The sequence below is a fragment of the Bradyrhizobium sp. AZCC 1721 genome, from assembly GCF_036924715.1.
GTDB lineage: Bacteria > Pseudomonadota > Alphaproteobacteria > Rhizobiales > Xanthobacteraceae > Bradyrhizobium.
In genome coordinates, this window is the sequence record NZ_JAZHSB010000001.1 from 794,595 (window position 1) to 906,829 (window position 112,235).

Consider the following 112,235-nt stretch of genomic DNA (forward strand, 5'->3'; position numbering starts at 1 on the left):
GTGGTGTTCCAGCCGCGCCATCAGATCGGTGCGCAACGGTTCGATGTCGACACTGTCGAGCGCGTAGAGCCGCACCAGGAGGTCGTCCTTGATCGAAGCCGGAACGCTCGGCCGCGCGGCCCAGTGCCGAAGCGCGGTGCGCCCCTCCGGTGTGAGGGTATAGACCAGCTTGTTCGGCTTGCCGGACTGCACCACCTCGCGGCCCTGGATGTGGCCGCGGTCGCGAAGCTTTGTGAGTTCCCGGTAGATCTGCTGGTGGTCGGCCTTCCAGAAAAACCCGATCGAGTTGTCGAACGTCTTGGCGAGTTCATATCCCGTCATCGGACGTTCGGTCAGACAGGCAAGGATCGCGTCACCAAGCGCCAAGACGCCGGCCTCCGGCTTTCATGTGATTTGACATTATGCATAAAGTTGCATATGCGTCAACTCGCATAAGCTCCGGAGAAGCCATTCCCCGGCGCCAGCCCGTCATCGCCCGGATAGGAGACATGATGACCATGAGCGGCCTCGACAAGTGGTACGGCTACATGAAGTCCCATGACACGGCGGCGCTATGGGATCTGTTGCACCCGGATGCGGTGTTCGAAAGCCCGGTCGTCCATACGCCGCAGCGCGGGCGCGACATCACCTTCAAATATCTGGCGAGCGCCGCGAAGGTGCTGGGCGGCCCCGGCTTCAAATACACAGGCGAATGGCGCAGCCCGCACGGCGCGGTCCTCGAATTCGAAAACGTGATCGAGGGTATCAAGATCAACGGCGTCGACATCATCACCTTCAGCGATGACGGTAAGATCACGCACTTCAAGGTGATGGTGCGTCCGCTGAAGGGAATCAATCTGCTACATCGCTTGATGGGGGAACAACTCGCCAAGCAGTGACAAGGGGCGAGAGATCAAGGCCGCCACCATCCCCGGCGTCGTTTATGTCGCAATGGCTGTCGGGATATTTGCTGGCCTGGTCACTCCCTAGGACATCGCGAACCGGATAAGGTCGCTTTCCGGAACGCCGCACAATTTCAACTCAAGCGCCGCCGCCAGTATTCAAGCCTGCCCTGCCGGGAGAACATCATGCCGATCTACAAAGCCCCCGTGGAAGACGTCACCTTCCTGCTCAACGACGTGTTCCAGATCGATCGCTACGACAATCTGCCCGGTTTCACCGACGCTTCCGCGGATGTGCGCGAGGCGATTTTGGGCGAGGCCGCAAAACTCTCCGAAGAGGTGCTGCAGCCGCTCAACCGTGTCGGCGATCTCGAAGGCTGCAAGCGGCATGACGACGGCACGGTGACGACGCCGAAGGGGTTCAAGGAAGCCTTCAAGCAGGTGGCCGAAGGCGGCTGGCTCGGTCTGTCGGCGCCGGCGGAATATGGCGGGCAGGGGCTGCCGGTGACGTTGAGCCAGGTCGTCACCGAATTCCAGAGCGCGGCCAATATGGCGTTCTCGATGTATGGCGGCCTGACCATGGGCGCGACGGCTGCGCTTCTGGTGCACGGCAAGCCTGAACAGAAGAACATGTTCGTGCCGAAGATGGTGGCGGGTCAGTGGACCGGCACCATGAACCTCACCGAGCCGCAATGCGGCACGGATCTCGGCCTGTTGCGCAGCAAGGCGGTGAAGCAGGCCGACGGCAGCTACAAGATCACGGGCACCAAGATCTTCATCTCGTCCGGCGAGCATGACCTCGCCGAGAACATCATCCATCTGGTGTTGGCGCGCATCGAAGGCGCTCCCGCCGGCATCAAGGGCGTGTCGCTGTTCGTGGTGCCGAAATTCCTCGTCAACGCCGACGGATCGCTGGGGCAGCGCAACGGCGTGTCCTGCGGCTCGATCGAGCACAAGATGGGCATCCACGGCAATTCGACCTGCGTGATGAACTACGACAACGCCACCGGCTGGCTGATCGGCGAAGAGAACAAGGGCATGCAGGGCATGTTCGTGATGATGAACGAGGCCCGCCTCGGCGTCGCCGTGCAAGGTCTGGCGCAGTCCGAAGTCGCCTATCAAAACGCCGTCGCCTATGCGCGCGAGCGTCTGCAGGGCCGGTCGCTCACCGGCGCAAAGGAGGCGGACAAGCCGGCCGATCCGATCATCGTGCATCCGGATGTTCGCCGCGTGCTGCTCACCATCCGCGCCTTCAACGAGGCGGCGCGCGCCATGGTGGTGTGGACCGCGCTGAAGAGCGACGTCGCCCACCGCTCCTCTGATCCGAAGGATCGAGAGGCCGCCGACGATCATATGGGCCTGATGACCCCGGTCATGAAGGGCGTGATGACCGACGTCGGCTTCTCCAACGCGGTGCTGGCGCAGCAGATGTATGGCGGCCACGGCTATATCGCCGAGCACGGCATGGAGCAGTTCGTGCGCGATGCGCGCATCGCCATGCTCTATGAGGGCGCCAACGGCATCCAGGCGCTCGACCTGGTCGGCCGCAAGCTGCCGCGGAACGGCGGCCGCGCCGTGATGGCGTTCTTTGCCGAAGTTGCAGGCTTTGCCAAGGAGCACGGTGGCAATGAGGCGATGAAGCCGTTCGTGGCGCCGCTCTCGACCGCGCTCGGCCATCTGCAGCAGGCCACCGGCTGGCTGATGCAGAACGCGCTGGCCAAGCCCGACAACGCCGGCGCCGCCGCCACCGACTACATGCAATTGTTTGGCCTCGTCGCCTTCGGCTACATGTGGGCGCGGATGGCGAAGGTGGCGCAGGACAAGATTGCGGCTGATGGTGCCACGCCCTATCTGACGACCAAACTGGTGACCGGCCGCTTCTTCATGGAGCGGATGCTGCCGGAGACCCACGTCCATCTTGCGCGCATTCAGTCCGGTTGCGCGACCACCATGGAACTGGCGGCGGAAGCGTTCTGATTTTTCGCCGTTTCCCGTTCGATCTGCCTATAATATTATGATCCTCATACCAGGAGGGCGTCATGCCTGAGGCATATATCTACGATCACGTTCGCACCCCGCGCGGCCGCGGCAAGCCCGATGGCGCGCTGCACGAGGTCACGGCGCTGGCGCTCGCCACCGTGCCGCTGCAGGCGCTGAAGGAACGCAACAACCTCGCTGAAGACGTCGTTGACGACGTTATCCTCGGCGTGGTCGATCCGGTCGGCGAAGCCGGCAGCGACATCGCGCGCTTCGCGGCGCTGAAGGCGGGCCTCGGCGAAAGCGTCCCCGGCGTGCAGATCAGCCGGTTCTGCGCGTCCGGCCTCGACGCCGTGAATTTTGCCGCCGCCCAGATCATGGCCGGCCAGCATGAACTCGTGATCGGCGGCGGCGCCGAATCGATGAGCCGCGTCGGCATCGGCGCGTCCGGCGGCGCCTGGCCGATGGATCCCTCGATGGCGGTGCCGTCCTATTTCATGCCGCAGGGCGTCTCGGCCGATCTGATCGCCACCAAATACGGTTTTTCGCGCGACGACGTCGACGCTTATGCCGTGCAGAGCCAGCAACGCGCCGCCAAGGCCTGGGACGAGGGTCGCTTCAACAAGTCCGTGGTTCCGGTGAAGGACGTCAACGGCCTGACCATCCTTGCCAAGGATGAGCACATGCGGCCCACGACGACGATGCAGTCGCTGGCGCAACTGCAGCCGTCGTTCACCGTCGTCGGGCAGATGGGCGGCTTCGATGCGGTCGCGATCCAGTCGCACCCCGAAATCGAGCGCGTCAATTACGTCCACCATGCCGGTAACTCTTCCGGCATCGTCGATGGCGCCGGCGCGGTGCTGCTCGGCAGCAAGGAAGCAGGCGCCAAGCACGGCCTGAAGCCGCGCGCAAAAATCCGTGCCTTCGCCAACATCGGATCGGAGCCCGCGATGATGCTGACCGGCCCGGTCGATGTCACCGAAAAGCTGTTCGAGCGTTCCGGCATGAAGAAGTCGGACATCGACCTGTTCGAGCTCAACGAGGCCTTTGCTTCCGTCGTGCTGCGTTACATGCAGGCGTTCGAGATTGACAATTCGAAGATCAACGTCAATGGCGGCGCGATCGCGCTCGGCCATCCGCTAGGCGCAACGGGCGCCATGATCCTCGGCACCGTACTCGACGAGTTGGAGCGCACCAACAAATCGACTGCGTTGGTGACGTTGTGCATCGGCGGCGGCATGGGGACAGCTACGATCATCGAACGGGTGTAACTGCGGTAGGGTGGGCAAAGCTGAGCGTGCCCACCATGGAATTCTCCGCAAGCGATGGTGGGCACGGCGCAAGTGCGCCTTTGCCCGCTCTACGAGATCACAGACACAACCGCCGCGCCTGACATCGGCTGCCGGCACCGAGGGAGCAACTACATGGCCTTCAAGAATTTCAAGCTAGAGACCGACGCCGACGGCATTGCGCTCGTCACCTGGGACATTCCGGGACGTTCGATGAACGTACTCGATGAAGCCTCGACCACCGAGCTCGAGGAGATCCTGAAACAGACCACGGCGGACGCCGCCGTAAAGGGCGTCGTCATCACCTCCGCTAAGGAAGCGTTCTGCGCCGGTGCCGATCTTTCCATGCTCGAGGGCATGAACAAGGAATACGCGAAAGTCTTCAAGGAAAAGGGCGAGGTTGCCGCCAACCAGATGCTGTTCGACCAGAGCCGGCGCTTCTCGCTGGTGCTGCGCGGCATCGAAACCTGCGGCAAGCCGTGGGCGGCCGCGATCAACGGGCTGGCGCTCGGCGGCGGTTTTGAGGTGACGCTGTCCTGCCACTACCGTGTTGCGGCTGAAAATCCCAAGACCCGGCTCGGCCTCCCCGAGGTGAAGGTCGGCCTATTCCCCGGTGCCGGCGGCACCCAGCGCGTGCCGCGCCTGGTGCCGCCGCAGGACGCCATGACGATCCTGCTCAAGGGCGACCCGGTCACCGTGGAGAAGGCCAAGTCGCTGAACCTGATCCACGCCATCGTGCCGGCTTCCGACCTGATCAAGGCGGCGAAGGACTGGATCAAGGACGGCGGCAAGGCGGTCGCGCCCTGGGACGAGAAGGGCTTCAAGCTGCCGGGCGGACCGGTGTTCTCCAAGGCCGGCATGATGATGTTCCCGGCGGGGAATGCGATCTACCGCCGCGAGACCTACGACAATTATCCGGCGGCACGCGCCATCATGAGCTGCGTCTATGAGGGCCTGCAGTTGCCGATCGACGCCGCGCTCCGCGTCGAGTCGCGCTACTTCACGCAAGTGCTGCGCTCCAAGGAAGCCGCCGCGATGATCCGCAGCCTGTTCCTGTCGATGCAGGAACTGAACAAGGGCGCGCGGCGGCCTGCGAACGTGCCGCCGACCAAGGTGAAGAAGATCGCCGTGATCGGCGCCGGCTTCATGGGCGCCAGCGTCGGCTACGTCTCGGCCCGCGCTGGCCTCGACGTCGTCCTGATCGACCGCGACCAGGAAAGCGCCGACAAGGGCAAGGCGCATGCGCAGAAGGTGATCGACGAGCAGATCGCCAAGGGCCGCGCCAAGGCAGGCGATCGCGACGCGCTGCTGGCGCGCATCACGCCATCAGCGGATTACGCCGCGCTCGGGGATTGCGACCTCGTCATCGAGGCGGTGTTCGAGGACCGCAAGGTCAAGGCGGAAACCTTCGCTAAGGCGCAGCAATATCTCAAGCCTGACGCGATCTTCGCGTCCAACACCTCGACGCTCCCGATCACCTCGCTGGCCGAAAGCTTTAAGGAGCAGGGCAAGTTCATCGGTATCCATTTCTTCTCGCCGGTCGAGAAGATGATGCTGGTTGAGATCATTCTCGGCAAGAACACCGGCGATGTCGCGCTCGCCGCCGCGCTCGACTATGTGCGGGTGATCGGCAAGACGCCGATCGTCGTAAATGATTCCCGCGGCTTCTACGCCAACCGTTGCGTCGGCCGTTACATCGCCGAAGGCAACGAGATGTTCCTCGAAGGCGTGCCGCCGGCGATGATCGAGAACTGCGCCAAGATGGCCGGCATGCCGGTCGGTCCGCTGTCGCTGTCGGATGAAGTAGCTCTCGACCTCGGCCTGAAGGTCATCAAGGCGACCGAGGCCGATCTCGGCCCCAACGCCATCAACCCCGACCAGAAGAAGCTGATGGTGGAGTTGGTCGAGAAGCAGGGCCGCCTGGGGCGCAAGAATGCCAAGGGCTTTTACGATTATCCCGAAAAGGGCAAGGGCCAGAAAAGCCTGTGGCCGGGACTATCCGCGCTGCAGCCGAAGCAGCTCGACCCCGACACAATCGATGTAGAGGAATTGAAGCAGCGCTTCCTGGTGGTGCAGGCGGTGGAGGCCGCGCGTACGGTGGAGGACCACGTCATCACCGACCCGCGCGAGGCCGATGTCGGCTCGATCTTGGGCTTCGGCTTCGCGCCATTCACCGGCGGCACGCTGTCCTATATCGACTTCATGGGCACGCGGAAGTTTGTCGAGCTCTGCCACAAGCTGGAAGCCAAATACGGCTCCCGCTTCACCCCGCCGAAGCTGCTGGAGGACATGGCGGCAAGCGGCGAGACGTTCTACGGCCGCTTCCCGCCGAAGAAGCAGGCGGCGTAAGGAGCAGCTCGCGCAAATCAATCGTCGTCCCTGCGAACGCAGGGACCCATATGTGGACGGCCCCCTGCTTGCAAGAGGCGGAACGCGGTTCGATCGAAGCGATTGCGGCCATATGTCCGGTCTGTTGATGCGGTCGCACATGACCGCTGCCAAGATGGGGTCCACAATACGAGCTCCAAACATAGTGGCGGTGTCTTGCACCAATGGGTCCCACGGAGTGTTGCCTCGTGACTGTGATCGATCGATCAGGTCCATCTTCCGTTCTCGAGCAAGCTTCGGCCTGCAGCGTGAAGTTACCCTCACGCCGAAGCTTTGATCTGCGTCAGTTGAAGGTCATGTGGTCACCTTGTTGTGTGGGCGAGGCCCAGATTGGGTCGTTGCTCCGATGGCGGCCGCTGTTGAGCGCCGCGCGCAGGGTTGTCAAGGCTGGCCGAAGGCCACCGCCGCAGGCGGCGCGCAGCGGCCTTGACGAGGCGAGCACGGCGCTACACTCGGCCTCGGAGAGACGATGCCGGCGCGTGCCGCGTCGTAGCGTTCGCCGCTGACCATCAGTTTCCAGGCAATGCGCGCCACCTTGTTGGCGAGCGCCACGGCGGCGAGCTTCGGCGGCTTGCGCGCCACCAGATCGCGCAGCCAGGGCGAGGGATGAGCCTTGCCTTTGCGAACCTGCTTGATCACCGAGGTGGCGCCCACCACCAGGGTGCGGCGCAAGCTCTCATCGCCGGCGCGGGTAATGACGCCGAGCCGCATTTTACCTGCGGTAGAATGATCCTTCGGGGTCAAGCCCATCCAGGCCGCAAAGTCGCGGCCACAGCGGAAGACCTGCGGATTGGGAGCCTTGATCGTCAGCAGACAACCGCCGATCGGGCCGATGGCATCGACCTCGGCAAGGCGGCGGCTCATCTCGTTCTGCCGGTGCCAGGCCTTCAGCTTCGCTTCGATCTCGCGCAGCTCACCCCTCAGCCGGTCGTACTCCTGACCGTGGATGGCGAACAGCTCTTTGGCAAGCGCGGGCACCGTTCCGTCTTCGGCAATGCGCGTCAGCAGCGGCTCGACATGGGCAGGCCCTTTGGCGGCCGCGAGGCCGAACTCGGCCGCGTGACCGCGGATGGTGTTGATGAGCTGCGTGCGATAGTCGATCAGCCGCTGGCGCATCGTCATCAACATTTGCGCCGCTTGCTCTTCCACACTCTTGACCCTCACGAAGCTCATGCGCGGCCGGCTCATTGCCTCGCAGATCGCGTCGGCATCTTGCTTGTCGTTCTTATTGCGCTGGACATACGGCTTCACGTGCTGCGCCGGCAGCAGCTTCGGCTCATGTCCCAGCGCCATCAGTTCGCGCGCCCAGTAGTGCGCCCCGCCGCAGGCTTCCAGGCCGACCTCGGTCGGCGGCAGCTTGCCGAAAAAGCTCAGGAAATCGCGCCGGCGCAGCCTTTTGCGCAGCACCGGCCGCTCGGCCGCATCAACGCCATGCAGCTGGAAAACACTCTTGGACGTGTCGACACCAATTCGGATAATATCGTTCATGGACGGCTCCCTTGTCTGAGATCTTTACCGACCTCATTCTGGCACATCGATGCCGTCGGGGGCCGTCCACCCCAACATATCGCGTGATCTATCGATAAGGCAGCCTGGCCGACGCCTTCTGCACAATAGCTCCCTGTGGTTATGGGCCCCTGCGTTCGCAGGGGCGACAAGTTGAGGGGTTCTCGCCTCTATTCCGTCGTCCCTGCGAACGCAGGGATCCATACCGCGTGATCTATAGATGAGGCAGTCTGGCCGACGCCTTCTGCAATAACAGCTCCCTGTGGTTATGGGTCCCTGCGTTCGCAGGGACGACTACTGGAGGGAGCAGTGCCACGAACAAAAAGGGCCGGATCGACGATCCGGCCCTTTCGCATTTTCCACAATCTGTGGAGCGTTCACGCCGCCTTCAGCAGCCCTTCCTTGGTCATCGCCTCCTGCACCTTCGGGCGCGCAGCGATGCGGGCCTTGTAGGCAAGAAGGTTCGGCATATCGGAGAGATCAAACTTCAAGCGGTCGGTCGCCCACATCAGCATGGTGAACAGATAGCCATCGGCTACAGTGAATTGCTTGCCCATCACGTAGTCGCGCCCGGCCAGCGCCGTTTCGAGGTACTTGAACTTGCTCATGACGCGGTCCTTGAAAAACGCCTTGGCGTCGTCGGCGAGCAGAGGTGAGAACATCGGTCCGAGATTCTTGTGCAGCTCGGTCGTGATGTAGTTCAGCCATTCCAGCAGCTTGTAGCGCTCGTCCGAATCGCGAGGCGGCGCCAGATTCTTGCCTGCCTTGTCGGCGATCATCTGGACGATGATCGGGCCTTCGGTCACCAGCTCGCCGCTATCGAGCGCCAGCGCCGGCACCTGGCCCTTCGGGTTGACCTTCAAAAAGTCGTCACCATTCTCCAGCTTCTTGGCGCGCAGATCGACCTTGACCAGGTCGTAGGGCAGACCGGCCTCGAGAAGCGCGATATGGGGGGACAGCGAACAGGCGCCCGGGGAATAATACAGTTTCATTGGATTTTTCCTTCCCTCGATATTATTGGCGGGATGACTAAATGCATTTGCATGGAATAGTCAAGATTGATGCAGATGCATTTAGTGCGGTACACTGGTGTCCCGTTTCCGAAGTTCGCGAGCTTTCGCGGGGCCACCGGCGCGAACTTCGGAAAAGGGGCACCAGTAACAAGACGATTCTAGTGCCGCTGATCGATTTGAAGTTTCTGCACGATCTCGCGGCAGGCAGTATAGGAAGTTCAAATCGGCGGCACTAGCCAGTGACAGATACGGACCGGACCATGAAACGCAAACCATCGACCGAGGCGACCGCCGCCTGGATCCGCCTGATGCGGGTGCAGAGCCGGGTGCTCGATGCCGTCGAACAGGATTTGAAGAAGGCGGGCTTTCCGCCGCTGGCCTGGTATGATGCGCTATTGGAACTGTCGCGCGCCCCGTCCGGCGAGATGCGCCCGGTTGAGCTGGAAAAGCAGATGCTGATCCCGCAATATTCCACCTCGCGGCTGATCGACCGCCTGGTGGACGAGGGCCTGGCGGCGCGGCGCGAATGCAAGATCGACAAGCGCGGCCAGTTCGTGGAGATCACCGAAGCCGGGCGCGAGTTGCAGAAGAAGATGTGGGGCGCCTATTCGGCGGCGATCGAAAAGCACGTCGGCTCCAAACTGTCCGATGCCGACGCCATGAAGCTTTGCGGTCTGCTCGACCGGCTGGGCTGTTCGTGCTCCGACGTCAAGGCGGCCGCTGCCCGCGACAGCGTGCCGGCGCGATGACATCTTTGATACGTTTCGTTGGTGCGGACGTTGCTGCCCGCACCCCTTCAGCCACACGGCGCGTTCGGTCGAATCGCCAGATATCCGGATTTTTTCATGGCGCGTGACCAGATCGATATGACGCCGCTGCAATCGCGTGACGAACTCGTCGCGTGGTTCGAGGCCGGCATCAAACAGCCGTCCGAGTTTCGCATCGGCACCGAGCATGAGAAGACCCCGTTCACGCTGGAGGGCCGCCAGCCCGTGCCGTATGAAGGCGCGCGCGGCATCGGCGCGCTGCTCGAAGGCATGCAGCTTTTGCTCGGCTGGGAGCCGATCATGGAGCACGGCAACATCATCGGGCTGTATGACGTCACTGGGGGCGGCGCGATCTCACTGGAGCCGGGCGGGCAGTTCGAATTATCGGGCGCCCCGCTCGAGAACGTGCACCAGACCCAGTCCGAGCTGATGGCGCACCTGGCGCAGGTCCGCGAGATCGCGACGCCGTTGGGCATCGGCTTCCTCGGGCTTGGCATGACGCCGTCCTGGTCGCGGTCGCAGATCCCGATGATGCCCAAGGGCCGCTACAAGATCATGACCAACTACATGCCGAAGGTCGGCCAGTACGGCATCGACATGATGTACCGGACCTGTACGGTGCAGACCAATCTCGACTTCTCCTCCGAAGCCGACATGGTCAAGAAGCTGCGGGTGTCGATCGCGCTGCAGCCGGTGGCGACCGCTTTGTTCGCCAATTCGCCGTTCACCGAGGGCAAGCCCAACGGCTTCCTGTCGTTTCGCTCCGAGATCTGGCGCGACACGGATAACGCGCGCTCCGGCATGCTGCCGTGGGTATTCGAGGACGGCATGGGATTCGAGCGCTGGGTCGACTACGCGCTCGATGTTCCCATGTACTTCGTCAAGCGCGGCGAGACCTATATCGATGTCGCCGGCTCGTCGTTCCGCGCCTTCTTCGAGGGCCGCAACAATTCGTTGCCCGGCGAGCGCCCGACGATATCAGATTGGGCCAATCATCTGTCGACGATCTTCCCGGAAGTTCGCCTGAAGCGTTATCTGGAAATGCGCGGCGCCGATGGCGTGCCGTGGGGTCGCCTGCCGGCGCTGCCGGCGTTCTGGGTCGGCCTGTTGTACGACAATGACAGCCTCGACGCGGCCTGGGACCTGGTCAGCCACTGGACCGCCGCGGAGCGTCAGGCGTTGCGCGACGACGTCCCGCGCTTCGGCTTCAAGGCCAGGATCAAGGACCGCTATCTGTTCGAGATGGCCAAGGAATGCCTGAAGCTGTCGCATGCGGGCTTGCGGCGGCGCAACCGCGTCGACCACTCCGGCCGCGACGAGAGCCGCCACCTTGAACCGCTGGAGCGCATCCTCGAAGCGGGCCGCACGCCGGCGGAAGAGATGCTGGATAAATTCAACGGCGATTGGGGTGGCTCCGTGGAGCCGGTCTATCAGGAATACGCGTTCTGATTAAACGGGTTGCCTGGTCTTCGGGCCGTTCATCCGCCGTACAGGTTGATGACGCTCAAATGACGGCCGATCCAGCATGATCCGAACGACCGCCTGCCGGTCTTTCGAAAAAATCATGCTGAATCAATGGGCTGAGGGCGGGACGACTTTTCGAGGAAAGTCATCCCGCGCTGACAACGCGCGCATTCGAAAGCAACCGCAGATGGAGACTGGTCGCCTGCTCAGGGCGTGTATGGTGGCGCTCGCCTTTTTGGCGGCGGCCGTATGCACGCGCCCGGCGCTGGCGCAGGCCAATTTCGACCGTCCCGGCGGCGATTATCTCAGCGCTCCCGTGACCTCGGGCGATCCGGCGGAATGCGCGCTGATCTGTGAGCGCGATCGGCGCTGCCGCGCCTGGAGCTTTAATTATCCGACCGGCTTGATCAAGGGCGCGGTCTGCTGGCTGAAGGGCAGCGTGCCGCCCCGAATCAAGAGCGGCGATTGCTGCGTTTCCGGCGTGCGCGGCGCCGGCGTGGTCGAGCGCCGCAATGATAGCGTTGAAACCTCAATCGACCGCGTCGGCGGCGATTACAAGAATTTCGATCTCAAGGACGGCGACGGCGATGACGTCTGCAAGGCAGCCTGCGCCGCCGACAACAAATGCCGCGCCTGGACCTACGCGCGCCCCGGCTACGCCGGCAAGGACGCCCATTGCTTCCTGAAGAAGGACATCAAGCCGCCGCGAAGGAAGGCGGGGTTTACCTCAGGCGTGGTGCGGTAGCGGCCTTGTACGGGATAGAGGCGAGGACCTCTCAACATGTCGCCCCTGCGAACGCAGGGGCCCATACACCGCGGCCCGCGCAAAGGGCACAAGGGGCGACGGCTGCGCTTCGACAATGTAGGCTGGTGGTTATGGGTCCCTGCGTTCGCAGGGACGACGATGATTGTTATGGTGCATTCGTCGGCAGTACCGTGAGCTCCGGCCACAGCGCCTTCCATCGCTCAGCTTTTGCCGCGTAATTCGCAGCAGAGAAATTTGGTCCCGGGTTGGGCCGCGCGATCATCCCAGCGGCATCATCAAAACCATTCGGCGCGTAAACCTCATAGCCATCCCGCGTGCGCCGGATTCCGATCTGGGTGTTCTTGGTCAGGAAGCGGTCGATGCCATCGGTCGAGCAACGCAACGGCGGGTAGGGCAGGCCATGTTTCTCCGGGTACCAGAGGTGCACGCGCGCCTGGTTGCGCGCCTCGACCGCGATGCCGCGGCTTGAAAAGCGCCGCGTCAGCGTGCGGATGACGGCATCCTCGGCTTCCCAGGACGTATCGGGATCGAAATAGAACACGTCGTAATCGTTGATGCCGTAATCGACCGCGCGCTTGGTCAGCACGTTCCACACGTCTGCACCAGGCAGCCGGAGACCAGCCACGCGTCCGGCAGCGATAGCCGAAACAGTTCCTCGGTGATGATTTCGTTGATGGGATTTTGTAATGCGGCGGTGAGGAATTGGTCTCTATCCATAGGCACGCCGCCGTAAGGTGGGCAAAGCCAACGGGTCGCGCGAATGCGCGCCCGATGACAGGCTCCGCGTGCCCAATGTTGCGAGCGAGATGGTGGGCACGGCGAAGTGCACCTTTGCCCACCCTACAAATTCCCGTCGAATTCCTTCACCGCCTTCTTCGACGCCAAACTGCGCCAGTGTCGCCGCAGGAACGGCTCGACGATGGCGCGGCTGGCCTTCGAGAGGCGGATCAGCACGATCGGATAATCGTGGTAGTGATCGGTGAAGTAAAATACCTTCGGCTGGCTTTCCACCAGCATCTCGCGCTCATCCCTTGGCACGCCCGGCATCACCAGGCTGTCGCCGTCCTCATTCAGCCGCACGAGCATCTTCTTGCGCACTTTCAAGGCCGGCGTGCCGTAGGAAGTGCCGTCCTCGACCTCCGGCCAGGCCAGCGCGATTTTTCGGACGTCGTCGAAGGTCATGCGCGGCCGGCTACGTCCTCAATGCACGGACGTAAAAAACCGCGCCAGCCGGAAACCCGACAGCCAGGTCCATACCGGCTGGTTACGGATGCCGAGATCCCAGGAGCCGACCACGGCATCGGCGCGGCCGATCAGATTGTCGATCGGCAACAATCCCACGCCGCCGTCGCGCACGGAGACGCGGCTGTCGGCGGAATTGTCCCTGTTGTCGCCGAGCACGAACAGTTTGCCCGGCGGCACGATGACCTCGGGCGTGTTGTCGAGCCTTCCATTGTCGCGCATCTTGAAGATGGCATGGCTGACGCCGTTCGGCAGCGTCTCGACGAAGCGATAGGCCCGTTCGGTATTGCCGCGATCGTCTTCGGCCTGCGCCAGGCCGTCCGGCTCCAACGTCGCGGCATGGTCGTTGATGAAGAGCTGGCCCTGCCGCAACTGGATGCGGTCGCCCGGCAATCCGACCACGCGCTTGACCCAGGCCTGCGAGCGGTCGCCCGGCCAGCGGAACACGACGACGTCGCCGCGCTTGGGTGTTTCGCCGAACAGGCGGCCGGTCTCGGGTAGCGTGATCTGGATCGGCAGCGACGCCGCGCCATAGCCGTAAGGATATTTCGAGGCGAGTAGCGCATCGCCGATCAGAAGCGTCGGCTCCATCGAGCCGGACGGCACGTAAAACGGCTCGGCCAGCGCGCCCTTGGCGATGAAGACGACGGCAACGATCGCCGCCAGTTGCACCGCCTGGGCGCGCCAACTCGCTACCTTGCTAAGAGAGGCGTCCTTTTGATCACCTACCAGTTTCTCGTCGCTCACTAGCCCGTACCTCCGACCGTGATCCTTTCCATCCGCAGCGTCGGCTGGCCGACGCCGACCGGCACGCCCTGGCCGTTCTTGCCGCAGGTGCCGATGCCGGTATCGAGCGCCAGATCGTTGCCGACCATGGTGATGCGGTGCAGGTCGGTCGGCCCGTTGCCGATCAGCATTGCGCCCTTCAAGGGCGCGCCGAGCTTGCCGTTCTCGATCTTGTAGGCCTCGGTGCACTGGAACACATACTTGCCCGAGGTGATGTCGACCTGGCCGCCGCCGAAATTCGCGGCATAAACGCCCTTCTTCACCGAAGCGATGATCTCTGCCGGATCGCGATCACCGGCCAGCATATAGGTGTTGGTCATGCGCGGCATCGGCACATGGGCGTAGCTCTGACGACGGCCGTTGCCGGTCGGCTTCATGTTCATCAGCCGCGCGTTCTGGCGGTCCTGCATGTAGCCGACCAGAATGCCGTCTTCGATCAGCACGGTGCGGTTGGTCGGCGTGCCCTCGTCGTCAATTGAAAGAGAACCGCGCCGCGACGCGATGGTGCCGTCGTCGACGACGGTGACGCCTTTGGCCGCGACCTGCTTGCCCATCAGTCCTGCGAAAGCCGACGTCTGCTTGCGGTTGAAGTCGCCTTCGAGGCCATGACCGACCGCTTCATGCAGCATCACGCCGGGCCAGCCGGCGCCCAGCACCACGTCCATTTCGCCAGCGGGTGCAGGCACCGATTCCAGATTGACCAGCGCCTCGCGGATGGCGCCGTCGGCAGCCTCGCGCCACGCCTTGGTTTCGATGAAGCGTGCATAGCCCTCGCGGCCGCCATAGCCCTTGCTGCCGCTTTCCTGCCGGTCGCCTTGTCCGGCGACCACGGAAATATTCACGCGCACCAATGGGCGGATGTCGCGATAGCTCTCGCCGTCGGGCCGCAAAATTTCCACCACCTGCCAGGTGGCGCCCAGGCTGATGGAAGCCTGCCGCACCCGCGGATCCTTGTCGCGAACATAGGCGTCGATCTCTGCCAGCAGCTTGACCTTGGCTTCGAACCCCGGCGCATCCAAAGGATTCTCGTCGCCATAAAGCCGAACGTTGGTATGCGCGGGAGCAGCGGCAAAATTGCCGCTGTAGCCGCCGCGCACCGCGGCGACCGCGTCCGCCGCGCGGATCAGCGCCGGCAGCGATACGTCGGAGGAATGCGCATAGCCGACCGCGTCGTCCTTCACCGCGCGCAGGCCAAATCCCTGCGAGGTGTCGTAGGTCGCCTGCTTCAGCCGGCCATTATCGAAGCCGAGCGCTTCGGTCTGGCCGTATTCCAGAAACAGCTCGCCGTCGTCAGCGCCCAAAAGCCCCCGCGTGATCTCGCGTCTGACGGCATCGCGGTCGAGATTGGCGCGGTCGAGCAGGGAGGTGGTGGCGAGATTGGTCATGCAGGCTCCGATGCGAATGTTTGCTGTCGTCCCCGCGAATGCGGGGACCCATAACCACAAGCGCCGATTCTAAGCGCAGACGTCCGGCGAGTTCACATTACAACGCGGACATCTGTGGTTATGGGTCCCTGCGTTCGCAGGGACGACGATCACGGAAGATAGTCATGACCGCAGCAAAAGGGGAGGGTTCCTCACAGCCCTTTGTCATGCGCTTTGCCGGCCGCATTCGCGGCCTCCGAATCGGACTCCAGCCTGCCGTGCGCATTGGCCCAGCGGGACAGTTCGTCGAATACCGGCTTCAGGTCCTTCGCTGCCGGCGTCATTTCGTATTCGACCCGCGGCGGCACTTCGGGGAACACGGTGCGCTTCACCAGGCCTTCGTTTTCGAGATCGCGCAGTTGCGTGGTCAGCATGTGCTGCGTCACGTCGGGAATGGCGCTCCGCAATTCGCCGAACCGGCGCTTGCCGCCGACCAACTGCCAGAGGATTTCGCCCTTCCACTTGCCGGAAAGCACGCGAAGGGCGCGCTGAAGCTGCGGCGCTGCGGGGCATTCGGACGGTGCGGGCTCATTGGTCTGCTTTTTCATACTACCCCAGAAAAATCATCCTACTTGTCAATTTCATCTTAGTGCCGAATTTTGATTTTGAAAGCCTTGGGCACCTTAAGTCTTGGGCGCCTTAAGCCTTAGGCACCTTAAGTCTTGGACACCTGGGGACCGTTTCTCAAACTTTCTGGAGTTTTCGATGTCGGACGTTGCTGTGCCTGCCGGGCGCCGTTGGACCCATGTTGGCGTGTGGATTGTCAGAGGATTGCTGGCGCTGGCGTTTCTGGGGGCCGGGGGCGTCAAGCTCTACGGCGTGCCGATGATGGTGGACGAGTTTCACCACATTGGGCTCGGTCAATGGTTTCGCTATTTGACCGGCAGTCTCGAGGTCATCGGGGCAATCCTGTTGCTGCTTCCACGAAAGGCCGGCTTCGGTGCGCTGCTGCTGATCTGCATCATGATCGGCGCCGTGATCACGCACCTGTTCGTCATCGGCGGATCGCCGGTGCCGGCAATTGTCCTGCTCTCGCTCAACGCGCTCGTGGCCTATTCGGAGCGTGAGGCGATTGCCTCTCTCGCCAAGGCGTTTTGAAGCAGCGACAATGCGCCTGCCTTTCCGCCGGGTAATCAAATGGGTCGGGCTGGCTCTGACCTTCACCGTGCCGCTGGTCGTGACGTTGTTGCTGACCGAGCCGGGCTCCGCTGTCTCGAAACCGGAGGCGAAGCGCGCATTGCCTCCGGTGCATCGGCTGGTGCTGCCGATCAATAGCGACGATCCAACCACGATGCGGGCCTTGATCTCGACCTCGCTCAACCTTCCGAAATATTATCAGGAGCGCAACGAGCCGTTTATGATCGAGGTCGTTGCCTACAATGCCGGCGTTCACATGTTCCGTGCCGACACCTCGCCGGTGAAGGACATGCTGCAGGTGGTAAGGGCGGTGAATCCGAACATCCGCTTCGTGGTCTGCGATGCGACGAAGCAGGGCATGCAGCGCAGCGAGGGCCGTCCGATCACGCTGATCGACAATGTCGATCTGGTGCCGAGCGGGCCCGGACGCATCATCGAATTGCAGGAAGCCGGTTGGTCCTACATCCGGTCATGACAAGCGGACACGCGCCATGACGCTACATCGCGGGCTAACACGCCGCACGGTCGTTGCAGGGCTGCTCGGGGCCGGCGCCTCGGTTGCGATCCCGGCCGCATCAACGCGCGCCCAGGCCGCTGGTCCGCCGCCATTCGTCACCTCCCGGCATCAGTTCATCCAGCTTCGTGGCGCGAGGCCTGTCCCGTCCGTGCCGATCCCGCGTCTCTCCGGCGGGGCGATCGATTTGACCTCCTTGAGAGGGAAGGTGGTGCTCGTCAATTTCTGGGCGACGTGGTGTCCGGCCTGCCGGACCGAACTGCCGATGCTGGACAGCCTGGCGGCGACCGACGTCAGGAATCTCATGGTGATCGCAGTGGCGACGGATCGCGACCGCTCGGTCGTTGCGCCTTTCGTGAAAGGGCTGAAGCTTCGGCACCTTGCGATCGGGCTTGATCCGCAAGGACTTGTGGCAAGAGCCGGCGCAAACGGCCAAGCCGACACGCCGTTCGCGCTCTATGGCATGCCCATTACCTTTTTGATCGGCATCACCGGGCGAGTCGAAGGCTATATCAGCGGTGAAGCAGACTGGCTTTCCATCGAGGCGCGCCGGCTGCTCGACTACTACGCCAGCGCCGGTTAAGTCGATCAGCCGAATCTTGGGGAGCTATCGGCTCGCCCCCTCACGGCAGCTTGTCATACCCCTCGCCCAGCCCGTTCAGGCTGAGCGGAAACCCGATGCCCTCTTCGGGCGTCTCGAAGATAATAAAAGTCGCCGTCTTGGCGCCTCGGAGCTGGCCCAAGAGTTTTTCGTCCATCACCACCTCGGCGACGCAGCCGTTCGGCAGGCAGCGGACAAACCCGGCGCGGCCGACATCCTGGTTGTCGAGCTTGAGCCCAAGGCCGGATGGCAGCAGCACGCCGAGGGGGGCGACCACCCGCATCAGCTTGCTCTTCTGGTCGGCGGTTTTCAGCACGATCACGGTCAGGCCGGCGTTGGAGCGGTCCTCAGCGACCACGCTCTGGATCAGCGCGCATTGCTCGCCTTGGGCGCCGGGCGGGGTGTCGCAGCGGATTTGCCAGTCGCCATGCACCGACCGTACCGCGCCTTGCGCGCTCGCCGCCTGGGTCAGGCCGAGCAGGAAGGCCACGGCGAGCAGCCCGCCGAGCCAGCGGGCCGGTTCCAGGCGATATCCTGCCTGATGTCGTCGCGCCCTATGTTTCGAACGCCCCATCCGGGTCGATCCTCTCACGATTTCCGGCAGCGCCGGCAGCACATATTTTGTAACTGGACTTACCCGGACTGATACGCAATGACGGCGCCTTGAAGGCAGTCCGGGAGCCAATCCGCGCCATCGAGGACCATCGGACCCAAGCGAATCAGGTCGCTCGGGAACGCCGTGACTGTGCCTACATCCGGCAAATGGCCTGTCAAGCGGTGCAGGCCTGCCAAACGGCAGGTTTTGCCTGATTTGTCAGGAAAATCCGACGTCCGGCGAATAGCAGGTGACGCATGGCTTTGCGCCCCACTACTGCATTGCGAGAGCCTTAGAATTATGGTTTGAGAGGCTGGATTTCGACGCGTTCTAACGATCTGGCCCGGGGTACGGCAGCAATACTGTTGCAGGTACTTTCGAAGATGTACTTCCAAAGTACCTCCGGTAGGCCGTTTGTGAGGGCGGATCGTGCGGCATTTCCGGCCATCCGGCCGAAATGCTTTGGGGATTATTTCTAAAGGAGCGCGAGCGGCATGAAGATGTCGAAGGGCCTGATGGGCCGGCGGTTGCTGGGGTTGGCGGTAACGGGCATGGCGCTCGTCTCCGGCGGGACGGCATTTGGGCAGCAGCCAAAGCCGTGGGAAATCACGCTGCAGGAAGCCGCGACCCCGGTGATGGAAAACATCATCAGCTTCCATAATTTGCTGCTGGTGATCATCACGCTGATCACCCTGTTCGTGCTGGCGCTGTTGGTCATCGTGGTGGTGAAGTTCAACGCCAGGGCCAATCCGGTCCCCTCCCGGACCACCCACCACACGCTGATCGAGGTGGCCTGGACGCTGATCCCGGTGCTGATCCTTGTCGGCATCGCGGTGCCGTCGTTCCGCCTCCTGTTCCAGCAGCTCGACGTTCCCAAGGCCGACCTGACCGTCAAGGTAACCGGCAAGCAGTGGTACTGGAGCTACGCCTACCCGGATAACGGCAAGTTCGAGTTCGACTCGCTGATGGCGCAGGACAAGCAGCCGCGCCTGCTCGGCGTCGACAACGAAATGGTGGTGCCGGTCAACAAGGTGATCCGGGTCCAGACCACCGGCGCCGACGTGATCCACGCGTTCGCGGTGCCCTCGTTCGGCATCAAGATCGACTCGATCCCCGGCCGTCTCAACGAGACCTGGTTCAAGGCGACCAAGACCGGCATGTATTACGGTCAGTGCTCGGAACTGTGCGGCAAGGATCACGCCTTCATGCCGATCGCGGTCAAGGTGGTCAGCGATCAGGAATTCGCCGAGTGGGTTGAGGCGGCGAAGAAGAAGTATGCGACCAACCCGGCGAACACCTACGCCTCGGCTGGTGGTCAGGTCGCGCAGTAAGGCGCGGGCCAAGGGACAAGCAAGGGACAAGGGCGACCGGACCTGAAAAGGTCCGAAAAGGGACTGCAAGGCAGGATTACAAAATGGCAACGACCGCAGCGACACACCACGATCACGCCCATGATGACCATGCGCATGCCAATCCGACCGGATGGCGGCGCTGGCTCTATTCGACGAACCATAAGGACATCGGCACGATGTACCTTATCTTCGCGATCTTCGCGGGCATCATCGGAGCTGCGATGTCGATCGCGATCCGCATCGAACTGATGTATCCCGGCGTCCAGTTCTTCCACGAATCCCACACCTACAATGTGTTCGTGACCTCGCACGGCCTGATCATGATCTTCTTCATGGTGATGCCGGCGATGATCGGCGGCTTCGGCAACTGGTTCGTGCCGCTGATGATCGGCGCGCCCGACATGGCGTTCCCGCGCATGAACAACATCTCGTTCTGGCTGTTGCCGGCCTCCTTCGCGCTGCTGTTGATGTCCACCTTCGTCGAGGGTGAGCCGGGCGCAAACGGCGTCGGCGCGGGCTGGACCATCTACGCGCCGCTGTCGACCTCGGGCCATCCGGGACCGGCGGTCGATTTCGCGATCCTGTCGCTGCATCTGGCCGGCGCCTCCTCGATTCTCGGCGCCATCAACTTCATCACCACGATCTTCAACATGCGCGCGCCGGGCATGACCCTGCACAAGATGCCGCTGTTCGTCTGGTCGATCCTGGTGACGGTGTTCCTGCTGTTGTTGTCGCTGCCGGTGCTCGCCGGCGCCATCACCATGCTGCTCACCGACCGTAATTTCGGCACCACCTTCTTCTCCGCCGACGGCGGCGGCGATCCGGTGCTGTTCCAGCATCTGTTCTGGTTCTTCGGCCATCCCGAAGTGTACATCCTGATCTTGCCCGGCTTCGGCATGATCAGCCAGATTGTCTCCACCTTCTCGCGCAAGCCCGTGTTCGGCTATCTCGGCATGGCCTACGCCATGGTCGCGATCGGCGGCATCGGCTTCGTGGTGTGGGCGCACCACATGTACACGGTCGGCATGTCCAGCGCGACGCAAGCCTACTTCGTCGCCGCCACCATGGTGATCGCGGTGCCGACCGGCGTGAAGATCTTCTCCTGGATCGCCACGATGTGGGGCGGCTCGATCGAATTCCGCACGCCGATGCTGTGGGCGATCGGCTTCATCTTCCTGTTCACGGTCGGCGGCGTCACCGGCGTCGTGCTGGCGAATGCCGGCGTCGATCGCGTGCTGCAGGATACCTACTACGTGGTCGCGCACTTCCACTACGTGCTGTCGCTGGGCGCGGTGTTCGCAATCTTCGCGGGCTGGTACTACTGGTTCCCGAAGATGTCCGGCTACATGTATTCGGAAACCATCGGCAAGCTGCACTTCTGGGTCACCTTCATCGGCGTCAACCTGGTGTTCTTCCCGCAGCACTTCCTTGGCCTGTCGGGCATGCCGCGCCGCTATGTCGACTATCCCGACGCGTTCGCGGGCTGGAACCTGGTGTCCTCGGTCGGCTCGTACATTTCGGGCTTCGGCGTGCTGATCTTCATCTACGGCGTGGTCGATGCCTTCATGAAGAAGCAGGCGGCTGCCAACAATCCGTGGGGCGCCGGCGCCACCACGCTGGAATGGACGCTGACGTCGCCGCCGCCTTTCCACCAGTTCGAAGTGCTGCCGCGCGTGCAGTAAACGGTTGTTCGCGGCGCGCCACGTTGCGCGCCGCGGCTTTAGTGAAGCGAGATAAATCTTGTCGGTAGTCGACCACAACGCCATCGATGCCCTGCCTCGGATTTCCGAGGCTGATGTCGGCGATTACCTCGCGCTGCTGAAGCCGCGGGTGATGTCGCTTGTGGTCTTCACCGCGCTGGTCGGTCTCTTCATCGCGCCCGGCCACGTCCATCCGGTCATCGCCTTCACCTCGATCCTGTGCATCGCGGTCGGGGCCGGCGCCTCGGGCGCGCTGAACATGGCCTATGAGGGCGACATCGACGCTTTGATGTCGCGTACCGCCAACCGGCCGATCCCGCGGGGACGCATCACGCAGGGCGAGGCCACGGCGTTCGGCCTGATCCTGTCGTTCTTCTCGGTGATGACGCTCGGCACCCTCGTCAACTGGCTCGCCGGCGCGCTGCTGGCGTTCACGATCTTCTTCTACGTGGTGGTCTACACCATGTGGCTGAAGCGCTCGACCGCACAGAACATCGTGATCGGCGGTGCCGCCGGCGCGCTGCCGCCTGTCGTGGCATGGGCCGCGGCCACCGGCTCGCTGTCGATGGAGCCGCTGCTCCTGTTCCTCATCATCTTCTTCTGGACCCCGCCGCATTTCTGGGCGCTGGCGCTGTTCCGCAGCGACGACTATGCCCGCGCCGGGATTCCGATGCTGCCTGTCGTCGCTGGCCCCGACGCGACGCGGCTGCAGATCCTGCTCTACACGATCGTGCTGGTCGCCATCGCCGCAGCGCCCTGGCCGCTCGGCTATTTCGATGCGGTTTACGGCGTCACTTCGCTGGCGCTCGGCGCCGGCATGATGTGGCTTGCGATCGAGGTCTATCGTCACCGCGAAGGCAAGCAGGCGAGCCGCGCCACCCGCCGGCTATTTGCCTTCTCGATCCTCTATCTGTTTGCGCTGTTTGCGACGCTCCTGCTCGAGGTCGTGATTCGCGCCGTCGCAGCTATGGTCGGGTAGGGGGCGCATGGAACGCTCATGGACGACAAGCGCAAGCCAGATGGAATCGTCCTCACCGAGGCGCAGAAGCGAAGCCGCCGTCAGCGCTCGATCGCCATTGCGCTCGCGCTCGGCGTCCTCGTCGTACTGTTTTTCGCAGTCACCATGGTCAAGGGGCCGGGCGTCCTCGTCCGTCCGTTGTGATTGAGATGCAGAACGAGCCGCAGATCAGCGAGGGCGGAGCGGAAGGCGAGAGAGTTGCCTCGCGCCGTACCTTGACGCGCGATGCGGCCGTTGCCTCGATCTGCGGCTTCGTCGTGGTGTTGATGGTCGGCGCGTCCTATGCCGCCGTGCCGTTCTACAACTGGTTCTGCCGCGCCACCGGCTTCAACGGCACCACCCAAGTTGCGACATCGGCGCCGTCAGACGCGCCGCTGCAGCGCAAGATCGCGGTGCGGTTCGACGCCAATGTCGGTCCCGGACTGCCCTGGAAATTCGTGCCCGAGCAGAACGAGATCGAAGTCCGCATCGGCGAGGTCGTCACCGTCTTCTATACCGTGACCAACCAGGCCGCGCGCGCCACCGCCGGCGTTGCCGCCTACAACGTCGCGCCGCTCACCGTCGGCGCCTATTTCCAGAAGATCAACTGCTTCTGCTTCACCGAACAGACCATGGGCCCCGGCGAGAAGCGCGAGATGCCCGTGGTGTTCTATGTCGATCCGGCGCTGGCGAAAGACAGCGAGAACGATGGACTGAAGACGATTACGCTATCCTACACCTTCTATCCCGTGCGCGAACCGGCACAGAGGCCGCTTGCGGCCGGCGAAACGGATAAACGCAAGGGAAACCTGTAAGCTCGGAATTCCGTATCTGGCGGGATTTCGCGATTTGATTGTTGAGACGAACATGTGCCGAAGGGAACGGCACATCTAACGGAGAGAGACCGCAATGGCTACGGCGCACGCGAAGCACCACGACTACCACCTCGTCGATCCGAGCCCGTGGCCGGTCGTCGGCTCGATCTCGGCCTTCATCATGGCCGTGGGCGCGATCGCCTGGATGCATCACATGTTCGCCGCCGCCCCGATCATCTTCGGCGTCGGGACCATCGGCGTGCTCTATACCATGGCGAGCTGGTGGGGCGACGTGATCCGCGAAGCTCAGTACAAGGGCGACCACACCCGCGTGGTGCAGATCAGCCACCGCTACGGCATGATCCTGTTCATCGCCTCCGAGGTGATGTTCTTTGTCGCCTGGTTCTGGGCGTTCTTCAATTCTGCGCTGTTCCCTGCTGATGCGGTCCACGCCACCCGCGACGCGGTGTTCGGTTGCGGTCCGGGGACGGCTGCCGGTGCCTGCCCCGTGCCGGGCACCTGGCCGCCGAAGGGCATCGAGACTTTCGATCCCTGGCACCTGCCGCTGCTCAACACGCTGTTGCTGCTGACCTCGGGCACCACGGTGACCTGGGCGCACCACGCGTTGCTCGAGAACGACCGTCAGGGCCTGAAGTACGGCCTGATCCTCACCGTCGTGCTCGGCGCCTGCTTCACCGCCGTGCAGGCCTACGAATATGCCCACGCCACGTTCACGTTCTCGGGCAACGTCTACGGCGCGACCTTCTTCATGGCGACCGGCTTCCACGGCTTCCACGTGCTGGTCGGCACTGTCTTCCTCTTGGTCTGCCTGTTCCGTGCCTATGCCGGCCACTTCACCTCCAAGCAGCACCTCGGCTTTGAATTCGCGGCCTGGTACTGGCACTTCGTCGACGTGGTTTGGTTGTTCCTGTTCGTCACCATCTACGTCTGGTTCCGCGGCGCGGGACCGGTGGCCGGGCACTGATGCAGGCTTGACGTGCTACAAAGGGGCGGTCGAAGGACCGCCCCTCTTTGTTCGCGTGCCCCGGATGCTGCGCAGCGCGCCGCGCTTGCGGCGTGATGCGCTGCTGATCCGGGGCCCATCAATGGGTCCCGACTCTGCGATGCGTCACTTCGTGCCGCATCGCGTCCGGGACACGAATACCCGCCGCCTCTCCCGCAAGAGGAGAGGGAAGGAATCGATGATCGATCAGACGCAACCCACACTAACCCAGAGCGCACTCCGCGGCCTCGCCTGTCGCTGCCCGCGTTGCGGCAAGGGCACGCTCTATGCGGGCTTCCTCGACCTGCGCCCGAATTGCGAAGCTTGCGGCCTCGACTACGCCTTCATCGATTCTGGCGACGGTCCTGCGATCTTCATCATCATGATGGCGGGTGCCATCGTGGTCACCGCCGCCCTGATCGTCGAAGTCAAATATCAGCCGCCGTTCTGGCTGCATGCGGCGCTCTGGCTGCCGCTGATCGCAGCGACCACGCTGCTGCCGTTACGTTCGATGAAGTCGCTGCTGATCGCGCTGCAATTCCATCACAAGGCGGCGCCGGGCCGGCTGATCGACCGCGAGCCGAGATGACCGGCCTTTTGGTACGGCGGCGGCCGGTCGCCGGCTTTGCCGTCTTCACGCTGATCATGGTGGCGGTCTTCGCTGGCCTTGGCGTCTGGCAATTGCAGCGCCGGGTCGAGAAGCACGCGCTGATCGCCAGGTTGAACGAGCGGCTCGCGGCCGCGCCCGAGGCGCTGCCGGCGCAAACGCAATGGCATACGCTGATGCCGGCCAAGGACGAATTCCGCCGCGTCAGCTTCACCGCGGTCTATGCGCGGCGGCCTGACGCGATGGTCTACAGCGCGGGCTCCGCAGTCCGCGACGATGTCTCCGGTCCCGGCACCTGGGCCTTCCTGCCGGCGCAACTCGCCGACGGGTCTATCATCGCGGTTAATGCCGGCTTCGTGCAGAACACGATGCAGGACCGCAACCAGCAGGATCGCGCGGTCGGTCGGCTCGTGACCGGCCAGCCCACGCAGCTCACCGGATACATCCGTTTTCCCGAAACCGCCGGAACGCTGACGCCGCCGGAGAGCGTGGCAAAACGGCTTTGGTTCACCCGCGATCATCTCGCGATGGCGCGTGCGCTTGGCTGGGGCGAGGGCGGCAAGGCCGTCGCGCCGTTCTATGTCGATCTGGAACAACCGGTGCCCGAGAGCGGCATTCCGAAGCCCGGGCCGCTCTCCGTGCACCTCAAGGACGATCACCTGCAATACGCCATCACCTGGTTCACGCTGGCCTTTGCAGTCGTCATCGCGTTCGGCGTGTGGTGGCGCGCGCAACGTCGAGCGTGAGACCCCGTATTCGTCCGGACTAGCCCAATGGAACCTTTGTTCCGCACAATCATTAGGTACCACGGTGAGTTCCGGAAGATAGGCCGTTCAGTGTCCATTCACGACGATCGCCATACTCCGTCACCCGCGTCAGCACTCGGGACAAGGTATGGCAACGTGGATGGGATCGCGGAATTGGCTGATGATTTCGATCAGGTAGCATTGGTGGTCGACTGGCTGGACGCGTGCCGCAATCGCGACCTCGCGACATTGCTCGACCTCTATGCTGATGAGGCGATGGCCGAATGCCGGTGCGGCGAGGCCAAGGTCAGTGAAGGCCGCGCCGGACTCGAAGCCTACTGGCGGCCGCGCCTCGATGCGATCGCACCCACCGCATTCGGGCTGGAGGAAATCACGCCGACCACTGACGGCGTCGTGCTCGACTATCTGAGCCACGAAGGCGCGCCCGTCCGCATCGCATTCACCTTTTCGCGCGACGCCAAGATCCTGCGCACCACCTGCGCCCCCTCGGGCCAGGCATTGTGCCGGGAAGTTGCCGCCATTGGCGACTGATCGTTAACTCCGTTCTGCGTGTTGCGATTGTGAGGCGGAATCGCCCGCTGGAAGCCGGCAACGAATGCAGGTGCGCCCTGCCTCGCGCAGCAACTCAAGCGTCCCGCTCAGCGCTCGGACGCGCTCCAGCATTCCCGTCAGCCCCCGGCCGAACACCCGATCGGCCGGAAGGCCGACGCCGTCGTCGGATACTTCCACGGTCACTTCGCGCTCGTTGATGCCTGTCGCGACATGCATCGATTTCGCTTTGGCGTGGCGGAGCACATTTGTCACCGCCTCCTGGATCACGCGATAGACCGTCTGCGACAGCAGGCCATCGACCTCGTTCAGATCAGCGTCGATCTGCGACGTCACTTTGAGATCAGGCGACTGCGCCTTCGCATTCCGCAGCAGCGTCTGGATGCTCTTCTCCAGGCCGAGCTCCTGAATGTAGAGCGGCCGCAGGCGGTCGAGGATGCGGCGGTTCGCCTGCTGCAAGGTTTCGACCGACTGCAAAATGCCATCGGCCGCGCTCCTCAGCTCCGCGTTCGCGGACGGGATGGTTTCCAAGAGCGCCACCGTGTTGGCGCGGATCCCGAACAGCAGCGGCCCGAGCTCATCATGGAGCTCGCGCGCCATGTCCTGCCGCTCGTCATCCTGCAGCGACATGATCCGGCGCAGCAGGCTACGATTATCCTGGCTGAGGCGATTGAGGGTCCGGGCGAGTTCGTTGGCTTCCTGCGCGCTCCTGCGGATCTCGGGCGGACCGGCAGGGGAAATTAGCTGTTCGTAATTCCCCGTTCGCATGCGGGTCAGGCCGTCGCCGAGATTTTGCAGCGGCACCGATGCGGAGCGCACGGAGAAGTGGGCAATCGCCCCCGTCAGCAGCATCAGGACAGTTCCGGAGCAGGCGATCGCCAGAAATCCGATCCACTTTTCGTAGATGTCGGCGGACATGTCCGGCGCAAATACGATGTCGCCGACCTGCTTCCCCTCGACCATCACGGGGAAGGCTGTCCCGATTTCGGGGATGGCGAGGAGGCGGACGAACCACTCAGGCACCGTACCCAGGGGAGTCTGCACCTCGGGAGGGTAAACATCGAGATCGGTCCCGAGGCGCCGAAACCGGATTGTTTCCGACGTTCCAAGTGATTGCACGAACGCCTCGAGGGTTGCTTGCGGATTGGCCGAGGCTTCAAGCGCAGCGTTGAGCGCCGTCGCGACCGTTTTGGCCGAGCGAGTCCCTGGCTCGGCCTCCTCCACAAGTTGCGCAGAGGCAAAGATCTGGAGCGAAACAGCTCCGGCCAGCAGGGCGGCCACGAACATCAGGCCGAGCGGCAGCAACAGCCGCGTTCTAAGAGAAAGCCTTTCCCAGATTTGCACTATTTTAGTTCCCGCAACCCAAGATTTCTCTTTTCAAATACCGCCAACCGCTTATTTATCCCGAAAGGGGATGGATGATGCAAAATTCCGCCAGATCGGCAACGAAGGTATTGATCGTCGACGACCATCCGGTGGTCCTTTCCGGTTGCCGTTCGCTGTTCGCCTCGGACAATTCCGTCAAGATCGAGGAGGCCACCGACGCCAAGTCCGGCCACCGCGCTTACATTGCCAGGAAGCCCGACGTCACGGTTATCGACATCAAGCTTCCCGACGTTTCCGGATTCGAGCTGATGCGGCGCATCCGCAAGGACGATCCGGGCGCCCGGATCATCATGTTTAGCATGAATGACGATCCGGCGTTCGTCGTTCGCGCCATCGAGATGGGCGCGCAGGGCTATGTTTCGAAGGGCGACGATCCGCGGATGCTGGTGAGGGCCGTCCGCAAGGTGGCCGCGGGCGAGAATTTCATTTCACCGCAACTGGCGGAGGCGGTGACGTTTTCAGGCGCGTCGATCAAGGCCAATCCGGCATCGCTGATGACGGCACGCGAGCTGGAAATCCTGCGGCTGTTGGGCCGTGGCGACAAGATCGTCGAGGTCGCCGACGCGCTGGAGATTTCTTACAAGACGGTGGCCAACACCACCTCGCTGCTCAAGCAGAAGCTCGGCGCCAAGAACCATTCGGACTTGATCCGGATCGCGGTCGAGCTGGGGCTCGGCTGAACGCTAGCATCCGCGTGGGCTAGACCGGCTGCGCCGCGCGGGCGCGACCCGCTCGCGCCGCTGCAATTCGCGTATCACCCACAAGTCGATTTTGTTCCGCTGCGACCAAGCAAGAAGGATGAAGCGGATAGTCCGCCGTCAGTTGACGGGAAAAATAGGCAAAGTAACCTCGCGGCGCATTTGCAAGGAGAGCTGGATGAACAGCCCCGATATCGCAGAAGCCGCCTTTGCACGGGCCTGGAGCGTCTACCGCCTGATCCACAGCGGTATCGACGAGAACGATGCACGCCGCGCCAGCCTCCAGCGCTTTATCCGCCAGCGCTGCACGACGGGCGAGACCGACACTGAGCTGCTGGCGGTCGAGGGGCTCAAATATCTCAAAAGCCTGGAACGACCCCAAGAGGACTAGTTCGCCGCCGCTTGGTCCGACGGTTCATCCTCGTTAGATCGGGAAAAACTGGAACAATCGATTCCCTCGCGCGTTGCCGGCATCATTGGAGCCTTACCCGGATGGCGGCCGAAACCAACATGGAAACCATGACGGTCTGCACAAATCAGTGACGGACCCTTCCAGGAGAGAGGGCCGCAGGTTCGCCTGCGGCCCTCTTGTTGGGCCGGCAACAAGCATCAGCGCCGGCAATCCAGCGCCTCAACCAGCACAGCAGAGGCGGCGTGAAACACCGAGCTGCGCCGCCGCCCGGGTGAGACTTCTTTCGCGCGCCACTGCAAGGAACGCGGTGAGATCACTAACGTTTTGCCGCGCCATTCATGAATCCAATTCATAGGTATAAATCAATTGTGCCATCTAATAGAGCGCGCCTGTGGCGTCTAGATGTCGGGCCCGGCGTGGCTCGCACCGTCGCGCTCTATCAAACGTGAACGCGGGCCAGGAACAGCCGAAACGCGGCGCAGTTACAGGAGCGCAGCCGGATATTTCACGCGGGCAGCGGCAAAGACGCGCCCTACCTCGAACGTGATCCGGGCAAAAAAGCACAAACGGGAACACGACATGAAAAGTCCGAGCGACTTCGAATTATCGCGGCGTAAGCTGTTGGCGGGAAGCGCCGCATCGATAGCGCTGACGGCGGCGCCATCCATCGTCAATGCGCAAGTGCCTGCCGTGGAGGCTGCCGTCGCTGACGTCTCTGCCGTATGGAAAGTCTCCTTCACCGTGAACGGAGCGGCGCGCGGCCTTACGCTCGACCCGAGAACCACGCTGCTCGACGCGCTGCGCGAGCACCTGCATCTCACCGGCACCAAGAAGGGTTGCGATCACGGCCAGTGCGGCGCCTGCTCCGTCATCGTTGGCGGAAGGCGGATCAATTCGTGCATGACGCTCGCCGTGATGCACGAAGGCGAGCGCATTACGACCATCGAGGGGCTCGGCACGCCCGAGAACATGCACCCGATGCAGGCCGCTTTCGTCAAGCACGACGGTTACCAATGCGGCTATTGCACGCCGGGACAAATTTGCTCGGCCGTCGCAGTGCTCGACGAGATCAAGGCCGGCATTCCGAGCCACGTCAGCACCGACCTGAACACGCCGCCGCAACTCAGTAATTCCGAGCTCCGCGAGCGCATGAGCGGCAACATCTGCCGTTGCGGCGCCTATTCCAACATCGCCGAGGCAATATCGGAAGTCGCCGGGAGGCCCGCATGAGATCATTCACCTACGAACGCGCCCGCACGCCGGCTGAGGCTGCCGCTTCCGCGATGCGCAAGCCGGATGCCAAATTCATCGCCGGTGGCACCAATCTCCTGGACCTGATGAAACTCGAGATCGAGACGCCGGCCCATCTGATCGACGTCAACGGCCTTGCACTCGACAAGATCGAACCGACGCAAGAGGGCGGACTACGCATCGGCGCGCTGGTCCGAAACACCGATCTCGCCGCGGACACGCGCGTGCGGCGCGACTACGGCGTATTGTCGCGCGCGCTGCTCGCGGGCGCCTCGGGGCAACTGCGCAACATGGCGACGACGGCAGGCAATCTGCTGCAGCGAACGCGCTGCCCTTACTTCTATGACACCAACCAGTCCTGCAATAAACGGAAGCCCGGCAGCGGCTGTGCGGCGATCGGCGGCTTCAGCCGCCAGCATGCCGTCGTTGGCGCAAGCGAGGCCTGCATAGCGACCCATCCGAGCGACATGGCGGTGGCGATGCGCGCGCTCGATGCCACCGTCGAAACCGTGCGGCCCGACGGCGCGACGCGAACGATCCCGATTGCCGAATTTTACCGTCTGCCCGGCGATACGCCGCATATCGAAACGACGTTGATGCCGGGCGAGTTGATCACGGCGGTGACGCTGCCAAAACCTGTTGGTGGCAAGCAGATCTACCGCAAGGTGCGCGACCGCGCCTCTTACGCCTTCGCGCTGGTATCGGTGGCTGCGATCGTGCAGCGCGACGGAACGGGACGCGTCGCGCTCGGCGGCGTCGCGCACAAGCCATGGCGTGTCGAGGCGGCCGAGGCCCAGATGCAGCGTGGCGCCAAGGCGGTCGCCGCACAGTTGCTCGCCGACGCCAAGCCGACGCGGGAGAATGCATTCAAGGTGGCGCTGGCCGAACGCACGTTGGGCGCCGTGCTGGCTGAAGCGAAAGGCTGATCCGAAAGGTTGATCCATGAGATTCGAAACCCCTGCCACAATCAATCCGATCGACCAGCTCAGGGTGGTCGGTAGGCCCCGCCGATCGCATCGATGGTCCGCTCAAGACCACGGGCACCGCGCGTTATGCCTACGAGCACCATGAAGGCATCTCAAATCCGGCTTACGGCTACGTGATCGGCTCGGCCATCGCCAAGGGCCGGATCACAGGTATCGATCTCACTGCCGCCAAGTCGGCACCCGGCGTGCGCGCCGTCGTCACGGCTGATAATGCCGGCAAGCTCGGCAAGGGCGACCGCAACACCGCGAAGCTGCTCGGCGGTCCCGACATCGAGCATTATCACCAGGCGATCGCGCTCGTGGTTGCCGATACCTTCGAGCAGGCCCGCGCCGCTGCGGAACTCGTCCGCGTCGACTATGTCCGAACTGATGGCGCCTTCGATCTCGCGGAGGTCAAGGACATTGCCAAGCCGCGGGCCGTGTTCGGCGGTCCGGCCGATACCGCGGTCGGCGATTTTGCCGACGCATTCGCCGCAGCGCCGGTTCAACTCGACGCCCGCTACACCACGCCCGATCAGGCGCATGCGATGATGGAGCCGCATGCCTCGATCGCCGCCTGGAACGGCGACAAGCTCACGCTCTGGACCTCGAACCAGATGATCGCCTGGGGAGTGGGGGAAGTGGCGAAGACGCTGGACATTCCAAAGGAGAATGTTCGCTTGATCTCGCCCTTCATCGGCGGCGGCTTCGGCTCAAAACTGTTCGTTCGCTCGGATGCATTGCTCGCGGCACTCGGCGCACGCGCAACCGGGCGGCCCGTGAAGGTGGCGCTGCCGCGGCCCTTTGTCTTCAACAACACCACACATCGCCCCGCAACGATCCAGCGCATTCGCATCGGTGCGGCCAGGGATGGCAAAATCTCGGCCATCGGTCATGAAGAGTGGTCCGGCAATCTGCCCGGCGGCAGGCCCGAGGGCGCGGTCGCCCAGACGCGGCTGCTATATGCCGGCGCCAACCGCATGACCGCCACGCGACTCGCCGAGCTGAACTTGCCCGAAGGCAACGCCATGCGCGCGCCGGGCGAGGCATCGGGCATGATGGCGCTCGAAATCGCGGTTGACGAAATGGCCGAGCGGCTCGGCATGGATCCAATCGAGTTCCGCATCATCAACGATACCCAGGTCGATCCGGAAAAGCCCGAGCGGCCGTTCTCGCAGCGCCGCCTCACCGAGTGCCTGCGGACAGGCGCGGAGCGCTTCGGCTGGACCAAGCGCAATCCGCTGCCGGGCAGGGTCCGCGACGGGCGTTGGCTGGTCGGCATGGGCGTCGCTGCCGCGTTTCGCAACAATTTGCTGACGAAGTCGGCCGCGCGCGTGCGGCTCGACAACAACGGCGTTGTAACCGTCGAGACCGATATGACCGACATCGGCACCGGCAGCTACACGATCATCGCGCAGACTGCGGCCGAGATGATGGGTGTGCCGATGGAGAAAGTGGTGGTGCGTTTGGGAGACTCGACCTTCCCGGTGTCATCAGGCTCCGGCGGACAATGGGGCGGCAACAACTCGACCGCAGGCGTTTATGCCGCATGCGTCAAGCTGCGCGAGGCGGTCGCGCAAAAACTTGGTTTTAACTCGGCGGAAGCGGAGTTCGCTGATGGTGAGGTTCGCTCGGGTAACCGCCGCGTGCCGCTGGCGCAGGCCGCGGGCGATAGCGGCCTCGGTGCCGAGGACGGCATTGAGTATGGCGACATCGACAAGAAGTATCAGCAATCGACCTTCGGCGCGCACTTCGTCGAAGTCGGCGTCGATACCGCCACGGCCGAGATCCGGGTGCGCCGGATGCTCGCGGTCTGTGCCGCCGGCCGCATCCTCAATCCGAAGACCGCGCGCAGCCAGGTGATCGGCGCGATGACCATGGGCGTGGGTGCGGCGCTGATGGAGGAACTCGTCGTCGACGAACGCGCTGGCTTCTTCGTCAACCATGATCTCGCTGGCTACGAAGTGCCGGTTCACGCCGACATTCCGCATCAGGACATGATCTTCCTCGACGAGACCGACCCGATGTCGTCGCCGATGAAGGCCAAGGGTGTCGCCGAGCTCGGCATCTGCGGTGTGGCGGCGGCGGTCGCCAACGCCGTCTACAACGCCACCGGCGTCCGCGTGCGCGACTATCCGATCACGCTCGACAAGCTGCTGGAGGAAATGCCGGACGTCGGTTGAGCTTGAGCGAACGCGTATTGAACTTCGAGGCTCGACCCAGGGCATCCGCAAGGGAAGCGCCACCTGATCTGGCATGGCAGGAATATGGCGGTGGATGAGAACCATTCTTCAAAGCTAGCGCGCCAATCGTTCCAAAAACGCGCTATGAATGGACCATGGAGAATCCGCGCCCCCTGCCGTTCTCGGCATTCGAATGGCTGTTGTCCGGGCGGTACTTGCGGGCGCGTCGCAAGGAAGGCTTCATTTCCGTTATCGCCGGTTTTTCCTTCCTCGGCATCATGCTCGGCGTTGCGACGCTGATTATCGTGATGGCGGTCATGAACGGCTTCCGCAAGGAGCTGGTGGGCAAGATCGTCGGCCTGAACGGGCACCTGCTGGTGCAACCGCTGGAGCAGCCGTTGACGGATTGGGAGGACGTCACCGAGCGCATCAGTCAGGTTCCAGGCATACGGCTCGCCGTTCCCGTGGTGGACGCTCCGGCCCTCGCATCGTCGGCGCACAACGCCTCCGGCGTGCTCGTTCGCGGCATTCGCTCCGACGATCTCAACAAATTGGCCGCGATCGCCGGCAACATCCAGCAGGGCTCGCTGGAAGGATTCGACCAGGGGCAAGGGGTCGCGATCGGACGCAGGCTTGCCGATCAATTGTCGCTGCGTGCCGGCGACAACATCACGCTGGTCGCGCCAGATGGCGCAGCGCGGTCGAAGGGCACGATGGCGCGGATCAAGCCGTACAAGGTTGCGGCGGTGTTCAGCATCGACATGTCGGATTATGATTCGGTCATGGTCTTTCTGCCGCTCGCCGAGGCGCATGCCTATTTCAACCGCGCCGATGACGTGAGCGCCATCGAAATTTTTATCGACGGCAGCCCTGACCGGGTCGACAGCTTCCGAAGGCCGGTAGCTGAGGCCGCGGGACGGCCGGTGTTCCTCGTCGACTGGCGGCGGCGCACCTCGGCCTTCTTCGCCGCACTTCAGGTCGAACGGAATGTCATGTTCCTGATCCTGACCTTGATCGTGCTGGTCGCCGCGCTGAACATCGTGTCGGGCCTGATCATGCTGGTGAAGGACAAGGGCAGCGACATCGCGATTCTGCGCACCGTGGGCGCCTCGGGAGGGGCAATCAAGCGGATATTCCTGATCGCAGGTGCTGCGATCGGCGTGCTCGGCACGGTGACCGGACTGCTCGTCGGCATGCTGGTTTGCCTGAATATCGAAACGATCCGGCAATTCCTGTCCTGGCTGACCAATACCGAGCTGTTTCCACCAAAACTCTACTTCTTGTCGAAGTTGCCGGCGGAGATCGATTTTGGCGAAACCGCCGCCGTCGTGGCCATGGCATTGACGCTGTCATTGCTCGCGACGCTCTATCCATCCTGGCGCGCCGCGCGGCTCGATCCGGTCGATGTGCTCCGATATGGGTAGAGCGTTGCGCCGGAATGACGGTCCATCGTCGTCCCTGCGAACGCAGGGATCCATAACCACCGGCTTGCGTTGTTGAAGAAAACCATCGACCAGCTCACCCAAATGATTCCCGCCGCGGAGTATGGGTCCCTGCGTTCGCGGGGACGACCGCAGTTGCTTGGCGAGACCCGACCCCGCTCTTTTCGTCCACGAGCCATTTCCCCTTCGCCACAAAACCCATTATGGTGCGCCCTCGCTTCGCGCTTGGCGAAATCTAATTCATGGCTAGTATCAAAGGCTTGGCATAGGGCTTGCGCCTTTGGAGGGTGGTTTGACGCGCTATATTTCGACGCGGGGGGAGGCCCCCGTCCTGGGTTTCTGCGATGTGATGCTGACCGGGCTCGCCCGCGACGGCGGCCTCTACGTGCCTGAGGTCTGGCCGCAACTATCGAGCGAGACCATCGCCTCCTTCTTCGGCCGGCCCTATTGGGAAGTTGCCGTCGACGTCATCAAGCCGTTTGCCGCGGGCGAAATTTCCGACGCCGATCTCGGCCGCATGGCGAATGAGGCTTATGCGACGTTCCGCCATCCCGCGGTGGTGCCGCTGAACCAGGTCAGCCCCCATCAATTCGTGCTGGAGCTGTTCCACGGCCCGACGCTGGCGTTCAAGGACGTCGCGATGCAGTTGATCTCGCGGCTGATGGATCATGTGCTGGCCAAGCGCAATCAGCGCACCACCATCGTGGTCGCGACCTCAGGCGACACCGGCGGCGCCGCGGTCGATGCGTTCGCCAATCTCGACAATGTCGACCTCGTCGTGCTGTTCCCGAACGGGCGCATCTCCGACGTGCAGCGGCGGATGATGACGACGACGGGCGCGTCCAACGTGCATGCGCTGGCGATCGAGGGCACCTTCGACGACTGCCAGGCACTCGTGAAGGCGATGTTCAACCATCACGGCTTTCGCGACGCGGTCTCGTTGTCGGGCGTCAATTCGATCAACTGGGCGCGGATCGTCGCGCAGGTGGTGTATTACTTTACGTCGGCGGTGGCGCTCGGCGCGCCCGCGCGTACCGTGGACTTCACCGTGCCAACGGGAAACTTCGGCGACATCTTTGCAGGCTACGTGGCGAAGAGGATGGGCCTGCCGGTGCGCTGGCTGCGCATCGCCTCCAACGTCAACGACATCCTGCCGCGTACGCTCAAGACCGGCATCTATGAAGTTCGCGAAGTTCACGCCTCCGCTTCGCCCTCGATGGACATCCAGGTCTCCTCGAATTTCGAGCGGCTGTTGTTCGAGGCGAGCCGCCGCGACGCTGACAGCGTCCGCCGGCTGATGGCCTCGCTAAAACAGTCCGGACGGTTCGTGCTGCCGGATGCCATGCTGGCCGCGATCCGCGCGGAGTTCGACGCCGGCCGCGCCGACGAGACCGAGACATCGGCCGCGATCCGCGCCGCCTGGCGCGAGGCCGGCGACCTTGTCGATCCCCATACCGCGGTGGCGCTGGCGGTGGCCGATCGCGACACGTCGGATTCGAAGATCCCCAACATCGTGCTATCGACGGCGCATCCGGCCAAGTTCCCCGATGCGGTGGAGGCTGCGTGCGGCGTGCGGCCGCAACTGCCGGCCTGGCTCGACGGCCTCATGACCAAATCCGAACACATCACGGTGATGAAAAACGATTCAACCGAGGTGGAGCGATTCGTGCGCTCGGTCAGCCGTGCCGCGAAGCAGGGAGTTGCCGGATGAGCGTTGATGTCACCAAGCTGCCATCCGGCCTGACCGTCGTCACCGACACCATGCCGCATCTGGAAACGGCGGCGCTCGGCGTCTGGGCCGGCGTCGGCGGCCGCGACGAAAAGTCGAACGAGCACGGCATCTCGCATCTTCTTGAACACATGGCTTTCAAGGGCACCACGCGGCGCTCCTCGCGCGAGATCGTGGAAGAAATCGAGGCAGTCGGCGGCGACCTCAATGCCGGGACCTCGACTGAGACGACGGCCTATTACGCGCGGGTGATGAAGGCCGACGTAGCGCTGGCGCTCGACGTGCTCTCCGACATCCTCACCAATCCGTCCTTCGTGCCGGATGAACTCGAGCGCGAGAAGAGCGTCATCGTGCAGGAGATCGGCGCGGCGCAGGATACGCCCGACGACGTCGTGTTCGAGCACCTCAACGAGCTCTGCTTTCCGGACCAGCCGATGGGCCGGTCGCTGCTCGGCACCGCGAAGACGCTGAAGAATTTCGATCGCGACATGTTGCGCGGCTATCTCGCGACGCATTACCGCGGTCCCGACATGGTGGTGGCGGCCGCCGGCGCGGTCGACCACAAGCGCGTGGTGGAGGAAGCGGCGCAGAAATTTGCCAGCTTCGACGCCACGCCGTCGCCGAAGCCGCAACCGGCGATGTTCGGCAAGGGCGGCTCGCGCGTGGTACACCGTGACCTCGAACAGGCGCATTTGACGCTGGCGCTCGAAGGCGTACCGCAGACCGACCCGTCGCTGTTCTCGCTGCAGGTCTTCACCAACACGCTGGGCGGCGGAATGTCGTCGCGGCTGTTCCAGGAAGTGCGCGAAAAGCGCGGCCTGTGCTACTCGATCTACACCTTCCACGCGCCCTATACCGACACCGGGTTCTTCGGCCTCTACACCGGCACCGATCCCGGCGACGCCCCGGAGATGATGGAGGTCATCGTCGACGTCATCAACGACTCCGTGGAAACCCTGACCGAAGCCGAGATCGCTCGCGCCAAGGCGCAGATGAAGGCGGGGCTGTTGATGGCGCTGGAAAGCTGCTCGTCCCGGGCCGAACAGCTTGCGCGGCACGTGCTGGCCTATGGACGGCCGCTGACGGTGGAGGAGCTGGTCACCAGGATCGATGCTGTCTCCATCGAATCGACCCGCAACGCGGCGCACGCGCTATTGTCCCGCAGCCGGCCAGCGGTTGTCGCGCTTGGTAGCGGAAGGGGACTGGACACGGCGGTGTCTTTTGCGGAAGGATTGACGCAGTCGAAGGCGAAAACCCTTCTACATTGAGGTAGGGCTGGGGAGAGCGGGCATGGCCCTGTTTCGTTTGCCAACCAGCGGACCGGCTGCGCTCGTGCCGCGTGGCCACGGCCTCCTGCTGCGCGCTCCCCAGATGGCGGACTTCCCGCAATGGGCGCAATTGCGCGAACAAAGCCGGACCTATCTGACGCCATGGGAGCCGATCTGGCCGTCGGACGATCTGACCCGCGCCGGGTTCCGCCGCCGACTGCGCCGCTACGCCGAGGATATCGCCGCCGACCGCTCCTATCCCTTCATCATCTTCCGTGAGCGTGATGGTGCCATGATCGGCGGCATCACGCTCGCCAATGTCCGCCGCGGCATCGTGCAGGCCGGGACCATCGGATATTGGGTCGGCGAGCCTTACGCCTGCCGCGGCTACATGACCGCGGCGCTGCGGGTGCTGCTGCCGACGCTGTTCGGTGAGCTCAATCTGCACCGCATCGAGGCGGCCTGCATTCCCTCCAATACGCCGTCGATCCGGGTTCTGGAGAAGTGCGGCTTCACCCGCGAGGGGCTGGCGCGGCGCTATCTCTGCATCAACGGCATCTGGCAGGACCACCTGCTGTTTGGCCTGCTGCATGAGGATTTCCGCGGCTGAACCGTTGATTTCTAGGCCTTTTGGGTGCCTTGGGTTCGCCGCCATTGGGCTGCTATAAGGCCGCGGGAATAGACGATGATGGGGATGGCAGGGACGTCGCATGGGTGACAATCGTTTGCTCAGGGTAGCGATCGCGGCTGCGATCGCGGGGGGGCTGGCTTGCACGATGGCCACACCGGCATCGGCGCAATCGCTGACCGATCGTTTCAAGAGCCTGTTCGGGGGGAAGTCGGACGAGCCGGCCACAGACGCGCCTGCCGCGCCGGTACCGCAGGACACCGGCGACCTGACCTGTCCGCCGGTCACGGTGCGGTCAGGCGCTTCCACCTACGCCGTCGCTGCGCCCGGCAAACAGCCGGTCGGCAACGACCTGCGGTTCCAGGCAACGATCAGCAAGATGGCCCGCGAATGCAGCGTCAATGGCGGCGTGATCACGGCGCGGATCGGCATTCAGGGCCGCGTCATCGCGGGTCCCGCCGGCGCGCCGGCTTCGGTCCAGGTCCCGATACGTGTCGCAGTGGTGCACGGCGGCGTATCTGAGAAGACCATCGCCACCAAGGCCTACCAGACCACGGTCAACATGACCGAAAGCGGCAGCGAACCGTTCACGCTGGTGGCCGAAGATCTCACCTATCCGGTACCCCCCGGCGCTGCCGGCGACAGCTACATCTTCTATATCGGGTTCGACCCGCAGGCCCTGAAGCCCGAGCGCCCTGCGCCGAAAAAGAAGAGGCAATAAGACCTCAAGCATGACGAATTAGATTTGATTGAAGAAGGTGCACTCCCTCTCCCGCTTGCGGGGGAGGGTTGGGGTGGGGGTGTCTCCGCGGGCGACACTCCCAAGTGGAGAGAGCCCCCACCCGGCGCTTCGCGCCGACCTAAGAGCGAGCTTCGCTCGTCTCGACCCCGCAAGCGGGAGAGGTAAAGCGCGTCCGCGGCTAAAGTCATCTAACCAAAAATCGTCGTGCTCCAGGCAAACAAAAAGCCGGCGCGATCCTCTCGCGCCGGCTTTTGATCGATGGTGGAAAGCGCTCAGTTCAGCTTGGCGCGAACCTCGGCAATGCCCTTGGCGAGCAAGTCGTCGGCAACCGAGCCTTTGACCGACTGCGACAGGATGGTGGAGGCGGCTTCGACCGCAGCGTTGGCGGCGGCGGCGCGGACGTCGGCCAGCGCCTGAGCTTCGGCAAGCGCAATCTTGCTCTCGGCGGTCTTGGTGCGGCGGGCGACGAAGTCTTCCATCTTGGCCTTGGCTTCGGTCGCGATGCGCTCGGCTTCGGCCCTGGCATTGGCGACGATCTCCTCGGCCTCGCGCTCGGCGCTGGCGCGGCGGGTCTGATACTCGCCGAGCAGCTTGGCGGCCTCCTCTTTCAGACGGCGGGCGTCGTCAAGTTCGGCCTTGATGCGTTCGCCGCGATGATCGAGCGCCGTCAGTACCGTCTTGTGGATGCCGAGATAGGCAAACAGCACCAGCAGGATGACGAAGGCGATCGCGACCCAGGTTTCCGGTTCGGTGAACATCGGTCTATCCCTTCAACGACGCATCGACGGCTTTGCTCACCGTCTTCTTGTCGGGCAGCACGCCGGTGAGCCGCTGGACGATCGCGCCGGCCGCATCCGCTGCGATGCCGCGGACATTGCCCATCGCAGCTTCCCGCGTCGCCGCGATCTGCTTCTCGGCGGCGGCAAGCTTGGTGGTGAGCTGGTCTTCCAGCGTCTTGCGCTCGGCTTCCGCGATCGCGTTCAGCTTCTCGCGGGTCTCGCTGCCGATGGCCTGGGCGCGGGTGCGAGCGGAAGCGAGTTCGGTCTCATACGCTTTCAGCGCTGCGTCCGACTCGTCTTTCAGCTTCTGCGCCGCAGCCAGATCGCCCTCGATCGCGTTCTGACGTGCGTCGATCACGCTTTCGACGCGCGGCAGCGCAAAGCGGGACACGATCACATAGAGCGCGACGAACGCGATGGCGAGCGACACCAGTTGCGAAGCAAACGTGCTCGACTCGAACGGAGGAAATCCTCCGCCGTGTCCGCCGTCGGCTTCGGTATGGGCGCCGGTGCCCTTGGCCGGGGTACCAGGACTTTTTTCAGCCACGGGGGTCTCCTGTTGCTGTCAGCGCGCCGCCCGGAGGCGGCGCGAGTGGGTGCAGCTCAGAGCGGAACGAACAGCAAGAGCAGCGCGATCAGCAGCGAGAAAATGCCGAGCGCTTCGGTCACGGCGAAGCCGAAAATCAGGTTGCCGAACTGGCCCTGGGCCGCCGAAGGATTGCGCACGGCAGCAGCGAGGTAGTTGCCGAAGATGATGCCCACGCCGACGCCCGCGCCGCCCATGCCGATGCATGCGATGCCCGCGCCGATAAGTTTAGCTGCTGCCGGTTCCATTTCTATAGCTCCTTGAGGGGTAAGACAAAGGTGTGGGTGGAAATTCCCCGGACCGCTTAGTGTCCCGGATGAATGGCGTCGTTGAGATAGATGCAGGTCAGGATCGCGAACACGTAGGCCTGCAGGAACGCGACCAGGAGTTCGAGCGCGGTCAGCGCTACCGTGAGCGCCAACGGCAGCATGCCGCCGACCCAGCCGAGCGCGCCGAGCGACACGCCGAGCATCGCGACGAAGCCCGCGAACACCTTCAGCGCGATGTGCCCCGCCAGCATGTTGGCGAACAGACGTACGCTGTGGGAGACCGGCCGCAGGAAGAACGACAGGATTTCGATGAACATGACCAGCGGCAGGATGTAGATCGGCACGCCGGAGGGCACGAAAATCTTGAAGAACTTGAAGCCGTTCTTGTAGAGCCCGTAGATCAGGACGGTGAAGAAAACCAGGAGGGCCAGCGCCGCGGTGACGATGATGTGGCTCGAAACCGTGAACGTGTAGGGGATGATGCCGATCAGGTTCGAGATGCAGATGAACATGAACAGCGAGAAGATCAGCGGGAAGAACTTCATGCCTTCCGCGCCGGCTGTGGAGCGGATCGTCGAGGCGACGAACTCGTAGGAGATTTCCGCGATCGACTGCAGTCGCCCGGGAACCAGTTGGCGTCCCGCCATGCCGCCGATCATCAGTAGCGAGATCACCGCTACCGAGAGGAACATGTAGAGCGAGGAGTTGGTAAAGGCGATCGTTTGGTTGCCGATATGGCCGATCGTGAAGAGGGGTTCGATATTGAACTGGTGGATCGGGTCGATTTTCATCCGCGCGGCTCTTTATCCACCGGCCTGGCCGGCAATCGAATTTCAAATGTCGTGACTTCCCGTCGATGCTCAGCGTCTGCGGGAAGCTACGCCTGCAGATCTCACCACGTTGACCACACCGGCGACGAAGCCGAGCAGCAAAAACACGATGAAACCGAACGGCGACGTCGACAACAAACGGTCGAACCCCCAGCCAATCGCCGCCCCGACGACAACGCCCGCAACCAACTCCGAGGAAAGCCGGAAACCCAGCGCCATCGCAGATGCTCTGGCAGCCCTGTCTCCGCTTTCAGTTCCGGGTTGATCAGTCCTGAGTTTCCGGCTGTCACGAATTTCGGACAACCGTTGATCCAGACTTCCGAGCCTTGCGGAAAGCGCAGCTTCGTCGGAAGACGGCTGATCGCGATTCCCACTTGCGTTGTCGTTCTTGTCTTCGGCCATGCCCAAGACTCTAAACGATGCCAACGGTTGATGGAAATTACGCCCGTCACCCTTGAAAGCCGCGCGGACCATACTTACCGCGTCTAATCAAGTCAAGATTACGCCGTGACCAGCTAGTGCCTTGATTTTTCTGGAATTATTCGAATGTCGCCTGCTGCCCTGTGGACCTGCGATCGCAGTGCAGCAGTATTGCCACAGGGATCGATCTTGCGCGGATTTGGGCGGTCTGCTGGGATGTCTCGAGCGAAGCGAAAATCCCCGTCCCTGGAACCCGCATGCCGCGTCAGATCGATTACTACTTCTCGATCCAATCGCCGTGGGCCTATATCGGCCATCAGCCCTTTCGTGACCTGGTAAGTACTTACGATCTCAAGGTTAATCACAAGCCGGTGGTGCTGGTCGATCTGTTCTCGGAGACCGGCGGCCTGCCCTTGATGAAGCGCCATCCGGTGCGACAGCGCTATCGGATGGTCGAACTGCAGCGCTGGCGCGACAAGCGCGGACTGAAATTCCACCTGCAGCCGGCGAGCTGGCCATTCAATGCGCGTCTGGCCGATGGCGTCGTGATTGCGGCGCTGGAGGCCGGCCTTGATCCTGACCGATATCTGCGACGGGCCTTTGCCGGCGTCTGGGAAGAGCAGCTCAACCTTGCCGATCCCGCAACGATTGCGAAACTTGCCGATGAATCGGGGCTGCCCGGCAAGCAATTGGTGGAGCGCTCGAGCTCGGAAGAAATTAGCGCAGCCTATGAGCAGAACCGGCAGGACGCGCTCTCGGCCGACGTGTTCGGCTCGCCAGTCTACGTGCTGGATGGCGAGGTGTTTTGGGGGCAGGACCGCATCGAATTGCTCGGAGACGCGTTGAAGTCCGGCCGCGCGCCCTATACCTCAAGGGTATAGGGGCGCGCCTTGAAAGCGCCCGGACGGTCGCGGAAACCGGTGCTGTCCTGAGGCGGGAGCAAGCCCATGAGCAGAGCGAAATCGTCCTCGAAATTGGCCGGCGTCACTGTGCTGGCCGTTTGTCTTGCCGGCGCCGGTCAGGCGCTTGCGGGCCCGATGCCGGAAACCGAGAACGGCCGCTACACGCTGTCGCCGACGGGCGACGGCGTGCTTCGCCTGGATACCCGAACCGGCGCAGTCTCGACCTGCAACAATTCGGGTGCGGGCTGGGCCTGCTATGCCGTACCTGACGAGCGCGCGGCGATGGACGCGGAAATCGGCCGTCAGCAAGCCGACATTGTCCGGCTGCAGGCCGAGAATGAGCGGCTCAAGGCGGACCTCGCCTCGCGCGAACCGACCGTACCGGGCAAGATCGAGGAGCCGTTGCCGAAATCTGACTCGCTGAAGAAGAGCGAGCCGAAGGTTGCCGAGGGCGAGCGCAAGATCGAAATCCCGCTGCCGAGCGACCGCGACATGGATCGTATGATGTCATTCCTCGAGCGGGCCTGGCAGCGATTGATCGAGATCGCCAACCGGCTGCAGCGGGATTTCAGCGGCAAGATTTGACAGGCTCTCGTCGTCCCTTGCGAGCGCAGGGACCCATACGCCGCAGCCTCTGAATCGGCACAGACCGAGGTCGATCGCTCGCAACTACGAACGCCTGTAGCTATGGGTCCCTGCGTGCCGCCTTCGCTAAAGCTTCGGCGAGCCCAACGCCAAACCCCGGCGAAGCCTTGGCGAAGACGGGTCGCAGGGACGACATGTTGAGAGAGCGAATTCATGACCGCATCCAAATCCCTTTCCCGCACTGCTCCGTCCACGATCAGCGCCAACACCATCGTGTCCTCGCAATTGACCGTGCAGACGCGCGGCGCGGGCTTTACCGACCTCACGGCTGAAGTCGCAAAATTCGTCCGTGACGCACATGCGCGCGAAGGCGCGGTGACGCTGTTCATCCGTCACACTTCGGCGTCGTTGACGATCCAGGAAAATGTCGATCCCGCCGTATTGGTCGACCTGGCCACCGCGCTGAACCGGCTTGCGCCCGAAAACGCCGGCTGGCGTCATGACACCGAGGGGCCGGACGACATGCCGGCACACATCAAGACCATGCTGACGGCGACCTCGCTGCACATCCCGGTTTTGCAGGGCGCACTCGCGCTGGGCACCTGGCAGGCGATCTATCTGGTCGAGCATCGCGCCCGGCCGCACCGGCGCGAGGTCGTGCTGCAGTTTACCGGTGCGACGAGCTAGGAACCGAAGCGCCGCAAAGAGACCGCAGCCGGATTGAGATCAGCGATTGGATTGCATATAGGCAAGCCCAGCAGCGCATGCACCGAAGGTAAGCGCCCAGATCAGGCTTGAATCAAGTGACGCGTTCAATCCATACCGCTGCAGCAGGAAAATGAAGGCAGCAGCAGCCGCGGTGTGCATAGCGATATAGCGCCAATGTTTCATTATCCTGCTCTGCCTTTTCGAGAGGCCATATCATCAACATCTAGCCTGATCACGGGTACCAAACAACGGCACTGAACCCAGTGGGTGGTCTCGCTGCGATGTCGTTGGCTTGAAACGTGAAACCGGATCGCAAGCGTCGATCATTTCGATTGGGATCGCGGCTGCCGCGCTTGCGTGAGATCGGCCCGCAGTTGGCTGTGATCCCAGCTCAAAACTAACCGGCCGCGGAGCGGTCCGCGGCCGGCTTGGTTGGGAGTCTCGTATCGCCGCGGCTGTTGCCGTCGGCGAAACCGTTACTTCGTGATGTCGACGTCCTTGGTTTCCGGCAGGAAGAACAGGCCGACAACCGCGGTGATCGAAGCGAAGATGATCGGATACCAGAGACCTGCGTAGATGTCGCCGGTCGAGGCCACGATCGCGAACGAGGTCGCCGGCAGCAAGCCGCCGAACCAGCCGTTGCCGATGTGATAGGGCAGCGACATCGAGGTGTAGCGGATCTTGGTCGGGAACAGTTCGACCAGCATCGCCGCGATCGGCCCGTACACCATGGTGACGAAGAGCACCAGCACGAACAGCAGTCCGATGATGGCGGCGACGTTCGGTTTGAAGATATCGAACGGGTGAGCCATCTTCACGATCTGGGCGTCGCCGGCCTTGGGATAACCTGCGGCCTGCACCGCCGCCAGGACCGCCGGATTGGACGTCTTGGCGTCGGTGTAAGCTACGTCCTTGCCATTGACGACGACCTTCACGCCGGAGCCTGCAGCGCCATAGCTGGTCGAGTATTTGACCGACTGCTGTGCCAGGTAGGCGCGAGCGGTATCGCATGGTGCCGAGAAGACGCGGGTGCCGACCGGGTTAAACAGGTCGCCGCAGCCCTTGGCATCGGCCACCACCTCGACCTTGACCGACTCGATCGCCTTTTCCAGCGCCGGGTTGGCGTTGGTGGTGATCATCCGGAAGATCGGGAAGAAGGTCAGCGCCGCGATCAGGCAACCTGCCAGAATGATCGGCTTACGGCCGATTTTGTCGGACAGCGCTCCGAACACGATGAAGAAGCCGGTGCCGAGCAGCAGAGACCAGGCGATCAGCAGGTTGGCGGTGTAGCCGTCAACCTTGAGGATCGATTGCATGAAGAACAGCGCGTAGAACTGGCCGGTGTACCAGACCACGCCCTGACCCATCACGCCGCCGATCAGGGCGATGAGAACGAGTTTTGCATTGCTCCAGTTGGCGAAGGCCTCGGTCAACGGCGCCTTGGAGCCCTTGCCCTCGTCCTTCATCTTTTGGAACACGGGCGACTCGTTCAAGCGCAGCCGGATCCAGACTGAGATGCCGAGCAGCACCACCGAGACGAGGAACGGAATGCGCCAGCCCCATTTGGCGAACTCGGCCTCGCCGAGCGCGGTGCGGGTGAACAGGATCACCAGCAGTGACAGGAACAGGCCGAGCGTTGCCGTGGTCTGGATGAACGAGGTGTAGTAGCCGCGTTTGCCCATCGGTGAATGTTCGGCCACGTAGGTCGCCGCTCCGCCGTATTCGCCGCCGAGCGCGAGGCCCTGCAGCAGGCGCAAACCGATCAGGATGATCGGTGCCGCAATGCCGATGGTGGCCGCGTTTGGCAGCACGCCGACGATGAAGGTCGACAGGCCCATGATCAGAATGGTGACGAGGAAGGTGTATTTGCGGCCGACGATGTCGCCGACACGGCCGAACACGATGGCGCCGAACGGACGAACGATAAAGCCAGCGGCGAACGCCAGCAGCGCAAAGATGTCGCGCGTGGCCTGGTTGAACATCGGCTGATTTGTCGCGGGATCAATGACGCCGAAGAACTGCGCGCCGATGATGCTGGCAAGCGAACCGAACAGATAAAAGTCGTACCATTCGAAGACGGTGCCGAGCGAAGAGGCTAGAATGACGAAACGTTCGTCTTTCGTCATTCCGGCGGCCTTGCCGGACGTGGCAGTTATTGTAGACATTTCCGATTCGCTCCCCTTTTATGATCGCAAAGATGTGCGTTGCGCTAATCGGCGCGTTATGAATTGGGCTCACTACATGCTTGGAAGGTATGGCCCAATAGTACTTTCGGTGGGACCGGCACCGTTTTCGCGTCGTTTTGGCCGCCGCGATTGCTGATCTGCCGTTTATCTGTGCAGCTTCGGACTAAAGTCCAATGACCGAGAAGACGAGCGCGATGCTCCACATCACGATCGAGATCATTGCGGTCCAGAGCGCGAACAGCAGATACGTCTCGCGCATGACCGTCGAAACTGTCCGCTGCGCGGAGGCTTGCGGCGGACGGCTCTCTTTGGGGAGATAGAGCCACAACTCGGTCCGGCGGTGATCCTTGGTCCGTGCCTCCCAGGCTTTCAAAATCAGAACCAGCGTCATCACGATGCTGAGAAAACCTCCCGCTTGAAAGGCAGAGCGCGGCAGGAAGGACAATCCGATCATGATGCAGAAGATGGCAAGCGAAGCGAAGCCGCAGGCGCGAAGCACTGTTTCGTAGGCGATACGGCGCATCTCTTCCATGATCCGCCACCCCGTCAATCAAGGACATGTGCCGGTTCAAAAGCCGGCCGCAGGGTAGCGGCGGCACGGCCCGTGCTCAACTCTGCGAATGGGCTGTTACAGGCCGATCTTGAGAAAGTTACCGGCCGCGGGCAGCGCCAAAAGGGCGGTTCCCGCAAGCCATATCCAGAGCGATGCGTCGCTTGATTCCGAGCCCCCGGTGATCCGCTCGTAGATCGCCGCCGGAATCCCGCCCAGGATGACGGTGGCGGTCGAAACCATCAGGGATGCGAACATCAGCGTCAGGGACAGGCTGCCAAACAGCAGCGGGCCGGCGAGCAATTGAACGTACAGCAGCGTGAAAATCAGCGCGAGCTGATTGAAGATGCCGTTGATCATGCCGAAGAACGCGATTCCGATGAAATAGAAGTTGCGGTTCATGATGCGGCTCCGCCAAGTCGGGGCGCCAGATTGAACAGCAGCAGGGTGTAGTGAAGGGCGACGCGCAGCCAGAACAGCCAGACGAAGCCGAACAGCCAAATAACAACCGGCGGGGTAACTTTAGGCGTTAAGATCGAGACGGCGGCGACGACGGGATCGGTGATCCGGCAGAAAAATCGCCAGATGTAGTTCGGCGAATCCGCATCCACCATCAGGCCGAGCAGGACGCGGCCGAGCAATGTGTACATCAACACCGCAAGAACAAAGTTAGGCAGATGAAAGTACCAATACGCCGCGAGCGAGCTTGCGATATCCAAGGATGTTTCTCCTCGCAGCCTGATTAGTTGAGACAACCGGCCGAGCATCGCAATCGGCCGCTTTCCGCCAACAATGGCAAGAGCGCGAAGTTCGGGCAAGACGGATAAGGGGCCACCAACAAAGACGGGGCCCTGAAGGGCCCCGTCCATCGATCTCCAGTCAAAGCACCTAGGTGGTCTTCTCTTCGAGCACCGTCCTGCCGCGCGGCTTGCGGATTTCGTCGACGTAGGCCTGCATTTCGGCCGATGGCTCTCTGCCGAGCTTGCTAACGATGTAGATGACAGCGAAGCCGAGCGGCGTTCCCAACAATCCGCAGGCGATGTTGTTGAGGTCGAACCAGCCGACCTTGTTGGCCATCGGGTGGGCCAGTGTCGGGAAGCTCTCCATAGCATTGGGCAGTGCCATGGCTTTCGCGATGTCGACCAGCGGTGCCCCCGTCAGCGGGTTGGTCAGCGAGGTCATGCCGAAGTACTTCACGCCTGCGCCCGGGAAGTACCGTGTTGTCACGAGGTAGAACAGGCAGAGTCCGAAGCCGGCAATGATGCCGCAGATTGCTCCCGTTGCCGTGGTTCGCTTCCACCAGACGCCCATCACGAGCGCCGGGAAGTTGCCGGCCATTGCAAGCGAGAACGCCCAGCCGACCATGGCCAGGATGTCGCCTGGCTTGGTTGCCGCCGTCGCAGCCGCGACCACGGCGACGCCCACAAGGAGAGCGCGCGCCACCGTGAGACGGCGAATGGTCGGAGCGTTCGGATCGATCATCTTGTAGTAGATGTCGTGCGACAGCGCGTTGGCGATGGCGAGCAGCAGGCCGTCGGCGGTGGAGAGCGCGGCGGCGAGACCGCCCGCTGCCACCAGACCCGAGATCACATAGGGAAGGCCTGCGATCTCTGGTGTGGAAAGCACGATCACGTCGGTATTGATGACGAAGTCCTGCAGCCGGACCACGCCGGGATGATCGGCAATCGCCTTGCACGCGGCAATGATCGCGTCAATGTTGCTTGCATTCTTGCCGCAGATCTGGATCAGCCCGAGTTCACCCCAGCTGAACAACCAGGGGCGAATGGCGGACAGGTCTCGCCCGATGATGTTGGTGTAGACCTCCAGCTTGGAGAACGCCGCGTAGGCCGGCGCCGAGAAGTACAGCAGGAAGATGAACAGCAACGACCAGGCGACCGACTGGCGTGCCTCACGCACCGACGGGGTGGTGAAGTAACGCATCAAGATGTGCGGCAACGACGCCGTGCCGACCATCATGCACATGATGATCGCAAAGAAATTGAGCGGGCTATAGTTGATGAAGGGCTGGATGTGCGGCTTCAGCGCCGCGGCTGTCGTCAGACCCGTCGCCAGCATTTGCTGCTCGCGCGCGGTGATATCCGTGATCGCCTGCCCGTAGGTGAGTTCCGGAATCGGGATCCCGTAATTCTTGGTGGACAGGATAACGATGGGGGTCAGGTAGGCGATGATCAGCACGATGTATTGTGCGATCTGCGTCCAGGTCACGGCCCGCATGCCGCCCAGCATCGCGCAGAGCAGAATGCCGACAAGTCCGGCAAAGACCGCAAGCTCGAACTGCATCCCGAGGAATCGCGAGGCGATAATCCCGGTGCCGTAGATTTGCGCCGTCACGTAGGTAAACGAGCAGGCAACCAGCACGATCACGCCGAGGAAGCGGGCGAAGTTGCCGCCGTACCGGAACGACAGGAAGTCGGGCACGGTATAGGCACCGAACTTGCGCAGATACGGCCCGATCAGGATCGACACCAGCACAAATCCGCCTGTCCAGCCCAGCACCCAAGCGAGGCCGTCGTAACCCAGCAGGAACAGGGTGCCGGCCATGCCGACGAAAGATGCCGCCGACATCCAGTCGGCGCCGGTCGCCATGCCGTTATAGAAAGCCGGAACACGCCGTCCGGCGACGTAATATTCGGAGACTTCGGCGGTTCGCGTCATCACGCCGATGATGGCGTAGACTGCGAGCGTGAAGAAGACAAACAGGTAGCCAAGGATCTTGTTCGGAACGCCAACCTGCTCGAGAATCGCGAGGAAGATGATGAATCCTATGAAGCCGCCGGTATAAGTACCGTACATCCTCCCCAAATTCTTGATGAAGTCCGAGGTGCCGGCAGAAGCTTGTGTAGCCATGATCTCATCCCCTCAATCTTCCTCGGCAAAGCCGAATTCGCGATCGATCTTGTCCTGCTGTTTCGCGAACATGAACAGCATGACAACGAAGGCGATGAGTGACCCCTGCGCCGCCATGTAGAAGCCGAGCGGGAAGCCGAGAATCGGAATGACGATAGTGTTGAGCGGCTTCACGAACATGTGGATCACGAAGCCGAAGAAGAACCAGATGCCGAGATGCGTGAACATCAGGCGCGAGGTCTTCGCCCAGTGTGCTTCTTCTTTTGCTTTCAGATCTGTGGGGTTAGCCATGGGTTGCAAATCCTCCCTCAAGACACCGGTCAGCAAGTGCGCCGGGATTGAATGATCGAGGGGATTGCAATCCCGTCAGCGCGGCACCCCCCCTGCGCCGCAGTCCCAACCGCTCTTGTGCCGGTTTGGAACTAACGAAGGCTACATCACGAACAGTCAGTTCTTAATAATACTTTCGGGGGGTAGAATATGTTGCGACTGCTAACAGCGATGCCGCATTGGAATCATTGCGCTTTGCAGGTACCGGAAAGTTGGACAAGCTGATCCAGGCCGCCGCACGGGAAAGGACTGCGATGAAGCTGTTCGAAAAACTGTTTCGACCCCGTCCGCCGATTCGGGACCGCGAGGCGCTCGCGGACTTCATCGACGCCCAATCGGCATACATCGTACAGAAGGGCATCTACGAGTATTCGCGCGCCCGCGCAGGCCATTACGCCAAGGTGCTGTTTGCCGAGGAGGGCTTTGCCAGATCGGTCGAACGGGCACGCTGGGAGGCTTTTCCGCTCGGGCTGGCGATGGTCGGCGAGACCGTAGATGTCGTACTGCGTCCGCACGCCGGGGAACAGCGCCGGGCGGTGCTCGACCAGATCATCGAGGTCGTCCTTTCGGTGTTCGACCGTTATCCGGTGCCGCCCTCGATCGGCGAGGCCGCCTGGCAGGAGGCGCGGCGCGAACTGGCGCATCGGCTCGACCTGGTCGGCGGGCACGCGCCCAAGCGGGTGATGGACATTCCCGAACCGCTGGCCGAGAGCTACTTTGCCATGATGCCGATCCACGAAAAGCTGCGCGGGCGCGATTTCCAGACCACGCGCAACTACCTGCGTGTCAGCCTGTGCAACATCCATGACGAGTTGGTCGATCGGATCGATGCGCCTGCCGTGACCAGCGCACTGCTTGAATAGGGCGTCAGGCACATTGCCAACGCCAGCTTGTCGACCGGCACCAGGTGAGGGGAGGAGGCTGATGGACAGGACGGCTGGCAGTGTCCCGCTGTTGTCACTCGACGCCGTTGTCATCGATGTCGAAACCACCGGGCTCGATCCACGCAAGGCGCGGGTGATCGAGCTTGCTGGCGTGCGGCTCACCGCTGGAAAACTGGTTGCCGACGGTTCGTTCCGTCAACTGGTTCGGCCGGCCGGCGAGACAATCCCAGCTGAGACGACACGCATCCATGGCATCGACGATGCCATGGTGGCCGGCTCGCCGCGTTTTTCGGAGGTTTGGCCGCGCTTCGACGCGTCTGTCGGTCGGGCCGTCATCGTCGGGCACATGATCGGTTTCGATCTCGCGATGCTGAAGCGCGAATGCGAACTGGCGGGGTTGCCATGGTCGCGGCCCCGGACGCTCGATACCAGGTTACTTGCGGAGATCGCCGCGCCGGAACTAGCCGGCTATGAGCTGGAGAAGCTCGCGGCCTGGCTCGGCATCGACATGGTCGACCGGCATTCTGCACTGGGCGATGCGATCACAACGGCGCGGATATTCCTGGCGCTGGTGCCGAAGCTGCGCGAACACGGCATCCGGACCGTTGCCGAAGCCGAACGCGCCTGTCGCGCGCTCACCGCCGTGCTCGACGATCAGGTGCGCAGCGGCTGGATCGAGGCAGTCGACGCAGCGGCCCGCCTCGATTCCGAGCAGACCCTGAAGCGCTTCGATAGCTATGCGTTCCGCCACCGCGTCGGCGGCATCATGCGGACGCCGGCGATCTTCGTCCCTCCGGATGCCACGGTCGGCGAAGCGCTGGCGCAAATGGCGGACGAGAAGATATCGGCCATTTACGTGCGCGGACCGCAGCCGGGCCCGGAAATCAGGGCGGCTGAGGCGGGTATCGTGACGGAGCGCGACGTGCTGCGCGCCGTCTCCCGGCTGGGTGCCCGGGCGCTGCAGCGACCAGTCGCCGAGATCATGAGCACGCCGCTGGCGGCGGTCCCGGCGGATGCGCTTGTCTATCGCGCGATCGCCCGGATGAATCGTCTCAAGACCCGCCATCTCGGTGTTGTCGACGACGCTGGCCACGTGGCCGGTGCATTGTCGACGCGCGATCTGCTACGCCTGCGCGCGGGCGACGCCATATCGCTCGGCGAGGAGATCGACGATGCAGGCGACCCGCATGCGCTGTCAGCGGCCTGGGCGCAGTTGCCGCGCGTCGCGCGAATGCTTCTGGCGGAAGGATTGTCCGGTCGCGATATCGCCGAAGTGATTTCCCTGGAACTGGGCGCTCTTTCCCGCCAGGCCGCGGTGATCGCCGAGCGGATGATGCGGGAGAGCGGCCGGGGCGGGCCGCCGTGCGAGTATGCGCTGCTGGTGCTCGGATCGGCCGGACGCGGCGAGAGCCTGTTGGCGATGGATCAGGACAACGCCGTGATCTTCGCGCAGGGCGAGCCCGACGGCGAGGAGGATCGCTGGTTTGCCGAACTCGGGACGCATGTCGCCGATATCCTGCACGAGGTCGGCGTGCCCTATTGCAAGGGCGGTGTCATGGCGAAAAACGCGCTTTGGCGCGGCTCGGTGGCAACATGGCGGGATCGCGTCGACAAGTGGATCACACGTTCCGGTCCCGCCGATCTGTTGTCCGTCGATATCTTCTTCGACCTGCGGGCGGTTCACGGCGACGGCAGCCTTGCCGTCTCGGTGCGTCAGGCGGCCTTCGCGGCGGCCGAAGGCCAGGTCGCGTTCATCAAGCTGTTGGTCGAGAACGTCAGCGTTCCGGCGAGCCTGAAATTTTTCGGCGGGATCCGCACGGTCGCCGGCCGTATCGACCTCAAGGCGGCCGGATTGTTTGGTCTCGTTGCATGGGTGCGCGCGATGGCAATCCGCTATCACGTCATGGAACGGTCGACGTCGGCGCGACTGGCCGGCGTGAAGGCGGGGGTTCAGGCGAGCGAGAGCGATCTCGATGCGCTTGGCGAAGCCCAGGGCACCTTTCTCGATCTCATCCTGTCGCAGCAGGTTGAGGACATCGCCCACGGCATCCCGCCTTCCAACGCGGTTGCCGTGAAGCGATTGTCGGGCCGTGACCTCGATCGGCTGCGTGCGGCACTCGATGCTGTCTCCACCATCGATGAGCTCGGCCGCGCGACCTCCTGTTCAAGGATTGACGCAACGCGTCTTTTCGAAAGCGAAGCATTTTTCTCCGAGTTCCCTGTGGGCTCGGCCGGGCTGGCCCCAAATCCCCAATTGTTCATTTTTTTGCGTTGCACCATTCGAGGGAAACTGGTGCCGATTAACTGCTTTTGCGCGACGCGGGCAAGGTTGCCTTGCAAGTCGCTTCCTGACAGTGGACAATCAAATTGCTGTCAATCAGCAACGACTTGCATGCTTTCCCGACCTCTTGTCGGCGCCCGGAACAGATGATCGCTGCTGCCAATACCCACCTCGTCATCGCCGATGACCATCCGCTCTTTCGCGACGCTCTGCGGCAGGCGGTTGCCAGTGTCGTGGCTTCGGCCGTCGTCAGCGAAGCCGGCACGTTCGACGAACTCACGACGCTACTCGAGCGGGATTCCGACGTCGACCTGATTCTGCTCGATCTCACGATGCCGGGGATTTCGGGCTTCTCGGGCCTGATCTACCTGCGGGCGCAATATCCGGCGATCCCGGTGGTGATCGTGTCGGCGAGCGACGATGCGGGCACGATCCGGCGGTCGCTCGATTTCGGTGCCTCCGGCTTCATCCCCAAGCGCTTCGGCGTCGAGACGCTGCGCGACGCCATCATGAAGGTGATGGAGGGCGACGTCTGGGTGCCCCCGGACACCGATCTCTCCTCGGCCACCGACCCCGACATGACGCGGCTGCGCGACCGCCTAGTGACGCTGACCCCGCAGCAGGTGCGGGTGCTGATGATGCTGTCGGAGGGGCTGCTCAACAAGCAGATCGCCTATGAGCTCGGCGTCTCCGAAGCGACCATCAAGGCGCATGTCTCGGCGATCCTGCAAAAGCTCGGTGTCGAAAGCCGCACGCAGGCCGTGATCGCGGCGGCGAAAATCTCCGGCGGCCAATGGCGCCAGGGCACGCCGACGGGGTGATTGGGGGGACGTCGTTCCGGGGCGCGAAGCGAGCTATGGGGCGCCCTTGCGCCCTGAGAATCTCGAGATTGAAACGCGCTGGAGCTCCAAAGTCCACCGTCGTCTCCGCAAGCTCCACCGTCGTCCCCGCGAACGCGGGGACCCATAACCACAAATCTCGATTGTTGAAATGCGCTGGAGCTCCAGCGAGGCATAACCACAGACAATTGTGGTTATGGGTCCCTGCGTTCGCAGGGACGACGTCGTTGAGAAATTCCCGCGCTTATTCCGCCTGTCCGCGGCGCAGGGGATGCGCTGGATGACCGGTTTGCGAAGGTGGAGCCATACGCTCCGCAAGCTTCACCGTCGTCTCCGCGAACGCGGGGACCATAACCACAAATCTCGATTGTTCTCAGGTGCGCATTGCGCACCATAGTTGGATGCTGACGCATCGCCTCGGAATGACGGTGTGCATTACTCCGCCGCCACCATCTGCTGCGCGCGCCACTGGCCGAGCAGGGCGCGGAGCGAGGCTGGCTTGACCGGCTTGTTGAGGATCGCGACGTTTTCCTCGCGCGCGGCGGCGCGGACGTTGGGGCTGCGATCGGCCGTGATCAGGATGGCGGGAATGTTGTCGCCGAAGCGGCGACGGATCTCGCGGATCGCGGCAACGCCGTTGCCGCGGTCGAGATGATAGTCGACCAGAAGGCCGGTCACGCTGTGGCCGGACGATTCGATCGCAGCGATCGCGGCTTCCGGGTCAGCTACCGCGATCACCTCGGCGTTCCAGGCCGTCAGCAGCGTCTTCATGCCGTCGAGGATTGCCGGATCGTTCTCGATGCAGACGATCAAGGCGCCACCCATCGGCATCTTGGAAAGCGGCGTCGCGCTGGTGACGGCGTGGGTGTAGTTGACCGCCTTGGCGACCGGCACGGTCACCGAAAACACCGAGCCGCCGCTGACGTTGGCGTCGATCGCGATGCCGTGGTTGAGCACGCGCGCCAGCCGCTCGACGATCGATAGACCAAGGCCGAGGCCGCGGGCGATCCGCGCGCCCTGCTCGAGGCGGTGGAACTCCTTGAAAATCTCGCCGCGCTTCATCACGGGAATGCCGACGCCGGTATCGTAGACGGCGATCTGCAAGGATTGTCCGTGGCGGCGGCAGCCGACCAGCACGCGCCCGCGCGGGGTGTATTTGATCGCGTTGGAGATGAAGTTCTGCAGCAGCCGCCGCAGCAGCGAGCGGTCGGACTGCACCGGCAGCGAGCAGGGGACGAAGGTCAGCTCCAGCCCCTTGGCGCGGGCGATCGGCGCAAACTCGATCTCCAGCGAGCGCATCAGGTCGGCCATCTTGAAGCTTGAGATCGAGGTCGTCATTGCCCCCGCATCGAGCCGCGAGATGTCCAGCAGCGCGCCGAGGATCTCCTCGATCGCCTCCAGCGAGTCGTCGATGTTCTCGACCAGGCGGGAGTCCTCACCGCCGTTCTGCCGCTCGACGAGGCTCGTGACGTAGAGCCGCGCCGCGTTGAGCGGCTGCAGGATGTCGTGGCTGGCGGCGGCGAGGAATCGGGTCTTCGAGATGTTGGCGTCCTCGGCGGTGCTCTTGGCCTGCGCCAGTTCGGAGTTCAGGCGGGTGAGCTCCTCGGTGCGGTCGCGCACGCGCTTTTCCAGCGTCGCATTGGCGCGCTCGAGCGCCTCGGCGGCCTCGAAGCTCGGGGTCACGTCGGAGAAGGTGATGACGAGGCCGCCGCCCGGCATCCGGTTGGAGCGGACCTCGATCACCATATGGCGATCGGCCAGGCGCTCCAGATAAGGTTTGCCCTCGGTGGTGTAGGCCTCCAGCCGCCGCGTCAATAGCGTATCGGGATCGCCGGCGCCAGACGCGCTGACCGCGCCCATGAATTCGAGGATTTCCTGCAAGGGAATGCCGAGTTGCACGAGGTGCGGCGGCAGCGCGAGAATTTCGCCAAACTGGCGGTTCGAGCAGATCAGTTGCAGATCGGCGTCGAACACCGCGATGCCCTGGCGCACATGGTTGAGCGCGGTCTGCAGGATCTCACGGTTGAAATGCAGCGCGGCGTGCGAATCGTCGAGCAGCTTCAGCGCGGCCTTGGCGGAGACGGTGCGCTTGCGCAAGAGAAGCGACATCACGAGGCGCGAGGAGGCCGCGCCGATCGAGGAGGCGATCAGGCGCTCGGCGTATTGCAGCAACTCGAAATCGGCAGGTGCCGCCGGATCGAGGTTGCCGGGATGACTGGCCGCAAAGGTCTCGAAGGCCTGGGCCGCGCGCTCGGGGCCGAGATATTGCGCCACCGTGCTCTGGATGTCCTGCACGGTCACGGTGGTGCGCCAGCGCCGGAACGTCGGGGCGATCGGCGCCAGCGTGTTCGGCACGAACAGGTCCGCCTGCAGCCGTTCGATCGAGGACGGCTGGCGCGCGAGCGACATCACAACATAGGTCAGGATGTTGAGCGCGAGCGACCAGAACACGCCATGCATCAGCGGTGGCAGGTCGGTGCCGAGCAGCGCCTGGGGACGCAACGCCACGATGCCGAACGGCCCCTGCTGCAGCAACAGAAGGCCGGCCGTACTGCCCTCCAGGAAACTCGGCAGGAACAGCGTGTAGAGCCACACGGCGATGCCGACCAGCATGCCGCCCATCGCCCCGCGTGCGGTTCCGTGGCGCCACACCAGGCCGCCGAAGAACGCCGGCGCGAGTTGCGCCAGCGCCGCGAACGACAGCAGGCCGATCGCCGCCAGTTGGGTGTTGCCGAGCGCGCGGTAGTAGAAATACGCCATCACCATGATGGCGAAGATCGCGATGCGTCTAATCTTGAGCAGAAAGTCGCCGAAATCCTTGCTGCCGTAGCGCGCCCCGGGACTTCCCTTCAGCACCATCGGCAGCACGATGTCGTTGGAGACCATGATGGAGAGCGCGACGCATTCGACGATCACCATCGCGGTCGCGGCCGACAGGCCGCCGACGAACACGGCGATGCTGAGCAGCGCGGAATTGGCCTCGATCGGCAGCGCCAGCACATACATGTCGCTGTCGACGGCGCCGAACGGGAAGGTGACGAGACCGGCGATCGCGATCGGAATCACGAACAGGTTGATGGCGATCAGATAGAGCGGAAACAGCCAGCGGGCCCGATTGACCTCCTCGAGACTGGAATTCTCGACCACGCTGACGTGGAACTGCCGCGGCAGCAGCATGATCGCGCAAAACGACAACAGCGTCATGGTCAGGAAATTGCCGATCGACGGCACGTAGCTGATGGCGCGCACTGCCTCCGGTGTCTTCATCGCCCGCTCGATCAGTTCGACGGGCGTGAACATCCAGAAGGTGACGAAAGCGCCGGCGGCGATGAAGGCCACCAGCTTGACGATGGATTCGGTGGCGATCGCCAGCATCAGGCCGTGCTGATGCTCGGTGGCGTCGGTCTGGCGGGTGCCGAACAGCACCGCGAATGCCGCCATCGCCAAGGTGACGACCAGTGCGATGTCGCCGATCAGCGGAATAGAGGAGAACAGCTTGTCCTCGCTCAGGATCGTCTCCAGCGATGAGGCCACCGCCTTGAGTTGCAGCGCGATGTAGGGCACCGAGCCCACGATCGCGATGACCGCCACGGTGGCGGCGACTGCCTGGCTCTTGCCGTAGCGCGCCGCGATGAAGTCGGCGATCGAGGTGATGTTCTGCGACTTGGCGAGCTGGATCACGCGCCGCAATAGCGGCGTGCAAAGCCCGATCATCAGGATCGGCCCGACATAGATCGCGAGGAAGTCGACGCTGGTGCGGGTGGCGAACCCGACGGAGCCGAAGAAGGTCCAGGAGGTGCAATAGATCGCCATCGATAGCGGATAGATCAGCATGCTGGCGCGGCCGCGCTGGCTCGGCGACAGGCGGTCGCCGTAGCTGGCGACGACGAACAGCAGGCCGATATAGGCGAACGCGGTGGCGATTACGCCCCAGTCGTGCAGCATCGCTCTCGGGTCCTCCCTCTCCCGGCGCTTGGATTGCGGACGTGTGCCTTTCACGCCAAACCGGACGCTCGTAAACGCCATGGCCGGAAGAGGTGAATATAGACGCTTTGGGCCGGCAGCGCACGGCGCCACCGGCCCAATTCGAAGGAATTAGGACGGGTAGGGTTACTCGGCCGCCAGCGATTTCTGCCTCACGGGCAGCCCGAGGCGTTCCCAGACCTGCAGCAGCGCTTCCGCGAGCCGATCGATCAGCCCGTCATCGTGGTAGGGCGAGGGCGTGATCCGCAGCCGCTCGGTGCCCTTGGCGACCGTCGGATAGTTGATCGGCTGGATGTAGATGCCGTGCTCTTCCAGGAGGATGTCGGAGGCCAGCTTGCACTTCTCGGGATCGCCGACGAACAGCGGCACGATGTGGGTGTCGCTCGACATCACGGGCAGCCCGGCTGCATTGAGGATCGCCTTGACCCGGGCGGCGCGGTCCTGGTGGCGCTCGCGTTCCCAGTTCGAGGTCTTCAAATGCCGGATCGCAGCCGTTGCGGCCGAGCAGATCGCCGGCGGCAGCGCGGTGGTGAAGATGAAGCCCGGCGCATAGGAGCGGACCGCGTCGATGATCTCGGCATTGCCGGCGATATAGCCGCCGAGGCAGCCGAACGCCTTGGCGAGCGTGCCTTCGAGCACGTCGATGCGGTGCATGACGCCGTCGCGCTCGGCGATGCCGCCGCCGCGCGGGCCGTACATGCCGACCGCATGAACCTCGTCGACATAGGTCATGGCGCTGTATTTCTCGGCGAGATCGCAGATTTTCGAAAGCGGCGCGACGTCGCCGTCCATCGAATAAAGGCTCTCGCAGGCGATCAGCTTGGGCCGGTCGGGGCCTGCAGCGATCAAAAGTTCCTCGAGATGGGCGAGGTCGTTGTGGCGGAAGATCTGGCGCTCGCAGCCGGCCTGGCGGACGCCCTCGATCATCGAATTGTGGTTCAGCGCATCAGATAGAATGAGGCAGTTCGGAATAAGCTTTGCAATCGTCGAAATACCGGTCTGGTTCGACACATAGCCCGAGGTGAACAGCAGCGAGGCCTGCTTGCCATGCAGGTCGGCCAGCTCCTGCTCGAGCTGCACCAGCGGATGATGGGTGCCGGCGATGTTGCGGGTGCCGCCGGCGCCGGTGCCGACGCGGGTCGCGGTCTCCACCATGGCGCCGACCACCTTGGGGTGCTGGCCCATGCCGAGATAGTCGTTGGAGCACCAGATCACGACATCGCGCTTGCCCTTCGGCGAGTGCCAGACCGCATGCGGGAAACGGCCCGCGATCCGCTCGAGGTCGGCGAAAACGCGGTAGCGCCGCTCGTCATGCAGGCGGTTGAGGGCGGCGTGGAAGAATCTGCTGTAATCCATCACAAGACCTGGAACGGAACCGGCCGTATTGGCGTCGGGCCTTTTTAGAGCCTTTCCAGCTTTGATGTCTACGCGAATTCCCACATTTCGGCGCGCCTCCGGAATGCTACTTAGGCGGAGCAAATGTTGATCCGGATCAAGGCGCTAACCGGGATTCTCGGTCCCGGTATTTCGGTGTGAAATCACTTGTGCCGCGCGTGTCGCCGCTTTTCGTACGTGGCCGTCGAGGTCGGACAAAAACGGGGATAGGACCGGTAGGAGTTCCGGACCTGAGAAGCGTTCGGCGAGTTCACACGCCCACTGCCGATGCCGGGCAAGTTCATCGGTGCAAAAGGCCTCGAAAATGCACGCCAATTTGTGGAGGTGGCCTGCTGCCGCAATACCCAGGCGGCTTCCTTGCGCACCTCGATTTCCAAATCCCCCTTGAATATCTTAAATACCGATGGGAAATCCGTTTCTGCCCAGATGGAATTCAGCGCGCGAAGGGCGGTTCGCCGGGTGGCCCCAGAATCATTCGCCAGGAGAGGCAGAACGAGGGCGTGTGCTTCCTTTAGGCTCCATGCCTCGACAACATCACAAGCAGTGCGCACGACGTACCCCGATGGATCGCGGAGGGCGCTCAAGATGATCGCGCCCAACTCGCGGCCGCGCGGATGGCGTCCAATCATCTCCACCGCCGTTCGTCTTAGAAATTGGTCGTCGACCGCAGCCACGGCGGCGAGGGTTACCAACGCCTCAGCATCGTTGCGCGACCCGAGGGCTCGGATTGCCTCATGATTAACAGGCAGTTTGGCGTCGAAGCTCGACATTTGCCCGCCCTGAAAAATCAGGTGGTGCGGAACCGCAGCACGCCATCGCTGACTTCGCAGGTCAGGCGGCCCTCGACCAGCATGTAATTGACGTGGGCGACCAGTTCGCCGGCGGCAAAGCCCATCTGGTGCTCGTCCAGCACGTGCTTGTGGAATACGATCGGCACCAGCTCCTTCGAGGTCTGCGGCACTTCGCGGCAGGCTTCCGCGATCAGGCGGCAGCGATCCTCGTGATGATCGGCGAGCTGCTTGATGCGGGTCTTCAGCCCGTAAAACGGCACGCCGTGGCCGGGCAGCACCATCACGTCGTAAGGCAGCGTCGTGGTGAGGCTCGCCAGCGAAGCCAGATATTCCCCGAGCGAATTCTGGTCGGGCTCGACGGCCCAGACGCTGACATTGGGCGAAATCTTGCTCAGCACCTGGTCGGCGGATAGGAATAATTTGTCGGCGGCGCAGTACAACATCACCTGGTCGAGCGCGTGTCCGCCGCCGGTGATCACCTTGAAGCGGCGGGTGCCAATCACGACCTCGTCGCCATGCGAGATGCGGCGGTACGAGGGCGGCAGCACCGAAACCCGCTTCAAATAGTCCTGGCCGCGGCCGAGCAATTTGTCGGTCAGGCTCTCGTCCATGCCGTGGCGGCGGAAGAACAGCCGCTGCGCGTTGCGCCGCTCCTCGGTGCCGCGGTTCTGGTGATAGACCGATTGCAGGTATTCGACCTGCGACATCTGCAGCGGACAGTCGAAGCGCTCGACGATCCACCCGGCAAGACCGACGTGATCTGGATGCGAATGGGTCACGATCAGCCGGGTGATCTTCACATGCCGCAGCGGGCCCTCGAACAGGATGGTCCAGGCCGCAATGGATTCCTCGTTGCCGAAGCCGGAATCGACCATCGCCCAGCCATCGCCATCGGCGAGCAGATAGATGTTCACGTGGTTGAGCCGGAACGGCAGCTTAAGCCGGACCCAGAGCACGCCGGGCACCACCTCGACGACCTGATCGTGGCCCGGGTGGCTTTCGAAGGGGTACCGCAGTGCCTCGGCCGAGGACTGCACCGTGTCGGTTTTCGAATGCATGCTACCGGCTTAGCGGTAGAGGCGGCGCCGCGCTAGCCGAAAAAAGTGCTGGCGGTCATTCCGGGATGGTGCGCAAGCACCAGACCCGGAATCTCGAGATTCCCTGTTCGTCCTTTCGAACGCCCCGGAATGACGGCGTTTGTGGCTACGCCGCCCTGATATTCGACAGGAACGCGTCGATCTCCTCGCGCAGCACGTCGGCCTCGCGGCGCAGCGCGTCGGAGGCGATCAGCACCTGGCCGGCGGCGGTTCCAGCCTGCGCCGAGGCGCTGGAGACGCCGACGATGTTGCTGGAGACTTCGCTGGTGCCGCCCGCGGCATGCTGGATGTTACGCGCGATCTCGCGCGTCGCCGCACCCTGCTCCTCGACCGCGGCCGCGATCGCGGTGGTCACCTCGTTGATCTCGCTGATCGTGTTGCTGATGTTGCGGATCGCGGAGACCGCGGTCTCCGTCACCGTCTGCATGCTGACGATCTGCTGGCGGATCTCGTCGGTGGCCTTCGCGGTCTGGTTGGCTAGGCTCTTTACCTCGGAGGCGACCACGGCAAAGCCGCGGCCGGCATCGCCGGCGCGTGCCGCTTCGATGGTGGCGTTCAGCGCCAAAAGGTTGGTCTGCGAGGCGATGGTCTGGATCAGGTCGACGACCACGCTGATCCGCGCCGCGTTATCTGCGAGCCCTTGCATGGTGGCGTCGGTCGCACCGGCGTCGTCGACCGCCTTGCGGGCGATCTCAGCCGAGGTGATGACCTGACGGCCGATCTCCTCGATCGAGGAGGACAATTCCTCGGTGCCCGACGATACGGTCTGCACATTGGCCGAGGTCTGCTCGGCGGCGGTCGCAACCGCGGTCACCAGAGCGCTGGACTGATCGGCGGTCGCCGACATGCTTTGCGCAGTCGATTGCATCGAGCCTGCCGCGGTCTGCAGGCTGTCGAGCGCAGTGCGGACGGTGCTTTCGAACTCGACGATGCGGGCTTCCATACGGGAGGCGCGCTCCGACTTGGCGATGCGGTCCTTGTCCTGCTCGGCGGAGAGCGCGCGGCTCTGGATCATGCTCTCGCGGAACACGTGCAGCGAGTCGGCCATGGCGCCGATCTCGTCCTGGTGATGGCTCTGAAAGACCTCCGAGTCGAGGTCGCCGCTGGACAGCAATTGCATCGAGCGCTGCAGATTACTGATGCGGCGCAGGATGTTGCGGCCGACATAGAGCCAGACGAACAGGATCGAGCCGACCAGCGTGCCGATGCCGAGGGCGAGCATGACCATGGTCCCGAACGAGATCTCCTGACGCGCCTGCCACGCCGCAGCGTTGGTTTCCTTCTGCACGCCATCGACCAATTGCTGCACGCTGATGCCGAGGCCGACATTGAGCTTGCGGGTTTCCTCCAGAATGGTCTGGCCGAAATCGTCTGCGTCAAGCTCCTGCTGGCGGACCTTGAAGACGCCGGTCTTGCCGTCGGCAAGCGCCAGCAAGTCCAGGGTCGCTTTGCGGACGACATTCATCGCCGTGGTCGTGGGCAGCTTCTCGACATTCGACTTCACGCGCGCCTGCGCGGTGCGGAATTCCTTCCCGATGGCCTCCAACGTATCGCCGCTGGTGGCCGACAACGCGGCGATCATGTCGAACGCCATCAGATTGCCGCTCGCGGCGATGTCGGCGAGCTGGTCGGCCGTCCTGTGGGCCTTGATGGCATCGGCCTGCGAGAAGTTGGGAGCGGCGTAGATGCTGTAGAGTTCGGTCTGCGCGTCGATCGCCGCTGGGCCGGCGGCGGCAATGAAGCGCCGTTGAGCCTTGCGCACCGCTTCGTACAGTCTTTCGTGCTGGGCGGCCAGTTCGAGCCGCTCGTGTGCAGCCGCGCCGAGGCTCTTGATCACCTCATCGATGTTCTTCATGTTCTCGTTGAGTGCGGCAACGACCGCCTTGTCGGCGCCGAGTTCGACGATCTCGCCGAGCTTCTGCAGCGCGACCGCCTGGGTTTCCTTCATTTTCCTGGTGCGATCGCTCAGCGCCTGCTCGCTGCGCGCAGCCAGCAGCGCCGGCCCCTGGCTGGCGAGGCTCGCGCTCTGCGCCGAGAGTTGCAGGCTGGCGGCGAGGCGGGGAATATCCCGTCCGCTTAAGTCCACCATGGTCCCGCCAAGCCGCCCAAGCATCAGACCGGCGCCGGCAGAGATGATGATCGCCATGCCGGCGATGACGGCGAAGGCGGCAAACAGACTGCCCCTGACGCCGAAGCGAAAACCCTTGACCCCTGAATTGAATAACGCCATCTGCCCGCTGCCCCGTCTACGCTACCTTGAGGTGTTTCCTCGCGCGGCAGTATCGCGATACCCGGTTAACAAGTTTGGAAAAACGGAACCTTTTTCGCCATAATTTTAGCGGTAGGCCTTTGCCGCATTGGATTTTTCCGTGAACCGGAAAACGCAGGCGAATGAACAAAACAAACAAAAAGGCCGGCGTGAAAGCCGGCCTTCTGCAATTTTCAATTGAAAGCGCTTAGTAGCGCGCCACCACCGTGCTGGCGAAGTTGAAGCGATAATTGACGCCGAGCTTCAGCGTGTGGTCGTCATTGTGGAAGCTTCCGAACGGCACCAGCGCCGCAGGGGAAACAAAGCGGCTGCTGCCGAAGTCGTAATACATGTACTCGCCTTTGACTGCCCAGTTCGGGGCGAACATGTATTCGACGCCGGCGCCGACGGTGTAGCCGTGGCTGTGGTTGCCATCGAGCAGGAAGGGGATCGGCGCGCCGGCGAGCGTCAGCCTCTCGCGGTTGTCGGAATAGGCGTAGCCGCCTTTGACGTAGAGCAGGCCTGCACCCCAGGTGTAGCCGATGCGCGCAGTGACCGAGCCGAGGCCGCGCTGATCATTGGTGTAGACGTAGGCGCCGGGGAAGGTGGCGGTGAGGTTATTCTTGCCGAGCCAGGAATACTGGCCCTCGGTGCCGAGCACCCAGTTCTGCGCGAATTGCCAGTCGAGGCCGGCCTGAACGCCGCCGAGCAGCCGGGCGCTGGAGTCGCTCAGCACCGCGCCGTTGAAGTCGTGGCTGCCGCTGAAGGCGCCGCCGAGATGGCCGCCGATATAGAAGCCGGTCCAGTAGGGAGGCGCCGCATAGACGGGCGGCTGTTTGTAGTAGGGGCGCGCACCGAGATCGGCGCCAAGGGCGGGCGCGGCGGCGGTGAGGGCTGCGATGGCCACGAGGGCGGCGGCGAGGATCTTTTTCATTGTGTTGGTCTCCGAAAACCGTTCGGCGACACCCTCGTGTGGGGCGTCATCCATCGCCACGCACATAGACAGCTTTTATCTAAAATGCTGTCACTCCCGGGTGACAGCGGGTGGTAACCCAACCCATTGGCAGGCAAACGTTTTTTGTACTTAATGAAGGCCTAATCAAAGGTAAGGAAAGGCTTAATTTTCGCTAGCCCCGCAAGTCGCAGGCAAGCTTTGCTTAACCAATGCGGCGGCGGACGTCGCTGCGCATCTGTTCGCGGAAGGCTTGCCGCCGCGCCGGGCGATCTTTCACCGGCACGTCGTGGCGGTCGAACACGTTGAACATTTCGAGGATCGGGTAGTGGTCGCTGGCCATCGCCAGGATGCGCAACAGCTCCGCCACCGGCCCGGTCGGACCGGTGACCTCCCATTTACGGATGGTGTCGGCGCCGTCCGCGGCCGGCAACCCGCAGAGCTTGGCCATGTCGGCCACCGACAGCGGCTGGCCGATGGCCTCACCGAGATGCTCGCGAAGTTTCTTCAGTTCGGCTCCGGTCACGGGTTCTCCATTACAAATCGACATCTGTGAAGTGCGTCACACACCGCATCGGGCGTGAGGGCTATACGCAGCCTATTAGGTTTCCTGATGAGGAGGTAACCATGCGCCGATTACTTGAAAGCCTTACCCCCAAGGCCCGCCGGATTTATTGGAACTGGGTCGGCGGCATGTTCGCCCTCTATGTCGTGCTGATGCTCACGGCTGCAGGCGTCTTCGTCAGTCACGATTCATCGCGCAAGCTGGCGCATGAACCCGCCACGACTGTGGCAACTGACAGCAAGCAGCGGCCCATCACCGAGGTCCCGGCGTCAATCCGGCAAGCCGCGAGGTATTGAAGGCCGGCTGCCGGCGTTCAGACGCCGATCGCGTTCCGCGCTACCACGTCGCGATAGAAGGCAACGCTCAGTTTCGGCGTCCGGCGCTGCGTCTCGAAGTCGACGTGGTAGAGTCCGAAGCGCTTCTCGTAGCCATAGATCCATTCGAAATTGTCCATCAGGCTCCAGAGGAAGTAGCCGCGGACCGGCACGCCCTCCGACGTCGCGCGCTGCAATTGCCGCAAGTAATTGCGCAGATACATGACGCGATCGAGGTCGTAGACCTGGCCATCGGCGCGAAGCTTGTCTTCCGACGAGGTGCCGTTCTCGCTGATATAGATCGTCTCGATGTTCCAGACCTTTGCCGCCAGCCGCGGCGCCCAGTAGATCGTCTCCGGCCCCACGCGCAGCCATTCCGAATTCATGTGCGGGAACGAGGCCGGAAACGGCAGCACGCTCCAGCCCGGCGGCTTGTCAGAAGCGGCGATATAGAACTGCGGCGCGTAGATGTTGAGGCCGACGAAATCGTTCGGCTGCGAAATGATCTTCAACTCTTCAGCGGTGAATTTCGGTGCGTTCTTGCCGGCGAACTGCAGAAAGCCGTCGGTGTATTTGCCTTCCAGGATGACGCCGAGAAAACCTGAGTTCAATTCGCGTGTCGCTATCTCGGCCGCGCGAACGTTTTCCGGCGTGTCGAACGCCGGCACGCAGGCCGCGATGTTTTCGGCCGGCCCCACCTTGGTGCCTTTGCGTCCATGGGCGCGGATCGCCTGCACGGCGAGGCCATGCGCCAGCGCCACATGGTGGCGGACCTGGTTGACCTCGGCGTCCGGCAGTTTGAGCCCGGGGGCATCGATGCCCCAGCCATAGCCGAAATTCACGAACCTTCCGGCTTCGTTGATGGTGAAGATCGACCGGACGCGATCCGTGATCCGCGCCGCCACATGGCCGGCGTAATCGCCGAACGCTTTTGACGTTTCGCTGGATCGCCAACCGCCGACCTTGTCCTCGAGCGCCTGCGGCAGGTCCCAGTGATATAGCGTCCCGTACGGCTCGATGCCGTTCTTGAGGAGTTCGTCGACGAGCCGGTCGTAGAAGTCGAGGCCCTTCGGGTTCGGCTTGCCCGTTCCCTCCGGAAATACCCGCGGCCAGGCGATCGAAAACCGGTAAGCCCTCGCGCCCAATTCCCTGATCAGGCCGATGTCTTCCTTGTAGCGGCGATAGTGTTCGTTGGCGCGGTCGCCGCTGGTGCCGTCCTCGATCTTGCCGGGCGTGTGCGAGAACGTGTCCCAGATCGAGCGGCCGCGGCCGTCTTCGTTCACGGCGCCCTCGATCTGATAGGCCGACGTCGCGGTGCCCCAGACGAAGTCTTTCGGAAAGCTCGCCGGCGCGGGCCGGTCGGATGCCGGTTGCGTGGCGGCATCGGCTGGCGCGGCGGCGATGCCCAGCGCGGACAAGCCTGCAAGCTTTGCAAAATGCCGGCGCGAGAATTTTCCGAGCATCGTGATCTCCGTCAGCGTTCGTCGATTTGGTAGGCGGATATCCTGTCGATCTCGAATGCGACAATATTGGGAGATTCGCCATCGACGAATCCCACGCCCTCGAGAGTCTTCGAGCCCATCGCAAGGTTCACGATCATGTACATGGGTTCGTGGAAGCCGACCGGGACCTTGATCTCGGAGACCGGCTGTCGGTCGATGAAATAGGTTATGCGATCCGGCTGCCACAGCACGCCGTAGTCGTGGAACGCGGTCGGGGCGTCCGGCACAATGAAGTCAAACCCGCAGCGTTCCACGCGCTGCGTCTCCGGTATCCGCCAATGCGTCGTCATCACGATGTCGCCCGGCCGTTGTCCGCGGCCCTCCATGATGTCGACTTCCGGCGGCCAGCCGCCGTCATCGGCGAGCATCCAGAATGCCGGCCACACGCCGGTGCCGACCGGTACCTTGGCGCGCATTTCGAAATATCCGTACTTCTGGGCAAACCGGCTCTGGGTCGTCAGGATGCCCGAGATATATTCGTTGTTGAACAGCACGGTCTTCAGCGCTGGCGGGGTCCGGCTGGCGACGATCGAGAGAACGCCATCCTTGACCTTGAACGGATCGAGGCCAAGCGGCTTTGTTTCGCGCCCGCCATAACGCGGATCGACATAGATCTGCTGTTCGCCATTGTAGCTGGTCTTGCGCCTGAAGTCGGAGCCCTCGCCACCCCAGTAACGCGCTTCCGGCCAGGCAGCGCCGCCGGCGTAGTACGGCGCCCATCTTTCATCCAGCAGCGGATGGGTGTCGAAATCGTCGTGGAAAGTCCGGTGCAGCGATACCGATGCGAACGATGCGGGGTTCGGCGCTTCGACGCGGCGGCAGCGCTCGCCGAGCATGGCGGTCGCAACCTGCAGCGTGAGTTTGGTCGTCGCGCCGGCGAGATCAGCCTGCCCGGACGCCGGGCCAGCGGCGAACAGGTAGCCGATCAAGACCAAGGCGCACAGCGTTAATCTGTCGGTCTCCGGCTCGCTTCGAAACGACGGGAGATCATTCACTGACGAAGCCCTCGATCTGACGATCCTTCGGAGCCCGACCGACATGCTCACCTGTTTGAGGTACGTAGTTATACGAGGTGGAAGCTTAACGGCAAGGTAGCCAAGTCTGATGTTGATTAAAGTGCCTGAGGTGCCGATGGCGCCAAGTGCGGGGCGCGGGCCTCGGAACCACCGGCAAGGTAGTTCATTTTCTTTTCAGTGCTTCAATTTTGAAGGGTAGCCACCGCAATATTACGGCGTACGGAAGTTCTTGGATGCTCGTCTATTTTGTCACAGACGAACCGACGAAGTTACCTGCGATTCGCGCCATGCTCGAACCGCAACATGCCGTGGTCCCCTGGTTGCTCGGTGGCGACGGCACCGGGATCAGGTCGCATGGCGTGCTGATGGTCGACATTGACCTGCGGCAGATGTCTCGCGTCGATAAACTCAAGTTCGTTTTGCACGAACTTGCCGGCATTCCCGAGAAGCTGTTCGTCATTCACAATCTCTCCCGTTCGATGGTTGCGCAGGCCCACGCGCTCGGCGCGACCGCGGTGATCTCACGTCCCAAGGAAGCAATTCTCAAGGTTGCGCAGATCGAAGCGGCGGAAGCGGCCGCGGAAGATAACGCTGCAGATCCGGCACCGGTGATGGACGAAGGTGTGGCAGCCTTCGCCTCGATGTTTTCGAATGTGCGCCATGGCAGGCCATTGAAGCTTGTCGATGCGAAGCGTGCGACGTCGAAGATCATCACCCGCGTCGGGCAGGATGGACTTTCGTCGTGGCTCGACGAAGTGCGTCGCTATCATGAGGGTACGTTTCAGCATTGCCTGCTTGTAACAGGTGTTGCGGTTGCCTTCGGCCTCGATGTCGGATTCTCCGATGCGGACGTATCGCGGCTCGGAATGGCGGCGACCCTCCACGACATCGGGAAGGCGCGCATCCCGCTGTCGATCTTGGACAAGCCGGGACGCCTCGACCCCGAGGAGGAAGAGATCATCAGACGTCATCCCGTGATCGGATATGATCTGTTGAAAGGCGTATCGGGCATCAGTCCGGAAATTCTGGATGGCGTGAAGCACCATCACGAATATCTTGATGGCTCCGGCTATCCGGATGGGCTGAAGGCCTCGCAGATTTCCGATCTGGTCCGGTTGCTGACGATCTCGGATATCTTCGCCGCGCTGGTCGAGTCCAGGCCCTACAGGCCGCCAATGCCCCGGCAGGACGCCTATCAGATCCTCTGCGGCATGGAGGGGAAGCTGGAGGGGGCGCTGGTCAGGGCGTTCCGCAAGGTCGCGCTTGCGGCGTGAGCAGCCCCTGCCGCGGAATGATGCCTGCCCGACGGGAACTGTCGCGAGAAACACCGCCAACTGAATTTATTGAGCTTTTTCGCCTCGCCAGCGGTCCTGAGGCTAGTGTCGAGCGGTTCCGCCCGATCGCCCAAGGATTCGCCGTACCTTTACCGGCGCGGCGCCTTAGGGTACTCAGCAAGTATCGCATCCAGGAAGGCAGTCAAAGCCGGCACGATGCACGATGAAAGTGGAGTTAGTGTCGGCGCATCGCAGAAGACATTCCTGCCAAAGACTTTCCAGGAGAGCTGCGTGTTCTTCTGAGGGAAGAAGTCTCTCGTGATGGGCCGTCCGGCGAGCGCCGGTAATCGTCTTCTCAGCGCGTTGCCGCCGGCAGACCTCGCGTTGCTCACGCCGCATCTCCAGAAGGTGTCGCTCGAACAGGACGCGGTGGTGATACGAGCGGGAGATCGACGCCACCACGTTTACTTTCCCCATAGCGGGGCCATCTCCTTCATGCTCGGCCTTCCGAACGGAGAAACGATCGCAACCGCGGTAATCGGGCGCGAGGGAGCGATCGGCGCATTATCAGTGCTGGGACCCTCTTTCTTGTCGTCCGTGACCGCGGTCGTGCGGGTGGGCGGCACCGCATCGCAGATCTCCGTGTCGCGGTTTCATGCAGCCTACATGGAGAGCGGCGCCATCAGACATGTGGTCGAGGCGCACACGAGGTCGATACTCATGCAGTTCCAGCACGTCTCAGCCTGCAACGGACTGCACTCGGTCGAGGCCCGCATGGCCCGCTGGCTTCTTCACCTGCACGATCGAACCGAGGGCAACAACATCCTGTCATTAACGCAGGGGACACTTTCGCAGTTGCTCGGGGTGCGACGAACGACCGTGACGCAGGTGATTGCCAAACTCCGCGCCATAGGTGCCATCAAATCCGCTCGGCGGGGCTTGGTTGAAATCGACAGGGCGCGGCTAGAGGAAGCTACCTGTGAATGCTACGACATCATACGTTGTGCAACCGATCGGATCGTCCCGCATGAAGCCGTGGGATCGCACCCGCATTTTGCGTCGACCGACAAACTCTACGGTGCATGATCGTTTTCGAGCTTACATAGCTTCCTACAGACGGCCACGACGACGCTCAAGAAATCGCACCGTTTTCGAGGGAAGCGAATGACCGCCACAGCCCGACGCGCCGGGGCCTTGTGGCTGATGGTTCAGAGGAAAAGCTGGTGCTGCCAGACAGGATTGAACTGTCGACCTCTCCATTACCAATGGAGTGCTCTACCACTGAGCTACGGCAGCATGCCCGGTATTCAGGGAATCGGCCCTAAAGGCCCCTACAGGCGGCCGGTTCTTGCCACAAGGGCCTCTCTGGTGCAAGCGCGCGGGCAGGCTGGAAAAGCACCAAAATGGGGTAAAAATCGTTGCGATGATCAGGACCAAGGGCAAATGGGCAACTTCGGGCCTTGCTCCGGTTCCCGACCTTGCCTTGAGCGGCCGAATCCCGGCTTCCGCTACTTGCCGCGGCGGTTCGGGACGATGGCAGGCCGGGCGCGATTGCGGCATGGCTGATCGAAAGCGACTATCTTCGAATGGCGGCGTCGCTGATGCCGTCTTGAGCAAGACATATTCGGCGGACTGACGATGAAGGGTGATCACGGCAAGGGCGCAGGAAAGACGGCTGCGGATGTGAAGGATTCACGATCGCACCGGCTGAAGCTGGCGCTGCGCGAAAATCTCAAGCGGCGGAAGTCGCAGGCGCGCGGGCGCAGTGATCCCGGCGCATCTTCCGAAAACCCCAGTGCGTCCCTAGATGACGCCAGCGGAGAAAAGCCGGGCCAGTAGCGCAGAGGGGAATCCCCCGATCGCTCGCCGGGCGGCCTGACAGTTCTTTGCACAGTTCTTGTTTCTGTGGGTGGCGATCATGAGTGCAGACATCACGGCCGGTCCGGCGACCGGCGCGGCTTCCACCGCGTTTCCCCGTTACGAACAGACATTCCCGGCGCTCACCGATCACGAAATCGCCCGCATGCGCCGATTCGGGGAGCTTCGGACCTACAGGGATGGCGAAACCCTGTTCGAGACCGGCAAGGTAGGCCCCGGCATGTTCGTGGTGCTGTCGGGCACGGTCGCGATCACCCAGCGCGATGGCCTCGGCCATATCACGCCGGTCATCGACCAGGGCCCGGGACAGTTTCTGGCCGAGATCGGACAACTTTCCGGGCGCGTCGCGCTGGTCGACGGCCACGCCGAAGGTGACGTCGAAACACTGCTGATCCCGCCGGACCAGTTGCGCGCGCTTTTGGTCGCGGAAGCCGAACTCGGCGAGCGCATCATGCGCGCGCTGATCCTGCGCCGGGTCAGCCTGATCCAGGGCGGCGTCGGCGGGCCGGTGCTGATCGGCCCGTCCTCCCTCGGCGACACCGCGCGGCTGCAGAATTTTCTGGCGCGCAACGGCCAGCCGCACCACGTGCTCGATCCCGCGACCGACAAGGACGCAGCCGATCTCGTCGCGCGCTATGCTACCTCGCGCGCCGATCTGCCGCTGGCGGTTTGTCCTGACGGTACCGTGCTGCGCAATCCGTCGGAGACGGAGCTGGCGCTGGCGGTTGGCATGATCACAAACCGTGCGCATGAGAGGCTCTATGATGTGGCGGTGGTCGGCGGCGGTCCCGCCGGTCTCGCCACCGCGGTTTATGCCGCCTCCGAAGGATTGTCGGTGGCGGTATTCGACGCGCGGGCGTTCGGCGGCCAGGCCGGCGCCAGCGCGCGCATCGAAAACTATCTGGGCTTTCCGACCGGTATCTCGGGGCAGGCGCTCGCGGGGCGCGCCTACAATCAGGCGCAGAAATTCGGCGCCGAGATGCTTATCCCGGTTTCGATCCGGTCGCTGGATTGCTCGCAGCGCGACGGCGTGTTCGCGCTGGCCACCGAATGCGGGCAGTCGCTGCGCGCCAAATCCATCGTGGTGGCGAGCGGGGCGCGCTACCGGCGGCCGGAGATCGAAAATCTCGAAGCGTTCGAAGGCCGCGGCGTCTGGTACTGGGCCTCGCCGATCGAGGCCAAGCTGTGCGTAGGCCAGGACGTCGTGTTGGTCGGCGGCGGCAATTCCGCCGGCCAGGCCGCGGTGTTCCTCTCCGGGCATGCGCGCAAGGTCTACATGATCATCCGCGGCGGTGGGCTGGGCGCCAGCATGTCGCGCTATCTGATCGAGCGGATCGAGGCGGCGCCCAACATCGAACTGGTCTTCAACGCCGAGGTGATTGCGGTAGAAGGCGGCGGCGACGGATCGCTCGAACGCGTGCGCTGGAAGAGCCGGCTGGCGCCCGAACAGCACAGTTTTGATGTGCGTAACCTTTTTCTGTTCGTCGGCGCCGACCCGGCGACCCATTGGCTGGACGGCTGCGGCGTCACGCTCGACCGTGCGGGCTTTGTGGTGACGGGGGCGCAGTCCGAGCATAATCTCGGCCGCCCGGTGCCGCCCCTGGAAACCTCGGTGCCCGGCGTGTTCGCGGTCGGCGACGTGCGCTCCGGCTCGGTCAAACGCGTCGGCGGCGCGATCGGTGAGGGTGCGCAGGTGGTGGCCGCGCTGCATGGCTATCTCGCCGACGCCATGAAGCCATCGCTATGATACGGCGTGGCTGCCGTCGTTTGTGACGGCAGTGCAAATATTTCGTGCATCATACAACTTTCGTTGATGTGCTTTCATTCACGCACATGCCTGCCTTGCCGAAGGCCGCACGCGATGCGTGTGGAAATTCTTCGCGCCGCGTCGTAACGTTTAGAAGATTTCCAACGAAGGGGGCGCGTCATGATTTTAGGTATGAGTTTGGCGACATTCGTTCTCGTGCACGTCATCATCAGCCTGATCGCCATCGTCGCGGGAATCATCGTGATGTTCGGAATGCTCGGCTCGAAGCGGATGCCGGGCCTGACCGCGATCTTCCTGGTGTTCACGATCCTGACCAGCGCGTCAGGATTTCCGATTCCGCCTCTGCTGTCCGAGAAGCTGTTGCCGTCGCATATGATCGGCATTCTCTCGCTGGTGCTGCTGGCGATCGCCTGTTTTGCGCTTTACGGCATGAAGCTTAACGGTGCCTGGCGCTGGATCTACGCGCTGACCGCGCTGGTCTCGCTCTACCTCAACGTATTCGTGCTGGTGATCCAGTCCTTCCTCAAAGTGCCGGCGCTGCATGCGCTGGCGCCGAGCGTGCCACCGGCCGAGCCACCGTTCGCCATCGTCCAGGGCATCGTGCTGGTCTTCTTCGTCGTCGTGATCATCGGCGTGCTCAGGCGATACCAGCCGACGCCGACATAGGCTGGCCTCTGGTATCTGCCGAGGTAAATCCGCACATCGCAATCAGCCACATCAGCTTCCGGGGCCACGCAATGACGCGTGCCCCCGGGATGACGGCGTAACCAGAGGAGAATTCATAATGCCCACCATCACTACCAAAGACGGCGTCGAGATCTTCTACAAGGATTGGGGAAAGGGTCAGCCCATCGTGTTCAGCCACGGCTGGCCGCTGTCGGCGGACGACTGGGATGCGCAGATGCTGTTCTTCCTGAACAACGGCTTTCGGGTCATCGCCCATGACCGCCGCGGCCACGGCCGCTCCAGCCAGGTGGCCGACGGCCACGACATGGATCACTACGCCGATGACCTCGCGGCGCTGACGGCGCATCTCGATCTCAAAGGTGCCGTTCATGTCGGCCATTCCACCGGCGGCGGCGAGGTGGTGCATTACATCGCCCGCCACGGCGAGAGCCGGGTGGCGAAGGCGGCGATCCTTAGCGCAGTGCCGCCGCTGATGGTGCAGACCCCTAGCAATCCGGGCGGCTTGCCCAAGGAAGTGTTTGACGGGTTTCAGGCACAGCTCGCCGCGAGCCGCACGAGTTTCTATCGCGACATCGCGGCCGGTCCGTTCTACGGCTACAACCGGCCGGGCGCCAAGCCGTCGGAGGCCGTCATCGAGAATTGGTGGCGCCAGGGCATGATGGGCGGTGCGAAAGCGCATTACGACGGCATCGTCGCCTTCTCGCAGACCGACTTCACCGAGGACCTCAAGAAGATCAATGTGCCGGTCTTGGTGATGCACGGCGACGACGACCAGATAGTTCCTTACGAAGACTCCGCGCCGCTGTCGGCGAAGCTTCTGAAGAACGGCACGCTGAAGACCTACAAGGGTTTTCCGCACGGCATGCCGACCACAGAAGCCGCGACGATCAACGCCGATTTGCTGACGTTTATCAGGTCGTGAAGCTTGGTCATTCCGGGATGCGCCTCTTGGCGCAGGCCCGGAATCCATTGGGCCGCAAGCGCTAGAGGAGAAATGGGTTCCGGGCTCGCGCTTCGCGCGCCCCGGAATGACGACGGCTGATTTGCCCACCCCATCAAATCGCCGCAAATATCGCTGCTTCTGCTGCCGGACGCACCCGCTCATAAATTGTGCACAGCAGAGGGCATGGCATGGACCGCATTCGTATTGTCGGCGGCAGCAAGCTCAACGGCACCATCGCGATTTCGGGCGCGAAGAACGCGGCCCTGCCGCTGATGATCGCGGCGCTGCTCACGGAGGAAACGCTCATCCTCGACAACGTGCCGCGGCTTGCCGACGTCGCGCAGTTGCAGCGCATCCTCGGCAACCATGGCGTCGACATCATGTCGGCGGGCAAGCGGCCGGGCGACGGCCAATATCAGGGCCAGACCCTGCACATCTCGGCCGCCAACATCATCGACACGACGGCGCCTTACGAGCTGGTGTCGCGGATGCGCGCCAGCTTCTGGGTGATCGCGCCGCTGTTGGCGCGCATGCACGAAGCGAAAGTCTCGCTGCCGGGCGGCTGCGCCATCGGCACCCGGCCGGTCGATCTCCTGATCATGGCGCTGGAGAAGCTCGGCGCCGAGCTGACAATCGACGGCGGCTATGTGGTGGCGAAAGCGCCCGGCGGTCTGCGCGGGGCTGCGATCGATTTTCCCAAGGTGACGGTGAGCGGCACCCACGTCGCGCTGATGGCGGCAACGCTCGCCAAGGGCACGACCGTCATCACCAATGCCGCGTGCGAGCCTGAAATCACGGATGTCGCCGACTGCCTGAACAAGATGGGCGCGCGCATCAGCGGCGCGGGCACGCCTCGCATCACAGTCGAGGGCGTCGAGAAGCTGCACGGCGCGCGACACACCGTGCTGCCTGACCGGATCGAGGCCGGCACCTATGCGATGGCGGTCGCCATGACCGGCGGCGACGTACAGCTTTCCGGCGCCCGCCCCGAACTGTTGCAGTCGGCGCTCGACGTGTTGGAGCAGGCCGGCGCCAACATCACCGTCAACAATGACGGCATTCGTGTCGCCAGAAACGGTGCCCCGATAAAGCCGGTGACGGTGTCGACCGCGCCGTTCCCGGGTTTTCCGACCGACCTGCAGGCGCAATTGATGGCGCTGATGGCCTGCGCCGGCGGTTCCTCGCAGATCACCGAGACGATCTTCGAGAACCGCTTCATGCATGTGCAGGAACTGGCGCGGTTCGGTGCGCGGATATCGCTGGATGGCGAGACCGCGACCATCGACGGCATCGCAAAGCTGCGCGGCGCGCCTGTCATGGCGACCGATTTGCGGGCGTCAGTTTCGCTGGTTATCGCAGGCCTTGCCGCCGAGGGCGAAACCATGGTCAACCGCATCTATCACCTCGACCGTGGATTCGAGCGGCTGGAGGAAAAACTTTCGGCCTGCGGCGCGTTGATCCAGCGCATCAGCGATTAGGGGGCTATTGAGGATTCTATGCCGGCGGACCCGCTCAAACTGATTGCGCTCGACGCCGACGATCTCGCTGTTATATCGGCCCATGTGCAGGACGCCCGCGTTTTGGCCTCCGATATCGTCTGGCGGCAGGGCGAAAAGCGGCTGGTGGTCGGCATGAGCCGGCTGGACTGGGAGCAGACGCTGTCAGGCGGAACCGAACCGCGCCGCTCGATCGCGGCACTGCGCTTCGACCGTGTGCTGGCCTGCAAGTCGCGCAACATCGATCTGCAGCGGCGTGAAGCGACGCTGGAACTGGTCGGGATCGAATTCCACCCGGGCGAGGCCCCCAGCGGCAGCGCGCTTCTCCTGTTCAGCCATGGCGAGGCGCTGCGGCTGGACCTCGAGTGCCTGGAATGCGAGCTGACCGACCTCGGCACCGACGATCTCGGCACCAGCGATCTGGCGATAGCGCCGCTGGGGCCGGAGGGGTAGGGGTATCCCCTCTATCGTCGTCCCTTGCGTTCGCAGGGACGACGTGGAGGGTTGACGGCCCTTGGCCGCCGCGCCATTGAGCAGGGGCCTCCGACGTCTCTCAGAAAGCCGCCATGCCCGTTCGCCTGGATACCAGCAGCGCCGATTTCGATCCGAAATTCAAGCAATTCCTCGCCGCCAAGCGCGAGGTGTCGGCCGACGTCGAGCGCGCTACGACGGCCATCGTCGACGATGTGGCCGCGCGCGGCGACGCCGCCCTGATCGAGGCGACCAGGAAATTCGACCGGCTCGAGCTTGCGGCCTCCGGCCTGCGCGTGACCGCGGCCGAGATCGACGCCGCCGTGAAGGCCTGCGATGCCGCGACCGTCGACGCGCTGAAATTCGCCCGCGACCGGATCGAGGCCTTCCACCAGCGGCAGTTGCCGAGGAACGAGCGTTTCACCGATCCGCTCGGCGTCGAGCTCGGCTGGCGCTGGAGCGCGGTCGATGCGGTCGGCCTCTACGTGCCCGGCGGCACGGCGGCCTATCCGTCTTCGGTTTTGATGAACGCGGTGCCGGCCAAGGTCGCCGGCGTGCCGCGCGTCGTCATGGTGGTGCCGTCGCCGGACGGCAAGCTCAATCCGCTGGTGCTGGCGGCCGCCCATCTCGGCGGCGTCTCGGAAATCTATCGCGTCGGTGGCGCCCAGGCGGTGGCGGCGCTGGCCTATGGCACGGCGACGATTGCGCCGGTGGCCAAGATCGTCGGCCCTGGCAACGCCTATGTCGCCGCCGCCAAGCGGCAGGTGTTCGGCAAGGTCGGCATCGACATGATCGCGGGTCCTTCGGAAGTGCTCGTCATCGCCGACGCGACCTCCAATGCCGGCTGGATCGCCGCCGATCTGCTGGCGCAGGCCGAGCATGACGCCAGCGCGCAGTCGATTCTGATCACCGACAGCGCAGACCTGGCCACCGAGGTCGAGCGCGCGGTGGAGTCCCAACTCGCGACGCTGCCGCGCGCCGAGATCGCGCGGGCCTCGTGGAACGATTTCGGCGCCATCATCATGGTGAAAGAGCTCGACGAAGCGGTCGAGCTGGCGAACGCGATCGCGGCCGAACATCTGGAGATCATGACCGCGGATGCGGAAGCGCTCGCGGCAAAGATCCGCAACGCCGGCGCGATCTTCCTCGGCGCCCACACACCGGAAGCGATCGGCGACTATGTCGGCGGCTCCAATCACGTGCTGCCGACCGCGCGCTCGGCGCGGTTTTCGTCGGGGCTCGGCGTGCTAGACTTCATGAAGCGCACTTCGATTCTCAAATGCGGGCCGGACCAGTTGCGTGCGCTGGGGCCCGCCGCGATGACCTTGGGCAAGGCCGAGGGTTTGGATGCCCATTCACGCTCCGTCGGATTGCGCCTCAATTTGCCATGAACAAGCCGCCACAAGACGATGACCAGCACAATCGCATCGTCGCGGTGACGCTCGACGAGGAATCGATCGGGCGTTCCGGCCCCGATATCGAGCATGAGCGGGCGATTGCGATCTACGACCTGATCGAGCAGAACCTGTTCGCGCCGGAAGGCGCGGTGCAGGGGCCGTATACGCTGCACATCGCCATTACCGGCAACCGCCTGATGTTCGACATCCGCCACGAGGACGGCACGCCCCTGGTGGCGCATTTGCTGTCGCTGACGCCGTTCCGGCGGATCGTGAAGGACTATTTCATGATCTGCGACAGCTACTATCAGGCGATCCGCACCGCCACGCCTGACAAGATCGAGGCGATCGACATGGGCCGCCGCGGCATCCATGACGAAGGCTCGCGCACGCTGCAGGAGCGGCTGAAAGGCAAGGTCCGCGTCGATTTCGAAACCGCGCGCCGCCTGTTCACGCTGATCTGCGTGCTGCACTGGAAGGGGCAGGACGCATGACGCCGACCCAAAGGACCGCGTTAGCGCAAAGTGCGCAGCGGTTTTCGGATCACGCCATGCGAGAAGCCTGACCGCATGGAGGCGCCGCCCCGCGCGCGCAATCCGCAGGCCGTGCTGTTCGCATGCGGGCTGAACAGCGTGCGCTCGCCGATGGCGGCGAGCCTGCTGCAGCAGATGTTTCCGCAAGGACTCTATGTGAAATCCGCCGGGGTCAAAAAGGGCGAGCTCGATCCGTTCGCGGTCGCCGTGATGGCCGAGCTCGGCCAGGATATTTCCGGCCACAAGCCGACGACGTTCGAGGAGCTCGAGGATTGGGAAGGGCTCAATTTCGACCTCATCATCACGCTGTCGCCGGAAGCCCACCACAAGGCGCTGGAGCTGACGCGCACGCATGCCGCCGACGTCGAATACTGGCCGACGCCGGACCCGACCGACGCGGAAGGCAACCGCGAGCAAAAGCTCGCCGCCTATCGCGACGTCTGCGACGGGCTCATGATGCGCATCCGCCGCCGGTTCTCCAAGGCGGGCGCGGCGAGCGGGTAGCCGTCCCGGAGGCGAACCGCCGGCCGGCGTTCCCCGGACGCTGCGCGACACGAAGTGTTGGGCTGCTGATCCGGGGTCCATCTCAGCCATAGGTCCCGGCTCTGCCTCGCGTCACTGCGTGCCGCGCCGCGTCCGGGACACGAGACGGCGAGCGGGTAAAGCTCTCGCCGTCGTTCCTGCGAAAGCAGGAACCCATACCCCGCAGCCAAGGGATTTGAGGAAGTGCCAATCGCCACTGTCATTCCCATGATAACCGCCTGTGGTTATGGGTCCCTGCGTTCGCAGGGACGACGGAAGAACCAAAGTCCTTACAACCACTTGTTCCCCGGTTGTGGAATGGAGTGCCTTCCGATAGGTTCCGCGCGCGATCCATCCGAATCCTTATCTCCCCGACACATCCAGCATGCTTGGCCGTCCCAAACTCGTTCTTGCTTCCGGTTCGCCGCGGCGGCTCAGCCTGCTCAACCAGGCTGGCATCGAGCCCGACGCTCTGCGCCCGGCCGATGTCGACGAGACCCCGAAGCGGGGCGAGCTGCCGCGCGCCTGCGCCAATCGGCTGGCGCGGGCCAAGGCCGACGCAGCGCTGAAATCCGTTCACCTCGACGACGAGCTGCGCGGCGCCTTCATCCTGGCCGCCGATACCGTGGTTGCGGTCGGCCGCCGTATTCTGCCGAAGGCCAATCTGGTGGATGAGGCCGCGCAGTGCCTGCGGCTGCTCTCGGGGCGCAATCATCGCGTCTACACCGCGATCTGCCTGGTGACGCCGAAGGAGGCGTTCCGCCAGCGCCTGATCGAAACCCGCGTGCGCTTCAAGCGTTTGAGCGAGGATGACATCCAGGCCTATATCGGCTCCGGCGAATGGCGCGGCAAAGCCGGCGGCTATGCCGTGCAGGGCATCGCCGGCTCCTTCGTGGTCAAGATGGTCGGCTCTTACAGCAACGTCGTTGGCCTCCCTCTCTACGAATCGGTCACGCTGCTCGGCGGGGAGGGCTTTCCGATCCGCTTCGGCTGGCTCAATGCCAGTTGACGGCCCCAAGGACGGCCCGAAGGATACCGGCGCGCCCAAGCCGCCGCGGAAACCTTGCCCGGTCTGCGGCAAGCCGGCCGATCCGGCCACGCTGCCGTTCTGTTCCAAACGCTGCCGCGACGTCGACCTGAACCGCTGGCTCTCCGGCCGCTACGTCATCCCCGGTCGCCCCACCGACCCCGAAGACGCCGAATAATGGTGATTCGCCAAATGTTTGGGGATGAGCCCGAAGCGGGGCTCGCCGCGCCGAAGCCGCAGGCGAAGGCGGGCCGCGCCCAGCGAAGCCTTTGGCGAAGCTGGGTGGACACGGCCGCCCGACCTCTCTATAAACCGCCCGCTCGGTGCGGCCTTCTAAGCCCTCGGGTATGCCCAGGTAGCTCAGTTGGTAGAGCATGCGACTGAAAATCGCAGTGTCGGTGGTTCGATCCCGCCCCTGGGCACCAAAATTCTCCTAAGGTCTTGTCGATCCTCAGAGTGGTATCCGGGCGAGCTTCCGCGCGAGCTGTTCGCGCAACCCGTTGCGGACGTTCTCAGCGAACGTTTATCACCGGGCATTCGCTCCGATGGGGTCAAGTAACCCGAAGCGGCCTCGTCAGCCGCTCGATGCGGCGGTGAAAACCGCCAGTTGAGCGTCGAAAGCACGCTTATATGCGGGCCGCGCTTCGCCGCGGGCGACATAGTCGGAAAGGTTCGGATATTCATCCAGTATGCCCGAAGATTTCAACCTGAGCAGCACCGACACCATCATCAGATCGCCCGCGCTGAACGCGCTATCGAGCCAGTCGGCGTCGCTCAGGCGAGCGGAAAGTTGTTTCAACCGATCGCGGACGCGGTTCTCGACCAGAGGCAGACGCTCCTTAGACCAGGGCTTGTCGCCCTCCAGCAACCTGGCGGTTACGAGTTCGAGGATCGGCGGTTCCACCGTGTTGACCGCGGCAAACATCCATGTGATCGCGCGCGCCCGCGCATTGGCATCGTCCCGCAGCAGGCCCGCATGGCGCTCGGCGATATGGAACACGATCGACCCTGTCTCGAACAGGGCGAGATCGCCTTCCTCATAGGTCGGAATCTGTCCGAAAGGATGAAGCGCGAGATGCGCGGGTTCCTTCATCGCTTCGAAGGAAACAAGGCGAACGTCGTAAGGCTGGCCCACTTCTTCAAGCGCCCAGCGAACGCGCATGTCACGCGCCAGACCCTTGCCGCGGTCGGGCGACCGTTCAAAGGCCGTGATGGTGGGGATCATTGGCAGGCTCCGGCTGATCGCATGACGCTGTCGAGATTGATGAGCGTGATTGCGACGATCTTTCTCATGGTTGGATATTCCGTTCTTGCGGTTTGCATCCAGAGGACGAACGACCGGCGCGGCTCCCGACAACTTGCCTCGCTTTCTTTGTTCATGGGATTTCGCGGCCGCCACCGGCGAACGACCTGAAACCCTTCCGCCAGCGAAGGCGTGAAGCAGATGCAGCAGGCCCGGATGAGCCAACGGGTCGCGCGAATGCGCGCCCGATGACAGGCTCCGCGATGTCCGGGAGTTTTCATTGATATCCCCATCCCCGCATGTCGCTTCGCTCATGAGGGCTACTTGCTGATGGTTCCAAGGTTGTGCGCGATCGAGATGTGCACGCTGGGTGGCACCAGAGCACAAGCTCAGCGTCGGCAACCGGACATTGCATCACAATGCCTCGATCGCGCAAAAGGGTCACAATAGCGCCCGGTCGATGGCCTACAGCGGCGAACCTACCTTGGCGCGATCCAGCGGTCCCTTGTTCTCGGCCGAAATACCGCGAGAAGGACAACGCGCCGATTCCGCGATAGCGGAGCGACGCGGCGCCTAGTTCATGCCGGCGCGAGCCGGGTGCAACATCTGCCACATGTGCAGGCCGGCGTCGCTGGCCGCCCGACCTGCTGAGCAAAAGAGCAGGAGGCTCTCATGTCCACAGCGTTCCGCGTGGTTCTCGAAGGCTCTCAGGAAGTCCCCCCGAACAACTCGACTGCAAGCGGTCTCGGCACTGTTATCTTTGACAGCACGGAAATTGCCGCGAGCTATACGTTTCAGATCGAGGGCGTCGATTATGGCCCGATTACGGGCGGTCCCGCCCAGACGCCGTCGACCGACGACGACGTCATCTCCACGCATTTTCACAATGAAGTGCGAGGAGCAAACGGGCCCGTTGTCTTCGGGCAGATCAACCCGGCACAGGACGAAGATGATCTCAACATCGCCCTGAATGTGGATGGCTCCTGGACGGTAAGCGGTCGATGGGAGACGACGGACCCCGCCAGCGTTTCAATCACTGACTTCGCCGACGAATTCGGCTCAGCTCCGGTGGGATCGGAGATCCCGATCTATTTCAACGTCCACACGAATCAATTTCAGGGAGGCGAGATCCGGGGTCAGTTGATCGCAATCGCAGACGACAACGACAACGTCGTCGTCGGAACGCCGGGCGACGATTTTCTTCCCGGGCTCGGCGGCAATGACATCATCCGTGGCCTCGCCGGAAACGACAGGCTTGAAGGCGGCGACGGCGACGACATTATCAGGGGCGGCCAGGGAAACGACGATATCAATACAGGCGCTGGCAATGACCTGGTTTTCGGCGGCCGCGGCAACGATACCGTCGGCGGTATGGCCGGAGCGGATACAGTCTTCGGCGGTGCCGGCGATGATTCCATCGTCTGGAACGACCCTACCGGCGACGTCGTGTTTGGGGACGCCGGGAATGATACGCTGCGCGGCGGCGACGTTGCCGCCGACACGATCTTTGGTGGTAACGGTGACGACCTCATCCGGGCGGTCGCCAACCAGCAGTTGGCGGATCACGCGCCCGACCGTCTCTTCGGAGACCGCGGGAATGACACCATCTTCGGCGGCAATGCTGGTGATACGATCGAAGGCGGCGCCGGCGACGACAACCTCGCCGGTTTCGGTGGGGCCGATCAGTTTATCTTTCGCGAGTCTGGAGGCAATGATACCATCACCGACTTCGACGTAACGCAGGACGTCGCAGTGTTGGAAGGCTTTGGAGCCGACTTCAACCCGCTGGACAATCTGAGCGCTGGAGCTTCGGGTACCACCCTTGATCTCGGCGGGGGCGATCAGGTGCTGTTCTTGGGCCTTCTTCCGAACGAGTTGAACGCCGCGAATTTCCTCGTGACCGCTTGAGGTGGCGCGGGCGGGCCGGATCTACGGCCCGCCCTCAGTTCCCTCTTGGCGATTGCCGTCGTCTCGCACAATTCCCGATTTCGACGTCGAGCTCAACGAGGGCCAAGATGGTGTGCCCAGCGTGACGCCCTCTCACTTCTGCTCTTGCGCGCGCATCTCTTCCGCGAATGGCCGCAGCGCTTGGTTCATGTCGTCGAGACGCTTCTGCCATTCTGCGCCGGGCATGAACGCGAGAACGGGGGCGTCGCCGGGTGAGCTCTTGATGTATTCAGGATCGCGCAAGCCGTCCGCAATCGCAGCTTCAAGCTTTCTGGCGACGTCGTCTGGAACGGCCTTCGGTACGGCGAAGCCGCGTTCTGCGGTCATCGTGACCGGGATGCCTGCTTCCTCTGCCGTCGGAACGTCGGGGAGTGACGGAGAACGCTGCTTCGACAGAATTGCAATCGCGCGGAGCTGTCCCTTGTTGGAGCCGTGCAGCTCGGGAATTTCGCTGAGGCTGACAATTCCAACCTGCAAATGGCCGCCCAAAAGATCGGTCCTTTGCGCGGCCGTTCCGCGATAGGAGATTTCGTTGGGCTCGACGCTGGCAGCGTTCGCCAACATGCGAATCGCCAGATGTCCGTTCGTGCCCGCACCATTATGGCCGAACGTTACCGAACCCGGCTTGCTGCGCAGCGCAGCCAGAACGCCCGCAACGCTTGCAAGCTTGCTTTCTGAGGGCACTACGATCACGCTGGGATCGTCGACCACGCGCGCGACCAGACGGATTTCATCCATGCTGTACTGGGTCTTTCGCGTCATCGGAATGAAGTTATAGCCTGGCACATTGACCACGCCCATCGCGTAAGCATCCGGCGCGGCGCGGGCAATCGTGGCAAACGCGATCTCTCCGCCGGCACCAGGCTTGTTCAGCACAACAAACTTGGCCTTGCCGCCCAATCTCTGCTCGACGAACGGCAGCAGCTTGCGCGCCATGACGTCGGTTCCGCCACCGGGAGCAAAACCGATGACAACTTCGATCGGCTTGTCGTCCGGCCATCCCGCCCAAGCTGGCCCGCAAGCTACGACCCCAAATGCTGCTGCAACCAGCGCGACGACCCTAACATGCATGACATTCCACCCTTTTCTTGTTGTTGGAATTGCCCCGCCGCCTTACGCAGCGCGACCGACGATCTACGTGTGTCGCTTGTATCTGTTCGGCTTGGCGACGAACAGCGAACAGCAAGCATAGCCGCATGAGCGAGGCGGCCATCCGGCTTTTGGTTTGTGCCGATCCCTTATCGAGCCTGTCATCACTGCGCGAGCGCAATTGCGCTCGTCGCGGGGCATGCGTTCGCGCGGACCCGTAACCTCATGCGGGCCTACTTGCTGCATGCGTTGGAAGATCGCATTCACAGCCAACCCTGCGGAAGCAAATGTTGTGGTGTTTGGATGCCGGCGCCCGGTCACAAGCTTTTTATTCCTCGTTACCACCTGCACCGCTTCTAAGTTGGAGTTGGGATCTTAGATTCGGATGAAATGATTTTCATCATCTCATGGTGGAACTGCTCTCTAATCAAGGTTTGGAGTGAACATGGGTGAAGTTATTCGATTTGTCCCGAAGTCTGAGCGCGAGCGAGCGCGCTTAATTCGAGAAGCCCGCGCGACATATGACAGCATCTTCCCGCCGGCTGAACCGGTCAGCGAGCAGCAGGGCAAGGCACCGATCGGTCATTCGGTCGCCGGCGTCAATCGTGGCGATAGGAGTCTCCTGTCGTGATCAAGATCATCGCCGTGCTATGCAGTCTCTCCTCTCCGACAAACTGCCACGAGCAGACCGTCACCACTTCGGACTTCGTCGCCTTGTCGGTGCGGTCCTGCCTGATGGGCGCGCCGCAGCTCGCCGAGTGGATGAAGCAGCATCCGGCCGAGCGCCTGGCGGCATGGCGCTGCGTGATTGGCAAACAGGATGGCAGGGGAGCTTAGGGAGAAATTACAAATTCCGGTGACAGTGCACCAAACGTTCCCTTTTGATTTAGTGCACTATCCGGCCATACACACGCGCTTAGCGCCTCGGCGTCTTAGCCCGCCTGTGCCGAGAGTCCTGGAAGGGCGTAGAGCCAGCCCAGCAGCGTCGCGACCGACAGCAGCGTCGTGATCGAAACCGTGGCTGCGACCAGCGGTTCCTCCACCTTGTACTCGCCTGCCAGGATATACACCGTCTTGGCGGTCGGCACGGCGGCACAGATGACAGCGGCGATCGTGTAGAGCGGATTGAGGCCTGACGCCACACACATGCCGTAGACGATTAACGGCATGATCATGAGCTTTACGGCCGCGAGCACGATGGACGCTCTGAGGTTCGAGCGTATTCCTTCAACCGAGAGGCCGAGCCCTATGGCGAAGAGAGCGCACGGCGTGAGCGCGGCCGCGAAGATGTTCATATAGGCCGCGAGCGGGGCCGGAATCGGCAGGCCTGTGATCGCCCACGCCAGACCGATCAGGGTTGATAGCACCATCGGATTGAGCACGATCTGCTTCACAAGGACGACGGAGCGTGCCGCTTTCCCGGGCGCGCCGCGTCTCTCGCTTTCCAGGAGGATGACAGTCACGGGGAACATCACCCCCGCCACGAACACGGTTGCGATGGCGGCGGGCAGAACGGCAGGCTGCCCGTAGATGGAGTGCAGGATCGGCAGCGCCACGAATCCGGTATTGGTCATCGCCGCCGTCATTCCATGGATCGTACTACTGGCGACGTCGCGCCCCCACCCCACGCGAACTGCCAGAAAGACCAGCGCGAAACACAGGATGGAGCCACCGCCAAATGCCAGCAGAAAGCGCCATTCCAGAAGATTACGTACCGACTCCTGCGCGATGGTGACGAACAGCAGCGCCGGCATCGCGACGTTGTAGGCGAAATGCACGAGCCCGTCGGCCAGCGACCGCGATATGTAGCCAAGCCAACCCGCCAGCCAGCCTGTGACGATAATCGCAAACACAGGAAGGACCAGATCGGCGACTTCCATCTTGGTCTCCCCTTGCAGCGCCGCTCTGATCAGGCGCGTTGTGAGCACAGCCTAGCATATTGCGCTGAGCGTGGTTGCTGGTGGCGCACGCTGACTGACCATCGCCGATTCGGTATCTATGACGACGGTTCAGCGTCTGCACCAACTTTGTGCACGACCGATTCAGTGGGGCTCGTGTCGGCTGTCGGCGCATAGCGGCCATATCTAGCGAGCCATGCACCGCTGGTCCGATGGGAACTCGTCGGAAAAACATCAAGAGAGTATGGGAAAGGGAATTACCCTGGGCCAGGGTTATTTCTTCGGCAAGCCCGCCGTTGGGCGAACTCTTGCTGCAAGGCCTTGCCGAGAGCAAGCCGTGGCTTAGCAGGCCTACCGACTTGCCTTGCCGAGCATGAGCTCAACCGTGTGCCTCGCAATCTTCCGAAGCTGGGCCTCATCGCCAAAAGCGCGTTCGAGCACGGCCAATCCGCGCGTCACGGTGACGATGTGTAGAGCCGCGGACTCGGGGTCGCCGTTGAACTCGCCTCGCTTGATGCCCTCTGACAAGGCTTCCTGAACCAGGTCGGTGATGCGCGTCACCAGATCCGCGAAGGTTTTACGCGCGTTCTCATCCAGCCCTTCGCCTTCGACCGACGCCAACTCCATCAGTCCTCGCGTGGTGGGGCATCCGCGGGGCGGCGAGCCAGAACGAAAGTTTTCTATGGTTAGATCGAAAAATGCCGTGAGGCGCTTTCGCAAGGCCCCGGAGCCGAGCGCCTTTTCGACAGTGCCGAGATATTCGCTCGCATAGCGCTCGTAGGCGCAGAGAAACAGCGCTTCCTTGCTGCCGAAGGCATTGTAGAGACTGCCGCGCTGGACGCCGGCGTCACGCGCAATGTCTGACAGCGACGTGCCGCGCACCCCCTTGCGCCAGAATTGATCGAACGCGATGCGCAGGACGTCGTCGTGGTCGAATTCTCGCGGTCTCATGTTTCCCTCCCTGCATCCCATCGGTTCGATGCCGCTACCTGACGAGCGTCAAAAAAATATTTGACACGACGTCAAGAACGTGGTTTTGAACGCTATGTTAAAAACGTGTCGGGCTGGATAGCTCATTTCGTGGTGGCCCGCCACTTGCGGGAGCCGCTGCTGTGGTGCGCATCCGCGTGACGCTTTCTGAAAGGATCCGCGATGCCGCTCATTCACATCTCACTGCGCGCGGGAAAGCCGGAAGCCTACCGGCAGGCGATCTTCGACAGCCTTTACCGCGCGATGCGCGAAACGCTCGACGTGCCTGAAGACGACCAGTTCATGACCATCACCGAGCACGACGCGGCGAACTTCCGCTACGGCGATGCCTATGGCGTCGCGCGGAGCGATGATGTCGTGTTCATCCAGATCACCGTGTTCAACACCCGCACTCCGGAACAGAAGAAAGAGCTGTTCCGGCGCACGGCGGGGTTGCTCGCCGAAAGCCCCGGCATCCGGCCGGAGAACGTGTTCGTGAACGTTCTCGAGGCCGCGAAAGAGAATTGGTCGGTCGGACACGGCCTCGCGCAATTCGCGTGATCCGGAACTCAGTTCCATATCTCGCGTTGCGCTGCGGGGCATTCGGAGAAAATGCGAAATGGCGAAGAAAGCGAAGAAGTCGCTGCGCGGACGCAATCAGGATCGTGCGCGCGTGGCCGGCGGGCAGAGTTACGAGGTACGGTACATCGCAAAGAAAACCCGCAAGTCGGCCTCGGCCGTGAAGAAGGCTGTCAAGAAGGTCGGCAGCAGCCGCAAGCGGGTGGTGAAGGCGGACGCACACCCTCTCGCTGTTTGATAGTTGAATCCGAAACCAGGAGCAGCGGACCTAAATCCCGAACACGCCGAAGATCGCGCCGGAGATCGCCGCGATGACGCTGTCAGCGCGTGTCGCCGTCCTGAGCGGCAGCGTCACATTCGCGGACGCTGCACCTCATGCTGGCGCGAGCGCCAGCAGCGCCGGTCACGCCGCCAGCGCATCCGGATTGACCTCACCCTTGGCGATATCGGTGAGTAGCGCATCGATCTCTTTCTCTTCCATCAGGCTCTCGTGCAGCGTCGCCTGGTCGTTGCGCAATTCCAACTGACCGGCCAGCGCGGCGGCCGAGCCGTAGGCGGCGATTTCATAGTGCTCGAGCTTCTGGGCGGACGCGATCAGGCCGGCATCGCGAAGATCATCGCCCTCCAGCATGCCGAGCATCTTCCGGGTCTCACGGATGAGCGCCTCCATGGCCTGGTCGACATGCGCCGTCGGGTCAGCACCATGCTGGCGAAGGATGGCGACAAGGCGGTGCTTCTGCGTGACCGTCTCCGCGTGATGGTCCACCAGCGCGTCCTTGAGTGCCGGGTGGGATGCTGCCGCCGCCATCCGCAGCAGTGCTTCCGCAAGCTGGTCCTCGACGCTCACCAGTTCCTGCAGTTCGGCAATGTACATGTTCTTGAAATTCTTGATCTCCATGGCGAAATCCTTCTCTCAGGATGCGTGTGAGGCGATGTCATTCCAACGAGGCCGCGAGGCATCTGGTTCCGGTCCAAGACCTGATCTCCAAGACCTGATCTCAAGACCCAGGAGGTGCTGCGATGACGGAATGGTACTTTGTCTGGGTGGAAGGCCTGCGAGGGCCTGCGCCGCAGAAATGGTCATCGGACGGGCTTTGGGGGCAGGTCGGGCGTCAGGATGTCATCGTGCGTTTTGCGCTGAGCGACGAGGAAGCGCATCTGCCGCTCGACGAACTCGCGAGGCGGCATCCCATTCCCGACGGGAAATAGTTGGTGGCAGTCACGCGGTGGATCGCCGGAACTTCTCCACCCGGTTCCCTGCGATTTCAAAATGCCTTTCTGCGGAACATTGCGAATTTAATTTCGTTGCTGGCTTGAAGCGGCGCCAAGAGGCACCACTGTCCCGACTTCAATTCGGCGTGCTTGCGGAATTGAAAGCGAAGCTGCGAGCCGGCGCGTGACGCCGGTGGGGACGAGCGATCAGGATCCGACACGCTTGACGTCAATTCCCTCCGCAGAAGAGCCGCGCGCGGTCAAGGCCGTCACGCGGTGCTCACCAACCAGAAGCCAAGTAAGGAGATCGTGCATGAAATTGAACTCGGCACAGGTGGAACGCGCTCTGACGCAATTCGAAGCCCAGGCGCTTCCCGACGATCATCCGGTGGTTCCGCAGCTAGCCAGCATGTTTGGGGATCATACATTCTTCCTCGACAGCGGCGGGCTCAACGTCCTGGAGCCGACCGAGGCTTCCGAGCGGGAAACCACAATCGGCATGATCGTAAACCTTGCTTATTGGAGCGATGAGACGCTGACGAAATTGTCGCCACACGAGCCCGAGCCGACAGGCGTGATCGTCAGTCTCGAATCCAGACACTGACTCTTCGAGTCCGGGACTCGGCGTGTGTTTCAGACGATTCGTCGTGCGCGGTCGCGTGCCGCGCGCGACGGGTGCTGGAGTGCGCCGGTCAGGTTTCGAAATGAACCCCGATCCGCGTCTCTTTTCGCCACACGACGCGGCACGGCACATGGATGTGGTCGGCTTCGATCACCAGCGTGAAGCGTTCGGGAATGCCGACCGGGGAGATCACCTCGAGCGCAGCGCCGGTTTCGGAGAGGTTGCGCACTGTGCAATCGATGACGGCGCCGCCAAACGAAATCTTGCCCGCCTTCAAGAGCCGACGCCGTGGCGCTATCCTGTGCTCGTCCACCACATGGACCTCCCACCTAAACAGGGAAGTTCTCTACGGGCGAGGTTACTATCCCGTTACCGAGCGTTCCAACCCGGATGCAACGCCAAGTCGTGGGCCGCCGCGGGACCGCCGCTTCCGCTCATCGAGCTTGGCCGCCCGTTCGCGCCCGCCGGCCCTCGATCGGGTAGGCCGGATCATTGAACCCCGGCGTCGAGGGATGGCCGCTCACCACCAGCCGGTCGACCAGCGCCTCGTCCTCAGCCGTGAAGCGATAGTCCAACGCCTCGATGTAATCATCCCATTGCTGTTCGGTCCGGGGGCCCGCGATCACCCCGCTCACGAATGACGAATTCAGCGCCCATGAAACCGCGAATTGCCCGGCGGTGATGCCGCGCGCTTCGGCGTGCCGCTTGATCTCCTGGGCGAGCTGCAGCGATTCCGGCCGCCATTCGGTTTGCATCATGCGCTTGTCGGCGCGCCCTGCACGCGTGTCCTGGTCGGGCGCCGCATCCGGCCTGTACTTGCCGGTCAGCACCCCGCGCGCCAAGGGGCTATAGGGCACGATGCCGAGGCCGTAATAGCCGCAAGCCGGAAAGTGCTCGACCTCCGGCATCCGGTTCATGGCGTTGTAATAGGGTTGGCTGACGATCGGGCGATCGATGCCGTTGTTGTCGCAGATGTTGCAGATCTCGGCGACGCGCCAGGCGCGGTAGTTGGAGACGCCAAAATAGCGGATCTTGCCCTGGCGCATCAAATCGCCCATCGCGCGCACCGTCTCTTCCAGCGGCGTCGCGTGGTCCTCCTTGTGCAAATAATAGATATCGATGAAATCGGTGCCCAGTCGTTGCAGGCTCTCTTCCGCCGCCTGCATCACCCAGCGCCGCGACAGCCCGCCGTGATTGGGATCTTCGCCGATCTGGTTGGCAAGCTTTGTCGCCAGAATCCAGTTCGTGCGATTGTTTGAAATGGCACGGCCGACCACCTGCTCGGACTGGCCGCCATTATAGGCATCCGCGGTGTCGATGAAGTTGACGCCGGCCTCGCGCGCCTTCGCAATGATGCGCGACGAAGTGGCTTCATCGGTCGGGCCGCCGAACATCATGGTGCCCAGGCAGATCGGTGAAATCTTCAGGCCGCTGCGGCCGAGTTGGCGGTATTGCATTGGGGTCAACCCTCGCTCTTCAATATCTTGAACACGCCGCTCGCCATCGCGATACAGCGTTTGTCGACTGTCACTTCTGTCGTGATGAAAATAAGGCTGCGGGTGGAGCGCACCACGTGCGGCCTCGACACCAAAACCTCTCCGATCTTGCCGGCTTCGACAAAGTGCGTATCGAGCTGCACGGTCGCCAGCGTCGGCTTGCCCGAGACGAAGCGGGCGGTCATGCCGCAGGTGCGGTCGGCGAAGGTCATGATGACGCCGCCTTGTACCAAGCCGCGGCGGTTGTGGTGCTTGTCCTCGGTGGCAAGCGCGTATTCATGCGTGCCGTCGACGACGCGCTGCCACAGCGGGCCGATCAGGTGCAGGAAGCCGGTGGTTTCGACGATCTTCCAGCCGTCGGATTTGAGCTTGTCCGCGGCCTTGACTGTCATGTCGTGCTTTCCGTTTCCTGCGGGCTATCTTGCTGTCCGGGGTCATTTCATCTGATGCGCTGGTGTTGTAGTCAAGCGGGATGGCCAGGCCATTTGACGATACCACACGGCGGAATATTGCGGAGCTTTGCGCGGCATTTACGCGGGCGCCCTGGCAGCGCGCAGAGCCTGAGCTGAAGCGCGCCGCGGTTGCCATCGCGCTGACGGAAGCCGAGAGCGGCCCGGGCACCACATTTCTGTTGACCCGCCGCGCCGCAAGCCTGCGCGCCCACGCTGCCCAATGGGCGTTGCCGGGCGGGCGCTGCGACCACGGCGAGACGCCGGCGCAGGCCGCGCTGCGCGAGCTCCACGAAGAACTCGGCGTCGGCCTCGGCGAAAGCGATGTGCTCGGCCTGCTCGACGATTACCCGACGCGCTCAGGCTATCTGATCACGCCGGTGGTGGTCTGGGTCGGTACGAGCGCCGATATCATCCCCAATCCGGCGGAGGTCGCCTCGGTGCATCGCGTTGCGCTCGATGACATCGAGCGAGCCGACGTCTTCAGCTTCACCAGGATTCCCGAAAGCACGCGGCGCGTGATCCGCTTCCGCCATGCCGGCCAGCACATCCACGCGCCAACGGCGGCGCTGATCTATCAATTTGCCGAAGTGCTGGCGGGCCGCGAGACCCGTGTGGCCGAACTGGAGCAGCCGGTGTTCGCCTGGAAATAGAGTCGGCGCTAGCCGCCGAAGCGGCTGCTCATCTCACCATGTGAGAGAGCGGGCTCACGCAGCGCGGGTTGCGGATGTCGGCGGTTTCGGAGACGATAGCTGGGTCAAGAAGAAGAACAGATCCGGGAGTCGCCCCACCATGTCCATCGGGAGAAAGTGGCTTTGCGTCGCAGCCGCCATGCTCGGTTTGAGCGCAGCAACAGACGTTTCGCAAGCTCAAACCTATCCCGCCCGCGCCATCACGCTGGTCATTCCGTTCGCGCCCGGCGGCAGCACCTCGATCGTCGGCCGCGCCATTGCCGACAAAATGAGCGAGATACTCGGCGAGAAGGTGGTGGTCGACAACCGTCCCGGCGCTGGCGGTACGGTCGGCACCAAGGCGGTCGCGAAAAGCGATCCCGATGGCTACACGCTGCTCCTGGGTTACACCGGCACGCTCGCCATAGGCCCCTCGCTCTACAAGAACCCCGGCTACGATCCGCGCAAGGACTTCGCGCCGATCGGCATGATCGGCAACGCGCCGAATTCGCTGGTGGTGCATCCGTCATTCCCGCCAAAGAGTGTCGCCGAGTTGATTGCCCATGCGAAGGCCAATCCTGACAGAGTCAATTTCGGCTCGGCCGGCGCCGGCACCGCGAGCCACATTACCGGCGAATATTTCGCCGGCGCCGCCGGCATCAAGCTGGCGCATATTCCCTACAAGGGCACCGGCCCGGCGTTGACCGATCTCCTCGGCGGCCACATCCCGATGGCGTTTGCGCCGATTCCGGCCTCGCACGCCAACGTCTCCGCCGGCAAATTGCGCGCACTCGCGGTCAGCAGCACCACGCGATCGAGCCTGTTGCCCGACGTGCCGACGCTGATGGAGGCGGGGCTAGCCGGCTTCGACGCTTCGCTCTACTACGGTCTCGTCGCGCCCGCCGGCACGCCGCGGCCGATCGTCGACAAGCTCAACAAGGCGCTGCGCGACGCGCTCGCCTCCGACGAGGTGAAGAAGCAGTTGGGCAATGACGGCACCGAAATCACCCCCGGCACGCCGGAAGACTATGCGGCCTTCATCGACAAGGACGAGAAGAAGTGGTCGCAGCTAGTGAAGGCCAGCGGCGTCGAGCAGGAGTGACTTTCTCCCTTCTCCCGTTGTGGGAGAAGGAAAAAGAGTCGCTCCCTTTCGGGGCTGACATCGCGGCGGCGCTTGCTACAACCGTGCCATGCGCCTGCCATTGATTCGCATGGGTTCCGGATTAGCTGCGCTCGCGCTGCTGGCGAGTGCGCCGCCTGCCGTGGCGACGGAGCCGCTCCCTCCCTCAACCGCCGACGCCATGGCGCAAGCCGCCTCGCCGCAGGCGATGGCCGAATACCGTCGCAAGCTGAAAGAGTATCAGGAAGCCCGCGCCGCGTTCGAAGAGGAGGCGGGCGTCTATTGGGCCTCAATCTCCGAGAAGCGAAAGGGCCGTAACGCCAAGCGCCGGGAACGCCAGGCCATCACGCTCAACGACTACGTGCTGACGCAGCCGCCGGTCTACACCGGTCCGAAGCGCCCGGTCAGTCCCGAGCCGGAAGAAGAAAAGCCGCCGCGCGAGCGCAAGCCGCTGCCGGTGGTCGCCGATTTTCTTAAAGCGGCTGCCGAGCATTTCCAGTTCACGCCGCAACGGCCGGCAACCGAAGTCGAATTCAAGCGCGCCTATGCCCGCTACGCGTTGGCCGCGGGATTGACGCGCGAGCAGGCGGTGCGGGTCTACTCGTTCGAGACCGGCGGTAGCGGCAATTACGACATGCAGTCGGGGCTGAACCCTTCGAAACCGGGCTCGCGCGCGATCTCGACCGCGATCGGCTACAATCAGTTGCTCACCACCAACAGCGTCGAGCTTTTGGCCGAACAGGGCCACGAAATCATCAAGGAACTGACGGCAAGGGCCGCGATGCTGTCGGGCGCGCCGCGCAAGGCGATGGACCACAAGCTTGCCGTCTTGAAAAGGATGGTGGCGTTTACGCGCACCGTGCCGGATACCTGGTCCGAACATGAGAAGCTCGCCAATACCCCGCAGGGCTGGGCCGTGCACGCCATGGTGCTCGATATCGACGTCGGACCGATGCTGCAGACGCACAAGCTGCTGACATCGGTCCATTTCGCGCGCGCCAAGGGCTACAATCGTCCGCTGACGGCGGCCGAGCTCGAAATGATGAACCTGACCGGCGACGGCACCGGCCTCGACATGGTCACCATGCCGCAGGCGATGCGCGAGCAGGTGCCGACCTCGAATTTCTTCCAGCGTGGCGGCTACGAGCGCAACCCGGTCGCAATCCGCCATAACACGGTGGCGAAACTATTGGCGATCACCGACGAGCGGATGGATTTCAACTCCAGCAAGCCCGGCGCGAAGGAGTTGGCGGGAGCGTTTTAGTTTTACCCTCCCCTGGAGGGCCTCCAGGGGAGGGTAAGTCAGCGCCAGCCTCGTAGCGCCTCACTCCGATCCGAACATGAACTTGCCGTCGCTTTCCAGATAAGGGCCTGAGCGCATGTAGAGCTGCCCGTTCTGGCCAAGAAAGAACAACGTGCCCCTCGGCACTTTCTTGGCGCCCTTCAATAGCAAGCCGGCATTATTGGTGCCCAGCTTGTAGGCGAGTGTCTTGCCGTCCCTGCCGTAGGCGTAACCCATGTCCGACTTCAATTCCCAAGGAGTCGGTGCCGCGCCTTGCGCAAATGCCGATGTCGCCAACCCCGCCAGGATGGCCACCGTCAAAACCGTCTTCGTTGAAATGCACGTCATCATCCATCCTCCCCACAGCCATTCGGCTTCTTGCCCCATGCTTTGAACAAATCACGAACGGCGTCGTGCCGTCAATCTGCACCTTCGACGCATCACACGGCTCTTGAGACTTTGTGATTTCCCGCGTCCGACTTCGCGACTATGTTCGCCTTTCCGGCAACAAGCATGCATTGCGAAAAACGTCATAGGGATGGTCAGGATGAACCACGTCATGAAGATCGGTCTTGGTGTTGCGCTATCGTTCATGACGCCGGCTCAAGCGGCAGAGGCTGACAACTTCAAGCTGTCCAACAACCAGCGGATCGCCTGCAGTCGGGGATTGAGCGCGGGCAAGCTCAACACCGCGACCTGCAAATCCTATGCTTACGTGTTCAACACCAAGACGTCAGAGTATTTCCGCTGCCAGGTCTCGATGGCGCTGACGCGGGACAACAAGGAAGTCATCAACGTGCAGGCCGACGGCGGCTGCACCAAGAAGCCGCGTATCTTCGATGCCGATTCGAGTTATTCGTTCGATGCCACCGAAACCGAGGGGCCGAACACCAATTCGTTCTTCGGCCCCGGCGGCTATGCGGTGTGGGCCAGCGACAACAATAATCTGAAGGTGCGCGGCTGCATCATCATCTCGTCCGGTCTCGGCTCCGACATCGCGAAATGCATCGACATGAAGTTCGAGTGAGCTTCGCTCAGGGAGCCTTCTCGGGGTCGGCTGCAAGCTGAGGGCGCGACCGCGCGAATTTGCGCACGCCGACGGGCTTGCCGAACAGGTGGCCCTGGATCAGATCGAACCCCATGTCGTGCGCGGCAAGGTAATCGGCGCGCGTCTCGATGCCCTGGGCGACGGCGCGAGCGCCGTTGTCTTGGGCCAGTTCGACGATGCGTCGGCATACCGTCTGCTTCAGCCGATCGTCGGCGCAGCCCTTGACGTATTGCTGGTCGACCTTCAGCTCGATGAACGGGAAGCTCCGAAGCTCCAGCAGCGACGGCCATTCCGCGCCGACATTGTCGATGGCGATCGCGATATTGTGCAGGCGCAGCCGTCTTGCGGTGTCCACTGCGAGATCCGGATGGTCGACCACCTCGCTGCTGTTGATCTCGATCAAAAGTCCGCCGAACGCCGGATGGGCGGGCATGGCGCGGCACAGATCGCGCACCGCCGCTGCGTCTTCGAAGAACGATATTGGCAGGTTGATCGAGAGGTCGACCGGGCCCTGGCTCTCCAGCAGATAGCGCCAGTCCTCGATCGCGCGGCCGATCACGAATTCGGAAAGCTTGCGAAAATGCGGATCCTTGTCGTCGGGAATGAAGTAGGCCGGCGGGACCACGCCCCAGGCCGGATGCCGCATCCGGACCAGCGCCTCCGCTCCGCTGGGGACCAGCGTGCGGGTGTTGATCTTCTGCTGATACCACAATTCGAGCCAGCCGGCCTTCAACGCCTCGGCGACGTCGACGGCCGGGCTTGGCGCCGGCTCGGCAGGCAGCAGCGTCGCGAGGCTGGCGCGCAGGCTCGCCGCGCCGAACGGCGTCGGCAGGGAGGGCAGCATGGCAATGCCGTATTCTTCGCCAATTTGCCTGACGGCCTTAACCATGATCGTGTCGGGTTGACCGATCACGAGAACCTTGCCGCAGAAATTTTTCCGGACGATCGCCTCGAGAATTTCGCCGACATTGATCCCGTCGGCGCACACGCTGAGCACGATCAGGTCCGGCTGCTCCGCCTGCAGTACGCCTGCCAAATCGCCGGCCTGGCCGCATTCGCAGGTGACGAACCCGAGATCCTCGAGAGCGTCGGAAAGAAACAATCGCAGGTGCTTTTTGCTGTCGACGACGCACGCTCTGGGCGCCAGCTTCCGATGCCCAAAGTGCGCCGCGCGCGAATACTCGACAACGTTGATTTGCTCCATGCCACCCTCCCACTAGATACCCCAACGCCAGTGGTACATCGGCGTTGCGGTCGCAATCATGGAATTTTGCGGCAGGTCACATGATTACTTCAGTAGGGTTAAAGCAGCGGACACGAATAAAATTTTAGGGAAACTGTTGCCGCGACGCAGCCAACCAGCGCCCGGGCAACTCGACGGGGTCATTTCATCGGCTTCAACGCGCTGATGCCCGGCCTGGGCAACATTTGATCAGCCTCGCGTGTTAACGCCTGTGGTCGCTCGCCGGCGCCGCGAGGTTCGCGGCTTAGCGAACGTCGCCTGAACGCTCCTCGCAGGAGCAGCAATGCCGCAACGCTCACAACCCTTTCATTGGCCAAAAGAATGACCGCGGTCCTCGGCAGACCGCGGTCACTGATGAAGCAAGCCGAGCTGGCTCGAGCGCGCTGCCTTAGCCGCCGATGCCCTTCTCCTTGAAGTACTTCAGCGCGCCAGGATGGAATGGGATCGGCGAGCGGTCCTGCACCTGGTTGTCGAGTGAAAAACTCTCGGCTTCCTTGTGCACGGCAACAATGTCGGCCTTCTTCTCCACCAGCGTCTTGACGATGGTGTAGGCGTCCTCGTTGCTCATCTTGTCGCCGGTGACAATCAGATTCCAGACGTCCGTGATGGAGTTGTCCTTGTCGTAGCCGGGATACGAGCCCGCCTTGATCTTACTTGACGAGTAGAGCTTGCCGTATTTGGCATTCATCTTCTCGGCCAGATCGCCATGGTCGATCAGCTTCATCTTCAGTCCCGGCGTCGCCGCGAGATCGGTGATTGCAGCGGTCGGAATGCCGCCGACCCAGAAGAAGGCGTCGATCTTGCGGTCCTTGACTGCGTTGACGGATTCGGCGACGCCGAGCCGTTCGCGCTTCATGTCCTTGTCCTTGTCGAGGCCGGCCGCCTCGATGACGCGGAATGCCATCACTTCGGTGGCGCTGCCGGGCGAACCCGTCGAAACGCGCTTGCCCTTGAGGTCTGCCATGGTCTGGATGCCGGTGCCTTCCACCGTCACCACATGCATGCGGTTCGGATAGACCACGAGCAGCGCCTGCAGCGGCACCTTACCGCTCTTGAACTTGTCCTGCCCTTGCAAAGCATCGAGCGCGGCATCGGCCATGGTGAAGGCAAGCTCGCTTTTTCCCGCGCCGATCAGCTTGAGATTGTCGACCGAGCCGCCGGTGACCTCGGCCGTGGCCTGCACGTTGGGAAGGTTCTTCGAGAGCACGTTGGCAACCGCACCGCCGAGCGGATAGTAGACGCCGCCGGTGCCGCCGGTGCCGATCGACATGGTTTTCTGCTGCGCATGGGCTGCGCCGGCAAAGGCGAGCCCCAGAGCCATCGCCAGTATCGCTGTGGTCTTTTTCATTTTTGTCTCCTCAATTGCTTCTTCTCTATGTTGTGACCGCAGGCCGCTCTGGCGACCGCGTTCTGGCCTGCCACAGCAATACGCCGAAACCGATGATCAGGCCCGGCACATAGGTGTAGCTGATATCGCGTCCGGTGATCCATTCGACCATTGCCTCAATCAGGCTTGGGAACACCAGCAGCAATCCCGATAGCAGAAGCAGGCCGCGCTCGACCGCTGTATTTTGTCGCAGCGCCCAGTTCTGGGCAAATGCAGCCAGCGCCAGCAGCCCCAAGCTTGTCTTGATCGTGATTTCGAGAATGTCGACCCACGATCCGCCCTTGGGGATCGACATCAGGAGGCCGCCGCCCTGCGGATCGAGCACGAAGACGAACGGCACCAGGAATGCCGGCAGCGTATATTTCCAGGATTGCAGCGTGGTCTTGTAGGGATCGCCGCCGGTGATGGCGGCCGCGGCGAACGGCGACAGCGCGGTCGGCGGCGAGACCTCCGACAGGACGGCATAGTAGAAGATGAACATATGCGCGGCGTAATCAGGCACGCCGAGCTTGACCAGCGCGGGCGCTGCGATGACCGCGCAGATGATGTAGGACGCCGTCACCGGCACGGCGAGGCCGATGATCCAGACGATCAGCGCGGTGTAGATCGCGGTCAGCAACAGGCTGCCGCCGGCATAGGCGATGACGATCGACGAGAATTTGAGGCCGAGACCGGTCAGCGTCACGATGCCGACGACGATGCCGGCGCAAGCGCAGGTGGTCGCAGCATTGAGCGCGCCGATCGAGCCGTCGGCCAGTGCCTTCACCAGTTTGCTCGGCACCAGCGCGGTCTCCCGGCGCAGGAAGCTCAGCGCAAAGGTAACGACAATGGCGTAGAAGACTGATAGCGACGGCGAGTAGCCGATAACCATGAAAAAGACGACGGCGAGCAGCGAGATGAAGTGGAAGCCGTACCGCCTGGTCATCTGGCCGAGTGACATCTCGGGCGTGAAGGTCACGTTCTTGGCGTGGAATTTCTTGGCGTCCAGCTCGACCATGAACAAGAGCGACATGTAGTAAAGGCAGGTCGGGATGGTCGCCATCCAGATGACGTCGAGATAGCTGATCTTGAGAAACTCGGCGATCAGGAACGCGGCGGCGCCGAGTACGGGCGGCGACAGGATCGCGCCCAGCCCGCCGGCGGCGAGCAATCCGCCCGCGGCGTTTCTCTCGAAGCCCGCCTTCGCCATCATCGGATAGGCCACCGTGCCGATCATCACGGTCGTGGCGACGCCCGATCCGGAGGGGCCGCCGAGCAGGAACGAGGACAGCACCACGGTACGGCCGGCGCTGTTCGGCTTGCCGCCCATCAAGGCCAGCGAAAAATCGATGAAGAATTTGCCGGCGCCGGAATGCTGCAGGAATGCGCCGTAGATCGTGAACAGGATGATCAGCGTCGCCGACACGTCGACTGCGACGCCGAAAATGCCTTCCAACGTAATGAAGAGGTGACCGACCAGGCGGGCCAGGTCGTAGCCGCGATGGGTCCATGGCGCCGGCAAATACGGCCCGAGCATCGCATAGGCGATGAACAGCAGCGACACCACGGGCATGATTGCGCCGGTGGTGCGCCGCGTCGCCTCCAGCAGCATCACGATGAACACGATGCCGACGATCACGTCCCAGCGATCGGGCGTGGTAGCGCGGTCGGTAAAATCCTCGCCACCCCACAGCGCATAGATAACGGTCGCCACCGCGACGATCCCGGGAACGACGTCCCACCAGCGCACACGGTTGCGAAACCGCGTCGCCAGCGGAAACAGCAGGAAGCTCAAGATCAAGGTGAAGGCGACGTGGGTGTAGCGAAGCTCCTGGGTCGGAACGATGGCATAGGCCGCATAGAGGTGAAACAGGCTCATGACCACGGCAATCGTGGTCGAAATCCTTCCTGCCCACCCCATCAGGCGGTTGGTCGCGCCTTCTTCCGCCTCGATGTAGGCTTCCGCCTTGTGCAAGGCTTCGTCCGAAACGGTGACGACCTCGTCATTGGGCGGCGTTGTCTTGTCTACGGCCATGCTTCCCCCGGGGACCGGTTAACTTTCCGGCCCGATTGCCGGCGGGCCTCCTTCGCGGGCCGCATTCAGTCTGGTTTGGGGGGCGGTGGCAAGGGGCTTTTCGGCCTATGTCCAAGTCGCTGCTTTAGCTTTTCGGACAGGTTGACCCAGGGCCGCCGTCCGTCCAATTTCCCGCCCCAAAATTCGAATGCGCCGCGTTCGTGCGCGCTGCAATGCAACGACAAACCAAAGGGAGAAGAAGTCGATGGAACGGCTCAAGGGCAAGGTGGCGATGGTGGTGGGCGCGGGATCGATCGGTCCCGGCTGGGGCAATGGCAAGGCGACCGCCGTCACCTTCGCGCGCGAGGGCGCCAGCGTGTTCTGCGTCGATCGCAATGCGGCTGCCGCAAAAGAAACCGTCAGCATCATCACGGGCGAGGGCGGCAAGGCTGCCGCCTTCACCGCCGACGTCTCGCGCGAGGCTGAGGTCGAGGCGATGGTGGCGGCGTGCCTGAAGACCTATGGCCGCATCGACGTACTCGACAACAATGTCGGCATCGCCGAAATGGGCAGCGTTGTTGAGGTGAACGAGGCAAGCTGGGACCACGTTTTCGCGGTCAATCTCAAGAGTGCCTATTTTGCCATGAAGCACGTTATTCCCGTGATGCAGAAGCAGGGTGGCGGCTCGGTCATCAACATCTCGTCGATCGCATCGATTCGTCATCTCGGCATCTCCTACGTCACCTATGGCGCCTCGAAGGCGGCGATGAACCAGATGACGCGCACCACCGCCGTGCAATTCGCGAAAGACCACGTTCGCGTGAACTGCATCCTGCCGGGCCTGATGAAGACGCCGATGGTCGAGCACTCCGCCGGTCTTGCAGCAAGCTATTCGGCCGGCGACGTCGAAGCGATGTGGCGGGCGCGCGATGCGCAGGTGCCGATGGGGCACATGGGCGACGCCTGGGACGTTGCCAATGCCGCGCTGTTTCTCGCTTCCGACGAATCCCGTTACGTCACTGGGATCGAGCTCGTGGTCGACGGCGGGATCACCTGCAAGTCGGGCGCGTGACGCGCTATTGCCCCGTTATGCTTGTGCGCTCAATTCGGCGCGGTCGAGCTCTTCTTCCACCTGGTGGAAGGCGTCGTCGCCGATCTCCTCGAAATGACGCATCCTCAACAGCGCCTCTCGTGCCGCGCCGATGGCGCGGCGGCGCAGCGGATCGGCCGGCAGCTCGCTGGTCGCGATGCCAACGTCGGGTTCGGTTTCGGCACGTAGCAGCACGGCGCGGTATTCGAGCCGCAGGATCTCGGCCTCTTCGGACGGATCGGACTCGATCGCCTCGAGCGCGGCGCGATAGGCGATGCAGCGGGCATTAGCGGCCTCGCGCGCAACTGGATCGTCCTCCTCGAATTTCACCGCGAGGATCAGCGGCCGCAGCGTCAGGCCCTGGATCACGAGCGACCCCAGCACGACGGCAAAGGCCGTCAGCAAGATGAGATCGCGATACGGGAAACTCTCGGGTAGCGCGAAGGCGGCCGCCAGTGTAACGATGCCGCGCATCCCGCACCAGGACACGATGATGCCGCGTTCCACCGTCGGTACCGCGGGAGACACATGCGGAGGAAGCAGGCCGTGCGCGTTCAACGCGCGCAGCAAGGCGCCATACGGCATTACCCAGGCGATGCGTGCGAGGATCACGACGGCGAGGATTGCGGCGGCGAAGCTGCAATATTTAAACCGCACCTCGTCGTTGAGTCCGGACCAGATCGGATTGAGCTGCATGCCGATCAGCATGAATGCCAGCACGTTGAGCACGAACACGACCGTTTCCCACACCGCATAGGAGGCCACGCGCAGCCGCGCCGGGGTACGCTCGGGCGCGGTGCGGGCGATCGTGATCGCATAGGCCACTATGGTGAGAATGCCGGACAGCCCGATATGCTCGGCGACGATCCACACCATAAAGGTGCCGGCGAATTGCGTGATGATCGCGCTCGGCGCCTCGGTGATGCGGCGCGTGATCTGCGTCCAGATCCGCGCGAACAGGAAGCCGGCAATGAGGCTTCCGAACAGCGCCAGCGCAACGGATGGCACGAACTCGTGCACCTTCATGTGCTCGGCGGCAACCAGGCCGATCGCGACGCGGTAGATTAGGAGTGCGCTGGCATCGTTGAGCAGGCTTTCGCCCTCGAGGATCTTCTGGATGCGGTAAGGCAGTTTGACCTGGCGCAGGATTGCGGTGGCCGCCGCGGCGTCGGGCGGTGCCACGATAGCGCCGAGCGCGATCGCGACCGCCCATGGCATGTCCGGGCGAAACCAGTGCGCGACGACAGCCACGGCGGCGGTCGTAACCCCGACCGCGACCAGCACCAGTGTCGAGACTGGCAGCCAGTTGTTTCGGAGGTCGCGCAGCGAGGTGTCGAAAGCCGCATCCAGCAACACCGGCGCCACGAACAGCGCCAGCGCCAGATCCGGCTCCAGTGTCCATTGCGGCCCCGAAGGCACGAATGCCAGCAGCATGCCGCCGAGCGCAAGAAATGTCGGGTAGGGTACCTTGAGCCGCCGCGCCAGCGCGGACAGCAGCACCGCGCCAAGCAGCAGCCCGATGATCCATTCAAATGCTTGCAATTCGGGATTCCCTGCCGGCCGAGATCAATGTCGCCATCAATCTAGCACCAAAACCGGCAGGTTTTCTCGGCTGAAGCTTTGTCCTTATTCGGAAGATCAGCTCAGCCTGGCAAGGTGTACTCGACGCTACTGCGCCATTGCCAGGATGCTGCCCGCGAAGGAATGCCAGAGCGGCGTGACGCTGATCGGCCAATTCAGGAGTTTCACGGCGATCAGCGCAATGCCGCCGTAGACATAGACCGGATGCGGCCGGCCGCGCGTGCGCCAGTCGAAAACAATGGCGGCCACCAGCAGGAGATAGGCGACGATGGCCGGCGGGATGGTCACGGGGACCGGCGGCGGGCCGAGCGGACCGGGAGGCGCGAGGAAGGTGAGAAACCAGCGGGCGACCGCAGCGTCGAGTAGCGAAATGCTGGCCAGCAGCATCAGACGCTTATGGGTTTCGGGCCGCCGGATCGCGGCAATCGCCAGCGTGAACACCACGGCAAAGAACAGAATTCCGCTGAGCGGGACAATCGCGAACGCGATTCCTTCGTCTGTCAATCCCGCCGCAGCGGAGCGCTTCATCGCGTTGACCGCGACCAGGAAGCCGAAAATCGTCATCGCGGTCGCCAGCGAGACGCCGACCATGCCGATGGCGCGGTGCCGGGCGACTTTGCCGGATGCGGCAAGCCAGCTCTGGAATGCGAAATAGAGCGACCAGGCGAAAAATAGCAGGCCGTGAAAGTGCACGACGGGCGAGGCCGAGAACGATCGCTTCGCCATTGGCAGCCAGTAGGTCGGCGCGAAGCCGAGAAAGGCGACTGCCATGCAGGCCAGCGCCATGTAGAAGTAGAAATAGCCTGATTGGGATTGCGCGATGGCGCGCGGCGGATTGAAGTCGATCAATGTGGTCATGGTTGTTGAGTCCGCGAAAACTGCAATAGGTTCACAGCAGATTTTCTCACGGATTGTATTCTTCCGTCTGTGAAGAGAATTACGTTTCCCGCAGGTCACGTTTCGGCCAAAATCTGTTCTTGTGCGAACGGGAAATTTGCAGGCTGCTTGTCGAAAATGCAGGTCGCTTGCTAGGATCGCGTCGCAATAGACAGCGCTTTCCGGATCAATTGATGCGAGGCTATCTTCACATCCGCAGCCTGGTCGTGGCTTCCCTGCTGTCGCTGACATATGCGCATGATGCATCGGCGACCGGGACCGAGCCGGGCGAGGATATACGCATTGATCCTGCGGCCTGTCTTGCCGCTGGCCTTGCGCATGATCACGACAGGACGGTGCATCTCTGCAGTGCGCTGATCGACAACGCAAAGACCGAAAAGGCCGACCGCATCAAGGCACTGATTGCCCGTGCGACCGCCTATGAGCGCAAGGACATGATCGACCGTGCCATCGCCGACTATGATGGCGTGTTGCGGCTCGATCCGGCGCACGCCGATGTTTACAACGCGCGTGGCGAACTCTGGCGCAAGAAGGGTGATCTACCCAAGGCGGTGGCCGATTTTGCCGCGGCGATCAAGCTGAATCCGGACCACGTCGTCGCAAGAGCCAACCACCGGGCGCTGGCGCAGGAGGCGGAGCGACAGGGCGCCCTGAAAGCGGTCGCCGGCAAACCGAGCTTCAACTGCGCCACCGCGCGGCGCCAGGTGGAGAAGGCGATCTGCGCCAATCCCGAACTCGCCGATCTCGACCGCGAGGTTCAAGCGTCGTATGTCAGGGCGGCCGCTGGGAAGATGACCCCACAGCAGGCGCGCAAGCTGCGGCGCGAGCAGGAGCAATACATCGTCCGCCGGAACGCGGAGTACGGCCAGCCCGGCTACGACCTGAACAAGGCCATGCGCGAGCGCCTGCAGCAGATCAATGGGATCGCCGGATACTAGGCCGTTTTGGGCCTGATGAGGGGATATGCCAGCGCAGCGCGATGGCTGTCGGTGAGGAGCTCACTACCATCGCCCGACAGTAGAGTTTAGTCGAACGGCCAAGCCATTCCCGGCTTGATCTCCTGCCGCTTCCCGTGACAATGCCTGAAATAAATGCTTGCCCAGCCGTCATGGCCGGGCTTGTCCCGGCCATCCACGCCTTGCCAATTTCGAGGTGAAGCAAGGACGTGGATGCCGGGACAAGCCGGGCATGACGACACAGGCGGGCTAGCGGGGAGTGCGCCATGAACATCCAAGACAACAGCCGCTACCACGAGGTCCATGCCCGCTCGTTGGCGGACCCGGAAGCATTTTGGGCCGAGGCGGCGCGCGAGATCGACTGGATCGAGCCGGCCAAGAAGGTCTTCGATCCCTCGATAGGCACTTACGGCCGCTGGTTCGCCGGCGCCGTGGTCAATACCTGCTACAACGCACTCGACCGCCATGTCGCGGGCGGGCGCGCCGACCAGGTCGCGCTGATCCACGATTCGCCGCTCACCAATACGATCTCGAAATTCACCTATGCCGAGATGCTGAAGGAGGTGCAGACGCTCGCCGCCGTGATGGCCGATTTCGGTGTCGTCAAGGGCGACCGCGTCATCCTCTATATGCCGCTAGTGCCGGAAGCGGTGTTTGCGATGCTGGCCTGCGCGCGGATCGGCGCGGTGCATTCGGTGGTGTTCGGCGGCTTTGCCGCCAAAGAGCTCGCAACGCGGATCGAGGACGCCAAGCCGAAGCTGATCTTCTCGGCGAGCTGCGGGATCGAGCCCGGCCGCATCGTGCAATACAAGCCGCTGCTCGACGAGGCGATCAAACTCTCCAGTGTCAAACCGCAGGCCTGCGTCATCCTGCAGCGGCCGCAGCATCTTTGCGAACTCACGGCCGGCCGCGATCACGACTGGGCGGCGCTCCGCCGCGCGGCGCTCGACGCCGGCAAGGCCGCGCCGTGCACGCCGGTGCTCGCCACCGATCCGCTCTATATTCTCTACACGTCAGGCACCACGGGAATTCCGAAGGGCGTCGTGCGCGACAATGGCGGGCATCTGGTCGCGCTGAAATGGTCGATGTTCAATCTCTACGGCGTCAAGCCTGGTGAGGTCTGGTGGTGCGGCTCCGACATCGGCTGGGTGGTCGGTCACAGCTACATCGTCTATGGCCCGCTGATTCATGGCGCGACCTCGATCATGTATGAGGGCAAGCCGATCGGAACGCCCGACGCCGGCGCGTTCTGGCGCGTCATCTCCGAGCACAAGGCGGTTGCGCTGTTCACCGCGCCGACCGCCTTCCGCGCTATCCGCAAGGAAGACCCGGACGGCGCGTTCATCCGCAAATACGATCTGTCGACATTCCGCACGCTGTTTCTCGCCGGCGAGCGCGCCGATCCGCCGACGGTGGAATGGGCGGAGGCGCAGTTGAAGGTGCCGGTCATCGATCATTGGTGGCAGACCGAGACCGGCTGGTGCATCGCCGGCAATCCGGTGGGCCTTGGCATGTTGCCGGTCAAGCACGGCTCGCCGACGGTGCCGATGCCGGGCTATCAGGTCGACGTGGTCGACGAGGCCTCCAAGCCGGTCGCAGCAGGCACCATGGGTTCGATCGTGATCAAGCTGCCGATGCCGCCCGGCTGCCTGCCGACGCTGTGGCAGCAGGATGAGCGCTTCAAGGAAGCCTACCTCACCGAATTCCCCGGCTACTACAAGACCTCGGATGCCGGCTACAAGGACGAGGACGGCTATGTCTGGGTGATGGGCCGTACCGACGACATCATCAATGTCGCCGGCCACCGCCTTTCCACCGGCGGTATGGAGGAAATTCTGGCCTCTCACGCTGATGTCGCCGAATGCGCCGTGCTCGGCATCAAGGACGCGATCAAGGGCGAGGTACCTTGCGGCTTCCTGGTGCTGAAGGCCGGCGTGACGCGAGCTCCGGCCGAGATCGAAAAGGAGATCGTGGCGCTGGTGCGCGAAAAACTTGGTCCCGTCGCAGCCTTCAAGCTGGCGATCACGGTGGGGCGCCTGCCGAAGACGCGATCGGGAAAAATCCTGCGCGGCACCATCAAGAAGATCGCCGACGGCGAAAGCTGGACCATGCCGGCCACCATCGAGGACCCCAAGGTGCTCGACGAAATCGGCGAGGCGCTGAAGGGCAGGGTGTAGGGTTCCAACCCACCCGCGCTGTCATGCCCGGGCTTGACCCGGGCATCCATCATCGTCAAAGCAGGCTGCCATTATTTCGATGGATTGCCGGCTCATCCCGACCGAGTCGGGGACGCGCGCCCGGCAATGATGAAACCTGGAAGGGACAGAGCATGCGACGAAACCTGCCACTCGCATTCCTCCTCATCGCACCAGTGCTCGCGGGTTGCCTCGAACGCGGCCAGCCGACCATGGTCGACACCAGCGCCGATGATGACGCGTTCTGTCGCTCCAACAATGTCGCGCCGGGCTCGAACGACTACGTCATCTGCCGCAAGAACCGCGACGTCCAGCGCGCCAATGCCAACGCGCGTACCGACCGCGCCCAGCGCAATCTCGCCGAGCAGATGCTGAACAATCCGACGAGGCCGTAACGGAGGCCACCATGAACGAAGACACCTTCAACGCAAGCCTGCGCAAATTTCTCAAGCAAGTCGGCGTCACCTCGCAGCGTGAGGTCGAAAAGGCCGTGCGCGATGCCATCGAGTCGGGAAAGCTGAAGGGCCATGAAAAGCTGTCGGCGAAGATGGTTCTCACGATCAGCGGCATCGGCCTGTCGCATGAGATTGACGACGAGATCGAGCTGGGCTGAGCGGTTACTTCGGGACCCTGCCGTTGCAGGCGAAGCCCCTGTTGGGGCAACGCACGGCCGTTGCGCAAAAAAGATACCTTGCAGTAACGGCTTGTCCTGCCACCGCCGCGCACGTTTCGAATCGGTGCTATAAGTCGCGCATGGAACAACTTGCAATCAAGCTGCTGGGGTTTGCCGCCGCGACGTGCACAACCCTTGCTTATGCCCCGCAATTCATCAAGGTCTGGAGAACCCGCTCCACGGAGGACATTTCACTGGGCATGTTCCTCGTCATGCTGCTCGGGCTCGTGCTTTGGCTGCTGTACGGCCTGTTTTCCGGTGATGTCCCGCTCATCATCGCCAATGCCATAACGATCGTCCTGGCCGGCGGGATCCTATTCATGAAGCTGAAATACGGCTGAGCCCCAAACAAAAACGCGGCAAGTTGCCCCGCCGCGTTCAACATCAGCCGTAGCCGATAGCTTCTACTCTTCCTCGTCCTGCTTCTTGCCGCCGATATTCTTGAGCTTGGCGAACACGGCATCGACGTTGAGGTCGTCCTCCGACTTCTCGCGCGGCTCGAATTCCGGCTCCTTCTTCGTGGTCTCGGAGGCCGGCAGCAGGGTGGCGCCGCCGTAGGCTGCGGGCACCGGCTTTTCCTTCGCTGCGCGCTGCACCTCGAAATCGAGTTCGATCTGCGAGCACAGGCCGAGCGTCACCGGATCCATCGGGGTGAGCGTCGAGGCATTCCAGTGGGTGCGGTCGCGGACTGAGGCGATGGTGGTCTTGGTGGTGCCAACCAGGCGCATGATTTGCGCGTCCTTCAGCTCGGGATGGTTGCGGACCAGCCACAGGATCGCGCTCGGCCGCTCGTGGCGGCGCGACACCGGGGTATAGCGCGGGCCCTTCTTCTTGGCTGCTGGCGGCAGCACCACCTTGCTCTCGCCGAGCTTGAGGCGGTAATTCGGGTCCTTTTCGCCCCTTTCAATCTCGTCGCGGGTTAATTGGCCGGTCGAAATCGGGTCCATGCCCTTGATGCCCTGGGCCGCATCGCCATCGGCGATGGCGCGGACCTCAAGGGGGTGCATTTTGGTGAAATCGGCCACCTGGTCGAAGGTCAGCGCCGTATTGTCGACCAGCCACACGGCCGTCGCCTTGGGCATCAGCGGTGCATTGCTCATGGCAAATCTCCTTTGTGCCTCGCCCACCTCTTTTTAGGAGGCGAAGCCTGTGGTCATCGTTGATGACGGGAATTGAGGGCTATATACGCCTTCCAACCCCTTTGGCGCAATGGTCTGCTAAAGTGCCTTGACACAGCCCGAAACCAGTCCCAAGTCCTTATCCGAATTGGCCGTTCCCTGCCCGCCGGCAAGGGGTGATTCGGTCCTGAGATAGCCCCCATGCCAGCCAAACCAGACCTCAGAATCGTGCTTTGTTCTCCCCGCGGCTTCTGCGCCGGGGTGGTGCGGGCCATCGATACCGTGGAGCGGGCGCTCGCCATTTATGGCGCCCCCGTCTATGTCCGCCACGAGATCGTGCATAACCGCTACGTGGTCGACAGCCTGAAGACCAAGGGCGCGATTTTCGTCGAGGAACTCGCCGAAATCCCCGATAATACCAACGCCCCGGTGGTGTTTTCGGCCCATGGGGTTCCCAAGTCGGTTCCGGCGGACGCCCGCGCCCGCAATTTCTTCTCGCTGGACGCAACCTGCCCGCTGGTTACCAAGGTGCACCGCGAGGCCGCGATCCACTTCAAGCGCGGCCGTGAAATCCTGCTGATCGGGCATTCGCATCACCCCGAGGTGGTCGGCACGCTCGGGCAGTTGCCGACGGGCGCGGTGACGCTGATCGAGACCGCGGAGGATGCCAAGACGTTCGCGCCGAAGGATCCGAACAACCTCGCTTTCGTGACCCAGACGACGTTGTCGATCGACGACACCGCCGAGATCGTCGCGCTGCTCAAGGAGCGCTTCCCGAACATCAACGGCCCGCACAAGGAAGACATCTGCTACGCCACCACCAACCGCCAGCTCGCGGTGAAGAAGGTGGCGCCGGTGGTCGATGCCCTGATCGTGGTCGGCGCGCCGAACTCGTCAAACTCGCAGCGCCTGCGCGAGGTCGCCGAGCGCGAGGGCTGCCCGGTCTCGGTGCTGGCGCAGCGCGCCTCGGATCTCGACTGGTCGCGCTTCGAGGGCATCAAGAGCCTCGGCATCACGGCGGGCGCGTCCGCGCCGGAAGTGATCGTCGAGGAAATCATGGGCGCCTTCGCCGAGCGGTTCGAATTGCATGTGGAGACGGTGTCGGCCGCGGAGGAGAATGAGTTCTTCCCGCTGCCGCGTTCGCTGCGGCCCGAAGCTGCCGCCGAGTAGTCGCGATGGCGGTTTACACCGACGTCGCCGCCGAAGACCTCGCGGAGTTCCTGAAGGGCTACGACATCGGCGAGTTGCTCTCCTACAAGGGCATCGCGGAGGGTGTCGAGAACTCCAACTTCCTGCTGCATACCAGCAAGGGCGCCTTCATCCTCACGCTCTATGAAAAGCGCGTGGCGGTGGACGACCTGCCATACTTCCTGTCGCTGATGGCGCATCTGGCCGAGCGCGGCGTGCGCTGTCCGCAGCCCGCCAGAAACCGCAAGGGCGAGGTCTACAGCGAACTGGCCGGGCGTCCCGCGGCGATCATCAACTTCCTCGAAGGCATGTGGCCGCGGCGGCCCAACGCCGCGCATTGCACCGGCGTCGGCGAAGCGCTGGCAAAGATGCATCTGGCGGGCCGCGACTTCCCGATGTTCCGCAAGAACCCGCTGTCGGTGGAGGGCTGGCGGCCGCTGTTCGATCTCGCCGCACCGCGCGCCGACAGCGTCGCGCCTGGCTTGCAGGACTTCATCGCGCGCGAGCTCGATCACCTCGAGGCGCGCTGGCCGAAAGATCTGCCGCTCGCGGTCATCCACGCCGACCTGTTTCCCGACAATGTCTTCTTCCTCGGCGACAAACTGTCTGGCCTGATCGACTTCCCGTTTTCCTGCAACGACATCCTGGCCTACGACGTCGCGATCTGCCTGAATGCGTGGTGTTTTGAGCCGGATCATTCGTTCAACGTTACCAAAGCGCGCGCGCTGCTCAACGCCTATGGCCGCGAGCGGCAATTGTCAGAAGCCGAGCAGGAAGCGCTGCCGCTGCTGGCGCGCGGCTCGGCGCTGCGCTTCCTGCTGACGCGGCTGGTCGATTTTCTCAACGTGCCGCCGGGCGCGCTGGTGAAACCGAAGGACCCGCTCGAATACGTCCGCAAGCTGCGCTTCCACCAGAGCGTTTCCAGCGTGCGCGATTACGGTCTGACCCAGCCCGGATTTGTCGCTTGAGCGAATTGCCTCACGTGACGGTTTTCACCGACGGCGCCTGCTCGGGCAACCCCGGCCCCGGCGGATGGGGCGCGATTCTGAGGTTCGGCGATAAAGAGAAAGAACTGAAGGGCGGCGAGCCGCACACCACCAACAACCGCATGGAGCTGATGGCTGCGATCTCGGCGCTGGAAGCACTGAAGAAGCCGTGCGTAGTCGATCTCACCACCGATAGCCAGTATGTCCGCCAGGGCATCAGCGGCTGGATCCATGGCTGGAAGCGGAACGGCTGGCGCACCGCGGACAAGAAGCCGGTCAAGAACGTCGACCTCTGGCAGCGCCTCGACATGGCGCTAAAGCCGCACGAGGTGCGCTGGCACTGGATCAGGGGCCACGCCGGCCACGCCGAAAACGAGCGCGCCGATCAATTGGCGCGCGAGGGCGTGGCGATGGCGAGGCTGCAGGAGAGAGTGGGGAAGTAGCGGCGCCGCATCCTCGCGCCGTCATCACCCGCCAACGGGTCGCGCGAATGCGCGCCCGAGGACAGGCTAAGGCGGGTGATCCAGTATTCCAGCGACGTTTTAGAAATGCCGAGAAGCCGCGGCGCACTGGATCGCCCGGTCGAGGCCGGGCGATGACAGCCTAATTTGCGGCGAGCACTCAGCTCACAACTGCCCCAGCAGCGTATCGCCGCCGGAAACTTCGACCTTGCCCGGCGCGGGCTCGAGGTTGAGCTTCTTCACCACGCCGTCTTCCACCAGCATCGAATAGCGCTTGGAACGGATGCCGAGGCCATTGCCGGAGGCATCGAGCTCCATGCCGATCGCCTTGGTGAAGTCGGCATTGCCGTCGGCGAGGAATACGGCTTCGTCGCGCTGGTCGGTGTCGCGCTTCCACGCATTCATGACGAAGGCGTCGTTGACGGAGACGATGGCGATGGTGTTCACGCCCTTGTCCTTGATGGCATAGGCGTTGAGGAAGATGCTCGGCAGGTGCATCTTGTGGCAGGTGCCGGTATAGGCGCCGGGCACCGCGAACAGCGCCACCTTCTTGCCCTTGAAAATGTCATCGGTGGTCTTGACCTGCGGGCCTTCCGCCGTCATCACGCGAAACTTGGCTTCCGGCAGCTTGTCGCCAACTTGGATCGTCATCGTCAATTCTCCCTCAATGTGCGGTGTGTGCCTTATAGCGTTTTCGAGCGAAGTGGGTACCGGTTCGCGTGAAGAAAACGCGTTAAAATAACAATCTGGAGCGAACGCTCCAGACCGGGCAGGTGAACGGCACAATATTCAGGGAAGGAGAAACGGCAACAGTCGAGACCGTTCACGCTTGCGTCATCACGGCGAAAAGCCGCCTTCATCGAGGAATGCCTGCTCCTCCGGCGTAGTGGCGCGGCCCAGAAGGTGGTTGCGGTGGGGAAAGCGGCCGAAACGCCGGATGATATCGGCGTGGTGCTCGGCCCATTTCAGGCTCTCGGTATGGCCGGCCGCGCGTGACAGCTCGATGCAGCGCAACTGGTCGCCCAGGTGCTCCGAATGCATGAAAGGCAGATAGAGGAATTCGCGCAAAGCGGGATCGATCCGCGCGTCGACGCCGTGATCGACGGCGCGGTGCGCCACCT

Annotated in this window: 114 protein-coding genes, 2 tRNA genes and 3 pseudogenes (2 of these 119 cut by a window edge); 70 read left to right on the forward strand and 49 right to left on the reverse strand. The window is 63.0% G+C overall.

All coding sequences use genetic code 11. From position 1 onward, the window contains the following. Positions 1-366, reverse strand: the 5' portion of a protein-coding gene (locus V1273_RS03785; protein WP_334408767.1) for a PadR family transcriptional regulator. The gene continues 231 nt to the left of window position 1, outside the view; the window shows 366 of its 597 coding nt (coding positions 1-366); the start codon lies at positions 364-366; the stop codon falls past the left edge of the window. Between the two features lie 125 nt (positions 367-491). Between V1273_RS03785 and V1273_RS03790 the strand changes: the two genes are divergently transcribed. The 4 genes from V1273_RS03790 (at position 492) to V1273_RS03805 (ending at position 6,496) form a co-directional block, all read left to right on the forward strand. Beyond that, entirely contained in the window at positions 492-878 is a 387-nt protein-coding gene (locus V1273_RS03790) for a nuclear transport factor 2 family protein (protein ID WP_334369125.1), read from the forward strand. Positions 879-1,067: 189 nt separating this feature from the next. Beyond that, positions 1,068-2,858 carry an acyl-CoA dehydrogenase C-terminal domain-containing protein gene (locus V1273_RS03795; RefSeq protein WP_334408768.1) on the forward strand — a complete coding sequence of 597 codons (1,791 nt, stop codon included), beginning with the start codon at positions 1,068-1,070 and terminating at the stop codon, positions 2,856-2,858. Positions 2,859-2,920: 62 nt separating this feature from the next. Further along, positions 2,921-4,129 (forward strand): acetyl-CoA C-acetyltransferase, encoded by a 1,209-nt coding sequence (locus tag V1273_RS03800; RefSeq protein WP_065743940.1) that lies wholly within the window; start codon positions 2,921-2,923, stop codon positions 4,127-4,129. Between the two features lie 153 nt (positions 4,130-4,282). Next, complete coding sequence (locus V1273_RS03805) at positions 4,283-6,496, forward strand: FAD-dependent oxidoreductase (RefSeq protein ID WP_334408771.1); 2,214 nt, start codon at positions 4,283-4,285, stop codon at positions 6,494-6,496. 420 nt (positions 6,497-6,916) lie between these two features. Here V1273_RS03805 and V1273_RS03810 read toward each other — a convergent pair whose 3' ends face one another. Both V1273_RS03810 and gstA read right to left on the reverse strand, forming a co-directional pair. After that, positions 6,917-8,023: an IS110 family transposase gene (locus tag V1273_RS03810; protein ID WP_334383034.1), complete on the reverse strand. Its 1,107-nt coding sequence runs from the start codon at positions 8,021-8,023 to the stop codon at positions 6,917-6,919. Positions 8,024-8,418: 395 nt separating this feature from the next. Continuing rightward, a complete protein-coding gene (gene gstA / locus V1273_RS03815) occupies positions 8,419-9,033 on the reverse strand; it encodes a glutathione transferase GstA (protein ID WP_334408772.1) in 615 nt (204 codons plus the stop codon). 281 nt (positions 9,034-9,314) lie between these two features. On the opposite strand from gstA, the gene V1273_RS03820 reads away from it, so the two are divergent. The 3 genes from V1273_RS03820 to V1273_RS03830 all read left to right on the forward strand — a co-directional run bounded on the left by V1273_RS03820 (position 9,315) and on the right by V1273_RS03830 (position 12,030). Next, positions 9,315-9,803, forward strand: a complete 489-nt coding sequence (locus V1273_RS03820; protein WP_213285562.1) for a MarR family winged helix-turn-helix transcriptional regulator — start codon at positions 9,315-9,317, stop codon at positions 9,801-9,803. 96 nt (positions 9,804-9,899) lie between these two features. Beyond that, a complete protein-coding gene (locus V1273_RS03825) occupies positions 9,900-11,270 on the forward strand; it encodes a glutamate--cysteine ligase (protein ID WP_334383897.1) in 1,371 nt (456 codons plus the stop codon). 232 nt (positions 11,271-11,502) lie between these two features. Continuing rightward, entirely contained in the window at positions 11,503-12,030 is a 528-nt protein-coding gene (locus tag V1273_RS03830; protein ID WP_442893797.1) for a PAN domain-containing protein, read from the forward strand. Positions 12,031-12,196: 166 nt separating this feature from the next. On the opposite strand, the pseudogene V1273_RS03835 reads toward V1273_RS03830, so the two are convergent. The 5 genes and pseudogenes from V1273_RS03835 to V1273_RS03855 form a co-directional block, all read right to left on the reverse strand. Next, positions 12,197-12,768 (reverse strand): annotated as a pseudogene (locus V1273_RS03835) (nucleotidyltransferase family protein). A 123-nt stretch (positions 12,769-12,891) separates the two neighbouring features. Next, positions 12,892-13,233, reverse strand: a complete 342-nt coding sequence (locus V1273_RS03840; protein WP_334408774.1) for an MmcQ/YjbR family DNA-binding protein — start codon at positions 13,231-13,233, stop codon at positions 12,892-12,894. A gap of 18 nt (positions 13,234-13,251) precedes the next feature. Next, the gene (gene lepB / locus V1273_RS03845) at positions 13,252-14,025 is read right to left on the reverse strand and encodes a signal peptidase I (RefSeq protein ID WP_442894136.1); all 774 of its coding nucleotides are present in this window, start codon (positions 14,023-14,025) and stop codon (positions 13,252-13,254) included. Positions 14,026-14,039: 14 nt separating this feature from the next. Beyond that, the gene (gene tldD / locus V1273_RS03850; RefSeq protein ID WP_334366358.1) at positions 14,040-15,464 is read right to left on the reverse strand and encodes a metalloprotease TldD; all 1,425 of its coding nucleotides are present in this window, start codon (positions 15,462-15,464) and stop codon (positions 14,040-14,042) included. A gap of 191 nt (positions 15,465-15,655) precedes the next feature. After that, positions 15,656-16,051 carry a winged helix-turn-helix transcriptional regulator gene (locus tag V1273_RS03855; protein WP_334408776.1) on the reverse strand — a complete coding sequence of 132 codons (396 nt, stop codon included), beginning with the start codon at positions 16,049-16,051 and terminating at the stop codon, positions 15,656-15,658. A gap of 157 nt (positions 16,052-16,208) precedes the next feature. Here V1273_RS03855 and V1273_RS03860 point away from each other — a divergent pair, with 157 nt between their 5' ends. From V1273_RS03860 to V1273_RS03870, 3 genes are read left to right on the forward strand one after another with little or no spacing between them, the layout of a single operon-like run. Then, a complete protein-coding gene (locus V1273_RS03860; RefSeq protein WP_334366360.1) occupies positions 16,209-16,601 on the forward strand; it encodes a DoxX family protein in 393 nt (130 codons plus the stop codon). 10 nt (positions 16,602-16,611) lie between these two features. Then, the gene (locus V1273_RS03865) at positions 16,612-17,115 is read left to right on the forward strand and encodes a DsrE family protein (RefSeq protein WP_334408777.1); all 504 of its coding nucleotides are present in this window, start codon (positions 16,612-16,614) and stop codon (positions 17,113-17,115) included. A gap of 16 nt (positions 17,116-17,131) precedes the next feature. Then, complete coding sequence (locus V1273_RS03870; protein WP_334408778.1) at positions 17,132-17,737, forward strand: TlpA family protein disulfide reductase; 606 nt, start codon at positions 17,132-17,134, stop codon at positions 17,735-17,737. Between the two features lie 40 nt (positions 17,738-17,777). Here the strand turns inward: V1273_RS03870 and V1273_RS03875 are convergent, their stop codons facing one another. Then, positions 17,778-18,329, reverse strand: coding sequence for an invasion associated locus B family protein (locus V1273_RS03875; RefSeq protein ID WP_065743953.1), 552 nt, complete (start codon positions 18,327-18,329; stop codon positions 17,778-17,780). 515 nt (positions 18,330-18,844) lie between these two features. On the opposite strand from V1273_RS03875, the gene coxB reads away from it, so the two are divergent. From coxB to V1273_RS03920, 9 genes are all read left to right on the forward strand, one after another. After that, positions 18,845-19,681: a cytochrome c oxidase subunit II gene (gene coxB / locus V1273_RS03880; RefSeq protein WP_334366364.1), complete on the forward strand. Its 837-nt coding sequence runs from the start codon at positions 18,845-18,847 to the stop codon at positions 19,679-19,681. 83 nt (positions 19,682-19,764) lie between these two features. Continuing rightward, positions 19,765-21,384, forward strand: a complete 1,620-nt coding sequence (ctaD, locus tag V1273_RS03885) for a cytochrome c oxidase subunit I (RefSeq protein WP_065743955.1) — start codon at positions 19,765-19,767, stop codon at positions 21,382-21,384. A gap of 58 nt (positions 21,385-21,442) precedes the next feature. Continuing rightward, positions 21,443-22,381, forward strand: a complete 939-nt coding sequence (locus V1273_RS03890; protein ID WP_334383894.1) for a heme o synthase — start codon at positions 21,443-21,445, stop codon at positions 22,379-22,381. Positions 22,382-22,399: 18 nt separating this feature from the next. Then, the gene (locus V1273_RS03895; protein WP_028348021.1) at positions 22,400-22,564 is read left to right on the forward strand and encodes a hypothetical protein; all 165 of its coding nucleotides are present in this window, start codon (positions 22,400-22,402) and stop codon (positions 22,562-22,564) included. Between the two features lie 5 nt (positions 22,565-22,569). After that, positions 22,570-23,214, forward strand: coding sequence for a cytochrome c oxidase assembly protein (locus V1273_RS03900; RefSeq protein ID WP_334408780.1), 645 nt, complete (start codon positions 22,570-22,572; stop codon positions 23,212-23,214). A gap of 94 nt (positions 23,215-23,308) precedes the next feature. Then, the gene (locus tag V1273_RS03905) at positions 23,309-24,199 is read left to right on the forward strand and encodes a cytochrome c oxidase subunit 3 (protein WP_334383892.1); all 891 of its coding nucleotides are present in this window, start codon (positions 23,309-23,311) and stop codon (positions 24,197-24,199) included. 217 nt (positions 24,200-24,416) lie between these two features. Beyond that, entirely contained in the window at positions 24,417-24,806 is a 390-nt protein-coding gene (locus tag V1273_RS03910) for a DUF983 domain-containing protein (protein WP_334408781.1), read from the forward strand. Then, positions 24,803-25,570 carry an SURF1 family protein gene (locus V1273_RS03915; protein ID WP_334408782.1) on the forward strand — a complete coding sequence of 256 codons (768 nt, stop codon included), beginning with the start codon at positions 24,803-24,805 and terminating at the stop codon, positions 25,568-25,570. The genes V1273_RS03910 and V1273_RS03915 overlap by 4 nt, the downstream gene beginning before the upstream one ends. Before the next feature lie 27 nt (positions 25,571-25,597). Beyond that, positions 25,598-26,122, forward strand: coding sequence for a nuclear transport factor 2 family protein (locus V1273_RS03920; protein ID WP_334408783.1), 525 nt, complete (start codon positions 25,598-25,600; stop codon positions 26,120-26,122). 3 nt (positions 26,123-26,125) lie between these two features. Here V1273_RS03920 and V1273_RS03925 read toward each other — a convergent pair whose 3' ends face one another. Next, positions 26,126-27,445 (reverse strand): histidine kinase, encoded by a 1,320-nt coding sequence (locus V1273_RS03925; RefSeq protein WP_334408784.1) that lies wholly within the window; start codon positions 27,443-27,445, stop codon positions 26,126-26,128. A gap of 116 nt (positions 27,446-27,561) precedes the next feature. Here V1273_RS03925 and V1273_RS03930 point away from each other — a divergent pair, with 116 nt between their 5' ends. Both V1273_RS03930 and V1273_RS03935 read left to right on the forward strand, forming a co-directional pair. Next, positions 27,562-28,206: a response regulator transcription factor gene (locus tag V1273_RS03930; protein WP_334366372.1), complete on the forward strand. Its 645-nt coding sequence runs from the start codon at positions 27,562-27,564 to the stop codon at positions 28,204-28,206. A 196-nt stretch (positions 28,207-28,402) separates the two neighbouring features. Beyond that, positions 28,403-28,615 carry a hypothetical protein gene (locus V1273_RS03935; protein ID WP_334408785.1) on the forward strand — a complete coding sequence of 71 codons (213 nt, stop codon included), beginning with the start codon at positions 28,403-28,405 and terminating at the stop codon, positions 28,613-28,615. Positions 28,616-28,876: 261 nt separating this feature from the next. Here the strand turns inward: V1273_RS03935 and V1273_RS03940 are convergent. Further along, positions 28,877-28,972, reverse strand: a pseudogene (locus V1273_RS03940) (helix-turn-helix domain-containing protein); the annotation flags it as partial. Between the two features lie 243 nt (positions 28,973-29,215). Between V1273_RS03940 and paoA the strand changes: the two are divergent. The 8 genes and pseudogenes from paoA (at position 29,216) to V1273_RS03980 (ending at position 38,823) form a co-directional block, all read left to right on the forward strand. Next, positions 29,216-29,866 carry an aldehyde dehydrogenase iron-sulfur subunit PaoA gene (paoA, locus tag V1273_RS03945; RefSeq protein ID WP_334408786.1) on the forward strand — a complete coding sequence of 217 codons (651 nt, stop codon included), beginning with the start codon at positions 29,216-29,218 and terminating at the stop codon, positions 29,864-29,866. After that, the gene (locus V1273_RS03950) at positions 29,863-30,813 is read left to right on the forward strand and encodes an FAD binding domain-containing protein (protein ID WP_334408788.1); all 951 of its coding nucleotides are present in this window, start codon (positions 29,863-29,865) and stop codon (positions 30,811-30,813) included. Before paoA ends, V1273_RS03950 begins: the two co-directional genes overlap by 4 nt. Before the next feature lie 16 nt (positions 30,814-30,829). After that, positions 30,830-33,035 (forward strand): annotated as a pseudogene (gene paoC, locus V1273_RS03955) (aldehyde oxidoreductase molybdenum-binding subunit PaoC). A gap of 155 nt (positions 33,036-33,190) precedes the next feature. Further along, complete coding sequence (locus tag V1273_RS03960) at positions 33,191-34,459, forward strand: lipoprotein-releasing ABC transporter permease subunit (protein WP_334408789.1); 1,269 nt, start codon at positions 33,191-33,193, stop codon at positions 34,457-34,459. A 310-nt stretch (positions 34,460-34,769) separates the two neighbouring features. Continuing rightward, entirely contained in the window at positions 34,770-36,188 is a 1,419-nt protein-coding gene (gene thrC / locus V1273_RS03965) for a threonine synthase (protein ID WP_334408790.1), read from the forward strand. Continuing rightward, complete coding sequence (locus V1273_RS03970) at positions 36,185-37,474, forward strand: M16 family metallopeptidase (RefSeq protein WP_334366379.1); 1,290 nt, start codon at positions 36,185-36,187, stop codon at positions 37,472-37,474. The genes thrC and V1273_RS03970 overlap by 4 nt, the downstream gene beginning before the upstream one ends. A gap of 22 nt (positions 37,475-37,496) precedes the next feature. Further along, positions 37,497-38,084 (forward strand): GNAT family N-acetyltransferase, encoded by a 588-nt coding sequence (locus tag V1273_RS03975; RefSeq protein ID WP_334408791.1) that lies wholly within the window; start codon positions 37,497-37,499, stop codon positions 38,082-38,084. 100 nt (positions 38,085-38,184) lie between these two features. Further along, on the forward strand, positions 38,185-38,823 hold the full coding sequence (locus V1273_RS03980) for a hypothetical protein (RefSeq protein WP_442893704.1): 639 nt from the start codon (positions 38,185-38,187) through the stop codon (positions 38,821-38,823). Between the two features lie 293 nt (positions 38,824-39,116). Here the strand turns inward: V1273_RS03980 and V1273_RS03985 are convergent, their stop codons facing one another. The 5 genes from V1273_RS03985 to V1273_RS04005 all read right to left on the reverse strand — a co-directional run bounded on the left by V1273_RS03985 (position 39,117) and on the right by V1273_RS04005 (position 41,710). Beyond that, positions 39,117-39,602, reverse strand: coding sequence for a F0F1 ATP synthase subunit B family protein (locus V1273_RS03985; RefSeq protein ID WP_057845470.1), 486 nt, complete (start codon positions 39,600-39,602; stop codon positions 39,117-39,119). 4 nt (positions 39,603-39,606) lie between these two features. Then, on the reverse strand, positions 39,607-40,170 hold the full coding sequence (locus V1273_RS03990) for a F0F1 ATP synthase subunit B family protein (protein WP_334383881.1): 564 nt from the start codon (positions 40,168-40,170) through the stop codon (positions 39,607-39,609). Between the two features lie 56 nt (positions 40,171-40,226). Next, positions 40,227-40,457, reverse strand: a complete 231-nt coding sequence (locus V1273_RS03995; protein WP_016847054.1) for a F0F1 ATP synthase subunit C — start codon at positions 40,455-40,457, stop codon at positions 40,227-40,229. A 56-nt stretch (positions 40,458-40,513) separates the two neighbouring features. Further along, positions 40,514-41,269, reverse strand: a complete 756-nt coding sequence (locus V1273_RS04000; protein ID WP_334366382.1) for a F0F1 ATP synthase subunit A — start codon at positions 41,267-41,269, stop codon at positions 40,514-40,516. Positions 41,270-41,338: 69 nt separating this feature from the next. Continuing rightward, positions 41,339-41,710 (reverse strand): AtpZ/AtpI family protein, encoded by a 372-nt coding sequence (locus V1273_RS04005; protein ID WP_028348040.1) that lies wholly within the window; start codon positions 41,708-41,710, stop codon positions 41,339-41,341. 275 nt (positions 41,711-41,985) lie between these two features. On the opposite strand from V1273_RS04005, the gene V1273_RS04010 reads away from it, so the two are divergent. From V1273_RS04010 to V1273_RS04020, 3 genes are all read left to right on the forward strand, one after another. After that, positions 41,986-42,609: a 2-hydroxychromene-2-carboxylate isomerase gene (locus tag V1273_RS04010; RefSeq protein ID WP_334408793.1), complete on the forward strand. Its 624-nt coding sequence runs from the start codon at positions 41,986-41,988 to the stop codon at positions 42,607-42,609. Positions 42,610-42,675: 66 nt separating this feature from the next. After that, a complete protein-coding gene (locus tag V1273_RS04015) occupies positions 42,676-43,215 on the forward strand; it encodes a hypothetical protein (protein WP_442894060.1) in 540 nt (179 codons plus the stop codon). 213 nt (positions 43,216-43,428) lie between these two features. Then, positions 43,429-43,902, forward strand: coding sequence for a secondary thiamine-phosphate synthase enzyme YjbQ (locus V1273_RS04020; protein WP_334408794.1), 474 nt, complete (start codon positions 43,429-43,431; stop codon positions 43,900-43,902). 497 nt (positions 43,903-44,399) lie between these two features. On the opposite strand, the gene V1273_RS04025 is transcribed toward V1273_RS04020, so the two are convergent. From V1273_RS04025 to V1273_RS04050, 6 genes are all read right to left on the reverse strand, one after another. After that, positions 44,400-46,049, reverse strand: a complete 1,650-nt coding sequence (locus tag V1273_RS04025) for an MFS transporter (RefSeq protein ID WP_442893799.1) — start codon at positions 46,047-46,049, stop codon at positions 44,400-44,402. A 223-nt stretch (positions 46,050-46,272) separates the two neighbouring features. After that, entirely contained in the window at positions 46,273-46,641 is a 369-nt protein-coding gene (locus V1273_RS04030) for a hypothetical protein (protein ID WP_334366386.1), read from the reverse strand. Between the two features lie 96 nt (positions 46,642-46,737). Continuing rightward, positions 46,738-47,061, reverse strand: a complete 324-nt coding sequence (locus V1273_RS04035; protein ID WP_334366387.1) for a hypothetical protein — start codon at positions 47,059-47,061, stop codon at positions 46,738-46,740. Then, positions 47,058-47,378 (reverse strand): hypothetical protein, encoded by a 321-nt coding sequence (locus V1273_RS04040; protein WP_334366388.1) that lies wholly within the window; start codon positions 47,376-47,378, stop codon positions 47,058-47,060. The genes V1273_RS04035 and V1273_RS04040 overlap by 4 nt, the downstream gene beginning before the upstream one ends. A gap of 169 nt (positions 47,379-47,547) precedes the next feature. Beyond that, positions 47,548-49,527 (reverse strand): sodium:solute symporter family protein, encoded by a 1,980-nt coding sequence (locus tag V1273_RS04045; protein WP_334408796.1) that lies wholly within the window; start codon positions 49,525-49,527, stop codon positions 47,548-47,550. A gap of 12 nt (positions 49,528-49,539) precedes the next feature. Continuing rightward, positions 49,540-49,818 (reverse strand): DUF4212 domain-containing protein, encoded by a 279-nt coding sequence (locus V1273_RS04050; protein ID WP_334366390.1) that lies wholly within the window; start codon positions 49,816-49,818, stop codon positions 49,540-49,542. Between the two features lie 293 nt (positions 49,819-50,111). On the opposite strand from V1273_RS04050, the gene V1273_RS04055 reads away from it, so the two are divergent. From V1273_RS04055 to V1273_RS04065, 3 genes are all read left to right on the forward strand, one after another. Continuing rightward, positions 50,112-50,720, forward strand: a complete 609-nt coding sequence (locus V1273_RS04055; protein WP_334366391.1) for a hypothetical protein — start codon at positions 50,112-50,114, stop codon at positions 50,718-50,720. A gap of 61 nt (positions 50,721-50,781) precedes the next feature. Beyond that, positions 50,782-53,172 carry a DUF294 nucleotidyltransferase-like domain-containing protein gene (locus tag V1273_RS04060; protein ID WP_334408797.1) on the forward strand — a complete coding sequence of 797 codons (2,391 nt, stop codon included), beginning with the start codon at positions 50,782-50,784 and terminating at the stop codon, positions 53,170-53,172. Then, positions 53,172-53,843: a response regulator transcription factor gene (locus V1273_RS04065; protein ID WP_334412166.1), complete on the forward strand. Its 672-nt coding sequence runs from the start codon at positions 53,172-53,174 to the stop codon at positions 53,841-53,843. The genes V1273_RS04060 and V1273_RS04065 overlap by 1 nt, the downstream gene beginning before the upstream one ends. Positions 53,844-54,296: 453 nt before the next feature. Here the strand turns inward: V1273_RS04065 and V1273_RS04070 are convergent, their stop codons facing one another. The 7 genes from V1273_RS04070 to V1273_RS04100 form a co-directional block, all read right to left on the reverse strand. Further along, positions 54,297-57,806 carry a hybrid sensor histidine kinase/response regulator gene (locus tag V1273_RS04070; protein WP_334366393.1) on the reverse strand — a complete coding sequence of 1,170 codons (3,510 nt, stop codon included), beginning with the start codon at positions 57,804-57,806 and terminating at the stop codon, positions 54,297-54,299. A 165-nt stretch (positions 57,807-57,971) separates the two neighbouring features. Further along, positions 57,972-59,201: a 5-aminolevulinate synthase gene (gene hemA, locus V1273_RS04075; protein WP_334408798.1), complete on the reverse strand. Its 1,230-nt coding sequence runs from the start codon at positions 59,199-59,201 to the stop codon at positions 57,972-57,974. 182 nt (positions 59,202-59,383) lie between these two features. After that, a complete protein-coding gene (locus V1273_RS04080) occupies positions 59,384-60,010 on the reverse strand; it encodes a HEAT repeat domain-containing protein (RefSeq protein WP_334408799.1) in 627 nt (208 codons plus the stop codon). A 17-nt stretch (positions 60,011-60,027) separates the two neighbouring features. After that, complete coding sequence (locus tag V1273_RS04085; RefSeq protein ID WP_334383874.1) at positions 60,028-61,089, reverse strand: MBL fold metallo-hydrolase; 1,062 nt, start codon at positions 61,087-61,089, stop codon at positions 60,028-60,030. Between the two features lie 145 nt (positions 61,090-61,234). Then, positions 61,235-63,358, reverse strand: a complete 2,124-nt coding sequence (locus V1273_RS04090; protein ID WP_334408800.1) for a methyl-accepting chemotaxis protein — start codon at positions 63,356-63,358, stop codon at positions 61,235-61,237. Between the two features lie 226 nt (positions 63,359-63,584). After that, positions 63,585-64,310: an outer membrane protein gene (locus V1273_RS04095; RefSeq protein WP_334408802.1), complete on the reverse strand. Its 726-nt coding sequence runs from the start codon at positions 64,308-64,310 to the stop codon at positions 63,585-63,587. Between the two features lie 223 nt (positions 64,311-64,533). Then, positions 64,534-64,854 (reverse strand): helix-turn-helix domain-containing protein, encoded by a 321-nt coding sequence (locus tag V1273_RS04100; protein ID WP_028348061.1) that lies wholly within the window; start codon positions 64,852-64,854, stop codon positions 64,534-64,536. A gap of 101 nt (positions 64,855-64,955) precedes the next feature. On the opposite strand from V1273_RS04100, the gene V1273_RS04105 reads away from it, so the two are divergent. Then, entirely contained in the window at positions 64,956-65,189 is a 234-nt protein-coding gene (locus V1273_RS04105) for a hypothetical protein (RefSeq protein ID WP_334366397.1), read from the forward strand. Positions 65,190-65,206: 17 nt separating this feature from the next. On the opposite strand, the gene V1273_RS04110 is transcribed toward V1273_RS04105, so the two are convergent. Together V1273_RS04110 and V1273_RS04115 are read right to left on the reverse strand one after the other, a co-directional pair. Beyond that, complete coding sequence (locus tag V1273_RS04110) at positions 65,207-66,670, reverse strand: GH1 family beta-glucosidase (protein ID WP_334366398.1); 1,464 nt, start codon at positions 66,668-66,670, stop codon at positions 65,207-65,209. A gap of 11 nt (positions 66,671-66,681) precedes the next feature. Beyond that, positions 66,682-67,704 carry a glycoside hydrolase family 16 protein gene (locus V1273_RS04115; RefSeq protein ID WP_334408804.1) on the reverse strand — a complete coding sequence of 341 codons (1,023 nt, stop codon included), beginning with the start codon at positions 67,702-67,704 and terminating at the stop codon, positions 66,682-66,684. A 254-nt stretch (positions 67,705-67,958) separates the two neighbouring features. Here V1273_RS04115 and V1273_RS04120 point away from each other — a divergent pair, with 254 nt between their 5' ends. Continuing rightward, a complete protein-coding gene (locus tag V1273_RS04120; protein WP_334408806.1) occupies positions 67,959-68,999 on the forward strand; it encodes an HD-GYP domain-containing protein in 1,041 nt (346 codons plus the stop codon). A 321-nt stretch (positions 69,000-69,320) separates the two neighbouring features. Further along, on the forward strand, positions 69,321-70,085 hold the full coding sequence (locus tag V1273_RS04125) for a Crp/Fnr family transcriptional regulator (protein ID WP_334369131.1): 765 nt from the start codon (positions 69,321-69,323) through the stop codon (positions 70,083-70,085). A gap of 135 nt (positions 70,086-70,220) precedes the next feature. Here the strand turns inward: V1273_RS04125 and V1273_RS04130 are convergent. Then, positions 70,221-70,295, reverse strand: a tRNA-Thr gene (locus V1273_RS04130). A 342-nt stretch (positions 70,296-70,637) separates the two neighbouring features. On the opposite strand from V1273_RS04130, the gene V1273_RS04135 reads away from it, so the two are divergent. The 12 genes from V1273_RS04135 to V1273_RS04190 all read left to right on the forward strand — a co-directional run bounded on the left by V1273_RS04135 (position 70,638) and on the right by V1273_RS04190 (position 80,146). After that, the gene (locus V1273_RS04135; RefSeq protein WP_334383865.1) at positions 70,638-70,838 is read left to right on the forward strand and encodes a hypothetical protein; all 201 of its coding nucleotides are present in this window, start codon (positions 70,638-70,640) and stop codon (positions 70,836-70,838) included. A gap of 79 nt (positions 70,839-70,917) precedes the next feature. Next, a complete protein-coding gene (locus V1273_RS04140) occupies positions 70,918-72,624 on the forward strand; it encodes an FAD-dependent oxidoreductase (protein ID WP_334383864.1) in 1,707 nt (568 codons plus the stop codon). A 180-nt stretch (positions 72,625-72,804) separates the two neighbouring features. Then, positions 72,805-73,311 (forward strand): hypothetical protein, encoded by a 507-nt coding sequence (locus V1273_RS04145; RefSeq protein ID WP_334383863.1) that lies wholly within the window; start codon positions 72,805-72,807, stop codon positions 73,309-73,311. A gap of 118 nt (positions 73,312-73,429) precedes the next feature. Continuing rightward, on the forward strand, positions 73,430-74,254 hold the full coding sequence (locus V1273_RS04150; RefSeq protein WP_334408807.1) for an alpha/beta fold hydrolase: 825 nt from the start codon (positions 73,430-73,432) through the stop codon (positions 74,252-74,254). 209 nt (positions 74,255-74,463) lie between these two features. Next, entirely contained in the window at positions 74,464-75,753 is a 1,290-nt protein-coding gene (murA, locus tag V1273_RS04155; RefSeq protein ID WP_334408808.1) for a UDP-N-acetylglucosamine 1-carboxyvinyltransferase, read from the forward strand. Positions 75,754-75,771: 18 nt separating this feature from the next. Then, positions 75,772-76,224, forward strand: a complete 453-nt coding sequence (locus V1273_RS04160) for a DUF2948 family protein (protein WP_334383860.1) — start codon at positions 75,772-75,774, stop codon at positions 76,222-76,224. Between the two features lie 113 nt (positions 76,225-76,337). Next, positions 76,338-77,633, forward strand: a complete 1,296-nt coding sequence (gene hisD, locus V1273_RS04165; RefSeq protein WP_334408809.1) for a histidinol dehydrogenase — start codon at positions 76,338-76,340, stop codon at positions 77,631-77,633. Continuing rightward, positions 77,630-78,133 (forward strand): UPF0262 family protein, encoded by a 504-nt coding sequence (locus tag V1273_RS04170; RefSeq protein ID WP_334408811.1) that lies wholly within the window; start codon positions 77,630-77,632, stop codon positions 78,131-78,133. The genes hisD and V1273_RS04170 overlap by 4 nt, the downstream gene beginning before the upstream one ends. Before the next feature lie 75 nt (positions 78,134-78,208). Then, positions 78,209-78,676: an arsenate-mycothiol transferase ArsC gene (locus V1273_RS04175; RefSeq protein WP_334366409.1), complete on the forward strand. Its 468-nt coding sequence runs from the start codon at positions 78,209-78,211 to the stop codon at positions 78,674-78,676. A 403-nt stretch (positions 78,677-79,079) separates the two neighbouring features. Continuing rightward, positions 79,080-79,703 carry a Maf-like protein gene (locus V1273_RS04180; RefSeq protein WP_057845441.1) on the forward strand — a complete coding sequence of 208 codons (624 nt, stop codon included), beginning with the start codon at positions 79,080-79,082 and terminating at the stop codon, positions 79,701-79,703. Further along, positions 79,693-79,899 (forward strand): DNA gyrase inhibitor YacG, encoded by a 207-nt coding sequence (yacG, locus tag V1273_RS04185; protein WP_334383858.1) that lies wholly within the window; start codon positions 79,693-79,695, stop codon positions 79,897-79,899. Before V1273_RS04180 ends, yacG begins: the two co-directional genes overlap by 11 nt. A gap of 171 nt (positions 79,900-80,070) precedes the next feature. After that, positions 80,071-80,146 (forward strand) — tRNA-Phe (locus tag V1273_RS04190). A 149-nt stretch (positions 80,147-80,295) separates the two neighbouring features. Here the strand turns inward: V1273_RS04190 and V1273_RS04195 are convergent. Next, positions 80,296-80,946 (reverse strand): glutathione S-transferase family protein, encoded by a 651-nt coding sequence (locus V1273_RS04195; RefSeq protein WP_334369132.1) that lies wholly within the window; start codon positions 80,944-80,946, stop codon positions 80,296-80,298. Between the two features lie 690 nt (positions 80,947-81,636). On the opposite strand from V1273_RS04195, the gene V1273_RS04200 reads away from it, so the two are divergent. Continuing rightward, complete coding sequence (locus V1273_RS04200) at positions 81,637-82,872, forward strand: CHRD domain-containing protein (protein WP_334383857.1); 1,236 nt, start codon at positions 81,637-81,639, stop codon at positions 82,870-82,872. A 132-nt stretch (positions 82,873-83,004) separates the two neighbouring features. Here the strand turns inward: V1273_RS04200 and V1273_RS04205 are convergent, their stop codons facing one another. Beyond that, positions 83,005-83,982 (reverse strand): tripartite tricarboxylate transporter substrate binding protein, encoded by a 978-nt coding sequence (locus V1273_RS04205; RefSeq protein WP_334383856.1) that lies wholly within the window; start codon positions 83,980-83,982, stop codon positions 83,005-83,007. A gap of 463 nt (positions 83,983-84,445) precedes the next feature. Here V1273_RS04205 and V1273_RS04210 point away from each other — a divergent pair, with 463 nt between their 5' ends. Further along, positions 84,446-84,631, forward strand: a complete 186-nt coding sequence (locus tag V1273_RS04210) for a hypothetical protein (RefSeq protein ID WP_334383855.1) — start codon at positions 84,446-84,448, stop codon at positions 84,629-84,631. After that, positions 84,628-84,837, forward strand: a complete 210-nt coding sequence (locus tag V1273_RS04215; protein ID WP_334383854.1) for a hypothetical protein — start codon at positions 84,628-84,630, stop codon at positions 84,835-84,837. The genes V1273_RS04210 and V1273_RS04215 overlap by 4 nt, the downstream gene beginning before the upstream one ends. A gap of 95 nt (positions 84,838-84,932) precedes the next feature. On the opposite strand, the gene V1273_RS04220 is transcribed toward V1273_RS04215, so the two are convergent. Both V1273_RS04220 and V1273_RS04225 read right to left on the reverse strand, forming a co-directional pair. Then, positions 84,933-85,880, reverse strand: coding sequence for an AEC family transporter (locus V1273_RS04220; protein ID WP_334383853.1), 948 nt, complete (start codon positions 85,878-85,880; stop codon positions 84,933-84,935). Between the two features lie 369 nt (positions 85,881-86,249). Beyond that, complete coding sequence (locus V1273_RS04225; RefSeq protein ID WP_334408812.1) at positions 86,250-86,849, reverse strand: TetR/AcrR family transcriptional regulator; 600 nt, start codon at positions 86,847-86,849, stop codon at positions 86,250-86,252. Between the two features lie 201 nt (positions 86,850-87,050). Between V1273_RS04225 and V1273_RS04230 the strand changes: the two genes are divergently transcribed. Beyond that, complete coding sequence (locus V1273_RS04230; RefSeq protein WP_334383851.1) at positions 87,051-87,428, forward strand: tautomerase family protein; 378 nt, start codon at positions 87,051-87,053, stop codon at positions 87,426-87,428. Between the two features lie 58 nt (positions 87,429-87,486). Then, positions 87,487-87,684 (forward strand): DUF3606 domain-containing protein, encoded by a 198-nt coding sequence (locus V1273_RS04235; RefSeq protein ID WP_334383850.1) that lies wholly within the window; start codon positions 87,487-87,489, stop codon positions 87,682-87,684. Between the two features lie 165 nt (positions 87,685-87,849). Here the strand turns inward: V1273_RS04235 and V1273_RS04240 are convergent, their stop codons facing one another. Beyond that, a complete protein-coding gene (locus tag V1273_RS04240) occupies positions 87,850-88,344 on the reverse strand; it encodes a YciE/YciF ferroxidase family protein (RefSeq protein WP_334366418.1) in 495 nt (164 codons plus the stop codon). 122 nt (positions 88,345-88,466) lie between these two features. Here V1273_RS04240 and V1273_RS04245 point away from each other — a divergent pair, with 122 nt between their 5' ends. Next, entirely contained in the window at positions 88,467-88,655 is a 189-nt protein-coding gene (locus V1273_RS04245; RefSeq protein ID WP_028348083.1) for a hypothetical protein, read from the forward strand. A 316-nt stretch (positions 88,656-88,971) separates the two neighbouring features. Then, positions 88,972-89,262 (forward strand): hypothetical protein, encoded by a 291-nt coding sequence (locus tag V1273_RS04250; protein ID WP_028348084.1) that lies wholly within the window; start codon positions 88,972-88,974, stop codon positions 89,260-89,262. Positions 89,263-89,350: 88 nt separating this feature from the next. On the opposite strand, the gene V1273_RS04255 is transcribed toward V1273_RS04250, so the two are convergent. The 3 genes from V1273_RS04255 to V1273_RS04265 form a co-directional block, all read right to left on the reverse strand. Then, on the reverse strand, positions 89,351-89,593 hold the full coding sequence (locus V1273_RS04255; RefSeq protein WP_334369133.1) for a PilZ domain-containing protein: 243 nt from the start codon (positions 89,591-89,593) through the stop codon (positions 89,351-89,353). Positions 89,594-89,714: 121 nt separating this feature from the next. Then, positions 89,715-90,737, reverse strand: coding sequence for an aldo/keto reductase (locus V1273_RS04260; protein WP_334408813.1), 1,023 nt, complete (start codon positions 90,735-90,737; stop codon positions 89,715-89,717). Positions 90,738-90,742: 5 nt separating this feature from the next. Further along, positions 90,743-91,168, reverse strand: a complete 426-nt coding sequence (locus V1273_RS04265) for a PaaI family thioesterase (RefSeq protein ID WP_334408814.1) — start codon at positions 91,166-91,168, stop codon at positions 90,743-90,745. Positions 91,169-91,248: 80 nt separating this feature from the next. On the opposite strand from V1273_RS04265, the gene V1273_RS04270 reads away from it, so the two are divergent. The 3 genes from V1273_RS04270 (at position 91,249) to V1273_RS04280 (ending at position 94,280) form a co-directional block, all read left to right on the forward strand. Next, on the forward strand, positions 91,249-91,878 hold the full coding sequence (locus V1273_RS04270; RefSeq protein WP_334408816.1) for an NUDIX hydrolase: 630 nt from the start codon (positions 91,249-91,251) through the stop codon (positions 91,876-91,878). Between the two features lie 139 nt (positions 91,879-92,017). Further along, complete coding sequence (locus V1273_RS04275) at positions 92,018-92,998, forward strand: Bug family tripartite tricarboxylate transporter substrate binding protein (protein ID WP_334408817.1); 981 nt, start codon at positions 92,018-92,020, stop codon at positions 92,996-92,998. An 88-nt stretch (positions 92,999-93,086) separates the two neighbouring features. Continuing rightward, on the forward strand, positions 93,087-94,280 hold the full coding sequence (locus V1273_RS04280; RefSeq protein ID WP_334408818.1) for a hypothetical protein: 1,194 nt from the start codon (positions 93,087-93,089) through the stop codon (positions 94,278-94,280). A 60-nt stretch (positions 94,281-94,340) separates the two neighbouring features. Here V1273_RS04280 and V1273_RS04285 read toward each other — a convergent pair whose 3' ends face one another. Further along, on the reverse strand, positions 94,341-94,646 hold the full coding sequence (locus V1273_RS04285; protein ID WP_334408819.1) for a hypothetical protein: 306 nt from the start codon (positions 94,644-94,646) through the stop codon (positions 94,341-94,343). Positions 94,647-94,845: 199 nt separating this feature from the next. Here V1273_RS04285 and V1273_RS04290 point away from each other — a divergent pair, with 199 nt between their 5' ends. Further along, complete coding sequence (locus V1273_RS04290; protein ID WP_334366425.1) at positions 94,846-95,325, forward strand: hypothetical protein; 480 nt, start codon at positions 94,846-94,848, stop codon at positions 95,323-95,325. A gap of 7 nt (positions 95,326-95,332) precedes the next feature. Here V1273_RS04290 and V1273_RS04295 read toward each other — a convergent pair whose 3' ends face one another. The 3 genes from V1273_RS04295 to V1273_RS04305 form a co-directional block, all read right to left on the reverse strand. Continuing rightward, positions 95,333-96,550, reverse strand: coding sequence for an EAL domain-containing response regulator (locus V1273_RS04295; protein ID WP_334408820.1), 1,218 nt, complete (start codon positions 96,548-96,550; stop codon positions 95,333-95,335). A 427-nt stretch (positions 96,551-96,977) separates the two neighbouring features. Then, entirely contained in the window at positions 96,978-97,937 is a 960-nt protein-coding gene (locus V1273_RS04300) for a TAXI family TRAP transporter solute-binding subunit (protein ID WP_334366428.1), read from the reverse strand. A gap of 25 nt (positions 97,938-97,962) precedes the next feature. Beyond that, positions 97,963-99,990 carry a TRAP transporter permease gene (locus V1273_RS04305; protein WP_334366429.1) on the reverse strand — a complete coding sequence of 676 codons (2,028 nt, stop codon included), beginning with the start codon at positions 99,988-99,990 and terminating at the stop codon, positions 97,963-97,965. A gap of 244 nt (positions 99,991-100,234) precedes the next feature. Between V1273_RS04305 and V1273_RS04310 the strand changes: the two genes are divergently transcribed. After that, the gene (locus V1273_RS04310; protein WP_334408821.1) at positions 100,235-101,041 is read left to right on the forward strand and encodes an SDR family NAD(P)-dependent oxidoreductase; all 807 of its coding nucleotides are present in this window, start codon (positions 100,235-100,237) and stop codon (positions 101,039-101,041) included. A 15-nt stretch (positions 101,042-101,056) separates the two neighbouring features. Here V1273_RS04310 and V1273_RS04315 read toward each other — a convergent pair whose 3' ends face one another. Beyond that, positions 101,057-102,601, reverse strand: a complete 1,545-nt coding sequence (locus V1273_RS04315) for a cation:proton antiporter (RefSeq protein WP_334408823.1) — start codon at positions 102,599-102,601, stop codon at positions 101,057-101,059. A gap of 126 nt (positions 102,602-102,727) precedes the next feature. After that, positions 102,728-103,498 carry a hypothetical protein gene (locus V1273_RS04320; RefSeq protein WP_334408824.1) on the reverse strand — a complete coding sequence of 257 codons (771 nt, stop codon included), beginning with the start codon at positions 103,496-103,498 and terminating at the stop codon, positions 102,728-102,730. 212 nt (positions 103,499-103,710) lie between these two features. On the opposite strand from V1273_RS04320, the gene V1273_RS04325 reads away from it, so the two are divergent. The 5 genes from V1273_RS04325 (at position 103,711) to V1273_RS04345 (ending at position 107,702) form a co-directional block, all read left to right on the forward strand. After that, on the forward strand, positions 103,711-104,475 hold the full coding sequence (locus V1273_RS04325) for a tetratricopeptide repeat protein (protein ID WP_334408827.1): 765 nt from the start codon (positions 103,711-103,713) through the stop codon (positions 104,473-104,475). 284 nt (positions 104,476-104,759) lie between these two features. Continuing rightward, positions 104,760-106,670 (forward strand): propionyl-CoA synthetase, encoded by a 1,911-nt coding sequence (locus tag V1273_RS04330; RefSeq protein WP_334408829.1) that lies wholly within the window; start codon positions 104,760-104,762, stop codon positions 106,668-106,670. 152 nt (positions 106,671-106,822) lie between these two features. After that, positions 106,823-107,083, forward strand: coding sequence for a hypothetical protein (locus tag V1273_RS04335; protein WP_442894061.1), 261 nt, complete (start codon positions 106,823-106,825; stop codon positions 107,081-107,083). Between the two features lie 11 nt (positions 107,084-107,094). Beyond that, the gene (locus V1273_RS04340) at positions 107,095-107,301 is read left to right on the forward strand and encodes a DUF6494 family protein (protein ID WP_334366435.1); all 207 of its coding nucleotides are present in this window, start codon (positions 107,095-107,097) and stop codon (positions 107,299-107,301) included. Between the two features lie 140 nt (positions 107,302-107,441). Beyond that, positions 107,442-107,702: a SemiSWEET transporter gene (locus V1273_RS04345; protein WP_028348103.1), complete on the forward strand. Its 261-nt coding sequence runs from the start codon at positions 107,442-107,444 to the stop codon at positions 107,700-107,702. A gap of 63 nt (positions 107,703-107,765) precedes the next feature. On the opposite strand, the gene V1273_RS04350 is transcribed toward V1273_RS04345, so the two are convergent. Beyond that, the gene (locus tag V1273_RS04350; protein WP_334383838.1) at positions 107,766-108,461 is read right to left on the reverse strand and encodes a DUF1013 domain-containing protein; all 696 of its coding nucleotides are present in this window, start codon (positions 108,459-108,461) and stop codon (positions 107,766-107,768) included. 219 nt (positions 108,462-108,680) lie between these two features. Here V1273_RS04350 and ispH point away from each other — a divergent pair, with 219 nt between their 5' ends. Genes ispH through rnhA form a run of 3 tightly spaced genes read left to right on the forward strand, consistent with a single transcriptional unit; the run spans position 108,681 to position 111,096 of the window. After that, complete coding sequence (ispH, locus tag V1273_RS04355; RefSeq protein ID WP_028348105.1) at positions 108,681-109,649, forward strand: 4-hydroxy-3-methylbut-2-enyl diphosphate reductase; 969 nt, start codon at positions 108,681-108,683, stop codon at positions 109,647-109,649. Between the two features lie 5 nt (positions 109,650-109,654). Then, positions 109,655-110,635 carry a homoserine kinase gene (locus V1273_RS04360; RefSeq protein ID WP_334408831.1) on the forward strand — a complete coding sequence of 327 codons (981 nt, stop codon included), beginning with the start codon at positions 109,655-109,657 and terminating at the stop codon, positions 110,633-110,635. Then, complete coding sequence (gene rnhA, locus V1273_RS04365; RefSeq protein WP_057844385.1) at positions 110,632-111,096, forward strand: ribonuclease HI; 465 nt, start codon at positions 110,632-110,634, stop codon at positions 111,094-111,096. The genes V1273_RS04360 and rnhA overlap by 4 nt, the downstream gene beginning before the upstream one ends. A 183-nt stretch (positions 111,097-111,279) precedes the next feature. Here rnhA and V1273_RS04370 read toward each other — a convergent pair whose 3' ends face one another. Next, positions 111,280-111,765: a peroxiredoxin gene (locus V1273_RS04370; RefSeq protein WP_028348108.1), complete on the reverse strand. Its 486-nt coding sequence runs from the start codon at positions 111,763-111,765 to the stop codon at positions 111,280-111,282. A gap of 186 nt (positions 111,766-111,951) precedes the next feature. Continuing rightward, on the reverse strand, positions 111,952-112,235 hold the 3' portion of the coding sequence (locus tag V1273_RS04375) for a DUF924 family protein (protein WP_334383836.1). The gene runs 268 nt beyond the window's last position; only the last 284 of its 552 coding nucleotides appear in the window; its start codon lies beyond the right edge, outside the window; it ends in the stop codon at positions 111,952-111,954.

Bases quoted from the DNA above. Each gene is read 5' to 3' on its own strand.
- tldD (WP_334366358.1), bottom strand. From the start codon at position 15,464: ATGACCAATCTCGCCACCACCTCCCTGCTCGACCGCGCCAATCTCGAC.
- V1273_RS03970 (WP_334366379.1), top strand. From the start codon at position 36,185: ATGAGCGTTGATGTCACCAAGCTGCCATCCGGCCTGACCGTCGTCACC.
- V1273_RS04030 (WP_334366386.1), bottom strand. From the start codon at position 46,641: ATGGAAGAGATGCGCCGTATCGCCTACGAAACAGTGCTTCGCGCCTGC.
- V1273_RS04225 (WP_334408812.1), bottom strand. From the start codon at position 86,849: ATGAGACCGCGAGAATTCGACCACGACGACGTCCTGCGCATCGCGTTC.
- V1273_RS04005 (WP_028348040.1), bottom strand. From the start codon at position 41,710: ATGGCCGAAGACAAGAACGACAACGCAAGTGGGAATCGCGATCAGCCG.
- V1273_RS04280 (WP_334408818.1), top strand. From the start codon at position 93,087: ATGCGCCTGCCATTGATTCGCATGGGTTCCGGATTAGCTGCGCTCGCG.
- V1273_RS03985 (WP_057845470.1), bottom strand. From the start codon at position 39,602: ATGTTCACCGAACCGGAAACCTGGGTCGCGATCGCCTTCGTCATCCTG.
- V1273_RS03950 (WP_334408788.1), top strand. From the start codon at position 29,863: ATGAGATCATTCACCTACGAACGCGCCCGCACGCCGGCTGAGGCTGCC.
- V1273_RS04335 (WP_442894061.1), top strand. From the start codon at position 106,823: ATGCGACGAAACCTGCCACTCGCATTCCTCCTCATCGCACCAGTGCTC.
- V1273_RS04320 (WP_334408824.1), bottom strand. From the start codon at position 103,498: ATGACCACATTGATCGACTTCAATCCGCCGCGCGCCATCGCGCAATCC.
- V1273_RS04220 (WP_334383853.1), bottom strand. From the start codon at position 85,880: ATGGAAGTCGCCGATCTGGTCCTTCCTGTGTTTGCGATTATCGTCACA.
- V1273_RS04045 (WP_334408796.1), bottom strand. From the start codon at position 49,527: ATGGCTACACAAGCTTCTGCCGGCACCTCGGACTTCATCAAGAATTTG.
- V1273_RS04105 (WP_334366397.1), top strand. From the start codon at position 64,956: ATGCGCCGATTACTTGAAAGCCTTACCCCCAAGGCCCGCCGGATTTAT.
- V1273_RS03795 (WP_334408768.1), top strand. From the start codon at position 1,068: ATGCCGATCTACAAAGCCCCCGTGGAAGACGTCACCTTCCTGCTCAAC.
- paoA (WP_334408786.1), top strand. From the start codon at position 29,216: ATGAAAAGTCCGAGCGACTTCGAATTATCGCGGCGTAAGCTGTTGGCG.
- V1273_RS03930 (WP_334366372.1), top strand. From the start codon at position 27,562: ATGCAAAATTCCGCCAGATCGGCAACGAAGGTATTGATCGTCGACGAC.
- V1273_RS04285 (WP_334408819.1), bottom strand. From the start codon at position 94,646: ATGACGTGCATTTCAACGAAGACGGTTTTGACGGTGGCCATCCTGGCG.
- yacG (WP_334383858.1), top strand. From the start codon at position 79,693: ATGCCAGTTGACGGCCCCAAGGACGGCCCGAAGGATACCGGCGCGCCC.
- V1273_RS03905 (WP_334383892.1), top strand. From the start codon at position 23,309: ATGGCTACGGCGCACGCGAAGCACCACGACTACCACCTCGTCGATCCG.
- V1273_RS03860 (WP_334366360.1), top strand. From the start codon at position 16,209: ATGTCGGACGTTGCTGTGCCTGCCGGGCGCCGTTGGACCCATGTTGGC.
- V1273_RS03995 (WP_016847054.1), bottom strand. From the start codon at position 40,457: ATGGAACCGGCAGCAGCTAAACTTATCGGCGCGGGCATCGCATGCATC.
- V1273_RS04010 (WP_334408793.1), top strand. From the start codon at position 41,986: ATGCCGCGTCAGATCGATTACTACTTCTCGATCCAATCGCCGTGGGCC.
- V1273_RS04240 (WP_334366418.1), bottom strand. From the start codon at position 88,344: ATGGAGATCAAGAATTTCAAGAACATGTACATTGCCGAACTGCAGGAA.
- V1273_RS04140 (WP_334383864.1), top strand. From the start codon at position 70,918: ATGAGTGCAGACATCACGGCCGGTCCGGCGACCGGCGCGGCTTCCACC.
- V1273_RS04110 (WP_334366398.1), bottom strand. From the start codon at position 66,670: ATGCTCGGAAAATTCTCGCGCCGGCATTTTGCAAAGCTTGCAGGCTTG.
- V1273_RS03810 (WP_334383034.1), bottom strand. From the start codon at position 8,023: ATGAACGATATTATCCGAATTGGTGTCGACACGTCCAAGAGTGTTTTC.
- V1273_RS04070 (WP_334366393.1), bottom strand. From the start codon at position 57,806: ATGCTGCACGACTGGGGCGTAATCGCCACCGCGTTCGCCTATATCGGC.
- murA (WP_334408808.1), top strand. From the start codon at position 74,464: ATGGACCGCATTCGTATTGTCGGCGGCAGCAAGCTCAACGGCACCATC.
- V1273_RS03920 (WP_334408783.1), top strand. From the start codon at position 25,598: ATGGAACCTTTGTTCCGCACAATCATTAGGTACCACGGTGAGTTCCGG.
- V1273_RS04305 (WP_334366429.1), bottom strand. From the start codon at position 99,990: ATGGCCGTAGACAAGACAACGCCGCCCAATGACGAGGTCGTCACCGTT.
- V1273_RS04055 (WP_334366391.1), top strand. From the start codon at position 50,112: ATGAAGCTGTTCGAAAAACTGTTTCGACCCCGTCCGCCGATTCGGGAC.
- V1273_RS04025 (WP_442893799.1), bottom strand. From the start codon at position 46,049: ATGACGAAAGACGAACGTTTCGTCATTCTAGCCTCTTCGCTCGGCACC.
- V1273_RS04300 (WP_334366428.1), bottom strand. From the start codon at position 97,937: ATGAAAAAGACCACAGCGATACTGGCGATGGCTCTGGGGCTCGCCTTT.
- V1273_RS04260 (WP_334408813.1), bottom strand. From the start codon at position 90,737: ATGCAATACCGCCAACTCGGCCGCAGCGGCCTGAAGATTTCACCGATC.
- V1273_RS04205 (WP_334383856.1), bottom strand. From the start codon at position 83,982: ATGCATGTTAGGGTCGTCGCGCTGGTTGCAGCAGCATTTGGGGTCGTA.
- ispH (WP_028348105.1), top strand. From the start codon at position 108,681: ATGCCAGCCAAACCAGACCTCAGAATCGTGCTTTGTTCTCCCCGCGGC.
- V1273_RS04235 (WP_334383850.1), top strand. From the start codon at position 87,487: ATGGCGAAGAAAGCGAAGAAGTCGCTGCGCGGACGCAATCAGGATCGT.
- hisD (WP_334408809.1), top strand. From the start codon at position 76,338: ATGCCCGTTCGCCTGGATACCAGCAGCGCCGATTTCGATCCGAAATTC.
- V1273_RS04170 (WP_334408811.1), top strand. From the start codon at position 77,630: ATGAACAAGCCGCCACAAGACGATGACCAGCACAATCGCATCGTCGCG.
- V1273_RS04245 (WP_028348083.1), top strand. From the start codon at position 88,467: ATGACGGAATGGTACTTTGTCTGGGTGGAAGGCCTGCGAGGGCCTGCG.
- V1273_RS03800 (WP_065743940.1), top strand. From the start codon at position 2,921: ATGCCTGAGGCATATATCTACGATCACGTTCGCACCCCGCGCGGCCGC.
- V1273_RS03790 (WP_334369125.1), top strand. From the start codon at position 492: ATGACCATGAGCGGCCTCGACAAGTGGTACGGCTACATGAAGTCCCAT.
- V1273_RS04250 (WP_028348084.1), top strand. From the start codon at position 88,972: ATGAAATTGAACTCGGCACAGGTGGAACGCGCTCTGACGCAATTCGAA.
- V1273_RS04145 (WP_334383863.1), top strand. From the start codon at position 72,805: ATGATTTTAGGTATGAGTTTGGCGACATTCGTTCTCGTGCACGTCATC.
- V1273_RS04350 (WP_334383838.1), bottom strand. From the start codon at position 108,461: ATGAGCAATGCACCGCTGATGCCCAAGGCGACGGCCGTGTGGCTGGTC.
- V1273_RS04085 (WP_334383874.1), bottom strand. From the start codon at position 61,089: ATGCATTCGAAAACCGACACGGTGCAGTCCTCGGCCGAGGCACTGCGG.
- coxB (WP_334366364.1), top strand. From the start codon at position 18,845: ATGAAGATGTCGAAGGGCCTGATGGGCCGGCGGTTGCTGGGGTTGGCG.
- V1273_RS04135 (WP_334383865.1), top strand. From the start codon at position 70,638: ATGAAGGGTGATCACGGCAAGGGCGCAGGAAAGACGGCTGCGGATGTG.
- V1273_RS04095 (WP_334408802.1), bottom strand. From the start codon at position 64,310: ATGAAAAAGATCCTCGCCGCCGCCCTCGTGGCCATCGCAGCCCTCACC.
- V1273_RS04295 (WP_334408820.1), bottom strand. From the start codon at position 96,550: ATGGAGCAAATCAACGTTGTCGAGTATTCGCGCGCGGCGCACTTTGGG.
- gstA (WP_334408772.1), bottom strand. From the start codon at position 9,033: ATGAAACTGTATTATTCCCCGGGCGCCTGTTCGCTGTCCCCCCATATC.
- V1273_RS04080 (WP_334408799.1), bottom strand. From the start codon at position 60,010: ATGTCGAGCTTCGACGCCAAACTGCCTGTTAATCATGAGGCAATCCGA.
- V1273_RS04270 (WP_334408816.1), top strand. From the start codon at position 91,249: ATGGCCAGGCCATTTGACGATACCACACGGCGGAATATTGCGGAGCTT.
- V1273_RS03840 (WP_334408774.1), bottom strand. From the start codon at position 13,233: ATGACCTTCGACGACGTCCGAAAAATCGCGCTGGCCTGGCCGGAGGTC.
- V1273_RS03830 (WP_442893797.1), top strand. From the start codon at position 11,503: ATGGTGGCGCTCGCCTTTTTGGCGGCGGCCGTATGCACGCGCCCGGCG.
- V1273_RS03960 (WP_334408789.1), top strand. From the start codon at position 33,191: ATGGAGAATCCGCGCCCCCTGCCGTTCTCGGCATTCGAATGGCTGTTG.
- V1273_RS04150 (WP_334408807.1), top strand. From the start codon at position 73,430: ATGCCCACCATCACTACCAAAGACGGCGTCGAGATCTTCTACAAGGAT.
- V1273_RS03915 (WP_334408782.1), top strand. From the start codon at position 24,803: ATGACCGGCCTTTTGGTACGGCGGCGGCCGGTCGCCGGCTTTGCCGTC.
- V1273_RS04330 (WP_334408829.1), top strand. From the start codon at position 104,760: ATGAACATCCAAGACAACAGCCGCTACCACGAGGTCCATGCCCGCTCG.
- V1273_RS03805 (WP_334408771.1), top strand. From the start codon at position 4,283: ATGGCCTTCAAGAATTTCAAGCTAGAGACCGACGCCGACGGCATTGCG.
- V1273_RS04210 (WP_334383855.1), top strand. From the start codon at position 84,446: ATGGGTGAAGTTATTCGATTTGTCCCGAAGTCTGAGCGCGAGCGAGCG.
- V1273_RS04340 (WP_334366435.1), top strand. From the start codon at position 107,095: ATGAACGAAGACACCTTCAACGCAAGCCTGCGCAAATTTCTCAAGCAA.
- V1273_RS04345 (WP_028348103.1), top strand. From the start codon at position 107,442: ATGGAACAACTTGCAATCAAGCTGCTGGGGTTTGCCGCCGCGACGTGC.
- V1273_RS03820 (WP_213285562.1), top strand. From the start codon at position 9,315: ATGAAACGCAAACCATCGACCGAGGCGACCGCCGCCTGGATCCGCCTG.
- V1273_RS04310 (WP_334408821.1), top strand. From the start codon at position 100,235: ATGGAACGGCTCAAGGGCAAGGTGGCGATGGTGGTGGGCGCGGGATCG.
- V1273_RS03825 (WP_334383897.1), top strand. From the start codon at position 9,900: ATGGCGCGTGACCAGATCGATATGACGCCGCTGCAATCGCGTGACGAA.
- V1273_RS03865 (WP_334408777.1), top strand. From the start codon at position 16,612: ATGCGCCTGCCTTTCCGCCGGGTAATCAAATGGGTCGGGCTGGCTCTG.
- V1273_RS04050 (WP_334366390.1), bottom strand. From the start codon at position 49,818: ATGGCTAACCCCACAGATCTGAAAGCAAAAGAAGAAGCACACTGGGCG.
- V1273_RS03855 (WP_334408776.1), bottom strand. From the start codon at position 16,051: ATGAAAAAGCAGACCAATGAGCCCGCACCGTCCGAATGCCCCGCAGCG.
- V1273_RS04180 (WP_057845441.1), top strand. From the start codon at position 79,080: ATGCTTGGCCGTCCCAAACTCGTTCTTGCTTCCGGTTCGCCGCGGCGG.
- V1273_RS04090 (WP_334408800.1), bottom strand. From the start codon at position 63,358: ATGGCGTTATTCAATTCAGGGGTCAAGGGTTTTCGCTTCGGCGTCAGG.
- V1273_RS04275 (WP_334408817.1), top strand. From the start codon at position 92,018: ATGTCCATCGGGAGAAAGTGGCTTTGCGTCGCAGCCGCCATGCTCGGT.
- V1273_RS04200 (WP_334383857.1), top strand. From the start codon at position 81,637: ATGTCCACAGCGTTCCGCGTGGTTCTCGAAGGCTCTCAGGAAGTCCCC.
- V1273_RS04360 (WP_334408831.1), top strand. From the start codon at position 109,655: ATGGCGGTTTACACCGACGTCGCCGCCGAAGACCTCGCGGAGTTCCTG.
- V1273_RS03980 (WP_442893704.1), top strand. From the start codon at position 38,185: ATGGGTGACAATCGTTTGCTCAGGGTAGCGATCGCGGCTGCGATCGCG.
- V1273_RS04000 (WP_334366382.1), bottom strand. From the start codon at position 41,269: ATGAAAATCGACCCGATCCACCAGTTCAATATCGAACCCCTCTTCACG.
- V1273_RS04120 (WP_334408806.1), top strand. From the start codon at position 67,959: ATGCTCGTCTATTTTGTCACAGACGAACCGACGAAGTTACCTGCGATT.
- V1273_RS03895 (WP_028348021.1), top strand. From the start codon at position 22,400: ATGGACGACAAGCGCAAGCCAGATGGAATCGTCCTCACCGAGGCGCAG.
- V1273_RS04060 (WP_334408797.1), top strand. From the start codon at position 50,782: ATGGACAGGACGGCTGGCAGTGTCCCGCTGTTGTCACTCGACGCCGTT.
- hemA (WP_334408798.1), bottom strand. From the start codon at position 59,201: ATGGATTACAGCAGATTCTTCCACGCCGCCCTCAACCGCCTGCATGAC.
- V1273_RS03875 (WP_065743953.1), bottom strand. From the start codon at position 18,329: ATGGGGCGTTCGAAACATAGGGCGCGACGACATCAGGCAGGATATCGC.
- V1273_RS04035 (WP_334366387.1), bottom strand. From the start codon at position 47,061: ATGAACCGCAACTTCTATTTCATCGGAATCGCGTTCTTCGGCATGATC.
- V1273_RS04325 (WP_334408827.1), top strand. From the start codon at position 103,711: ATGCGAGGCTATCTTCACATCCGCAGCCTGGTCGTGGCTTCCCTGCTG.
- V1273_RS04265 (WP_334408814.1), bottom strand. From the start codon at position 91,168: ATGACAGTCAAGGCCGCGGACAAGCTCAAATCCGACGGCTGGAAGATC.
- V1273_RS03870 (WP_334408778.1), top strand. From the start codon at position 17,132: ATGACGCTACATCGCGGGCTAACACGCCGCACGGTCGTTGCAGGGCTG.
- ctaD (WP_065743955.1), top strand. From the start codon at position 19,765: ATGGCAACGACCGCAGCGACACACCACGATCACGCCCATGATGACCAT.
- V1273_RS04370 (WP_028348108.1), bottom strand. From the start codon at position 111,765: ATGACGATCCAAGTTGGCGACAAGCTGCCGGAAGCCAAGTTTCGCGTG.
- V1273_RS04020 (WP_334408794.1), top strand. From the start codon at position 43,429: ATGACCGCATCCAAATCCCTTTCCCGCACTGCTCCGTCCACGATCAGC.
- V1273_RS04230 (WP_334383851.1), top strand. From the start codon at position 87,051: ATGCCGCTCATTCACATCTCACTGCGCGCGGGAAAGCCGGAAGCCTAC.
- V1273_RS04195 (WP_334369132.1), bottom strand. From the start codon at position 80,946: ATGATCCCCACCATCACGGCCTTTGAACGGTCGCCCGACCGCGGCAAG.
- V1273_RS03910 (WP_334408781.1), top strand. From the start codon at position 24,417: ATGATCGATCAGACGCAACCCACACTAACCCAGAGCGCACTCCGCGGC.
- V1273_RS04015 (WP_442894060.1), top strand. From the start codon at position 42,676: ATGAGCAGAGCGAAATCGTCCTCGAAATTGGCCGGCGTCACTGTGCTG.
- V1273_RS04160 (WP_334383860.1), top strand. From the start codon at position 75,772: ATGCCGGCGGACCCGCTCAAACTGATTGCGCTCGACGCCGACGATCTC.
- V1273_RS03900 (WP_334408780.1), top strand. From the start codon at position 22,570: ATGCAGAACGAGCCGCAGATCAGCGAGGGCGGAGCGGAAGGCGAGAGA.
- V1273_RS03975 (WP_334408791.1), top strand. From the start codon at position 37,497: ATGGCCCTGTTTCGTTTGCCAACCAGCGGACCGGCTGCGCTCGTGCCG.
- V1273_RS03935 (WP_334408785.1), top strand. From the start codon at position 28,403: ATGAACAGCCCCGATATCGCAGAAGCCGCCTTTGCACGGGCCTGGAGC.
- V1273_RS04175 (WP_334366409.1), top strand. From the start codon at position 78,209: ATGGAGGCGCCGCCCCGCGCGCGCAATCCGCAGGCCGTGCTGTTCGCA.
- V1273_RS04125 (WP_334369131.1), top strand. From the start codon at position 69,321: ATGGGCCGTCCGGCGAGCGCCGGTAATCGTCTTCTCAGCGCGTTGCCG.
- V1273_RS04290 (WP_334366425.1), top strand. From the start codon at position 94,846: ATGAACCACGTCATGAAGATCGGTCTTGGTGTTGCGCTATCGTTCATG.